Source organism: Vibrio sp. ZF 223, from assembly GCF_003050585.1.
In the GTDB taxonomy this organism is placed as follows: domain Bacteria; phylum Pseudomonadota; class Gammaproteobacteria; order Enterobacterales; family Vibrionaceae; genus Vibrio; species Vibrio crassostreae.
The window spans coordinates 576,714-692,056 of record NZ_PIGB01000001.1; the positions used below are offsets into that span (position 1 = coordinate 576,714).

Consider the following 115,343-nt stretch of genomic DNA (forward strand, 5'->3'; position numbering starts at 1 on the left):
ATGTCGAATACTCACAAATGATCTACTCAATGGTTCTAGGCTATCTGTTGTTTGCTGAACTACCAAACTCACTCGCTTTGATCGGTGCGAGCTTGATTTTATTCAGTGCCATCCTACCGTTTATCATCAAAGTGAAGCGGAAACACTAACAGTCCATTGTTCAGGCTAACTGTTAACTGATTACCTATTTATGCCCCAAACCGCATTTAGCAAGGGGCATTGATCATGCGTTTATTAATGCTGCTCAAAATATTGGTCATGTTGAGATTTTCCAGATTGGTCTTGAGTGCCAGGATAGAACTGTACAAGCGTTTGATCAGCTAAAGTGAGGTGAATCCAACCCTCTTTGACTTTCAGCCAATTAGTGCCGCTTGTCTCATAGACAATAGGAAAGCTGCCCCAACCTGATTCTGATACCTGCAACTCTTGAAAACGGTCAATTGGAGTGAGTTTCTTGCTGTTGAAATCAGCATTAGAGTAAACCAGCAGAGGCTCGATAGCATCGGTTGGCTTAAACGTATAACAACTGATAGAGGCTGAAGTGCGATCAAACCATTGGTAAGGCTGCGCGCCGGTTAAATCATAAACGGTGCAGTCATTGAACTTAATGGCCCACTCTTGGTGAGCTTTAAAGCCGAGATAGCCTATTGGCTGTAATGGTTCAGGCTGAAAGTCAGTCTCTGGCTCATAGACCGGTTCTGAGGTAGTACATCCCATAAGCCCAAGACTAAAAAGGAAAGTCACAGTACGCTTCATCATTGTAATACCTCAGTTCCGTTAATAGATAAGTAACCCAATTAAGTCTCTATATTAAACGGTAAGTTCTAAGCGATTACCATCAGGATCGAGCACACAACTCTCATAATAGCCATCACCTGTTCTTCTTGGGCCGTCTAAGCGCTCATAACCGTTTTCAACCAAACGCTGAGTCAGTTCATCAACCGCTTGTTCCGAGCCTAATGAAATCGCCATATGAATGAAGCCTGTGAACTGGTCATAAATGTCATCTTTCGATTCAGGCACAGAATCCATTTCCATGATCTCTAAACGACTTCCAGTTTCGAAAGACAGGAAGTATGAAGAGAAACCTTTGGTTGGGTTGTGATATTTTGAGTTTGATGTTGCGCCGAAATAGTCTTCATAAAATCGTTTCAACACTTCGAGTTGTTTGGTCCAAATCGCGATATGTTCGATCTTCATTTTTATCACTTAATGTTTACGTATGACACTAGATTACTCGCCAAATAAGGAAGGATAAACAGAACAGAATTCATCAAAGATGTTCCTATTTAAGGATCGGCTGAATTATCAAAATAACAACAATTAGCTGCACAGTATTAACATCTAAGTTTGTGTAATACATAGCTTTGATCCATAGTCGGGTTTTTACACAATCCGAGATTTACACTGTGAGCTTTTTAAAACTGATCATGCTAGCTGCAATATGGGGAGGCTCGTTCCTTTTCATGAGAATTGCCGCGAATCCATTGGGCCCAGCGGTGTTGATTGAAGCTCGAGTGCTGTGCGCTGCCGTCACTCTACTCTTGGTTTCTTTTTACCTGAAAAGGAAGCTTTCTTTTAATGCCCATGCGAAGCACTTTTTCATTCTTGGCTTGTTCAATACAGCGCTTCCTTTTTTGTTTTTCGCTTATGCCGCACAGACACTGAACGCCTCGACACTTGCTATCTTGAACTCAACCGCGCCAATATGGGCGGCAATCATTGGTGCGATATGGACAAAAACAACACTCGAGGCGAGAGTTCTACTAGGGCTTGGGATTGGAGTAACAGGAGTTGGCGTGTTAGTCGGCTGGGATGCGATGAATATTGGCCAAGAAGCTATACTTCCTATTTTTGCTGCGGTGATGGCGGCCTTTAGTTACGGAATAGCGTCAAACTATACCAAACAAGCACCTAAAGTTGAGGCATTCAATAATGCTCATGGCAGCATGTGGGCGGCTGTATTAATCGTATTACCATTTGTGTTCTTCATTCCGATGAGAGAAGCACCCAATCTCACCATTACCATGTCGGTCATCTTATTGGGTGCAGTATGTACCGGGTTAGCGTACCTACTTTATTTCAACCTCATCAATGAACTTGGTGCGCCTTCGGCTCTATCTGTCACCTTCTTGATTCCTGTTTTTGGCATCTTATGGGGCAACCTTTTCTTAGATGAAGCGATTGGTATCAACACAGTGGTTGGTTCAATTCTTGTTATCACTGGTACTATGTTAGTAACCGGAATGACGCCGTCTAAGATGATAGAGGGCGCCAAACAGAAACGAGCAGCAAGAGCGGCTCGTTAGTCGGCCATGTATTGTTGAATCCTGTTTCTCAACCACTGATGAGCAGGATTCAAATCGGTTCTCTTATGCCAAATCATATACTGCTTCATGGGCAAGACCTCGAAAGGCTGGTCGAGCACTTGCAGTTGGAATCGCTCCGCAAACTGATTAGCAAAATCACGAGACGTGCTACCAACACAGTCTGAACCAGAGACCAACACACACATCGTCATCAATGAATCACATTCGGAACTGACTTTTCGTTGCTGTATCGGGCTTTTTGTAAAGTAATCTGCGGTATAGAGGCGAGAGCGACGCATTCTGAAGGTGATGTGTTTCTCATGATAGTACTGCTCTTCCGTTACCGAACCATCAATCCTTGGGTGCCCTTTCTTGGCGATCAATACGAGCTCATCTTCGATCACTTGCTGGTTCATATAACCATTCACTTGTGGGTAGTGAATATCGATCGCCAAGTCGGCTTGTTGCATGCTCAAACTCTGCAGAAGATCTTCCTCATTGCTTGGCACCATATTGAATTCGATTGAGATATTTCCCAGCGTTTCATCTTGCTCGACAAGGGGCTGAAGCTTGGTTAAACCGATCTCATTCACTAGAAGTCTGAATACATGATGCTGCTGGTTATCGAATTGCTTTAAAGTACTGACTGCGCTGGTTATCCCCTCGAGTGCGGGTTCTACTCGGCTTGCCAGTTGCACCGCAGCGTTAGTCGGAATGATCCCTCGACCTTCACGAATAAACAGGTCAGTATCAAGCTGAGATTGGAGTCGCTTCAATGCACCACTCACTCCTGGCTGAGTCATACCCAGTGATTCCGATGCTAAGGTAATCGACTTTAATCGGTATACTTCCAAAAACACGCTCAGCAAATTCAGGTCTAACTTTTCAACATCACTCACAATCACTCTCCATGTCAGGTGTGGTCGCATCGAGCCTACGACGAGCTTTCGGCTTCAATATGTCACTATTAAGCATACAACACATAACAGTTCGTGATGTGTTAAATAAAGCTTACTTTATTTTTTGCTATATGTCTTATTCCTATAATCGCCTCAACGAAACAAAATTCTGAAATGAAGAGGCTATTATGAAAACTTCTCGCACATTCAAAAATGCATCACTGTTCCTAGCTATTTCTCTCGCATTCCCTGCGGTTGCAGCCAATCATGACCACGCACACTTCAGCGAAATTGGCGACCAAGGTGGCAAAAATGCAACCGAAATGACCACTAAAGCAAACAACGAGTTCGCAAAAACTCTTAACTTTGCTGATATTCGCGCTTTTGAGAATAACAACAAAGGCTTGATTGCTAGCTTTGACCAAGAGACTGGCGACATCATTCGCAATAGCTTTAACTTCATCGATCCAAGTGTTAATAACGCAGACCAAGCACCTGATTCGGTAAACCCTTCACTTTGGCGCCAAGCGGTATTAAACCAAGCGGCTGAAGGTTTATATGAAGTTGTTCCGGGTAAAGTATACCAAGTTCGTGGTGCGGATTTAGCGTCTATATCTTTCATTCGTAGTGACAGTGGTTGGATTGCTTACGACGTTCTTCTTACCAAAGAAGCAGCAGCTAAAGCTCTTAAATTTTTCCAGAAAAACGTACCTGATGGCGGTGAACTGCCAGTCGTTGCAATGGTTTACTCTCACTCTCACGCTGACCACTTTGGTGGCGCGAGAGCAATCAAAGATGCATACCCAGATGTAAAAGTGTACGGTTCGAAAAACATCACTAAAGAAATCGTAGATGAGAACGTATTGGCGGGTAATGCAATGTCTCGTCGTACCGCTTATCAGTACGGTGCAACGTTGAACCGACACAAGCACGGTATTGTAGATGCGGCGCTGTCTAAAGGTCTATCAACAGGTAGCATTACTTACGTACTGCCAGACTACGAGCTAAACCATAACGAAGAGATTGAAACTCTGGTTATTGATGGCCTAGAAATGCAATTCATGGATGCATCTGGGACGGAAGCAGCCTCTGAGATGGTGACTTATATCCCGAGTATGAAAGCACTTTGGACTGGTGAGCTGACTTACCAAGGCATGCACAACCTGTACACACTGCGTGGTGCAAAAGTACGTGATGGCTTGAAGTGGTCGAAGAAGATCAACGAAATGTTGGTGACATGGGGCGAAGAAACTGAGGTGTTATTCGCCTCCCACTCAGCTCCAGTTTGGGGTGAAGAAGAGATTTCTGACTACTTAAAAATGCAACGTGATGCTTACGGTTTTACTCATAACCAAACGCTTCGCTTAGCGAATAACGGTGTGGTTCTGCAAGACATCGGTGATGCGATTTACGAAGTAATGCCAGACAGCATTCAGCAGACTTGGCACACAAACGGCTACCACGGTACTTACTCTCACAACGCTCGCGCTGTGTACAACATGTATCTTGGTTACTTCGATATGAACCCGGCGAACCTAAACCCATTACCAATCGAGCCAGAATCGGTGAAGTTTGTTGAGTACATGGGCGGCAGCGATGCTGTGATTGAAAAAGCGCAACAAGATTTCCAAGAAGGTGAATACCGCTTCGTTGCAACCGCATTGAATAAGGTGATTCAAGCAGAACCAGATAACAAAGTTGCACGTGGCCTATTGGCAGACACTTACGAGCAATTGGGTTATCAATCAGAAGGTGCAGGTTGGAGAAACATCTACCTAACGGGCGCTCAAGAGCTTCGCATTGGCACTCAGCCGGGCGCACCAAAAACGGCATCTCCGGACGTGTTAGCGAACATGACGATTGAAAACCTACTCGATTACTTAGCAGTAAAAGTGGATTCTCTAAAAGCACAAGAAACACCATTTACATTGAATATTCAGCTACCAGATGTGCAAGAGTTCTACTACGTTGAGATGTCTAACGGTAACCTGAATAACATTCAAGTAAGCGAGCTACAAGACGCTGAAACGACACTGATCATCAATAAGTCTGACGTGTCTGATATCGTGCTTAAGAAAACAAGCCTTGGAAAACTGTTAGAAGACGGACAAGCAGGCGTGAAAGGTGACAAATCATCTCTGAACAAACTGTTGTCTTCCCTGACTGAAGCTGACACCTCATTTGAGATTGTGCCGCGTCCAAACAAAGGTGAAGAAGTTGATGCAGAGCTATACCAAGATTCAGCGGTACACGCGCATTAAGCTCCAAAAAAATATCTATAAAATAACAACGTCAAACAAAGCCAATATAGGCTGAAAAAAGGCTAATAACGACCAAGCCTCAACTAAAAAATTTAGTTGAGGCTTTTTCTTGCAAGAGTATTTCCTCCAGCAGGCTTAAATCTTGCCATTACAAACCACTCACAAAAGCTTTAGAGAAATCGCAGTATAATATCCAGCAATCCTACCCGACTCAGTATTGTCATAATTCTCATTTACAGCACATTACCTAACCGTTGTTCCTCCCATCATGTGAACTAGTATGAATTTTGCGCACCGAATCTTTGTTATAAAAGTTACACGGGAAATGTTTCAAAGGAAGAAAAATGCAAAAAACAATTCTGATCACAGGGGCCACGGATGGCATTGGTTTAGAGACCGCAAAAGCACTAACACAACAAGAGCACCATGTTCTGATTCATGGTCGCAACCCAGCTAAGGTTAGTAAAGTCTTGGCCGCTCTGTCTCGCCTGTCTAAGAGTGCAATCATAGAAAGCTATATCGCAGACCTATCGACGCTCTCTGATGTCGATAAACTCGCCACCCAAATCAAAAATAATCACAAGCGACTCGATATACTGATCAACAATGCTGGCGTATACAAGGTGTCGGACATCACCACCTCAGACAACCTTGATGTACGTTTTGTTGTGAACACCATTGCGCCTTATCTACTAACACAGAAGCTGCTCCCTCTTTTTGGTGCGACAGGTCGCATCGTCAACCTATCTTCAGCAGCCCAATCAACCGTAGATTTAGAAGCGCTTACCAGTCCGAACGCAGGCAAATTAGATGGCCCAGTTTACGCGCAAAGTAAGCTCGCGCTGACAATGTGGTCTATCGAATTGGCCAACACTCTATTAGATAATGGACCTGCGGTGATCCCGGTGAACCCTGCTTCTTTCCTTGGCAGCAAATTGGTCAAAGAGGCTTATGGCGTGGACGGGAATGATCTGGCAATTGGAGCCGATATCCTTTGTCGCGCGGCACTCAGTGACGAGTTTGCCAGCGCTTCCGGTCAATATTTTGATAATGATTCTGGGTTATTCAAAGATCCCCATGCCGATGCATTGAATCCCGCTAAAAACCGTAAATTAGTGGAAACGCTTGACCGGTTGCTAAAAGAGAAATTGTGCATGGCACCCAGTTGATTCTGGTAGACACATAGCATCACACATGCTTGATAAAGGCTTGGCTTAACTGCTGGAAGAGTGAGTCTACGTTGGGCAGAGGCGTCACATGCTCAGATAAAAGAGTATGAACGTGCGGCTCTACAACGGTTGGATTGCCGCAAATCTGATTGTAAAAGTTCACGGGCGCAACGATGTGTTCTAAGTCGACATCTAACAAGATACACGCTTGCGAAAGTACGACCTGACCGCCACCGCGTTTCAGCAAAACACGCTGAGCCGTTCCCACTATTTTTTGTTTATTGATGTTGAGATTGTAGTCACCATCACAATAAGAACCGGGGGTTGCGTGTACATCCACATCGATGCCCAGTTCTTTAAAAAACAGGGTTAATACATCACATAAATGTCGATACGCTTTTTGGATATTGTAGGCTTCATCGCGAGGCCAATGGTAAATGTGCGATAGGTTAATGATCCCCGGTAGTTGGGGAACGGGAGCGCCACCTGTTTTACGCGAGGTGAGCTGCCAGCCTTGTGCCTCAAGTTGCTTTCTAGATTCTACCGTCACTGGCCACTTTTTACCTGCGGGCAAAACGAGTGTTGGCGTTTTTGCTTGCCATAGCATTAAGGCTTGTCCAATCTCTCCAGCCTGTATTTGCTGCAATAATTCAGCTTCTTTTTCAAACGCACGATCAACATCAATGTGCGGGTAACGTACGAGTTTATTCGTTAACTTCAATGCACTTTTCCTCAACAGATTGTGGTGACTTAGTATTTAACGTTCTGGGATGGTTGATGAGATAAACATATATCTTAAACCCAATGCAGCATAGCACCGATTACCTCTCCATCCTTTTTTCCTTTCGCTATTGAGATGTATTGATTTAGCTAAACCACTTCCACTTTGATGGCTTCAGTCTTACAAGGTTGTCTGATATGGTGGCGGCAGAACTTCAGCAATTGTTTAGATAGTATTGAATATGAAAACACTAACCATACTTGATGGCGGCATGGGCCGAGAACTCAAAGAAATTGGCGCGCCATTTTCTCAACCACTTTGGAGTGCTCAAGCGCTGATTGAAGCACCCGATTTTGTTAGCCAAGCGCATCAAAACTTTGTCGATGCAGGTGCTGAAATCCTGATCACTAATAGTTACGCGTGTGTGCCTTTTCATTTGGGTCAAGAGCTCTTTGAACAACGAGGCTTTGAACTAGCCGCACTTTCTGGCGAACTGGCTAAAGCAGTTGCTGACAATACTTCTCACACCGTGAAAGTTGCTGGTGCGATTCCACCGCCATTTGGCAGCTACCGACCAGACTTGTTTAAGGTCGAAGAAGCCGCGCCAATCATTCAAACGCTTTACGATGCTCAAGACCCAAACATCGATCTTTGGATCGCGGAAACTATCTGCAGCCAGCAAGAGTTCACCTCCATTCATGCGGTACTTAAGCAGTCAAATAAGCCGTGTTACTACGCATTCAGTTTGGAAGACACCAAGGGCGACTCTGCCAACATTCGTTCTGGTGAGAGCGTAACAGATGCCATCAAACTGGCCTGCCAATCTAACGCGACAGGCATTATGTTTAACTGCTCAGTGCCTGAAGTGATGGATCAAGCCATTATCGATGCTAAGAAAGTGATCGACGAGTTAGGCAGTGATTTGGAAATTGGTGTCTACGCCAATAACTTTGCTCCTATCAGCAGCGAACATGAAGCCAATGACATGTTTCAGGAGATGCGAGAGCTGGATGGCCAAGGTTACTTAGCTTACGCAAAACGTTGGCACGCATTGGGTGCCAATATTGTCGGTGGTTGCTGTGGTATTGGGCCAAAACACATTCAAGCCTTAGCCGAGTGGAAACGCTCCATACAGAGCTGATACGGAGCTTCAACTAGAATAGAATTAAATAGAGAACAGGTTGAGAAATCTGTTCTCTATTTGTATGTGGCGTCTCTGAGTACACTGATACAAAACAACGATTTGGAGCAACTGATGAGCGACACGCAACGCAAGATTAAATGGGGTATCGCAGGGCTAGGCAATATCGCCAATCGATTCGCAACCGCAGTCACAGAGCACTGTCTGCATGGTGAACTTTATGCCGTTGCCGCAAGAGATCACTCCCGCGCAGCCACGTTCGCCAATAAGTTTGGTTGCAACAAGGCTTATGGATCTTATGAAGTCATGGCGCAAGACCCGGATATTGAAGCGGTGTACATCGCTACGGTTCACCCATACCACCAGCCACTCGCCGAACTGTTTCTAAAGAATAAAAAAAATGTATTGGTCGAGAAGCCGGCTTTTACCAACCTCAGTGATTGGCTAGAGATGAAAACTCTTGCCGAACAAAACGGTGTGATGCTGCTAGAAGCGATGAAGACCGTGGTGTTCCCTGCTTATCGTGAGCTCACGTCATTCTTAGCCAACAACAAGATTAAGATTGATTCGATAGAAGCCAGCTTTGGTAACCATCACGATTATGAGCCTGATTTGTTTATCTTCAACCCGGACTTAGCAGGCGGGGCAACGCTCGATGTTGGCGTCTACGGACTGTGGTTTTTCTACGATTTGTGCCGCACGCTCGGAGTTACACCTTCCAGCCCTCAAGTAGAGATGTCGAGCCTTTATGAAGGTTCAAATGTCGATACCGATTCATGCTTTCAGTTTTCTGGCGAGATCAACGCCACCATATCAGCATCGACAGTGCACAACCTGCCCCGCTCAGCTCGATTAACTGGACCAGATATCACCATCACGATTCAAGAAAAATGGTGGAACCCGGCCTCCATTGAAGTCGAATATCAGAATGAAACCTTCACCATCGAGCACCCAATTCAAGGCAATGGGTTCGAATATCAAATCGAACACTTCTCACAGCTGGTGCTAGAGGGAAAAACGTACTCTGATATCCTAAGCTCAAATGTAAGTGCTCAGGTACTGGATACCATGGAACAAGCACTCATTGACTCTGGCTATCAACACTTAACTCAACCTCGTCGTTAGGAAAAGCAAATTGGGCAACCTTAAGCGCAAGCTTGAACTGTATGAAAAGATATTTCAGGCTTTTGGGCCTGGAGTATCACACTGTCAGGTCAACCAACTGGCCACACTGCTGCACGTGAGTGAACGTCACGTTCAGACCTTACTCAAAGCGATGACAGCGCAAGGCTGGATTAAGTGGCAAGCTAGCTCAGGCCGCAGCAAGAAAGCACAACTCACGTGTCTGGTTGAGCCCATTGAGGCGTGTTACCAATATGCACAAACCCAAGCTGACGCAGGCAACATAGAACAGGTATTTAGCACCTTAAGCTTCAACGGACGCAATGCTGGCGCTGAGTTGCAAACCTTTCTAAGCAGCACCAATCCGTCGGCGCAGAATATTGCGTACATCCCCTTTCACCGAGAATTAGAGGCTCTTCATCCTCAACGTGTGCTTAGACGCACCGAACGTTTCTTAGTGATGCAGGTTTGCCAACGTCTTACTTCGGTTCAACATGGTAAGCTCTACGGCGATTTAGCTTACCATTGGCAACCTAATCAAGATGCTACGCAATGGCGCTTTCAAATTCGCAATGGTATTCATTTTCATAACGGTCGAACACTCGAACCTCAAGACATAGCACGCAACCTTAACTCGCTCTGCGAAAGCAAAATATGGCGTCGCTGTTATCAGCATATTGATGAGGTCTCTGTCTCGGCAGGTAATGTAGTTGTCGTGAAACTGAATCAACCTGATTGGCATTTACCGCGCTTACTTGCCAGAGCTGAAGCCTCCGTATTTGATCACTCATCACCGACTGATAGGCTGATTGGATCTGGCGCGTTCTCGTTAGACATTTTCTCAAGCAAGATGTTGAGGTTAAACCGCAATAATGCCTATTCACACAGCACACCGATTCTCAATCGAGTTGAGCTTTGGGTTTACCCTGACTGGTCGCAAACTAAGGCATGTGCGCAAAACCAAGTGTGCGTCAAAATGCCAGAGAAAACGGTCGCGGTGAATGGAGCGAGCGATTCAGCTCTACAGAATTTCGGTTCAACCTTCTTCAAGGTTCAAAACCCGAAGTTGTCGAAAACCGCTCGTGAGTTCACCGTTGAAGACACCTCAGAATGCCAAGCACTTTTCGAGCAATTATCAGTATCTGACGATCAAAAAACCAATATCGAATATGGACACTACACAGCGACCAAAGACATCGCGCTGTGCAGCATTATTGATGAAAACGATACCTTCTCCTCATGGTTAAGTTTCTTTACTCGTTTCCCTTTTGAAGACTTATCGCTAGCCGCAAAGATGCTAAATAGGATTGAGCAAGGGATAGCCTCAATTCGACGCGAGCCAAACCTCGACCTGGCAATGAATAAGCTGTTAGAACTTAGACATTGGCTCGATGAAACTGGGATTGTGGTTGAGCTCAAGCAAGAAGCGTTCAACTTAGAGGTTTCTGAAAAGATACACGGTGCGCAAGTGAATGGCTTCGGTTGGTGTGAGCTCGACAAGCTATGGATTAGCCATTTGTAAGCGAATTTCGTAGCTGAACTGTATTTCACAACCTAGCCCAACCAAGCTGCAACCAATCATAATGTTCAGTCACAGCGTAGGTCGAATAGGCTAAGGGTTAGCTCACTAGCGATAACTCAGATTCTTTATAGATACGGTTAGCCACTTTGAATGCCGCTGGAGATAAGAGTGTCTCTTTACATCGAGTCTTAAACTGCTCTGCTTCAATCACCTGCTCTTCCAATAAGTATTTCAGCTCACTTAGGTAGTTAGCTTCAAACACAGCTTGACCAAGTGGTGTGCATTCGTATCGACTAGACTCTTGGTAACCAAGTGCAGTCAACACAGATTCTGGCAGTTCCCAGAACTTAGCAATGGTGTAAGTCAGGCGAATAGAGTAACTGTTCATCAGGCGCTTCAATGCTAACGAGTTTGACGGAACAGAGGGATCTACATGCTTGAAGGCTTCTACCATCATTTGGAAAATAATCATCTTGCCTAAGTTGCGAATCAACCCAACAAAGTACGCCGCTGCCTGATCTTCTTGGGATGAAGAGTCTTTCATCAACTCCTTAGAAAAAGACGCGGTTTGAACACTGTGATTCCAAATTTTCTCACCGAAGTGACGCCAGTAAATATTGTTCCCCGGCGTGAAGTTCTTCATGTAGCTATTCACTACTCCTTCAACAAGCCCTTGAGAACCCATATTTAAGAATGCTGTTTTTAGGTCAGTAACCTGTTTTTCACCACGCTTATAAAAAGCACTGTTAGCCAGTTTAATCACATCGGCAGCCATACTCGGCTCGCGCTCAATCACTCTTAACAATGCATCGATATCAAACTCGTCGCTCTGCAATTCAGCCATTAACGTGGTCACAGAGGCTGGCATCACTGGCAGTTCATTAAGCAAAGCTTTTGGAGAGCGAATCAAACGTTCTATCTGACAAGCGACAAAATCGCTAAATGGATCTGACTCCGTTCGAAGGCGAGACTCTCCAAACAAATAATCAAGGAATTCACCATCGTGCAGGCTAAGTGCCTTATCGACGATTAATGATGATGGCTGAGCGGACGACGGCGGAACAAAAATTGAAGACGAAACAGAATCAGTAGCAACGGTTTGTTGTTGCTCTTGTTGGACAGGCTCTGCAGAGGGTTTGTTTTTTGAATCAACAAAAGGTGAGAATAGTGCCTGCAATACCCTTTTAAACATCAATACGGCTCCTAGATGAATACAACATAGATAGGGATATATAACGGCGGTGATTATCGCACAGGCAACTCATAAACCATACAGTGATAAATGAATCATTAATTTTTCGGCTGTATAGGATATGTTACTTAGCCGTTTGCTAGGCCAAGCCTCCGGTATTCGCCAGAAACAAAAAAGCGAGCAAATAACACTTGCTCGCTCTTCCATCAATCTGAATCCTGAAGCTGACTAAATTAGCGCTCTGCTACTTCTAACACAATCTTGCCCATAAACCTCAGTCAAACAAGGCTCAATCAGAACACGTTCGCCAATACGCTCAGCCGATACTTCGTTACCAACGGTTACGAATCAATAAAATGAGAAATTCCGCACCCAATAGAATGCGGAATTTATAGATATAGATGAGAGACTTACCGTTAAATCTAGAGTCGGCTGCGTATCGTCACCAACACAGATAACGCACCACAAAGCACCAACACCACACCTAAATCTTGAATCATTCCCGCTAAAGCTAGCCCAGAACCAATCAAGGTGTAATACATCAAACCAAACAGTGCACCTGCACTTCCTGCTTGAGATTGGTAGCGCACCAATGCTCGACTCAAAACATTAGGAATCGCAATACCGAATGCCATAACCACCAACATCATCGGAAGCAAGAACCAGATCGTGTGTTGTGAAAAATACACACCCACCGCGCCTAATGTTTGAAGCCCTGCCGCTAAGCCAATCAGAGAGATAGATGACACTTGTCGCTTCAATAACGCTTTATTAACCAAGCTTCCCAACAAGGTTCCGAACCCAAGCACAATGCCGCTGTAGCCAAACTGCTCGACGCTAAATCCAAGTTGAATGAAGGCAAATGAACCCAATTGATAATAAGAAAACAGCGCAATATTGAACGACGCGACAAGCAACGCAGACATCCATATATCGCTATCTTTGACCATGTGAATACTGAGTGACTTTAACTGCAATGGCTGCTTAGACTGTTGCGTTTCAGGCAATGACAATAGGCTATGTGCCAACAGTGCTAACACCATAATAAACAAAGCAATAAACACATATTGATGCCCGCCTGCTTGGCTTAATTGACCACCAAGTAGCAACCCGATGATTGGGCTAATCGACAACCCCATACCCATGTAACCAAATACCTTGGCTAGCTCAGTACCGCTAAAGGCATCTCGAAGCATGGTTTGAGTGACGACAGAGCCAACAGCAAGTCCGAAAGCCCCCATCGCTCTTGCAATCATCAACCACGTAAAACTGTCGGTTTGCATGGCAATAAGTGAAGAACAGGCGAATAACCCCATCCCCAATAACATGGTGGGGCGACGTCCCCATTTATCCGCTAACACGCCCCATACCACCACACCTAGCGCAAATGCAGAGAAGTAAATCGATAGGGTTTGCGCCGCTTGTGTGTAACTGACATCAAAGGATTTCGATATTGAATCCAGAGTCGGGCTATAGATGGTTTCTGCGATTTGAGGGAACATCAGCAATAGCACCATTTGCCATAAAGACGGTTTTATTTTCATCATTTTTCCAAGACCAGTGAACTTGACGCGAAGTCTAGAGGAAACTAACCTTGGCTCGTTAACAACATTAAAACCAAAAACAACAAGATTGGGACAAATGGCATTAATTAGTGAAACCATTGAGTTTGATGCAGACAGCTTACCTGCGCCTGTAATTGGAATTGCCGCAGAGCTAGGTCAGCATGACTCAGGAATACATCACCATGTAAAAGGACAGCTACTGTATGCTCCGCAAGGCTGCATCACCTTGACCTTAGAGAACGCTCTTTGCATTTTACCGCCGACCAAAGCCGTGTGGATCCCGCCCTATACCAAGCACCGAGCGCAGATGACCAATGTGGTTGCCTATCGCTCACTGTATTTCGATAGCAGTGTTTACACCTGCCCAGAGGCCATTGAGATTGTGGAAGTGAATGATCTTTTAAAAGCCCTGATCAATAAGATGGCTTTCTGGGATTGGGACATTGCCCGCGAGCAAACCACCAATACCGCCCGCCTATTCTGGGAAGAGTTTTACAGCGCTAACCAGCACTCGTTTATCTTGCCGCTACCAACAGATCGCCGCTTTAAAAGCTTTTGCAAACGAGTCCGAACCACCTCCTTCCTTGCCCCAGCTCTCTCGACATTAGCGAATTCGGTTGGCGCAAGTACCAAGACGATTACTCGATTATTCAAAGCCGAAACAGGCATGACTTATCAAGAGTGGCGACAACAATGGCGTTTGTTTAAAGCGATTGAACTGCTCTCAGAAAACCGACAAGTCGGCGATGTCGCGCACCAGCTAAAGTTCTCATCCAACAGTGCATTTATCGCTTTTTTCAAACAGCAAACCGGACAAACCCCGTTGGCGTTTACCAAGTTAGGGACGTGATCGTAGTAATCCAAACTCTTAGGTTGTACTTAGTTCAGATAAAAAAAACCAGAACATGAGTTCTGGTTTTTTAATACAGATTCAACTAGTCAATCAACACCAGCGAATCGAGAATCCCTTTTCCACTGTGGATCCCGCCTTCGTTTTCACTAGCGGGTTTACTGCGGATCAAGTAGCCCGCGTAGCCACCGAGCTCTGTTACTGGTTCTCCTTGATAGTAAGCGGTGAACAAACCTACTTCGCTGACTAGATCTGTTACAAATGTTTGTTGTGTGTCGCGCACTGCGATGGTCGGTACGTCACGTTCATGAGGGTACAAGCGCTGCATCAATGCCCACGCGTCGTACTCTTCTGGCTTAAGTTGACTCAGTTGCTGGCTTATATCGTCACCAAAGACACAGTGGCCACCGCCCTCACCTTGGTTTTTCAACACCCACTCTTGCTTATTCGCTTGTGTGTTAAACCACTCAATCGACTCACTGGTGATTGGCTTCATGTCAGCTAAAACACTCTTCACCAATTCGGCTTCTTCTAGAGTTAGACCCCAGCGTGCGTATTCTGATGCAGGCATCATGGTCAGCAGCATTTGCATGGATTTACTGGTCGCTAATTGCTGGCTGATGGTCGCGTTCATTGCGACATGGTGTTGTTCCATAAACAAGCGAGTCTGACTTAGCGTGTGGCAACAAACCGATTCGTTGAGTTCTGGAGCCCAGTAGTCTGAATACTGATAACCCGCTCTTAGGTACACCACATCGACAGCGCCCACATCTTTCAATAACAAGCGTTGATTATCGCCCGATGAAAGCTGGCAACTCAATTGTTCAAAGGTACGACGAACCGTGCGAATGCCCTGTTTTTGCAGCTCAACTTCAAGCAAATGTTGGTCATATACGTTGTCTTCGTTCTTCTGCACCACCATCAAGAAAACCGGTTTATCTTGCTCGTTGAAGTCGGCTTTTACTTGCCTTGCAGCATTAGCGATACCGTAAGCCAACTGGGTTAAACCTTGGTTTTCAGCCGGTGTTGCTGACGGGTCTTCCAACCAATTGTTATAAACGTTTGCCCATTGGTTTTGCATGAACGAGTGGAACTCTGTAGCGCGTTGACCAAACGGGGCCATCCCTGCCGCAATGCCATTAAACTCAATCACTTTTGCACCGTGTCGGCGATCGTCCATAAAATCAGTACGCATCAACAACAAAGGTTGTCGAGCTGGATTCAAGCGCTCATCGGCACTGCCATGAGCCTGTTGATGAAGCTCCATCAAGCGACCAAAAAACGGATCGGCTTTCGTCATATCGCTCAATGATGACTGTAAAAAGTCATGGTCTTCCGAAACATTGTTGATGAGCTTGGTGATAAGCGGTGTCACCCTCAACAGGTGTTCAAATACCTTACGCTCAATACTCATTGGAGCAAGGCTAAAAGGGCAATGTCTCGCGGTATTGTCAGACTGACGAAAAGCGACACCGTGCATAATGGCCCACTCACAAGCATCTTCAATGACTTGTTGCGGAATCGATGGCATTGGATTCATTTAGATATCTCATTCTTGGCGGGCATTTGGCACCCGTAGTAAGATGATGCTCATTCGAAAAAGACGAAATAAATTTTAAAAAAGTTATTTCGCCGTTTTGATCATCGTAGCTCGCAGTTTACAGCTGAGGTTCTTGGGTCTTATTGACGATTAGGTCGCGAAGCCATTTGTGACTTGGTTCAGAGTCAAAATAACGATGCCAAAGCAAAAACAAACCACCGGGAACCAACTCAATGGGAATCGGTTTCATCACCAGTTCGCCACTCTCAATATAGTCACAAACCGAGTTGTACGGATAACACATTAACAAATCGCTTTGCTTGCACAGCTTTACTGCGCTGGTGATGTCCGACACGTTGGCGGCTTTGTTAATTTGAAGCTGTTTGGCTTGCAAGATCTCCAGAAGCAACCAGTCGCCAACGCCACCAGTGACTAACTGAATATGACGGTAGTTAAGGAAGGCTTGCAGGTTCCAATCTTCCTGAAGCACCGGGTGATCATTACGCATCAAACACACAGAGTAATCTTGCAGCAATTCGACATGGTTTAACTCAGCAGGGATATTTTGAATGTGAGTACTCGCTCTTTCATCGAGCTCAAAAATTCCAATCCCAAAATCGACCTCACGCTTTAGTAGGCGCTTAAAGGTTTCGCTACTCCAAGTAGTACTGTTTACCGTAATGTTCGGCGCATCTGCCAACGCGTTAGGCATAAATTTAGGGTAGATCGCGGTATAAGCGGTTTCAACAAGATCGATATTAAAAGTGCGCTCGCTGTCTTTCGGCTCAAAAATGTCCGGCACGGTTAGCTGTTCAACTTGCAAAAGGATCTGATGAATCTTAGGCGCTAAAGAAGTAGCTTTCGGGGTTGGAAACAGACCTTTAGATTCGCGCTCAAATAGCGGGTCATCAAACAAAGTTCGCAGCTTGGTGAGTTGCTTACTCACCGCGGACTGACTAAGGAATAATCGCTCTGCTGTTTTGCTCACACTGCGCTCTTCAAGCAAAACGTGTAAACACAGCAGTAAATTCATATCACATTTGAGTAAGCTCTTAACATCTACCATGATATTCCTTAGATTCAGATTAATGATGACTTTATGTCACTTTAAATCATATCACAAACTTGTTAATTTAAGCCCATGTAACCTATGAGTTAATAACTCAAAAAATAATAGACCTAAGGAATACTCATGAATTTTCTAGCACTCCCTAAGATTGATCTGCACTGCCACCTTGACGGAAGTGTTCGTCCAGACACCATTATTGATTTGGCGAAACAGTACGGAATCGAACTGCCTGAAGATCGCGATGCGGTTGTTCAATCTCTAACTGTGCCAGAAGATTGTAAAAACCTAGATGAGTATTTGTCTTGTTTCAGCCTGCCGCTACAAGTGATGCAGACTGAAGAAGCAATTGAGCGTATCTCTTTTGAGCTTTACGAAGACGCTGCACTAGAAAACGTTAAGTACCTAGAAGTTCGTTTTGCACCGATTCTTCACGTAAACAAGGGCTTGTCTCTTGATGCGATCATCGCAAGTGCGGTGAAAGGCATGAAACGTGCGGAAGAGAAGTACGACATCAAAGGCAACTACATCATGTCTGTACTGCGTATGTTCCCGAAAGATTCAATCAAAGATGTTATCGACGCTGGTAAGCCATACCTTGGTAAAGGTGTAGTTGCGTTTGATATCGCAGGTGGTGAAAAGCCAGGCTTCTGTGCTGAATTCCCTGAATACACGCAATACGCTATCGAGCAAGGCTACCGTGTGACAGTTCACGCTGGTGAGCAATGGCATGGTCAGAACGTTTACGATGCAGTAACACTGCTTGACGCTGAACGTATCGGCCACGGTGTTCACATCCAAGGTAATGAAGACGCATACAACATCGTTAAAGAGAAGCAAGTTGCGCTTGAAACTTGCCCAACAAGTAACGTTCAAACTAAGTGTATTCACAAATTCGGCGACCACCCAATTGCTGAATTCAAAAAAGACGGCATCGTTGTAACGATCAACACAGATAACCGCACTGTGTCGAACACAACCATGACCAACGAAGTGAAACGTGTGTGTGAAACGTTCGGTCTAACAAAAGAAGATTACGCAGAGATCTACAAGTACTCTGTCGAAAGCGCTTTTGCTTCAGACGAGGTAAAACAGCACCTAATGGGTTTCGTTGAGCAAATCTAATTTGCCACCAAAGTAAGTCTTTTGCTGAATAGCTGGGCTCACTTAACGTCAGAGCTTAACGGTACAAAATAGGAAGAGAAAGGCTGAGGCTTTTCTCTTTTTTTATGTCCAAAAATCGCTAATCTTACAGTATTCGTCATTTATACCAATCACAGTAAGTAAGTGATCATAAATAGCGCAGGAAAAAGGCTTAAGAACAAGGCAGAAATTTTCGATAAGTAGTTATTCTACAATCAAAATTTCTAACGCAGTTATTGAGCGTTTTAACCAGCTAGGATGACCAGTTATTTACTACGATTGGTATTAAACCGAGACTCTCGGAAAGTAGGCAAGCATGAGTAATACAAACGATAAAACTGAACTAGAAAAGATGCTATCTGGGCAAGTGTATGATGGTGCAGACCAAGAAATTGATACTATGCGTTCCAATGCCAGAAAAGCGCTAATGGCTTTCAACAACCATCAAGACCCAGACCAGCAACACACATTGCAAGAGCAACTATTTGGGAAGGTCGGGAGTAGCAGCTTAATCCAGCCCCCTTTTCATTGTGAGTTTGGCAAAACCATCGAGATTGGCGACGACACCTTCATTAATATGAACGTAGTAATGCTAGACGGTGCGAGAATCAAAGTCGGCAAAAATGTTTTAATTGGACCAAGCGTTCAATTCTATACGCCATCACACTCCCTTGATTATCGTAGCCGCCGTAAATGGGAAACCTTCTGTTTACCCATAACAATCGAAGATGATGTGTGGGTTGGTGGCAACTCAGTGATCAACCAAGGTGTAACGATTGGCGCTCGCTCGGTTATCGCAGCGAACTCAGTAGTCAACAATGATGTACCACCAGATTGCCTATACGGTGGTACGCCGGCAAAATTGATTAGATATTTGAATACTGAACAGCCAACTGACGACAGCAAGTAAACGCGAACTAAAAGTAAATGACAAAAGAGGTGATATTTTTAATTAAACATCACCTCTTTTTTGATTAGTTTACCGTGTCTCTTCTATCGAATGGGCTTCGTTCCATGGCTTTTTCATACTCACTTTTCGGGCCACTCAAATACGTAGTTTTGACGAATTTTTCCCAATCATAAAACAGCGATTCTATTGGCTGATCGGTAAGCTGTGAGGGGTCACCATTGCTCTTAATAAGATCAACAAACGCCCCTTCTCCCCATGAACGTTCAATAAACTCACCGACCGTATACCCAAGCTCATAAACCGCCGAGCTACTGTTCGGCTTATTGTATAAGTCCTGAACAAGCCCATCAAAGCGGCCTTTGATGGCGCTCCTGTTATTCATGTGGAACCAATAATCTTCAGATTTATAGATGGCTACGGCTTCCCACAACCAACGAGGGTTGTTCGCGAAATTGGGGTTGATTTGAAGTGTCAGTAAATGCACAAATTCATGCAATGCCGTTCGTTGGATTTCACCACCAAAATAAAGCAGCCTGATTTCATTACTTTTAGGCTCGATGTAGCCTGTAGAAAACGCATATCGCTGTCCAATGCTACGCTCTTGCTCATCTAAGTACGCCTTTTGGCTTTGCCATACTCTCACCGTTATGACCGGTATTGAGTCCAGGCCGAAGCTCTTCATCAAAGGCGCCTGTTTAAGTAATAGCTCGTTATAAATACTGGGAATTATCGCAGGTGAAGTTCCATCATAAAGGACAAACTTGAACTGTCCTTTATCTGATTCATAGCAACTATCACATGCTTGCTCACCGCGAATTTGAAGCACGAAAGCCACGACTAAAACCAGCACCGACATAGTCAAAAACAAGAATGTAACGATAGACTTAGGTGGGTATCTTTTCATTTTCTACATCCTCAAATTTAACTCATTCGCCAAGGTGTCAATCTATTAAATTAACGCCAAGCGCCTGCAAGCTGTTTTCACACTGAGCGGCATCGGTAAACTGAATACCAGCTATGCCTACAGCCTTTGCCCCTTCAACGTTATAGGGCATATCATCGATGAAGACGGTTTCTGAAGCTTCAAGCCCATTATTAGATAACAGCGCTTGGTAGATTTCAGGTTGTGGCTTAAGCATGCCCAATTCAGCAGATACTGCCGCACCATCAAACAACGCCCAAAACTGATAGGTATTTTTTAAATATTCAACAATCTCGACCACATTGTCAGTAAGCGCGTACACATCATAGCCCGATCGCTTTACTCGCTCGATGAGTTCAACTGAACCGTGCAGTAAGATCTGCGTTTGCTTAACGTAATAGAACAGGCGATCGCACTCTAACGGGGACAAGTCGAGTTCTTGTTGATAACGAAGCTTGGCCTCACTTTCGGTCAAGAATCCTTTGTTCAAATCCAACCAAATCGTACTTTGAAAAATAGAACGAGCTCGAGACTCCAATTCTTCAGTATCACCAAAAGTAAGCCGGGCAATTTCCAGAGGTGCCCAACGCACAATGACATTGCCTACATCAAACACCACATTTTTGATTTCATTAGAACTCATACACACTCCCGTTATCACCATGTCATTGATGGAAAAGCGACACAAAGTGCCGCACATCAAGATTCATAGCGAACGTTTATAAATTAAAATCCTTGGGTAGAATATACAATCAATAGAGTACAAAAAAGGCCATCATTACGACGGCCTTCTCAATATCAATAAACTAAGAAATAACTAACACAAATCGGCTTCTGAAGAGAATATGGTTGGTGCTTTAGAAGCGCTATACACCTATACCTTTATTGATCTTTTTCCATTGAAGTGGTGTTATTCCGTTCGCTCGCTTAAACGCTCTTTTAATTGTGAGGCATCTGCGTATCCCAAGTGAAGCGCAATATCTGAGATCGAATAGTCTTGAATAGTCATAACGCGCTTAGCGAACTTAAAAGACAGGGCCATCTAAAAGCACTCACCAACTTAAGACATGAAAACTTAGCCATGTAGCTCGCAACTCAGAAATCTCAAGCACTCGAAGTACGTCCTATTGGATGTGCTTTTTTCCTGCCTGCTTACAGGTGATCTTATTCTTCCTCCTATCAAGCCAAGAGAGAGCAAGGTGAGATACCAAGTAAATTAAAGATCGAGTAATAAATAGGACAAATATATAGGAAGTTTAAGAAATAACTATATAATATGATTACGCTTCAATAATTACACTCCCCATTTAACTAACCTCCTTACTCCTTATAACAATATTTTCACTGGTCACCTCCTCAATAAAATACCAGTCAATCACGAATACTTTGTGATATCAATCTAGACTAAATTCCCAAGTACAACTTATTGATACTGCCCACCCAACAAATTAATCTCTCGTAAGAAAATTTTTACTAAAAACCACCATTAACTTAATTTTACGCATCAAAACAATTATACTCCCCACATATTGATAATGAGTTAAACGTTAGTAACATTGAGTAAAACTTGTTCAATAAACAACAAGTAAAATTCTCAAATTTGCAAAACTCAACTCATAGTTAATATTGAAAATATTTGGAACCAAAATCACAAGAGTAGGATTCTCTTGAATTTATTATCAAGGATACTGACGAAAATAGAACAGGCATTGTTAGATGAATAATTCTGCAACGTATTTACTTGCTGCTTTACGAGAAAAAATCAAAGAGAAAGGGATTTGTTATTCCGATCTCTCTGCCGGGATGGGAATTCCTCTCTCAACCATTAAAAGACAACTACACAACACGTCTTTAGGGCTGGATAAAATACTCTCGTACGCAACTCATTTAGATACTGACTTAGTAGAATTATCTATTCGAGGCAAACAGTTACAGCAAGAGAACGAACAGTTTATTACGGATATAAATAGTGAAATATTCCATCAATATCCGTACTTGTTTGATTTTCTGTATCTATTACGACGCAAAGAATGGTCACCTCAAGATATTGCCAATAAATACCAACTGAGCCATACGTCAGTCGCCATATATTTTCGCGCATTAGAAATGATGGATTATGTTGAATTGAAAGGTAATGACCAATACCGATTCAAAGATCAAGGCCGTTTTATTTTTGAAGAAGGATCTAAGCTTGATACGTTGTTTGCTAAGCGCTTTAGAGATGAAGTATTCAGCCATGACGTGCGCCCTCCGATCTGTATAGGACGCATTGCTATTACTGAAGAACAAGAAGAAAAGCTGGCTAACGAAGTGTACAACAAACTGATTGAATTTGATGTACAAAACAAGAATGGAGAAGGCAGTGAACGACTCAGAAATGTGTTAATGACCTACACTCCAGGCAATCAGATATTTCTTTCTGATACGATCCCAAATATTGACGGTGAATTATTAAAATCCATATCGATGGCAAACGAATAATGATTAACACGCACTAATAATAATTTATATTTGATTGATAAGGAATCTAGTCGTAATCCATCAAGGCACAATATTATTAAATAATTAATAACTTGTTATTTAAACAAGTTGAATAAAGAAAGAATAGACGCAAATAGCGCTCTTTTCTCATACCAATAAGTGAAATAAATAAGGTTGAATCTTCTTCACGAAACTCGGCAGGGCATGTCTCGACCTTTTTTCGCCTGATCAGATTCAAAAATCAATAAAGAAGGATATAACATGCAGTTTAAAACGTCTTTATGTGCGATTGCTGTCGGGGTTGCTCTAACACTAAGCGGGTGCAACAGTAGTGATAATAGCTCGAATGTGGATGCTCCACTTAAAGCAACCGAATTCCACAACACCATCGATCGTGCAGGTGTACCTGTGGCATTGCGTGATTTACACGGCGGCCACCTGCGCTACATTCCAATGTTCGATAACGGCTCATGGCATGGCCACACGTTAGACACCAAAGGTGGTGAAATCACACTAGGTGGTACAGCGCTATTGACCGAAGAATACGTATCATTCATGGCTGCACGTTTCGACCGTTTGACTCTGGCTGTCGACGGCCAGCCAATGCCGCTAGAATTGACAAACGCATACTCACAACCAGGTGCGTTGATTCAAACGTATACAGGCGAGAACGGTATCGAAGCCGAGCTAGAAATGCGTTTTGTGACTAATCGTACTTCTCTTGCAAAAACCACCATCAAAAACCCCAATAAGCTAGATATTCAAGGTGAATGGGATGGTGAGTTGATGCAAAACTATCGTGCGGATGATGGCACGGCATACAAGAATGAAGACAGCACAGTCCGTAGTGTTGAAGAAGCTTACCCAACTTACTCCCGTGAAATTACAGCGACAGACAGTGGTGTAGAAGTCTCTTTTGGCGCAGTTCGTGATTCATGGTCATTGTTGACATCTGGCGATTCAAAGTTCGAAGTGACGCGTTCTATCAAACCAGAAACTTCTACCATCAATGATGACAAGAAAGGTTTCGTGCAAACGGCCTCTCTAGGTGATAGCGAAGAGATCACGTTATACACGGCTTACACTCACGTTCAAAACACCAAAGAACAAGCGTCTGAGTTTGCAAAACTAGATAAAGTAATGGCCGATCCAAAAGGTTACATGCACGATTCAGCAATGCGTTGGGAAGAGTACCTAGAAAACGGTCTCACCAACGATGCGGCTTCAAAAGAGCATGAGTTCGTTGCAGTAAAAGCAATGGAAACATTGAACGCGAACTGGCGTGGAGCTGCGGGTGCGATTGACCACGACACGGTAACCCCTTCCGTTACGGCTCCTTACTTCTCAGGCAACATGACATGGCCGTGGGATACATGGAAGCAAGCTTACGCAATGTCACACTTCAACCCAGATGTAGCGATGGAAAACATTCGTACTGTATTCCAATACCAAGTGCAGTCTGATGATCCAGTGCGTCCTTGGGATGAAGGTTACCTGCTTGATGTTGTGACTTACAACCTGCCAGCAGAACGCTGGGAAGGCATGTCTACTGAATACAAAAAAGTGTTCCCTCAAGCGACAGATGGCTTGAACTGGAACGAGCGTAATACTAAGCCATCACTGGCAGCATGGGCGGTATGGGAAGTGTATACCGCACTGAAAGATGAGCATAACCGTCCAGAAGAAGCGCAAAAATGGCTAGAAGAAATGTATCCGAAGCTAGTGGCGTTCCACGATTGGTGGTTACGTGCTCGTGATACCAACAAGAACGGAATTCCGGAATATGGCGCAGCGAAAGATCCAATTCACACGGTTTTCGCAGGTGACGTGAATGACGGTTCTTGGGGATCAGATGCGTCTGTGGACGACATGAAATTCCAATATAAAGACGAGGCAAATGGCGATACGTGGCTCAAAGAAACGAGTATCGAGAAGTACAACGAATTGCTGACTTCTGGTGATTACACGGCGATGAGTATCCCTGCAAAAGTCGCAGCGGGTTGGGAGTCGGGTCGTGATAACGCGGGCGTGTTCGGCTTTATTGACACTATCGATAACCTACAAGGATTATCTGAACAACCGACACAAGAAAAAGCGGAAGAGATAGACCAAATGGGTCGCTACGCGCACGACACCAATGGCTTTGACAACACGTACAATATTGCGATGGGCGCAGACGGTTCAGTGGTGACCTACCTTGATAATTCGCTTGAGAACATGAACAAATTGGCTCAAGCGAAGAAAGATTGGGAAGTGAAGTTCAACGAGAACACTGACGATTCAAGCAACCTCTCAGGTTACTCATTGATGCAAGAGTCGGTAGACCAAGCATCTTACTGGTACTCAGATAACCTATACCTATCGCAAATCGCCGACGTACTGGGTAAAGCAGACAAAGCGGCCGAGTTTGCAGAAAAAGCAGCGGACACCAAAGAGTACATCAACCGTTGTATGTACGATGAGTCAACAGGCTTCTACTACGATATCGAAGTGGTACCAAATGGACTTCCTAACCAATGTGCAGGTCCGGTACTAGTGAAGCGAGGCATGGGCCCTGAAGGTTGGTCACCACTATTCAACAACGCCGCGACGCAAGAACACGCGGACAAAGTCGTGGAGAACATGCTGAATACCAGCAAGTTTAACTCACCTAAGATTCCGCTAGGTACGGCATCAATGGACAACCCGGCTTACGGCCCAGACATTTACTGGCGTGGTCGCGTGTGGCTAGATCAGTTCTACTTTGGTGTGCGCGGTATGGACAACTATGGCTACGGTGTAGAAGCGCGTCAAATGGTCGACAAGCTATTCCAAAATGCACAAGGCCTAACAGAATCTACCCCGATTCAGGAAAACTACAACCCAGAAACGGGCGAGGTTCAGGGCGCGAATAACTTCTCTTGGAGTGCAGCGCACCTTTACATGTTGTACAACGGTTTCGTGGGTAAATAGCAGCCACACTCATTAGATATTAGGCGTTGCGGATGACCCCCCTAGCATCTGCAACCGCTTAAACCTCTTCAAATCAGGTTAGATTCAAAAGTCACAGTAAATGCTGTGGCTTTTTTATTATTTGCTTGCATGTAACCTCGCCTTCACGCTTATCTAATCAAGAAAGAGAATAAAGTCACACCCCCCAGAAGTAACCCTCTAATTCGCCCTCCAAAACACCCTATTTCCCATCATCTAATTGGCCTTCTATGTTAGAATTACCGGCTAGCTCGGAATGCGCTGAGTATCTGATTTAGTTAACTATAATTTAATCACCATGAGTGCTTTTTTAAGTTTTTAGAATGAAAAAATATGAATTAGTTGTTCAAGATATTGTGAGCAAAATTTGCCAAAACAGTATCAGCCATAAGCTTCCTGCTGAAAGAGAACTATCTGAAATATATGGATTATCTCGTTTCACGATTCGCAAAGCACTAGCCAAGCTAGAGGCTATTGGCATGGTGAAATCTAAGGTGGGTTCTGGTTACTTCGTCAACACTTCTCTGATTGGTACACCACTGGTGTACAACTCCATTACTGAAAACAGTTTTGAAGAGATCTCTTATAAAAAGCTCCAGCTGAATAAAGCGCTACCCGATAACCACGAACAGCAGATTTTTTCTTTAGACAACAATGACTACATTTGGAAAATTAGACGGCTTCGATTGATTAACAACAAAGTAGTTCAAATAGAAGAAGCCAAGATCCCTGTTAACGTCTTCCCAGAAATGAATGCCGAGATCATTGAAAGCTCAATCCAGAAACATGCATTGGCGAAAGGCCTTCAGATCGATAGCTACTTAACAACGTATCAAGCGATCAATGTTTCTAAAGAAGATGCGGAGTTGCTCGGCTGCAAAAAAAATGCGGCAGTCATGAATATCACCAACCGAGGTTTCTTAGCATCGGGGGAACTGTTCATCGTCAGTGATATTATCGACATCAACTACCAATGCACCTACCACACGCCTTTTAACAGTGAGAGCATGAGCTTCCGAGATAAGAAGTAACCTTTAAATTCGATTTAATATGGTTAATTTTTATATATAAGTTAATTACGCTATAGATTAGCCACTAATACTATTTCACATCTAGTATCATTAATTTAGTGATACTAGAAATATAATTTTTGATAATACGTAATATCTGGTAAATATATTAAATAAGAAAATGGTCGCTTATAGCGACCATTTGATATTAAAAATACGAGTTAAGGGGTATGAATCGCGCCATCAGGAAGGCGACTTTGAGTCCACTCATGGGGGCGATACATAACAGGGAACTCTGCTGCAACTTCTCGGTCGATTTCAACACCAATACCTGCGATTTCTGAAGCGTATAAGTAGCCATTAATTGGCTCTGCAGCGTTCGGGAATACCTTGTGCGTGTTCTCGTTGTACTCGACGTGTTCTTGAATGGCCGCATTGTGTAAATGCACATTCAAATGCGTGTTTACCGCTGCACCAATTGGCGTCATATCTGGTGGGCAATGCCATGCAATACGAACACCGAAGTTCTGACATAGATGACCTAGTTTCAGAGCTGGCGTAATACCACCGATTTGTGAAACATGACAACGGATGAAGTCGATTCGACGATTCGCGATTAGAGACTTCCACTCTTCAGGGTTATTAAATAACTCCCCTAAACCTAATGAAACTGAGCTTTGGCTACGAATATTATCCAACCATTCCGTTTGATTTGGCGGCAGAATATCTTCAATGAAGTAAGGCTTATATTGCTCGACTTCTTTGGCAAATTGTATCGCTTGGTTCGGGAATAGGCGCTCATGAACATCATGAAGAATATGGAATTGGTTACCATATTTCTCTCTAAGCGACTTAAACATCGTTAGTGTATTGTCCATGTACTGATCTTGGTCGTAATACGAACCTTCAGTCGGGTTTTGAGTGGTATGCAAATCGGTTGGAACGCCGCCATAGAAACCAAGCTGACAACGAATGTGCTTGTAGCCTTTATCTAGGAAAGATTCCACCAACTCATAAATACCTTCCATTGTGTCGCTAGTTGCGTGTGTGTATACAGGAATAGCATCACGAGACTTACCACCAAATAATTGATGTAATGGCATACTCGCTAATTTGGCTTTAATATCCCACAGTGCCATATCAACACCGGAAATTGCATTATTGATAACAGGGCCATTTCGCCAATAAGCGTTGACCATCATCATTTGCCATAAGTCTTCAATATTATTGGCGTTTTTACCAATAAGAATAGGTTTTAAATATTCATCGACCATTGTTTTTACAGCAAGCGGTCTTTGTTGGAATGTCGCACAACCAAACCCAGTCACGCCTTCATTCGTTTCAACTACCACGGTAATGAGATTGTGTCTGTCTGGTTTAGTAATAATACAATGGATATCAGATATAATAGTTTCTTTCACAATTAAATAACCTAAACTTAAGTCAACTCCTATTATCTAACCGCTTTAAAAACCACATTTCAAGCGCTAATTTTCGGTAAAAATAATTGGTACGTTAAGTGTTTTTTTTTGATTAACAAAACATACCAATTGGCCAAAAATGGTGAAAAAATAATTATTCGAATTTCAAGTGTGATTGAGATCTCTTTTTACTGCGTTGGAATTAAATTGGTTGTCGTTATGATTACTCGAGTTAAATATATTCCAATAACAGGTGTAGTATGCAAATGGTAGAAAAGAGTGATGCCGCTGTTAATAACTCGAAGTCATCATCGAAGAAGAAAAATTTCAAAGAAAATATACAGTTATTAGTCACTGCACTTGGTGGTGAAGACAATATCGTGAGTATCACACACTGTATGACAAGGCTGCGATTCAAATTGGCAGACGAGTCTCTGGTAGACGAAGAAGCGATCAAGCAGATCGCTGACGTGAAAGGTGTGGTACTTCAACAAGGTCAAACTCAAGTGATCATCGGTGTTGAAGTAGAGAAGTGGTTTAACGCGCTATCAAACACTCAACAAGCTGACGCTAATCCAGCTGATGAGCTAGAGAAAGGCAAACTGTTCCAAGGCGTGATGCGTATTGTCGCGGGTATCTTCGGCCCTGTAGTCCCAGCTATTGCCGGTGCAGGTATGTTGATGGGCTTACTTTCTGGCCTTATCGCAACCAATGTTATCTCTGAAACCTCAGACACGGTTTATTTCTTCCGCTCTATCTCTGTTGCTGTGTTCTTCTTCTTACCTATGCTGGTCTCTTTCTCTGCAGCCAAAGTATTCAAGGTAAACGAGTACATCGCGCTTGCTGTTTCCTCTGCAATGTTAGCCCCCAAGCTAGTAGATAAAGCGGTGATGCTAAAAGACGCTGGCGCTGCACCTGAGCTGACGGTTCTAGGCGTAGTACCGATTGAACTGCTTAACTACGGCGGCGCTATCGTACCGGCTATTCTCGCTATCTGGTTACTGTCAAAAGTGACTCCGTTAGTTGACCGACTGGTACCCTCTTCAGCAAAACCAGTATTTACACCATTGCTTGCCTTTACGGTGACTTCAACCATCACGCTATCATTTGTTGGCCCTGCGGGCATCTGGCTAAGTAATGGCGCGGGTTGGGTAATGAGTTCACTACTGGAAATCTCTCCGACATTAACAGGCTTTGTGTTTGGTCTGACTCGCCCGATTACCATCGTATTTGGTATTCACCACAGCATGACACCAATCAGCCTCAACAACTTTGCACTGTATGGTAAGGATTTACTTATGCCAATCATGTGTTTAGGTAACATGGCAATTGCTGGCGCGACAATGGCTATCTGGCATAAGCAACGTAAAACGGTATCTAAAGAGCAATCTTCAATTACGATGGGCTCAAGTGTTACCGCGATCTTAGGCATCACGGAGCCGGCTCTATTTGGTGTCCTAACGAAATACACCAAAGCGATGATGACCGCGAGTTTGGCTGCAGGTGTGTTCGGTGCTATCTCGGTAACAATCGATACCCATTTAACCAGCTACATTCTTTCTTCTGTATTCAGCTTACCGGCTTACCTTGCAGGCGGTACGCAAAACTTCATTCAAGCACTAATGGGCGTGGTTGGTGTGTTCGCACTGTCTTATGTTCTAACGCTGTTGTTCGTGAAACTAGACAACAAGTAAGACCTCCTCTCAAGCTATTGGGAAAAGAATCAACGTGGCTACTTTCCTTGTAGCCACGTTCCATCATTTATACCTAGCAATACCAATCTTTCTGTAAGGGCACACTATGAGCCACATTGCGATTATCGGCGAGTGCATGATAGAACTGAACGGCGCTCCCTTCGGTTCCATGCAACAGACCTATGGTGGGGATACGCTCAACGCCGCTGTTTATTTGAACCGAAGTGCCACCAGCCATTCCTGTTCGTCAGATACACCTATGATTCGTACCAGTTATGTCACAGCGCTAGGCTCAGACGCTATCAGTCAGCAGATGCTTAACCGATGGCAGGATGAAGGGCTATCAACTGATTTCGTGCTGATTGACGAGCAGCGCTCGCCAGGCCTGTATCTGATTCAATTAGATGACGTTGGTGAACGCACATTTCTGTATTGGCGTAATGACTCGGCTGCTCGCTACATGGTACAGCACCCAGATTTCGACAAAATAACCGCCCAACTTGAAGATGTCGATATGGTGTTTTTGAGTGGAATCTCTCTGGCGATCTTGCCTCATGGCGATCAGCTAAAGTTGCTCACTATCATCCAAGGTCTACGTGAACGTGGTGTGGCCATCGCCTTTGATAGTAACTACCGACCAAAGTTGTGGGACTCACAAGACGCAACCAAAGAAGCTTCTCAGCTTGCCTATAAAACGACAGATATAGCCTTGGTTACCTTTGATGACGAACAACTGCTATGGGGCGATCAAACGCCACAAGACACCATAACAAGGCTACATGCACTCGGCGTCAAAACCGTTGTTGTCAAGCTTGGTGCTGAAGGCTGCTTGATCAGCGAAAAGCCCGAAGGTGAGCCAGTAAAAATCACAACGACACCTGTCGAGACGGTGGTTGATAGCACCTCTGCTGGCGACTCTTTTAATGGCGGTTTCTTATCTTGCTATCTCGCTGGAGGTTCTATTGAAGAAGCCTGCCACCAAGGGAATGCATTAGCCGGATTGGTGATTCAACATCATGGCGCAATCATCCCAAAATACATCACCGACACCCTTTCAAACTGATATTAAGAAGCAAACATGTCTACAATTAACGAACAACTAAAAGCACTTAAAGTTATCCCTGTTATCGCCATTGATAACGCAGAGGATATTATCCCTCTAGGCAAAGTATTGGCTGAGAATGGGTTGCCAGCGGCTGAGATTACGTTCCGTTCAGACGCCGCTGTTGAAGCGATTCGACTACTTCGCCAAGCACAGCCAGAGATGCTGATCGGCGCAGGAACTATCTTAAATGGCGAGCAAGCACTCGCTGCTAAAGAAGCGGGCGCGACCTTTGTGGTATCACCGGGCTTTAATCCGAACACAGTTAAAGCATGCCAAGAGATCGGCATCGATATCATTCCAGGTGTGAACAATCCAAGCACCGTTGAAGCAGCACTTGAGATGGGACTAACGACTCTCAAGTTTTTCCCTGCCGAAGCTTCAGGTGGAATCAGGATGGTTAAGTCACTCGTTGGTCCATACGGCGACATTAGACTCATGCCTACAGGCGGTATCACGCCATCAAACATCGATAACTACTTAGCGGTGCCTCAAGTATTAGCCTGCGGTGGTACATGGATGGTCGACAAGAAACTCGTTGAAAATGGAGAGTGGGATGAGATTGCCCGCTTAACACGCGAGATTGTCGAGCAAGTGAATCGCTAATCGATAACGATCTACAAAGCACAAATTCTCTTGATTCCATCGCAACAAAGCCACAGCACATGCTGTGGCTTTGCTTTTATCGGGTTGTATCAATATCGCTAACTGTCTTTCGTTGTTAACGGCCGCTTCCCATCACATGCCCCTTTCTCAAGGTCGTATAGAGGGCTAGCTCCATGACTGCTCCATCGGTGATCTTCTCTAGCTAATTTTCTATATTGAGTCGGCGTGACACCTATGTACGTTTGGAAGGTTTCATAGAATCGGCTACTCGAATTAAAGCCCACCGTGAGTGAGATATCGAGAATGGTTCTATCTGTATCACTCAGCAAAGCACGAGCGTGGTTGATGCGCATCGCAGTAATGTACTGCTTAATAGTCATCTGCATCGTTCGCTGAAATACGTTCATCGCGTAGTTGCTGTGTAACCCGATATGTTCAGCGATATCTTTAACGGTCAATGGCTGATTATGGTGAGTCGCAATATATTCCAACATCTGGCTGACATAGAATTGCGAGTGTTTCGATACCCCTTTCTTAGTCGACTTATCCTGTCGATTTACCAACAGTTGTTGCCAGCCATCAAGGCAGATTCGTTTAAGCATTAGGCCAATTTCATCCATAGCCAACTGTTGACGACTTTCGGACGAATGCTTTATCTCCTCTGCCCAACGTGAGATTTCAAACTCACTGATCAGCGAACAAGAATTCGATTGCAACACACTGCCGTGAGTGATCTGGTTGACTAAATCCCGACTGAGAGCCCACGACATAAAATGGTGAATCGGTATGTTGATGATTCCCATATTATGGCATTGGCCTGGATTCGTCAGTCGATGCGGTACCGATGCCCAAAACAAGCCAATCGACCCACTTTTGACCACAACCGGGCTACCGTTAATGATGTACTCCACATCATCGCCAAAGGGTATATTCACCTCAATTTGACCATGCCAATGATAACCAGGCATGGAATGAGGGGCTCTGAGTTCAATATCGATTTTCTCATAGGAAGAATAGAGAGACAGTGGGCTTACCGACACGGTCTCGGATGAATACTTATCTAAAGTGATAATTCTCACCGTATCTGGGGCTGATTGCGGCATATCTCGCTCCTTAGGAAATCGTATAGCTGAGTTTTAACAGTTCCTCGATAATAAAACTCTGAAGGCGATCATAGAGACGCAGTACCCCAATTCATAAGATCATCACGATGTGATTAGAGTCAGTATCTTAAGTGCAAAACTAGCCTCATTGCATATCCTCTCTCCTTAAAAGCCAACAAGTTATCCCATTTCCTAAGATTTCTATTTAGTGATTTAAAAATATTAGAAAACAGGAGAGCTATTCGATTATCTGAGACGAATCGACATGGGTTCTAGGTGTAATTTATCTGCATCAACAAAGAACTCAGAGAAATAAAGGATCCCACTATGCAAAGCCCTAAAATCACATTCATCGGTGCAGGCTCAACCATTTTTGTTAAGAACATTCTTGGCGACGTTTTCCACCGTTCAGCACTACAAAATGCTCATGTCGCATTGATGGATATTGATGAGAATCGATTAGAAGAGTCTCACCTTGTCGTCAGTAAGTTGATGGAATCATCCAGTGCGACTGGCTCTATCTCATGCCATTTAGATCAAAAAGAGGCACTACAAGGTGCAGATTTTGTTGTCATAGCCTTTCAAATCGGTGGCTACGAGCCATGTACCGTCACAGATTTCGAAGTGTGTAAGCGCCATGGTCTGGAACAAACCATCGCAGACACACTAGGCCCAGGCGGTATTATGCGTTCGCTACGCACAGTCCCGCATCTTTGGAGTGTCTGTGAAGATATGACTGAGGTTTGCCCGAACGCGACCATGCTTAACTACGTCAACCCAATGGCAATGAACACATGGGCAATGTACGAGAAGTATCCACACATTAAACAAGTCGGTTTGTGTCACTCAGTACAAGGTACCGCAGAAGAACTAGCACGCGACCTAGACTTAGATTACGCAGATCTTCGCTATACCTGCGCAGGCATTAACCACATGGCTTACTACCTAACCCTCGAGAAAAAAACAGAAAGCGGTAAGTACGTCGACATTTATCCAGACCTACTTGAAGCCTTTGAGAGTGGCCAAGCGCCTAAGCCGGGTATTTATCACAATGGTCGCTGCACCAACTTAGTCCGCTATGAGATGTTTAAGAAGCTTGGCTACTTCGTGACAGAGTCTTCTGAACATTTTTCTGAATACACCCCCTACTTTATCAAGCCAAATCGTCCAGATTTAATTGAACGTTATAAAGTGCCACTTGATGAATACCCTAAACGTTGTGTCGAACAAATTGCCGATTGGAAAAAAGACCTTCAAGAGTTCAAAACGGCCGATAAGATCACCGTTGAGGAATCTCACGAATACGCTAGCACCATCATGAATTCTATCTGGACGGGTACACCTAGCGTCATCTATGGCAACGTTAAAAACGAAGCCTTAATCGATAACCTGCCGCACGGTTGCTGTGTTGAAGTCGCCTGTTTAGTCGATGCCAATGGTGTGCAACCAATCAAAGCTGGCCGCCTACCAAATCACTTGGCCGCATTGATGCAAACTAACATCAACGTCCAAACTCTATTAACAGAAGCCATTCTCACTGAAAACCGCGACCGTATTTATCATGCTGCGATGCTTGACCCTCATACTGCCGCCGTACTTGGAATAGAAGAGATATACGCGCTGGTTGATGACTTGATTGAAGCCCATCAGGGTTGGTTACCAGAGTGGGTTAACAAGTAACTTCATACTAAAAAACATACAACAACGTGAATATCAACGCCTTCTCACCGAGGAGGCGTAAGGAGTGGCAATGAGTATCTCTATGAATACCAAGCTAAGTTATGGCTTTGGCGCATTTGGTAAAGACTTCGCAATCACCATCGTCTACATGTACCTAATGTTTTACTACACGGATGTAGTCGGTATTTCTGCCGCTACAGTCGGCACCATTTTCCTCGTCGCACGCATCTGGGATGCCGTCAATGACCCTATTATGGGGTGGTTAGTCAACAATACCCGCACTCGATGGGGCAAGTTCAAACCTTGGATTTTAATTGGCACACTGGCTAACTCCGTGGTTCTTCTGATGGTGTTTAGTGCGCATTACATCGAAGGTCCTTGGTTAATCGCATACGCCGCTGTCACCTATATCTTGTGGGGCATGACTTACACACTAATGGATATCCCTTTTTGGTCACTGGTCCCAACACTCACCTTAGATAAGCGTGAACGTGAAGAGCTCGTCCCATACCCTCGCTTCTTTGCTAGCCTAGCTTGGATTGTAACTGCGGCTATCGCAATGCCTTTCGTGAACTACGTAGGTGGGGACGATAAAGGGTTCGGCTTCCAGATTTTTACACTTTTGTTGATCGCTTGTTTCTTGGTATCAACTTTCATTACTTTGCGTAATGTAAAAGAACGTTATTCAACCGCCAACCTAGACACAAATCAACCTGAAGAAAAGGTTTCACTGAAAAAGCTACTGTCACTTATCTACAAAAACGACCAACTGACTAGTGTTTTGTGTATGGCTTTGTCTTATAACCTCGCGACCAACATCATTACAGCGTTCGCGGTTTACTACTTCACTTATGTGGTGGGTAATGAAGAACTTTTCCCTTACTACATGGCTTATGCAGGTATTGCTAACCTCATCACACTGGTGCTGTTCCCTAAACTTGCCCAGATGTTTTCACGCCGAGTTCTGTGGGCATGTGCATCGTCTTTCCCTATTTTAGGCAGCGCAGTACTCATCTACGTTGGCATGTACGACAAACAGAGCATTCTGCTGATATCAACAGCAGGCGTTTTTCTACAAATTGGTACAGCGCTATTCTGGGTACTTAACGTCATCATGGTGGCAGACACGGTCGATTACGGTGAGTTTAAACTGGGTTCTCGTTGCGAAAGCATCGCTTACTCAGTGCAAACCTTGGTCGTAAAAGCAGGTTCGGCATTTGCCGCTTTCTTTATCGGTATCGCGCTCACCGCTGTTGATTATGTACCTAACGTAACGCAAAGCCCTGAAACCGTATTCGGCATGCAATGCATCATGGTTGGTCTACCAGCTTTCTTCTTTGCCATTGCACTAATCATCTACTTCCGCTTTTACAAGCTGAACGGCGCATATCACCAAAAGATCCAAGACCACCTCACTGAAAAATATGACCACATTACAAACGAAGGCTCAGATAAAGGGGAAACCGCAAAACCGACAGAACCGGCACAAGTCGTATAGCATGAAATCACATCGAACAGTTTACATATACAATTAAAAGCGCAAACACAAACAACAAAGCCACAGCGTATGCTGTGGCTTTGTTGTTAGTTAATAGGCTCTAACCAACACCTTGATTAAGCAACCAATAACTCACTGGGTTATCAGGGCATTGATAAGGCCCACACTCAGCAAACGTAGCAATAGCATTGAGCGCAACCACAACGATTGCCAGTAAGCACGCAATACGCCCTAGATTGCTCATTTTGTATGGTTCTTGAGTTTCTATCTTATTCGTTAGTATCAAGATCACAGCAACCGCAAAGATAGTGGCCGTGAACAAAACAAAAGCCCAAGTATAATAATGCATCCCGAGGATGGGGCTACCGTAGCCAGGCGTACCGGGAATTACATGTAACGAGACCTGTCTTAGCGAGGTAGCAACACCATATAAAGCGCCAATTAGGACGATGCCATAGTGGCGAGATTGAGGCCCATAAACCACATTCAACATGAAGCCAAACGCCACCATCACAAAGCCAATACGTTGTAATAAGCATAACGGACAAGGCAACTCATTAAGAACAAACTGAAGAATAAAGCCGATCAACAAAACGGCTGTCATACCTAGCAAGCCAAGTGTATTCAAGAGAGTTAACTGATTTCGATTCATGCTAGCTCCTTACAGTAAGATCGATAATGGGTCGGTGGCATGGTGGTTAAACCAATACAAACCTAGGATCACTGAGCTAGCAAAAAAGCCATAAGCAGCGGTCTTCTTATCGAAAAAGGCGCATAGCATCGCCACTAGTAACAACAAAAACAGTAAAGACATCATAAGAGGTTTTTCCTTTCTATTTATCCTGTTCAGTCAGACTAAACGTCATAACGAATATCCACACCGATGCTCTTAATCATTCAAGTTCGGTAAATCGATGGATTACGAATTGAAGATCATCAACTTAATAGTTGTTAGTAAGATCCAAGCTGTCAAGTTTGGGGCCTCGTACTGAGTAATCACAAGTACGTTGAGGCAACTAATGAACAGATGATGCGCGTTAATGTTGATGGCAGGTAAGGTTGGCGAATATATGAATGAAGTTAGGCTTGGGGGAATATTAGGGGCTACTTTTACTGTACCCAAAAGCAAAAAACCTAGCGAAAGGTCGCTAGGTTTTAAATACAAAATGAGGTAATACAAGCTTACTTCAGCGGGTCATTGTCCGGCAGTGCCTTATGAAGCCATAGTGCTAAACGCTTCTTGATGTTCGCGCCATCAAGCTTATCGTCAGGTAACGGTGTGATCTGATTGACTTCAACAAGGAACAAGTACACCGCTTTAACCTTTATCGGTTGGGATGAATTTGGCAAATCAAAACCTTGTAGTTTTGCCATCTTAAAACCGACTTCAACTGCTTTTTTTACCAGCTTATCTTCATTAATGATCTTCGCGGTTTTCGACATATCATCTCCATCATCTTTATCGAACGAGTACTGAGTATATCAAACAGAAAAACTCACAAGATTACCTCGCTCTCAATTTGAGGAGTCGCTTTGATAAATAAAACAAATCATAGGCTCTAAGCTGATTCTAATTCGATTAATATTTACGACATCAACATCCATACGCAAACGAGCTCTTAATAAAATACTCAGTAAATGAGATCTTAAGTCAAAAACTGAAAATCGAACAATATTTAACTTACCATCCTAAAGAATACGGAATACTATGATTATCATTTAGGTGATATACATTCTATGGAATACAAATAAACCTATGTTATTTAACCAATTTTATAGTAAAACGACTTAGGTCATATTTACAGGTTCCTGTAACAGAATGTTATTTACAAAACACTCATTAAGAAAATAGAATAAACCCACTAATATTATACTGGTGTTAAAAATGCGTTACCTATGGGCTTCATTCTGTCATAAAAACCCGATCATCGGACGAATCGTTCATATCCTTGTTATGTTGGTAGCGTTAGCTTCTATCGTCGTTCCATTGATATCAAAAGACGCAACAACCATCTTGGTTTCATTGGGTGTTGCTCTGGTCTGTTTTGTGTTGTTTGTGTTCTTTGCCCTGGCCGACAAAATGCGTTCAGGCATGCACTAATCAGCCAATCAGTTCTCTATTCACCAAGCGTTCTCTTTTTAAAAAATCATTATAAAATGCTGGTTACCAGATACGGAAAAGCCCAAAGTTATTAGCTTTGGGCTTTTCTTCTAGCGACTATGGTTGATTACAACCGAATGATAAGAATCAATCAGGCATTACAACAATACCCATGGTTTCAAGCAGTTGCTCTTGCTGCCAAGCGACGATTTTAATCCCCGATGTGTCGACCTTTCGAGGATCTAACCCTTCCAATTCAGCGTGGCATAAGTTTGCTCCCTGCATACTGAACTGCCCCCATACATCTTCCGAGAACACGCCTCGGCTAAGATCAGACTCTTTCAGTGACGCGCCACCAAGGTACGATCCTATCCAACGGTTCTCAAACAGCTCGCACTTCTCTAAACAAGCCTGTTCAAAATTGGCGTATGACAGGTTACAGCCCGTAATATACGCAGAGCAAAAATACATTCTATTGCTTACCTGATTGGCAAAATTTGTTCGAGTAAAGTTCGCGCCTTTCAGATCGCATTCGCGCAGTTCGATCCCATAGCAGTTTGCATTACTAAAGTTCGCCATCGCCAACTGGCAATTCTGGAAGCTTGCATCTCGTAAGTCGGCAACATCAAAGTGGCACCCCTCAATATCGCCTTGTTCAATAAACTTACAGTTAATAAACGTTGCGTCGCGTAAGTTCGAACGTCTGAAATCACAACGGATAAACGTGCAGACTGTAAATGTAAGCTCTGATAAATCTTGCTGAGCAAAACTGTGGTGATGATAAGTGCTGTTATTAGTATCCATTTAGCCCCCTAAAGAAATTAAGCTAAGACTATCATTACGATCTTAAGAAAACACCAAATTAAAAACCAACAAAAACAGCAACTTAAAATACCAAAAATTAGCCATTTTAAGGCACCAAACAAGCTCTTTAAGGCTGTTATTTTCGTTTTATAGCATGCGCTTATCTTGAAAAAAGTTTTGTCGCTTAGAAGGGGGATATAAGAGAAAAGTCACTTTGACGAAGCGAGTCAACTATTGACAGCGTCCTAACGCGCTAGACTGGACGGTTGGTATGTTGCTGGTTACACTATTCCTCATTCTCAGCATAAAGAGTAAGAACAATGAAAGACATGCGACAAGCTATGCTCGATGCAGGGTTTAGCCTTATTAATGAACACGGGTTTGCTGGTGTTGGCCTGATGAAAATCATCAACCAAGCGGAAGGCACCAAGGGTTCTTTTTACCACTACTTTAAATCCAAAGAGCACTTTGGCGAGATCCTTCTTACCAACTACTTTGATGAGCACCTCGCTAAGCTGAACGACTTTTTAAGTGATGAGTCGCTTTCTCGTCGTGATCGCGTTAAAGCCTATTTCGAGTTTTGGTGCGCGTCGAAGCTGACTGAGGACTTCAATATCCAATGTCTTGTCGTAAAACTGGCTGGAGAAGTCTCTGGGTCTGCTAACCCGTTGCAATCGACTATGGCAGAAGGCGCGGAAAAGATCATCCTGCGTATGGCAAAGCTGTTTGAAGAAGGTAATGCCGATGGTGATTTCACTATCGCAGAACCAGAATCGCTATCTCGAACGCTCTATGGCTTATGGCTAGGCTCAACGCTCATGGCTGCGATGCAGCGCAACCGTTCGATTCTAAACAATGCCATGAATGAAACCATTCTTGCCATGAGCCCAGCACAAGAATCGGCTGACTAGATACCAGCGACCAAGTACCAAAAACCAAAAGGCTCGCACAATTTAGCGAGCCTTCTATCTCACTTTAAATCTTGATTGAATCGATTCACGCCAACTCACTACCCTAGACGAGACGCAATATTATTGGCTTTGAGTAAGCCCTTAATAACCGGGTCGATATGCTTGAAGAAGCTCAGCCATCCTTCACAGAGATAATTTAACCCTGCCTCACCATCTCGGCTTTTGATGATGCGGTTTTTGGGGCACTCCCCATGACATGCGAACTTAAACTCACAGGTTTGGCATTGTTTCGGCAAAGACTTCTGTTTGGAGAACCCAAAACTCTGTTGCTTTGGCGAAAAGGCTAAAGATGAAAGCTCTTGTTCCTGAATATTACCCAACTGAAATTCAGGAAAGACATAATGGTCACATGAATACACATCACCATTGGGCTCAACCGCTAACCCTTTGCCGCAGATCTCACTCAAGGTGCACATGGTGCTTTCTCTGCCCATCCACACGCCGAAAAAATTTTCAAAGTACGGCACTAATACCCGACCAAAATCATGTTCGAACCACTCGTCAAAAATGGTAGTAAGGAAATCTCCCCATTGCGCTGAACCGACACTCCACGATTCAACTTCGCCAGAGACAGGAATGATCGCTTGTTGGTTGCTCAACCATTGATTGTTGGTATGAGCCTCGCGCTTATCCACCACAGGGATGAACTGCAGCTGCTTCGAACCCACTTCATCGCGTAGAAAGCGATAAACCTCTAGTGGATACTTACCTGTCACATCATTCACACAGCTTAGGGTCGCGAACTCGACGTTATGTTGTTTCAAGTAGCGAATGCCACGCATTGTTTGAGAAAAAGTACCTTTGCCTGCACGGTTGGTTCGGTAGTGATTATGTAAGTGCTCTGGGCCATCAATGCTCACACCGATGATAAAGTCATGTTTATTGAAAAAATTACACCACGCATCATTCAACAAGGTGCCATTGGTTTGCAGATCATTACTAATAGTACTGTGGCTAGGGCAATATTTTTTCTGCAGGGCGACGACCTTTTGAAAGTATTCAATCCCCAACAAGGTTGGCTCTCCACCATGCCAAGAAAAGATGATTTCCGGTGTATTTTGCCCTTCTATATATTGTTTGATGTAACGCTCTAGCAGCGCTTCATCCATCACATATTGAGATCCTTTGGGGTATTCAAGCAGCTGCTGTTTTTCTAAGTAATAGCAGTAGGTGCAACTGATATTACACACCGCCCCAATCGGTTTTGCTAGCGCTTGAAGCTTGCTGTGCGCCTTAGCATTGAACTGCGGGATTGAACTCAAGTTTGATAGCGATAGTGTCGTCATGAAGAGCGCCTCGATGTAAAAGTTATTGTATTAGCTAAAACAATTCGTAATTCCTTTACACGGTGTTCATCGGCCAACCAAGCTTGATGGCATTAGGTTGGCCGAGTGGTTCATTTCCTCTATTTTACGTTTTCAAACGGGTTCCACGCTTCGTCAACCGGAACGATGTTTTGCACTTTTTCGTACTCTTGATATTCAGCGACCATTTCAAGGAACAGATCTGGCATTTCATTTCTCAAGTCATGTTGCTCAGCAGGGTCTTTCTTGGTGTTGTATAAGTGCCACTCACTGTCCCCCCCCATACCGGTAGAGATTCGGATGATCTTATAATCGCCTTTGAGCAGAATTCCACTGCCAAACAATTCAAATGGAATCGCATTATCGGCACTGTGCACCTCTGCCGTTTCACCCTTAAAGTAAGGCAACAAGCTCACGCCACTCATTGGTGCTACTTCTCGACCTTGATATTCCGTTCCTGGATGCTCTACCTCTGCGATCTCAAGAATCGTGGCTGCAATGTCTTTCACTTGGGATAAGTCGTCAGTCTGAGTTCCCGGTTGCAACGCATCTTCACCTTCTAGAAGCGCTTTGGCTGGCTTAACGATAAACGGCACACGAATACCTCCCTCTGCTGTATAAGCTTTGTACCAAGATAGGCCGCCGGTTGAAGCGCTTGCCCACTCAGGACCAAGTGACACACTGGAGTTCGCCTTGCCTAAGTTTTCAGTCGAATTATCAAAGTGATGAGCGGTCCAGGTTCGTATCAGATCACTAATATTTTCACCGGTAATATCAGTAGCTTCTGGACCGTTATCGGCGAGATACATAATGTAAGTGTTGTCATACTCACCAATTTCTTTCAAGTAGTCGACGACCTGCCCAACTTGTTGGTCTTGCATCTCCATCATTCCCATCGCAACAGCCATTTTCTTGCCATACCACTTCTGCTCTTTCTCAGAGAGCGAATCCCAAGGGCGGCTCAATGCATTACGGCCTGAAATATCAGCATCTTTTGGAATCACCCCCATCTCTTTCATACGTTCAAAACGATCCTCTCGAATCGAATCCCAGCCATGTTCAACATAGTAATCAATCTTGTCTTGATAACTGGATTCAGGAGCTTGCAGTGGGAGATGAATTGCTGTGAAAGGCAAATAAGCAAAGAAAGGCTTGCCGTCGTCTTTTTTGCTGTCGATCATCTTGATCAGCTCATTAGTGTAAACTTGATCTGAGTACTCGCCTTTATACTTATCCTCAACCACCTGACCGTTGCGGTAAGTTGGCTCAACTTCAACGCCGGGGATATCCCCTTTTTGCAGCGCATCCGCTGTCGCGGCATTTTTGGCAGGGAACATCATATCTCGGTTAAAGTGATTCGAACCGCCCGCTAAGATACCGTAGCTCTCTCCAAAACCTCGATCGTCAGGTAGGAAGCCATCCTCGTGTCCCAAATGCCATTTACCAGACAGGTAAGTGTTATAGCCACTCTCTTCGAGCAGCGTTGCGACCGTGACGCCTTTCTTGGTGAGGTAACCTTCATAACCCGGCTTACCAATCGCGCCCGGATAGACGGCATAGTCGAAGGTGCCTAGCCCAACCTCGTGACTGTTTGCTCCGGTTAACATCATAGAGCGCGTTACCGATGAAGTTGGTGACGCGTGAAAGTTAGTAAACTTAACCCCCTCTTCAGCCAACGCCATTAGGTTTGGTGTATCCGCTTCTGAGCCATAAGGCTGTGTATCGGCAAAGCCCACATCATCGCCAACAATAACAACAATATTCGGCTTTTCTGATTCAGCCGCAAGAGCAGCACTGCTTGCCGCGGCCATTGCAGTGAACACTAAAGATTTCTTGAATGTCTGCATAAGACGTTCTCCAATTTCTGTGATTAATTTTTTGTGATTAACTTTTTCTGTAATTAACTTTGATTAGGATTTGAATTAGTGCGCGGCTTGCGACATCCAATGTAATAAGTCGAGCGCGGGATCATACTCTTGAGCTGCTGCCATGCCGATCCAAGTGACTCCCTCCGCTTGGCTGGCTTGAACGCCACTTCCAGAGATATACATCAATCCAAGCTGTGTTTGAGCTTCAGGGCTACCGTTATTGGCTGCGGTGACGAACCACTCCGCGGCTTTTTCATCATTCTGTTCTACGCCATCTCCGCTCAGATATAAGTAAGCGACAGAGATCTGAGCATCCAATTGCCCTTGATAAGCCTCATCCAATAATTGCGCGACATCTTGATGCTGCTGCGATTGATCCATGGTGCCTACGTTCTTAGAGCTTTCGCTTCCAACGCTTGCTTTGGCAAAAAACAGTGCGGCCAAAACACCAGTCAGAATCACGGTAGTTAAACGTTTATTGATCATTTATTTCCTCCTCGGGGAATAAAGGTCACAACGTCCCTGTTGAATGCGTTAGGTGAAAAGTAGGAATGGCGCGATGATGCACAAGCTTGATAGCAATACGTTTTCAATTTTCATAATTGGCTCTCGAGTAATAGTTGTGAGTGAATCAGGGGCTGAACTAAATGGTCATAAAATTCAGTCGATTAAGGCAGAGACTTAAATCGCTTTCTCAATGATGGTTTCAATCGTCTGTTTCGAGATTGGGTAGAACTGAAAACAGATGTCTTTTTCAATCGCTTCAGCAATGTTGTTCTTCTCTTGCTCATCAAAGTCCCAGCTGCTGAAACGCTTCATCGCACCGACACTGGTTTGGAAATTATTTAAGAAATCCAACACTCTCTGGTAAACCATCTCATCGGTTCCCGTAGTGTCGACCGAGAAAGCTTGAGCTAACTTCGCCGCATTCGGCATATAGAATTCCGGCAGCGCCTCAATCACAACCGGCATCAGTACCGTGTTGGCATCACCATGCGGGATATGGCTAATCGCACCAAAGGCATGAGCACAGTTATGAATCGGAATGCCACCCAAAGACGAATAGAAAGCAGAGATCGCCATAGTACTAGCTTGAAGAAGGTTGCCGCGTGCTGTTAGGTTTTCTGGCTCTTTAAGTGCCAAGGGTAAGTTTTCAACAATCAGTTTTGCAGCTTGAATTCCATAAGCATCGGTGAATGCATTACTCATTGGCGAGACAATCGCTTCAACCGCGTGCGTTAGCGCATCCATCGCGGTAGAACGAGTCAGGTGAGCAGGCAGCTTAGTGGTAATCGTTGGATCAAGAATCGCGATATCAGCTTCCAATCCAGATGCAACAAGGCTTGCCTTAATATTTTCATGTTCGTTGTAAAAAACAGCAATCGGAGAAGCTTCCGCGCCAGTGCCCGCCGTTGTCGGAACCGCAATGTGTGGTACTCGAATATCTTCATTATTTGGCCACACATCCATATGACCGCCACCCGCAATCACGGTGCGAATGTCATCTATCTGCTTATGAAATGCGTATTTCACACCTTTGGAAGCATCAATCACACTGCCACCACCAACAGACAAAATTGCATCAGCATTGACGCTATTTGCAAACTCAATTGCAGCGTTGATGTTGTCGCAAGTCGCGTCTGGCGCAATATCGGTGTACACACCAACCAGCTGAGCCGCTTGTTCATTGCCTAGTTGGGTCACCTTTTGGTTTACAAACAACGCTGAGAATTGTTCAACAAAGCCCAAAGACTCCAAACCTTTGTCAGAAAAAAACACAACTCGTTTTGCACCTAGGCGAGCAAACAAAGAAGGGATGTTTTCGATGCCGTTCTCTTGAGCATGAACAATGGTTTTCAGTTGAAAGTTAAAGTTATTGGTAGTCATGGTGTTTACCTCGTTTATGTTTGATGACTAAACAATAACCAATACAAACCGGTCGGTCTAGAGTGCTAATGTCAAAGATATGTCAATTAAGATCGTTGAGGATCATTTGTCGGAAACGAAAAAAGCCCGCAAATGCGGGCTTAGGAATGTTAGAATCAACGAGCTAAACGACAGAGGTTAACGCAAATGAGCGGGTACCTTTGTTTTGTCTCGGTTGAGATAGTAATACAGATAAACCAAAGAGTAGACGGTCACAAACGCATCGAGCGCAAACACGCCACTCCAACCATAAAACCACTCATAATCGTTGATACAGACATTGTATAAGAAGATGCCAACAAACATCGACTTCTCAAATGCACTGTAAATCATTGTCGAAGTACGCAGCGATTTGTACTTGGCCGAGAACATCAGCAACACACCAATACAGCCAACCATCACGCCCCAGTGCTGATAAGTACCCAACAGATACTCCTTATTTTCCATCATCGTATCGTTGTAAGAAAACAGGGTCTGCATGCTCCAATCCGGTGCCAAGAAAGTGGAAAAAGCAGTGGCGGTTAAGAATCCAGTAATCATCAAATACGATTTCATGGTTCGTTCAAAAAAGCGTTCCAACATAAAATAACCTCTAAAAATAACTTCTTAATAATGAATAGCGTAATGACAGAAATGATTTACTTACCAAGCATGCTCATCACTGCTGTTTTTAATTCGTTGTCTTCTTTTGCAAACAGCTGCTTAACTCGATGATCTAAGCCCGTTTCCAAAACTGTTTTGGCATGGGAGAAAGTGAGAAAACCTTCTTTACCGTGATAATTGCCCTGCCCTGATTCACCAATGCCACCAAACGGCGCATCATCAACCGCTAAATGGAAAACACAGTCATTGATACACATTCCACCGGAATGAACTTGATGCTTAACCTGGGACTGTAAACTCAAATCAAAGCTCATCAGATACAGCGCTAAAGGCCGTGGTTTGCTATTGATGACTTGGAACACCTCTTTGATATTGCGATACGTAATCAAGGGTAATAATGGGCCGAAAATTTCTTCGTTCATCACTTTGGATGACAGGCTTGGTTCAACGATCAAATGTGTCACCAATCGATGAGTATCTAGGTCCATCGCTTCGTCATGGCAAGCAACGATTCGTGTCCCAGCTTCCTGCTCTTCATTCAATAAACCAACAATACGATCACATTGGCGAGGGTTAATGAGCGAGGTTAAACTCTCAGAGTAGATCCCTTCATCAAACAATAATTGGTACTGTTTTTTATACTCAAGAATGAAGGCTTCAAGCTTCTCTTCAGGGAGTAGCACGTAATCTGGAGTAACACACACTTGACCGTTATTTAGGCTCTTACCATAAATGATTCGCTCAACAGCAAGATCGACTGGCATATCTTCAGCCACGATAACCGGCGACTTTCCACCCAGCTCAAGCGTGACAGGAGTTAGCGTATCAGCCGCTGACTTCATCACTTGGCGACCCACTTGGGTTGAACCCGTAAACAGAAGGTGATCAAACGGCAACGCCGAAAATGCCGCGGCAATTTCAACCTCGCCCTCAACAAGACATACCTCGTTGGCATTGAAGACTTCATCCAATAGTTGTCTTAAAACGTGATTGGTTTCTGGCGTAAATTCACTCATCTTGATCATGGCGCGATTGCCCGCTGCCAAGGCTGAAATGAGCGGGCCTACGGATAACATGATAGGGAAATTCCACGGGGCAATGATCCCCACTACGCCTTTAGGCTGATAAACCACTTCAACACGAGAAGTTGAAAGCAAAGGACCGGAGTGGCGAATTGAAGATGTCGACCAATGTGGCAAACACTCGATGGTGTGATCGATATTTCCTAAACAAGGAAGTATGTCGGCCATCAAAGTATCTTGTCGGCTGCGGTGACCATAGTCCTCACTTACCGCGGCACACAAACGGTCTGTGTAATCGATCAGAGCAGATTTCAGCGCAAGCAACTGTTCTATTCTCACCGACACAGTGGGCATCGGATCATCTGCAAAAGCTTCCTGCATAGTCTTCAACGTCGCTGTCATTTGTGTTGCCGTCAATTCATGTTTCATACATCACCTCATGGTTAGGAGAGGCACACAATAATACACAACAAACCGGTCGGTCTAGTGTTATTTTGTCAGAGAATCGTCAAAGCGTTTATGAAATAAGTGAATAAACGTTAAACAAATTAAAAATCAGAAAGCTTGGGAATTTAAAATCGAAAGGAGTAATTGGAAGACAGTTTGGACTGAAATAGTCAAAGGGATAGAGGCTACAAGATCAAAAATGGCCGCTTAAAGCGACCACTAAATATTATTCTAATTTATTGTTTTAAAACAATTAAATAATCTTCCTGACTAGCTCTTGGCAACGTTGGCAATGCCTTCAAGCTGTAGAACTGGGGCAGCATCGATGTCTTCTGCGTTCATCATTGATGATACGCGTTGCATCGAGGAAAGCAGTAGGCTCTGCTCCCACGGTTCTAGGTTTTGGAATTTTTTAACGAAGTTATCTTGCAGCGGCGGTGGCGCATTGTTTAGCAGCTCTTGGCCTTTTTCCGTCAAGTTCGCATGCACTTTACGACGGTCTGCAACACTACGGATACGTTGTACGTAACCATTCAACTCTAGGCGATCGATGATCGTCGTGGTTGTGGCTTGGCTTACATTGGTGTGATTCGACAATTCTTTGATCGTCACATTACCCATTTCTTGGATTGCTCTCATTAGAATTAATTGAGGGCCAGTCAAACCATACTCTTTACTCAGCTTTTTCGAGTGTAAATCGATAGCGCGAATAATTTGTCGAATAGCGACTAGGATTTCGTCATGTTTGTCCAAGATGCAGACCTTTGTACTAATATACTGTGAGTGGTTTTACAGTGTCGAAGCGAAGAACTCTCATGAAATCGGAGTCAGGACCGCTCAAATTACACTGTAAATTGATAAATTACGTCATTAATTTTTCCGCATTGTACTGATGTTCATACTATTCTCAATCTTTTCTATGCCTCTGAATTTGCGCAGGGCAACACTTTTGCTCAATGAGTCACGATTTTCGCTCTTATATCGGCTAACAAGGTAACAAAAAGCCAGAAGTCGTTAACAAATAAAAAAGCAGAGCAGTCAAATAGGTAGGGAGATTGTGATGGCCCCACTACCTATTAAATGTTTCGATATCTGACTATTTTAGTTCAAAAGACTAAGCAGCACTGTTTAGTTGAAAATTACCTGTCAGCGCGTTGTAGAACTCGCTGTTATCCAAGATCCCAACCAATTGATTGTCTTCAACCAGCAAAATCGGATGGTTACTTATCTGCTTGAGCTTAATCGCATCACGCATGCCAATTTCAGGGCTTGTGACCACGACACTCGACGCGCTGATCGCCGCTAAGTCATCTGACTCGCTCCACTCGACAAGCGCCAAAGTAGATTCACCTTTGACCGATAAAGCACCTTCACTCTGTTCAATCCAGAGGTCTTTAGAATCGCAGATCTTCCAGCTTTCATTCTCTTGCGTCAGCGAATCAAGAGGCTGCATCAAAGAACGACCTTTAAGCACATTCAATGGATTGGTGTGAGCAACGAAGTCCTTCACATATTCTGTTTTCGGCGTCAGAACGATCTCTTCAGGTTTACCGTGTTGAATCAGTTTGCCTGACTCCATGATCGCAATGTTGTTACCAATCTTCAGTGCTTCATCTAGGTCGTGACTCACGAACAGAATCGTTTTGTTGAGTTTGTTTTGCAACGTGATCAGTTCATCCTGCAGTTGAGCACGAATCAATGGGTCAAGCGCCGAGAACGGTTCATCCATCAATAGAATGTCAGTATCCATTGCAAACGCACGTGCCAAACCAACACGTTGCTGCATGCCGCCAGAAAGCTCATGCGGGAATTTGGTTTCCCATTCGGCTAGGCCGACCATTTCTAATTGTTCACGCGCCTTAGCACGACGAACATCTTTGGCGACACCCTGCATTTCAAGACCAAATGCCACGTTGTCTAATACGTTAAGCCATGGCATCAAAGCAAACTTTTGGAACACCATAGAAACGCGGTGAGTACGAAGGTGACGCAAGGTCGCTTCGTCGCATTGTTCACCTAAATCAACCAGCTTGTCTCCATCTTTGATCGCCAATGAGCCACGGCTGATCTCATTCAAGCCGTTAACTGCGCGAAGCAAAGATGATTTACCAGAACCAGACAAACCCATCAGTACACAAATCTCGCCTTCTTCCACCGTCAGCGACACATTATCTACGCCAACAACTTGGCCAGTCTCATCAATGATCTCTTGGCGAGTTTTACCTTGATCGAGTAGATCCAGCGCTTGATTGGCTTTGTTACCAAACACAACATCAAGGTTTTTGATGGTAATCGCGTCCATTGCCTTCTGTTCCTGAGAGATAGACATGATTAAGCTTCCTTCTGGTTTGGTGTTTTGCACAAGCGGTCAAGGATGATTGCGACTAAAACAATCGCTAATCCGGCTTCAAAACCTTGTGAGATGTTCACTGTGTTCAATGCACGAACAACAGGTTTACCAAGTCCGTCAGCGCCAACAAGAGCGGCGATAACCACCATCGAAAGCGACAACATAATACATTGGGTGACACCGGCCATGATGCTTGGCAGAGCGGCAGGTAATTCAACTTTGAGCAGTAACTTCATGCGACTTGCACCAAAGGCTTTACCCGCTTCAATCAGCTCTTCAGGGACTTTCGTTACCCCTAAGTAGGTCAAACGAATCGGAGCAGCTATCGCGAAAATAATGGTCGAGATTAAGCCAGGCACGATGCCCAAGCCAAATAGAACCAGAGTTGGAATCAAATACACAAACGTCGGAACGGTCTGCATTAAATCGAGAATTGGGCGCAACATCGTATAGAGCCAAGGACGGTGAGCAGCCATGATGCCAACCGGTACGCCAATTAATACGGAAATCGTTGTCGCCGCAAAGACGAGAACAAAGGTTTCCAGCATTTCTTGCCAGTAGCCGAGGTTAAGAATAGTCAGCAGTGCCGCGACCACAAAGATCACCAGCGAGAGTTTACGGTGTAAGTACCATGCAATCGCAGCGGTAATCACGATTGGCAGAGCAGGCGGCATCCACTTAAATACATCGACTAAAAACATAATGACGGTTTCTAGAAAAATCGAAATAGCGTCAAAGAATCCTGCTGCATTGATTGTTAGCCAATCAACACCCGCTTCCATCCATTGTCCGACAGGGATTTTGTTTTCCGTAATAAAATTCACAATATTGCCTTTTATTATGGGCGGGCTACTTCAAACCAATCGATAAATTGGTAAGCCCACCTTTATTATTTATGTAGCTGTTGAGATAGGTAGAACTAAGCTTTAACTTGTTTTAGGTATTCAGTAACCGCTTGAGTCGCTGATTCACCTTTATGCGTTTTTACGTTGTCTAACCAAGCTTCAACTTGTTGAGGGTTATTGTTCAACCATTGTTGAGCCGCTTTTTCTGGCTTCACTTTTTGGTTCAGAATCTCTTCCATCAACTGGTTTTCCATCTCTAGAGTGAATTCTAGGTTTTGTAGAAGTTGACCGACGTTTGCACACTCAGACAGGTAGTTTGAACGAACGTTGGTGTAAACATTCGCGCCACCGTAGTTAGGGCCGAAGAAGTCGTCACCGCCTGAAAGATATTCCATTTCAACATTGCTGTTCATCGGGTGCGGAGCCCAACCAAGGTAAACAATCCATTGGCTACGGCGTGCTGCGCGTGATACTTGCGACACCATGCCGGCTTCGCTTGATTCAACTAGGCTGAAATCTTTTAGACCGAATGCGTCAGAGTCGATCATCGATTGGATTAGACGGTTACCATCGTTACCAGGCTCGATGCCGTAGATGCGGTCTTTAAATTTGTCGGCATGTTTTGCTAGGTCTGCGAAACTTTTAACACCGGCGTCGTACACGTACTTAGGTACAGCTAGCGTGTATTTCGCACCTTCAAGGTTGGCGCGAACAGTTTCAACGGTGCCCGCTTCACGGTATTTAGCAATATCGCCTTCCATGGTTGGCATCCAGTTCCCTAGGAATACATCAATGTCGCCGTTTGCCATTGAAGAGTAAGTCACCGGTACTGAAAGTAGGTCGGTTTTGGTTTTGTAACCAAGGCCTTTTAATAGTTCAGAAGTAACGGCGGTTGTTGCGGTAATGTCAGTCCAGCCTACATCAGCGAAGCGAACGTTTTCACATTGCTGTGGTTCTACTGAAGCGTTAGCACCAAATGCAAATGAGCTGATGGCTAGTGCTGTTAACGTTTTTGTCGTCACGTTCTGAATATTTAGAGTCGTCATAATGGTTCCTTTTTATCTTTCCTTTTGCTGCTCGATATCAACGCGATAGAGAGCAGTTCTTCTGACTTTTGACTTTTGACTAATTAGTTTTGTTATTTTTTGCTTGTTACTTGTTGTTTTTATTCTTTACTACTTTTGCTATTTTTTACCCAATAACAGACGCTTACGCTTCTCGTACTGGCTTATTGATTCTTTGTGTCTCTTCCCATTCCGGTGCTATCCATACCGGAACGTTTTGCTCTTTTAGAACGGGCTTGCCCAGAATCAAATCCGAGGCACGCTCAGCCACCATGATGGTGGGCGCGTTCAAGTTTCCGTTTGGAATAGTTGGGAATACAGACGAATCAACAACACGCAGATTATCAATGCCGCGAACACGACACTCTTCATCAAGCACCGCCATTGGGTCGTTATCAGCGCCCATTTTGCAGCCACAAGAAGGGTGATAAGCACTTTCAACATTCTGCTTAACCCATTCATCGATTGCTTCATCGGAGGTAATGCTTAGACCCGGCTGAATCTCTTCACCACGGTAAACATCCATCGCAGGTTGCGACAAAATCTCACGGGTTAAGCGAATACAATCGCGCCAATCTTGGCGGTCTTGTTCGGTTGAGATGTAGTTGAAAATGATCTCTGGCTTGGCATGCGGATCAGCAGAGGTGATCGCAACCGTACCGCGACTCTCTGGCTTGTTAGGTCCAACGTGTACTTGGAAGCCGTGGCCATCAAAGGCCGCTTGGCCGTCATAACGCATCGCAGCTGGTAGGAAGTGATATTGAATATTTGGCCACTTCAATCCTTTACGAGAGCGAATGAACGCGCACGATTCAAAGTGGTTAGTGGCACCAAGGCCCTTACGAGTCAGAATCCACTCGGCACCAATCATGCCCTTGCTTACCAAGCCAAGCTTGCTGTTGAGCGTGATGGGTTCGTTACAGTGATATTGGAAGTACACTTCTAAGTGATCTTGAAGGTTTTCACCGACGCCACTGAGTTCGTGTTTCAGCTCAACACCCGCCTTTTCAAGCACGGCTTTCGGGCCGATACCAGAAAGCTGAAGCAGTTGAACAGAACCAATAGAACCCGCAGAAGAGATCACCTCTTTGTTCGCTACCGCAACTTGGGTATTGCCTGACTTTTCAAACTCAACACCAACCGCTTTCAAGCCCGATTGACCATTTGAGTCTTGTGCTTCAAGTAAGAAACGACGCGCCACGATGCCCTTCTTCAAGGTTAGGTTTGAACGCTTCAATGCACGGCGTAGATAAGCGTTAGAGGTAGAGGCTCTAACACCCTTGTCTACCGTCATATGCATAGTGCCGAATCCTTCTTGCTGGTAGCCGTTGTAATCGTTTGTTTCTGGGTAACCGGCATCTTTACCTGCATCGATGAACGCTTGGTAAAGCGGGTTGAGCTCCATATCGTTACCGTTACAAGTGCCGACAGGGCCATTGTCACCACGGTATTCATCACCGCCTTTGTTCCATGATTCAGCACGGCGGAAGTAAGGTAAGCATGCTTGGTAGTTCCAACCCGCTGCGCCCTCTTCTTCCCATTGGTCAAAATCACACGCGTGGCCACGAACATAAACCATCCCGTTGATCGATGAGCTGCCGCCTAACACTTTGCCACGTGGGCAGTGCAGTTCACGTCCATCAAGACCCGGTTCTTTCTCTGTTTCAAATTGCCAAGCGTACTTTTCAGTATTCATTGGGTAAGAAAGCGCGGTTGGCATCTGGATAAAAATGCTCTTATCCGTGCCACCAGCTTCCAGTAATAAAACGCTATGTTCACCGCTTTCCGTTAGCCTATCCGCTAACACACAGCCGGCCGAACCCGCGCCGACGATAATATAATCGTAGCGTTGTTCCATGTTTTGATTTCCCTGAGATGAGTCAGTAGGGCTAGCTCTGTTAAGCTAACCCATAAAATTGAGTGTTACGCTTTAGGCATAAGGGCTGGCGTAGTCGCCAAGTTCAATAAGAATGCTCTTAGTCTGCGTATAATGAAGTAGGGTTTCTGGTCCATTTTCACGGCCAATCCCCGAAAGCTTGTAACCACCAACAGGCATTTCTGCCGGTGAGTCGCCCCACGTGTTCACCCAACAAATACCTGCCTGCATTTGATGAATAACACGGTGCGCACGAGAAAGGTTTTGCGTGAACACACCAGCCGCAAGGCCGTATTTGGTGTCGTTGGCGCGGCGAATCACATCGTCTTCATCCGTAAACTTCAACACTGACATTACAGGACCGAAGATCTCTTGTTGAACATGAGGCATGTTGTCTTCGCAATCCACAAACACCGTTGGAATAACAAAGTTGCCGTTTTCGAGACCGTTGTCTGTCACTTGATAGCCGCCCGTCAACAGGGTTGCACCCGACTGCTTAGCTAGCTCAATTGCTTCAAGGACTTTTGACAGGTGTTCTTTAGAAATCAACGCGCCGATCTGAGTCTCCATGTCCATTGGGTTACCAATGATCAGCTTCTCAGTGCGTGTTTTAAGTTGATCGATGAATGCGTTGTAGATGTTTTCGTGTACATAAACACGAGTACCGTTGGTGCACACTTCGCCTTGGGTGTAGAAGTTAGCAACCATCGAAGCGGAAACCGCATCATCCAATTTCGCATCATCAAACACGATCATTGGTGACTTGCCGCCAAGTTCCATGGTGACTGATTTCAGCGTCTTAGCGCTATCTGCCATTACCGCTTTACCGGTACCGGTTTCGCCCGTGAACGACACTTTCGCGACGTCTGGGTGCGCCGTTAGCATTTGACCAACACGGTAATCGCCCTGAACCACGTTAAACACGCCATCAGGAAGACCAGCTTCAGTAAAGATTTCTGCAAGCTTGAGCGCCGTTAGCGGCGTTTCTTCTGAAGGTTTGAAAATCATCGCGTTACCCGCGGCCAATGCCGGAGCTGATTTCCACATCGCGATTTGAATTGGGTAGTTCCATGCGCCAATGCCAGCACAGATGCCCAGCGGTTCACGGCGTGTGTAGAAAAATTGAGATTCGCTCAGCGGCTGTTGGTCGCCTTGTAGCGTGGGAGCCAAGCCAGCAAAGTATTCAATAACATCAGCGCCAGACGCCACATCCACTTCAATTGCTTCTTGCAGCGGCTTGCCCGTATCAACAACCTCAAGGTTTGCAAGGTCATCATTTCGAGCTCTAAGTATTTCCACAGCCTTCAAAAGAATACGGCTGCGTTCCACAGCGGTCATTGCTGACCATACCGCAAATCCGCGCTTCGCAGATTCAATAGCGCTGTCGACATCCGCGGAAGATGCTTGGCCTAACGTCGCGATAGGTTCACCGTTTGCAGGGTTAATGCTATCAAAGGTTTCACCAGAGGTTGCTTTAACCGCTGCGCCATCGATGTATAACGAGTTCATTTCCATTTGAGATTCTGACTTAATTATTGTTATTAGACTCTACTGGTCTATATGTGAGTATTAGGTGTAAATAGTGGTCGTTCTAGCTCTTGCTCTAGGTCTAGCTCAAGGTCTAACGCTACCACTGCGATCTATTTGCTGTGACACGAGTAGAACGTAAGTTGTTTATCTAGATAATCATTGATGATAGCTCGCGCCTTTTGAGCATCGATACCATCTGGGTTTAGTGTGCCTCTCAGCCACAAACCATCAATCAGAGACGCAATCCCGTGAGCAACGAGATCCGCTTGTTCATGATTAAAAATACCTTTCAACTCAAGACGTAAGTGTGAAATCAAACGTTTTTCATTCACACGCTGCAGTCTTTTCAGCTGCTCGTCATGCATTGAATATGACCAAAATGCCAACCACGCCTTCGCGACCTTATTTTCTGCTTGGTAACCTTCGAAGTTACCATCGATGATTGCGTTAATTCTCTGTTGGTGAGCATCAACAGGAAGCGCTTTTAGTGAAGTCGTGATGGTGTTGGAGAGTTGGCGAAGGATTTCACGCATGGTCTCTTCGAGCAGGCCGTGCTTACCACCAAAATAGTGATTAATGATGCCGGTAGAGACTCCCGCTTCTTTGCTGATCAACGCAATACTCGCGGCATGCAAACCGACTCGATCAATCACCGTCATGGTCGCTTGAACAAGCTGTGGTTTACGTATGTCAGGCATCCCAACCTTCGGCATTTCTTAGTCCTTTTATTTTTTATTGAACGTTCAGTTAAATATAAAATGACAGAAATTTAGTTAGGGTTCAAATGATTATTTAAAACAAACTCGTAACAATACAGCATTCAAAAGCACAAAAATCATTATAAAACAATAAATTAAATATAATTTAGAGCACTAACGAAAGGAATTAAAGATTTGAGGTGTGATAGTTAATGGTCAAATGTTTTTACTCAATAAGAACAAAACTTAACCACTTATCTTCTGAGCCGAAATGGGTGATATGCAAAGAATAGGCATCGTTATTTGTGGTTAAGAAGGGAGAAGCGATGGCGTAATTGATCGAGAGCAAGAATGAAAATCAGATACGACGAGAGCACCTTTATCAAGTTAGGTGCTCTCATTTTTTTATCACCAATATCGAGGTAATAAAGCGTGGTTAGTTCAACTAAAAAGCTAAGTGGTAACTATTGCTCGACTGATCCAGTGAAATCACCCAACTTTGCTCTTTCTCACTGCTGCTCATCGGCACCCAACGAGCGTAAATTTGCTCCCAGTTCCCATTCACTTCTAATTCCACAACATCGATTTGAGTTGGGTACACCGTGGTGATTCTCGATAAAGGGTCAGCGACAACATCACCGTTACTCATCACAAATGCCGACTCGGAATACAAGTGCAGCGCTCCCGAAGTCGTTCCCGTGTAATCCATCGACAAGCTGATCTTCTCCCCAATATCAAATGAGAAACCGACAGGCGCCACGATATCAGACGTACTGATCGCTGCTGGCTGGATTACTAACGCAGGCAATTGAGCGGGCGTCGGTGTTGGTGTCGCAGCTGGAGTCTGCGCAGGTGATGCACTGGTGTTACCACCGCCACCTCCTCCACAAGCACTTATTATGAGTGAGAAGGATGTCATGGTAATTAATTTGCTTATCTTATTCATGGTGCTCTCCTACTCATCCGTCGCTGATATAACTTTGTTCGTGGTCGATGCTTTGTACCATTCACCATCGGTCTCACCGCTGCTGGTTACCCATGTAGGGAATGACGTATACGCATCACTGATATCAACCAGTTCTACAGGATGATCCCATTCGTCTCGAATGTTGATGACCCACGGCATATTATTACTGGTTTTGAACGACTCAGAGCCTGAAGAGCTGTCATCATGACTATTGAACAAGGCGTTATTCATATCACTGGTACCTGTAAACTCTTTTAAGTGAGTTTGCCACGTCATACCCGGAGGGGTCGCGACGAAGTCACCATGATAAGTACCATCAGCCCCAAAGATAAATGAGTCATAAGGTGGGTACCCTATGTCATCACGTGATACTGCTGTAGTAAATTCCACGTACAGTTGGTAGTTAAGCACGTCAGCGTTTTGTACCCCAGAACATGCACTTTGGGTTCGGTAGAAAACACAGCTTTCCGATAGTTCACCAAGATTCTCTAGGTCTACTCTCAAATCCTCAGAGACCATCAATATCGTTTCACTATCACCTGCTTGCAAAATCGTATGACCGACGGCAACACCGTTACGAGTTAATGTTGTCGACGCTACGTTAGCAGGTAAAACGTTAGGTAGCTTCACAGCATAACCATTTGAGTAGCCCGCTCCCATTGCTTGAAGGGTGTAATCTACGGTCAAGTTCTTGAGTTCTCGTTGACCATTAAGCTGCTCTGTCACTTTGTAGCGCCACACCACGTCATTGAAGTCGTAGTCACCTTTCAATGGCCAATTATCTTCGAATGCGATCGTTGCGTAGCTGTTCGAGCTCGGGTAAACCGTTGTTACGGTCACATCTTCATTATTCTCTTGAACAAGCACTTCATATTTGGAATCTGTCGTGCCATCTTCATTAACCCCATCAACGGCGGTAAATGGCGTCACTTCGACCGTGAAAATCAGATCATTAAAGTCGTTGTCTCCAGTTGGACGATAAATATCCTCAAAGCCAAGTACCAAAAACTCATTCTCTGTATCTAGAAAGGCAACATTGTGTCTTCTATTTTCAGCTGACGCCTCAGGGTTAAGTGATGGATAGCTGTAGAAAGGTGTGCCCCAGCCACCAAGCCACGGGATGTTGTTATAAGAGCCTTCCCAGCCCCAACCATTCGAGATGATAAAAAAGGCTAATGTTTGACCTGCCGTAAGTTGGACACTGAGATCAATAGAGTCCCCTTCTTGCATTTCCCCAACATCAGCAACCGACGTATTAGGAAACACCACGACATGTGCGTTGATATCGTCTTTAGTTGCTGGAGGGTTATCAGTATCAAAAACGAAGTAGCCAAGGGTGTTGCGGTAACCCGCCCCTTCGTTCAGGAAAGTGATTGTGGCTGTGGCGTACTCTGCACCGTCCAACTCATCATCAATATCAATACTCGAATAACGCTCAGGTGCAATAAAGGCACTGTTCACGGTAGTGCCTTCTGGCAACATCGAATAGACGTTAGTTAAAACATCTTGAGGAAGTGACCCCGCGATCGAATAAGTACTATTGGGTTTACCTTTTGCAGAATAGTTAGAAGCATCCGAGCCTGATTCAAATGTAAGGTCTGCGGTTGTCAACGCCATCGCGACACATGGCACCAAGCAACTCGGCAATATGACTGAATTCCAATTTCTCATTCTGTTCCCTCTTTCACTAGCCTTAAACGTGTATAGAGGAATGGAGCAAGTATAGTGCCGAAAAATAAAACTATATTTAACAGAATGTTATGATTATCTAGTTGAAAATTCTCATTTTGAGAATAAAGTTGAATGTAAAAACCGCTATTCAAATAGCGGTCTTAATTTGGGATGAATAGAAGGGTTAACAAAGTAACTAACTGTGGTTTATTCGCCGATAATCGGCATAGACTGCCAGGCTCTTTGGTGCAACATTTCACAACCAGATTCGGTAATAACGATGTTCTCCTCGTGCACCATCATGCGGTTCTTCGCAAATGCCATACCGGGCTCTAACGTTAACACCATGCCGGGTTTTAATATCACGTCACCATTTGGTACATGTGATGGCCACTCTGTTAGCTGCATGCCTAATCCATGCCCCATACGACCCACATCGTTGCCAAGCGCGCCGTTCTTTTCGAGCACCGACCACATGGCTTGCCACACGTCTCCAGTGGTGCGTCCCGGCTCAGCAATCGCGAGCCCCGCTTCTGTCGATTGATAAACGGCATCGTAAGCCGCAATGGTGTCAGGTGCTGCGTGACCAAAGGCATAATTACGGTCAAAGTCGCTAAAGTAGCCATCAAAGTTAGCCCCCGTATCGATGATCAACACGTCACCTTCACTGAGTACACGGTCGGTTGGTCCCATAATGATGTTGTCATACCCACCTTGGCCGGACGCGGAAATAAGATAAGGACACGCATCGGCACCCAAACGTAACATCTCTAAATGCATCGCTTTACACGCCTGTCGTTCTGTCATGCCTATCGCTAAACGGTGACGAAGATATTCAAAGCCCGCCGCCGTCACTTGACAAGCAAAGCGTACTTTATCGATCTCAGCTTGAGACTTAACACTACGCAAGTCTCGAACCATCAATGACACATCAACCACACAGTGTTGGCTCAACTTCTGCTGTAACAATGCATAATTAGTGGCTGGCATACGCAAATGTGTTTCAGGGCCAATCATCGAACCGATTCTACGAGAACCCTTGGAGACCTCAGATAGCGAAGAAGCTAACAAAGAGATACCGTCGTCTTCTGGTCTTGGTGACGGCCAACTGCGCACGTCGTCAATCCATGTATCGTCGAAACCAGCGACACCAATCTCTGGCACTACCGCTATGGGCTTACCAACCGCAGGCACCACCAAAAACCAAGGTCGAGTTGGGCTTTCCCAGAACTGCGATTTGAAGCCACTGAAATAGCGAAATTCAGGTTCGGTCGTAAAAAATGCAGCATCGATGTTTTGAGCACGTAGACGTTGTTGTAACTCGACAGTACGTTGCTCTAGCTCTGCTGATTCAACCCCTCTCTGCGGAGGTGTTAACGGCAATATACTCATATTTCTATCCTTGATTGAAGAAAGGTAACCCTAGAATTAATTGAATAAAACATCTCTTGGTAGCAGAGCGATACTTGGAAAGAAAATCAGCAAAGCAGACATCAATATCAAAATAAGGAAAAACGGTAATGCCCCACGGATCACTTCCATGTAAGGTCGCTCGAAAATCGCTATGGCTGTAAAGATGTCACAGCCAAATGGAGGTGTTGCCGACCCAATCGCCATTTGCAGCGTTACCATCACACCGACCAAGATTGGATCGATACCTGCGGCATTAACAATCGGCATGAAAATCGGCGTCAAGATCAGCAAGACCACTAACGAATCCACAAACATACAGCCGACAAAGAAAGTCAGTGCGATGACAAACAGAATGTATTCAGGTGAGGCGTCCTCTAGATTAAGAGGAGCTAGCAACTCCTGAGGAATTTGTTCAAACGAGATATACCAAGAGAACGCCTGACCGACACCCACAAGCACAAAGACAACCGCGGTAATCAAGCCGGTATTTAACGCCGCATCGCAGATGTCTTTTACGCCAAGTTTGCGATAGAAAATGCACTCAACGATGATCGCATACAGCACTGCGAATGAAGCCGCTTCGGTAGGCGTGACCACGCCAGAGTAAATACCGCCGATAATCAAAGCAGGGAAACCAAGAGGAAGGATCGCTTTCTTGATCGCTTCAATACGCTCGGCAGTGTTGGCTTTTTCAACCAAAGAGATGGTGTCGCTGTGTTTCACGCTGTAGGCATAGCTGTATAACGAGAACAGGCTAGCGAGCACTAAGCCCGGACAAATACCAGCAATAAACAACTCCCCTACACTGGCGTTGGCTAAGGTGCCGTAAAGAATCAAGCCGATACTCGGCGGAATAAGAAACGCGATGTCACTGGCATTGATGATCAACGCCATCACAAAACTATCTTTGTACCCTGCTTGCAGCAACTTAGGACGCATGATTTGCCCAACCGACACCACGGTCGCTTGGGTCGAACCGGAAACTGAACCAAACAAGGTACAGCTGATACACGTAGTAATCGGTAACCCGCCACGCAGGTGTCCAACAAAAGCTTGAATCAGACCCAGTAGGTTATACGCCGTGTGCCCACGCGTCATAATATCCGCAGCCAAGATGAACATCGGCACCGCGATTAGAGCGTTCGGCGAAATACCTGTCACCATCTGCTGAATCAGCACTCCCGGCTCAACCTGAGAGAAATGAATCAAGCCAATCAACGCCCCAACCGCTAATGGCACAATCATAGGGAAGCTCAAAAACAGCAAAATCACCATCACAGAGACAAGAGTAAATGTGATGACATAAATATCTAATTCGCCGGCAATAATGTCCGAGAAAAACTGTGCAACATCGCTCATTCGAACTCACCTACTTTTGTATTTCTATTTTCAATCACGTCAAATGACACGTAAATCTCTTTATGCAGTAAGTTCATCAAGAAACTCATGCTGTATTGCAATCCCGCGATAAAAAATCCGATCGGAATGATCGCGTACACCCAATACACAGGGAACTGTAAGGCTGGACTTAACCGGTTGATATCTTTCAGCTCTTTAACGTAAAAGAACGCATGGTAGGTGAGATAAAACATCAGCATTGCTGTTAATAACGCAATGATGGTTGTGAGAATTTTCTGAGCTTTCGTGCTCAATGAATCGTAGACCGCTGTCATACGAATATTTCGACCTTGGCGCACCGCATAAGCGAAGCCGACGAAGGTAACAGAGACAATCAGAAACTGATTGAGCTCTTCCGAAAAAAATAGGCTTTTATTGAAGGCGTAACGACCAATCGCATTGGCCGTAGAGTTGATCATCATCGCGAGAATGGCAGTCATGATCAAAAAGCGCTCTAGCTTTTCTGTCGCGACACTTATTTTATGTAGCAGTTCTTTCATAACAGGCAGTGCTCCATACTTCGTTCAGTGACACGAGTCCATTGCCACTATTTGGAGAAGGTTGGGATAAGCTATCCGCTGACACATATCAACGGATAACTATCATCCTTACTAACGCTTTCTATTGCGTTGCTGAAGCAGCCTTCACTTCACCTAGGATCTCTTCGAGAATGGTTTTCGCACCCTCACGAGCTTCGCTTTTCTGACCCGCCGGGTAAGCATTCGCCACTACGTCGTAGTATGTCGTGTGCAGCTTCTGGCTTAGCGTTTTAAAGCGCTCACGCTCTTCATCCGTCAACACAACCACTTGCATGTTTGGACGCTCTTTCAAGATCTTGTCCATGTTCTCTTTGTTGATGCGGATCTGATAGTCGTAAGCCGCTTGATCTGCCGCTTTGATTGCTTTGTCGACCATTGCTTGCTTCTCTTCAGACAAAGCGTTGTACCACTTACTGTTGGTCGAAACGGTACTCACATAAGGTTGCTGACCTGGGAACATTAAGTAGTCTTGAACCTCATGCCACTTTGCGTTGTAGATGAAGTAGATAGGGTTAACCATGCTATCAATGGTCTTTAGTTGCAGTGAACCGTACACTTCACCCCAAGAAAGAGGGGTAGGTGTTGCACCAAACGCTTTGTAGGTTTCAACAGGAATGGTTGAAGTGAAAGTACGGATTTTCTGGTTCGCAAAATCTTCAGGAGTACGGATAGGTTTATTACCGCCCCAAACCATTTCACCCTCAGACATCATCGACAATAGCTTGAGGTTTACACTCTCAAACTTCGGTGCCAATTTGTTGTAGATGGTTGGGCTTTCCGTTAACACCTTATGGGTGATTTCTTCATTGGTACCCAGTACATAAGGCAAGCTCACTGCCTGAACTTCAGGAACATAAGATCCTAAGTGACCCGCTCCTACAGATACGAATTGAATCGTGCCTTTAGCAGCCAATTCTACGATGTCGTTTTCTGTCCCTAGTTGACCGTAGTAATAGATGCGGACACGGATGTCGCCATCAGATTCCTTCTTAATCACTTCCGCAAATTTTTGCGCATAGATGTCTTGAACGTCTGTTTTGTCCTCTTCTGAAGCAAACTTCCATGTTTCGGCATGAACGCCAAAAACCATGCTCAAACTTAGCAGTGCTACGCCTAATCGTTTCATCCTGTCTTTCCTTTTATTATCCTAATTACACGTTGATGACCTTGGTCACTTCACGCGCTTCAGTTTTGGCTGTGTCGACAATAAACTCCGTTTAAAGTCTGCCATCTTGCAGTGCCAAATGCGTCACTGCTGAATCCGTGTCTCTACTTATCGCTTCTAATTGAGTTGTTACTTCTAATTGAGCTGCTTTTAATTCATTGTTTCTAAATAAGTGTTTCTAAATTGATCTTGTTAAACGGTCGTTCACCAACTGAACCCAGTAACTCGCACCGAGCTTTAAGATGCCGTCATTAAAGTCATATTCAGGGTTGTGCAATGCGCAGCCACCGACCGATTCCGTACCATTACCCAACAGCACATAACAGCCCGGTTTAACACGAAGCATGCTTGAGAAATCTTCCGAAATAGTCAGCGGGTCGCAGGCGTCATTAACGTTCTCTACGCCAAGCACTTTCTGCGCGGCGGCAACCGAATATTGGGTTTGTTGCTCACTATTGATGGTTGGGTAGAAGGTATTGATGAACTCGAAATCGTAAGTAGCGCCCGCAGCCTGACAAATGCCAGCCACAATCCTCTCCATACTTTGTTTGATTCGATCGAGAGAAGACTCAGTGAAGCAGCGGCAGTCACCTTTAATGGTGACTTGGGTCGGGATAACGTTAACCGTGCCATCGGTAATAAACTCGGTCGCAGAGACTACAGCCGTGTCGTGGATCGCACTAAGGTTGCGAGATACTATGGTTTGCAGACCAAGAATGACTTGCGAACCGACGACTAAAGGATCAACACCTTGATGCGGCAGAGCAGCATGCCCACCCACACCATTGATGGTGATCTCAAAGCTACTTTCACTGGCCATTAATGATCCGGGGCGAACCATCAACTCACCTTCCGCTAAACCGGGGAAGTTATGAACTCCATACACTTCATCAATCGAGAATCGCTCAAATAAGCCATCATCAATCATCGCTTGCGCGCCACAACCGTGCTCTTCATCGGGTTGAAAGATGAAATACACAGTGCCATCGAAGGTTAGGTTCTCGGCCAAATAGCTTGCAGCGCCGAGCAGCATTGCGGAGTGTCCATCGTGCCCACAAGCGTGCATTTTTCCATCGTGTTGTGAGCAGTGTGCGAAGTTATTTTGTTCGTGAATATGTAGCGCATCCATATCAGCTCTCAGACCAATGCTCGCTTCACTCGATCCTGAACGAAGTATCCCAACTAATCCTGTTTTACCGATGTTACGCACCACTTCGATACCAAAACTGTGTAACTTGTCAGCGATAAAATCGGAGGTCAGATTCACGTCAAAGCCACACTCAGGGAAACAGTGTAAATGTTGACGCCACTCCGTCATGCTTTGAATAAGCTGCGAAGACAGTTGGTCTGGTTTGATCGAGAAAGTAGAAGGCATAGTAGTAGTCCCAAAGTGTCATTCTTTGTATTAACGTAAAATGTAGAGTTAGCTTGACTGCTGAATGTAAACACGAAACGAGCAGCTTTAATCGAAGGTTGTTACAACGACTGCGACCTTCGGTGATTATCTGAGGTTGGCTCAAGATGGTGCTCTAGCAGTGCACCGAAACCTTTTATGGGTATGGGGTAGTTCATCAACTGAAGCGAATGCCAAGCCAATACCTGATTGCTGCTAACAACGGGCTTATCTAATTCCACTTCAATGGATTCAATCACCGATGCTGCACGCAGTGCCGTGCAAGAGATAAAAAGAAGATCCGCTTCAGGATCGCAAACTTGTAGTGCGGCATTTTTAATGTCCATTGGGTCAATGAACGTCATCGCGGTGTCATCTTCAAAGCCAAAGCCAGCAATGCTCAATACCTCAATGCCTTGCGACTCAAAAAATGCTGCGACGTCTTGATTCACAGCTTCGGTATAGGGTGTTAACACTGAGATACACTTAACTTTGAAGCTTTCGAAAGCTGCTAAGGCCGCGGTCACCGGGTTGGTTACTGCTGCATTTGGGCAAGATTGATGAATAAGCTGGGTAATTCGTTCGCTGCCAATCGCTACGGTGCCGGAAGTACAAGCGTAAATCACCACATCCAATTCGGTACCCGGAAGGATGGTATCAGCGCAAGCAGCGATTCCTGGCTCCATCTTTCGCAGGTTCTCTATCGTCAAAGGATTATAGTTTCGAACTCGGCTGGTGAACGACTGTACATCGTCTGGAAACAACGTGTTTAAATCACGCTCAATATTGAAATCTGTCGCTAACGCAATCACACCGACGCGTCCTGCTGGTGCCAATTTTTCTAATTCAAACTGTAAAGTAGCGGTTGCAGATTTCATACTTTCCGACTCCTTGAGCTGCCAATATCAACACTTAACAAATGTTAACAACATGTATCATATAAACTTCAAACTCTGTGATTTTGAACTTTACATTTCGTTCACAAGGTTAATAATGCACCGACAACTTTAAGGATTATCATTAAACGAATACCTTATTGTGCGGGAATTCCGCATTTTTATTGCGTTATAGTGATTTTTTGTTCTCAATCCTCTGTGATTAATTGTTGGAGCCAAATACCTTTAACTCGATCACACACTGGAAAAAAAGAAACAAATAATTTACAAATTGACACTGGGAAGTATGGGTATGACACAACAGCCTGCATTGGTGGTCGACAGTTTCGACAAGAAGATCCTCAACATCGTACAAGACTCAAATAGAGCAACATCAGACAAGATTGCAGAGAAGGTCGGGCTCTCTCCTGCTGCCGTTCAGCGCCGTTTAAAACGCATGAGAGCACAAGGGGTAATTCAGGCTGATGTCTCGGTGATTAACCCAAAAGCGGTCGGTCACGGAATGACGTTTATCGTTCAGGTAACACTTGAACGTGAACGTGTGGATTTGATGCATAACTTCAAAAAAGAGATGAGTTCGAACCGTTCTGTGCAGCAATGCTATTACGTCACAGGCAGCTCTGATTTTATCTTAATCGTCACGGCTGCAGATATGGAGGGGTACGATAATTTTACTCGTGAGGCCTTCTTCGACAATGCCAATATCAAAAGCTTTCAAACCAATGTGGTGATGGATAACGTCAAAGTCGGGCTGGCTATTCCGATTGATGAGCAGCGCGATTAGAAAGCAAGACATGTCATGAGATGAAGTCAAAAAGAGAGAAAAAAAGACGGTATGAAGAAACCTTACATACCGCCAACTTTGGGGCTTACTTTATTATTCGTTGTTCGCGATTAGCTATTAATTGCCAACTGCTAACTGCTAACTATGAGCTTTTCGTTATTAGATTTTGTTGTCGATGATTTGTTGGTAGAGATCCGGGTCAGTTGCCCCTTCAGTACCAATGACTAGCACTCGGCTGTCTTGAGTTAAATCCAGTTTTTCAGCGAAATTCGGCTCTTGCTTAGCGATGATCGCTGCGGCAAACCCTGGAACGGCAGATTCGCCCCCTTCTATCGCCGCTTCCGTCTGCTCGCCACTTGCCAACATGCGCATCGCTTGTGGGATCGCCTCTTCACTCAGCGTCATGAAATCATCGGCGCCATTTTGGAGAATCGTCCATGCCAAGCTCGAAACCTCACCACAGGCAAGCCCAGCCATCAGTGTCTCTAGATCGCCGGTAACTACAACGGGCTTGCCCGCTTGAGCACTCTTCTGCAAACAGTTGGCCTGCTCAGGTTCTACGATTACAAAACGTGGACGCTCAGCGCCCCACAAATCCCAGAAGTAACCACAGACGGCTGATGCCAAACCACCTACACCGCCTTGTACGAAGACATGTGTTGGGATTTCACCATCCAATTGCTCGACAATTTCAGCCAACATCACTGTGTAGCCAAGTGCCACATCCTTCGGGATTTCCATGTAACCTTCATAAGAGGTGTCCGACACAATCACGCGGTTTTTCGCTTTGGCTTCAGAATCAGCCAAACGAACCGATTCATCGTAATTACCTGTAATGCGAACTACTTCTGCACCGAACGCTTCCATCGCTTGTTTGCGCCCTTCAGACACATCGCGGTGAATATAAATCACACAACCACAACCAAACATCTGAGCGCCCCATGCCACTGAACGGCCATGGTTTCCGTCAGTTGCACAACTCACAACGATCTCAGCAACTTCTGATTTCCATTCACCGTTGAGCAGCTCACTGATGGTCGGATTCTTCCCATAGCGATTAGCGATTTCAATCTGAAGCTGACGAGCCACCGCATAAGCGCCGCCCAGAGCTTTAAAACTCTTTAAGCCAAAACGCTGCGATTCATCTTTGTACCAAAACTTGTTTACGCCGATCTCAGCAGAGATAGCATTCAGTTCATGCAAAGGAGTCACAGAGTAACCTGGCCATTGAGAAATATCTTTAATCGCCTGTTGAGAGTTCGCGACACTTAAAATGTCACGCTGCTCACTTGAGTATTCCAATTCACGGCGTGCTTGGGGATTAGCGTAGTGTGTCAGAGTGCCTGCCAGTAACTGCATAAATGATCGTCCTTATTAGTCATTCACATGCTCCTTACATCGTTAGATTATAGAAACCTATTGGCCAGTAAGGTTGCGGATAATAAATACTATCGTCAAAAAAGTGCTGTGATTGTGCTTTCTAAAAACCAAATCTGCAGAAATTAGTTGTTACTTAGCGAATAAATGCGGTTTTTACTCACATCCATGTTTTCTCGTTGAATTCATGAGCATTACAAGCGGTACCGCCTTAAATTCCAGAACAAAAAAAGGCTGGTGATGACAAAGCACAACCAACCTTTCAACATACACACCTAATTTTTAATGCGAGTCAAAGCTACTCAATACGTGTAATAAAACCGTATTTATCTGAGTCGGCCTTTGTCACCCAGTGTTCACCAGAAGCCGGAGCAGAATCTAAAGTGAAGATATAAAAATCGATTCCTTTGTCTCCCATCACCTTTTTGAAATAGGTCGCTTGTTGGCGATGACTTTCGTTGGTGTATGGGAATTCTTTAGCCGTTTTATCACCCTCAGCCCAACTGTGCACACCCACCTGTTTATTCAGCTCAATAGCTTTGGTGGTATCAGCGCGTTGCAAAACTCGTGGATTACCTGCAGCAAACAGGTCCGTGCCGCCAGAGAACACCGAACCCGTAGGCGTTACGATAGTCGTCATCTTGTTATTGTGGATCATGCGACCGGTGTACATATTGATATCATCGTCGGCACTTCCACCAATATGGTTGGTAAACTTCAACGTCATCTCACTGCCTTGATACAATTTCACGATATCAAAAAGCTGAGAATAGGTTGATGCGCCTAGAGTGGAAGTAATACGATCAACAGCCCCAGTCTCGTTGAGCACATCGCGGTAAAAGGCATTGAAAGCAAATGAAGTGGTGATGGTGACCTTATTACCATTTTTGGTGTTACTCAGAATCGTCGAACCCAAGCTCGTCACGTATTGCGACAACTCATTTTGGTACTCAAGCTCAACTGCTTTTGCACTGTTCGCTGTTGTTTGAATTAACGTGGTCTCATTAGAAACAGAGCGGAGCGGGGCGCCGCAATCAAACACGTCCAAACCCTTGCTCTCTGTGTAGATACCGCAGCTATCAAACCCTGCGTCAGGAAAATACAGATCAACACTTTGACCTAAACGGCTCGCAAGCCTTACTACTTTTTGCTTATCACTAATATCTTCAGCAAATTGAATTTGGTCATACTGGACACCGTCATAGGTCAGTTTCATTGACTCTTGAAGCTCTTCTCGTTCTTGATACAACTTGCCTAATTTCACTGACGAAAATACGTAATCCGCCTTAGGTTTCACTTGTGCTTTAGTCGCCGCGTTACCTGCCGATTTACCCGAATTGGAGCTTGAATTACACCCAGCTAAAATAATCAAGGGCAGTGCCAGTAACGTTTTTCTATAGTTATTCATGCGTCATTCCCAAAATGTTTGATTGGAAAATTCTATTATTCAGCGCTGAATTTATCTGTCGTGAGAATGTATGAGAATGTCGAACCTATTTGAACAATGTTTTTTATTTTCCTATAAATGCCAATTCATCATTGAACTAACTTATAAAGTGTTTAATCATTCGCATTAGGTATTTTACGTAAGGCCTGTAAATTGGGTGTACCACAATTACTAGCTACTCAAAAAGACTCCCTCACGTAATCTCGATAAATGAAACGCACGATAAGGCTGATAATGGAATGACAAAACCTAAAATGATCATCGTAGAAGACGATTTGAAACTTCAGCGAATGCTAAAGGATTACTTTGTTACGCAGGACTTTGAAGTCTCCACACTAGATGATGGCAGTAACGCCGTGCAAACCATTCTTGCCGCACAGCCTGATATCGTACTGCTGGATTTGATGCTTCCTGTAACTGATGGACTTACAATCTGCCGACAGACGCGTACGCACTATAAAGGTAAAATCTTGATGCTCACCGCTAGCGATGACGACTTTGATCACGTTGCTGGTTTAGAGACAGGGGCTGATGACTATGTCACTAAGCCAATCAAACCAAGAGTTCTGCTGGCAAGGGTTCGTTCGCTGTTACGCCGCCAAGACACCAGTACCGCTTCAGTCGATGACTCAGACACCCTTCAGTTTGATCAACTCGTTCTGAAAAACACTTATAAGAAGTGTGAGCTTTCAGGTGCGGTTTTATCACTCACTGACAGCGAGTTTGACCTACTTTGGCTATTGGCGAGTAACCCTGACACACCGCTATCGCGTGACTACTTGACGCAAACATTGCGCGGTATTGAGTATGATGGCATTGATCGAACTATTGATAACAAGGTTGTACGTCTAAGGAAGATTTTGGGCGACGACCACACACCAGCAGAGAAAATTCAGACCATTCGCGGTAAGGGCTACTTGTTTGTTTCAACCGCCTGGCATTAACTTCGCTCACTACGAGCGTAATGAAAGAGAACGATTATGCGACGTATCTTTTTGGAGTCCTTAATAGGGCTGTTAGTTTGTTTTATGGCAGGCATTATCGCCTATGAAATCTGTGTCTATCAGCTCAATACTGACTACGAATATGTTCTGCAAGATTATGAAGCCACAGCCCACCAGCAACTCATAGAGAACATCGCAAAAAATCAGGGGCTTGAAGCGGCTCAACAAGCCATGAACCAGTTTGTCGAAACCACTCGAAATAAACTGATTACGTTCAATCCAAAAGATGAAATACCAAGCCCTGTTTCAGAGTTCTTCTCGACCAACCCAAATACCTTTATCTTCCACGATGATGAGCGTGATCTTTGGTTTCGCTTAGCAAGCAGTGACAATACCTATCATTACCTACCCAACAGTGAAGCGTTCGTTAGGCAAAAAATAGAATTGGAAGATGACCTCATTTGGTTGTTCTTTTTAGCAAGCTTTATCCTGTATGGCGTATGCCACCTATTTATCATCTTCCGCCGAGTTAAGAAGCTTGAATCGGCGACGCTAGCCTTTGCTGAAGGGGATCTCTCCTCGCGAGCCGAGACCTCAAGCGGCATTGCAATCGGCTCACTCAATAAGTCTTTCAACCTAATGGCCGACCGCATTCACCGGTTAATTGAGAGCAATCGTTCACTCACCAATGCGGTCGCTCATGAACTGCGCACGCCGATATTCCGGATCCAATGGCAAGCTGAAATGCTTAAAGACACACCGCTCAACGAATCTCAGCAAGAGACTGTAGAAAGCATTGTGGAAGATACGGAAGAGATGGAGAAGATGGTCGACGAGCTATTGTGTTACGCCAAGCTGGATAGCTGCGACCTCGAAAATTTGCAGCAGCCTGTCGAGATAAATGACTTTCTTGGCCACGCAATGACGCGTTGGAACAAAGATACAGAGCTCAACATCAACCTATCACTGCCAGAGCAACCATACGAGATTCTTGCGGATGAGATACTGCTGAACCGCGCCCTAGATAACCTCGTACGCAACGCCATGAAATTCGCACGATCTCAAGTGTTAATTGAAGCCAGCACGCATCAAGAACAACTGAAAATTGCAGTACATGATGATGGTGATGGTGTGACTCAAGAGCATCAGGCTCGTTTGTTTGAACCGTTTTACGTAGGCGATAAAGCACGTAACAAAGCCAAGAGTGGCCATGGTTTAGGATTGTCTATCGTCGAGAAGATCTGCGCTCAACACAACGCAACCGTGGAGGTAGGTCAAAGCCAAACCTTAAAGGGTGCGGTATTCACCATAACCATTCAGCTATGTAATGGTTCGACTGACAAACCCATACAGTAACTACGAAACACCTCTGGAATAATGTTCAACATCGGTCGGGAGATACTGTCTCCCATGAACCTATTGAATCTAAACTCCAATCATTCTTAAGGTGTGTTCATGAAAAAGTTATTAGTTATTTTGGGTATTGTCTCTCTTGCAGGTTGTTCAGGTATTAGCCACAACGATGAAGTTTACACAGCGCACGCTGAGAGCTTTAACATTGTCGGTTTCCAAGTTCCAGGTAATACTCAAGACCGCGCAATGGAATTAGTGCCTGAAGGTGCAACTGTTGATACGATTCGCTCAACAAACTCTGATACGAGCTCTGTTCTGGGTATCATCAACCGTATTATCGGTATCGACTACGTTCAAGTTGGCGGTAAAAAGCAGTAATTAGCTTTAGTTACAAACCATAGTTAAGTGTCTTCGTTACGTACCTTTAATCAGTAGCCTGTACAAACTAAGTTAATCTAAGCCAGTGACCCGTCGCTGGCTTTTTTCATCCAGCAGATTTTGTGCTCTGTGCCAAAGAAGTGCCCAATCCCCCTTCCCTCTTGTAACTAACAATTCGAAAAATAAGCCTAAAAATCTTCAAATTCTTATCAAAACTGCCCTTAAAATCGCTTAACAGCCTTCAGGTTAAAATGACACTTTCAAATCGTTGATACTTCTATCAGCTCGGAACACCTTAACTGAGGCACAGATCAATTTACTTAAGAATCTTAATTTCCAATAGAAATTAACACTTAATAAAAGTGTCATAATTTTATAAATAAAACATATAGGTGCGTTCAAAAATAAACAGAAACGATAACTATCTGTAAATACGAAAAATATAAGTTTCATGAATAAAAGAGATCATTGCCATGCTACTAATTAATCGGATCGAATGATGTAAATTCATTGTGATAATTTTGTTACGTTTTCATGGATTTTACATGGAAAGAGAAAATAACAATGAAAATGAAAAAACGTTTAGTTGCCGTTGCTATAGCGAGTGCGATGTCTTTATCAGTACATGCAAGTGAATCAGTTAGCATCGATCAACCGATCAACTTTACTAGCTTTTCTGGGTTGAACACTCAGTTAGGCGTCAGTAACGCCTCTAGCTTTAAGATGGTAAAGGAAGTTAACCTCAAAAAGCGTGGCATCTACAAAGTCAAGATCCAACAGAACATCTGGGGAACGCCAGTATGGGGACATTACCTAAATGCCACCCAAAGTGTACAAGGTGGCGCACTTAAGTCTGTTCAAGGCAACTACCTTAAAACGACGACCCTAGAGCGATCGTTTGTTAAACCATCGATCAACAGCTCTCAAGCCGTTGAGCTTGCGAGTAAAGATCTCAAGGTTCAGGGCTTAACAAGCAAATCTTTAGATAACGTCCAGCATGAACTGTTTATTTATCAAGGTTCAGGAAAACAAGGACATGACAAAACACGCCTAGTCTACGTTGTCTCTTATCTTGTCGAAGGCAGCGAACAGCCAACTCGACCATTCACCATGCTAGACGCACACACCGGCGAAGTTATCGACCGTTGGGAAGGTATTGCTCACGCACAGATCGGTACAGGCCCTGGTGGTAACGAGAAAACAGGCATGTACGAGTACGGTACCGACTACCACTACCTTGATGTGGTAGAAAACGGCACAGAGTGTGTGATGGAATCGGAAAATGTCGTTACCGTTGACCTAAATGGCGCGACAGACGGCGACACCACTTATAGCTACGAATGTCCTCGTAACGAACATAAAGAAGTAAACGGAGCCTTCTCTCCACTCAACGATGCGCACTACTTCGGTAACATCGTGTTCGATATGTATAAGAACTGGTTCGACACAGCGCCGCTCTCTTTCAAACTCATGATGCGTGTTCACTACGGTAACAACTACGAGAACGCATTCTGGGATGGCAAGGCAATGACATTCGGAGATGGTGAAAGCTTCTTCTACCCACTTGTAAGTCTAGATGTGTCAGCGCACGAAGTGAGCCACGGTTTCACTGAGCAAAACTCAGGATTGGTTTACGCAAACCAATCCGGTGGTATGAACGAAGCTTTCTCTGATATGGCAGGTGAAGCGGCAGAATACTACATGAAAGGTACCAACGACTGGATGGTCGGCCGTAATATATTTAAAGGCGACGGGGCTCTGCGTTACATGGACGATCCATCACGCGATGGTTCTTCAATCAATAATGCATCCGAGTACTACGATGGCTTGAATGTTCACTACAGCTCGGGTGTGTTTAACAAAGCCTTCTACCATCTTGCAACCACGCAAGGTTGGGATACCAAAAAAGCATTCGAGCTTTTCGTGTTATCTAACCAAATTTACTGGTCGGAAAATAGTGACTTCTGGCAGGGTGCTTGTGGCGTGAAAAACTCAGCAAACGACCTTGGCTACAATGCCGATGACGTTGTTTCTGCGTTCGGTCTGGTGGGTGTTACCCCATGTGCAGAGCCACCACTGCCGCCAGAACCGGAATATCAACGCCTTGAAAACGGTGTTGAAGCTGCGGTTGCTGGTGAAACCGGCTCAAAAACTTACTTCGATATCGAAGTACCAGAAGGCCAAGACAAGCTAACGATTGATCTTGCTGTGTCTACTGGTGATCCGGATATGTATGTCGGTCTAGATTATGCGCCAAGCTCTCAAGAGAATATCTGTAAGAGTGAAAGCGTAACCAATGAAGTATGTGTAATTGAAAACCCAACAGCTGGTCGCTACACGGTGAACATTCTGGGTTACTCAGATTACGCAGGTGCAAACCTGAAAGCATCGTACGAATCAGGCAATGCTAACGTACCGCCAGTCTCTTCTTTCGAACACACGGTCGTAGGCAAAGAAGTAGAGCTGCGTAGCACAAGTTCGGACAGCGATGGCCAGATCGTTTCTTACCAATGGAACCTAGGCGATGGCAACACGCAAACCGGTGAAGTGACTCGTTATACCTACGCTGAAGCTGGCGACTACGTGGTGACTCTAACCGTGACTGACGATGCAGGCGTTGCAACATCGACAAGCAAGTCGATCACGATTGAAGGTGACTCAGCACAAGGCTTCCCGCTAAAACTGAAGTTTGGTAACAAAAACCCGAACGGTAAGGCTCGCGTTAAGCTGGCATGGGATTACGACACCAATGACTACTTCGTGATTAAGCGTAATGGCAAGAATGTTGGTGCTACAGACTTTAACTCATACGTCGACAAGTTCCGTCACAACGGCACAGTAGATGTTGAGTACCAAGTGTGTACCTCAAGCGATATCTGTTCAGAAACCAAGCACTACCGTTTCATTAAAACACAGTAATCAATAGCAAATTCAGGGCTCCGAAAGGGGCCCTTTTCGCGGTTAACTGTTCAGCAAATGAAACATCTACACAAAAACATCCACGCACTAAACAAAATTCACACCCATCAACACAACAATACTCACTATAAAAAGGACGACAAATGGCTATTCAAAAAAGCATGCTAGCTTTGGCTGTGCTCGGAGGCTCTTTAGCCTTAACCACCAGCACTTCGACTTACGCATCCCTAGGTATCACACCACCAGCGAACGAAGAAGTCTGGATTACCACCGATGCTGACGCACAGCATATAATGACTCAACATGGCGCAACAGTTTACCCAAGCGTGACTGGAAACAAGCATTCCATCGTCGCGAAAATCAACCAGAAAGAGCTGGCGAAACTCTCTAGCCACATGCACGAAGAAACCCACCGTTGTGGTGGCTACATGGTGCACGAAGACAAAGCAAGCGCACTCAAAGCGGCAGCTATGCCACTGACCATGAGCAGCTTCGAAAAGCCAGTTATCAGCCATCAAGATACGGTGAACGATCTGCTATCTCAGGTCGAGCCGAACAACATGGTCACGACTATTGAAAACCTAACCAACTTCACCAACCGTTTTTATACTACTTCTACTGGTGTCGCTGCTTCAGATTGGCTTTTAGAGCGTTGGGAAACAGAAATTAAGGATGTGCCGTATGCGTCTGCACGCCAGATCACGCATGCCGAATACCCACAGAAATCCGTTGAAGTGACACTGCTTGGCGCTAAATATCCTGAAGAGATCGTCGTGGTTGGTGGACACCTTGATTCGACCGTTGGATCTTGGACAAGCGAAGGCACCATCTCACCGGGAGCCGATGATGATGCGTCTGGTATTGCAACGGTAACAGAGTCGCTTCGCCTGATGATCGCCAGTGGTATTCAACCAGACAAAACCATTAAGTTCTATGGTTATGCTGCAGAAGAAGTTGGGCTACGTGGCTCACAAGATGTCGCCAATACATTAAGAGACGAACAAGCAAACGTTGTATCGGTACTGCAATTAGACATGACCAACTACAACGGTTCAGCGCACGATATTACCTTCATCACCGACTACACCGACAGCAACCTAACGGCTTACCTGAGCGAGTTGATTGATACCTACGCGAGCGACATCAGTTACAGTTTCGACCGTTGTGGCTATGCCTGTTCCGATCACGCATCATGGCACAACGTTGGCTACCCAGCAGCTATGCCGTTCGAGAGCATGTTCAACGATTACAACCCTAGCATCCACACGCAGCATGATACGATTGAGAACTCAGATCCAACTGCAACCCATGCCTCGAAGTTCGCTAAATTGGCGATTGCTTATCTCGTTGAAACTAGTCTGGATTCACCTGTTGCAGGTCCAACAGAACTTCAATATGACGTCCCTGTTGAAGGACTATCCGCAGGTTACGGTGAAGAGCAATTTTTTACCCTAACAACGGAAAACGCAGGGCAATTAACCGTAACCATGACAGGCCCTCGCAGTGGCGATGCCGACTTATACGTCAAATATAATGGTGTGGTATCAAAAGCAAACTTTGACTGCCGTCCATATCAGAACAGCAGCAATGAACAATGTGTATTGAACAAACCTGCGGGTGAATTCAGCATCATGGTGCGCGGCTATCGCAACTTCAGCGATGTATCTATCGTCGCTAACTTTATCCCTGATCTTCTCTAGGGCTGACTAGCTAAACTCAAGAATGACATGGCTCACTGCCAAAATAACAAAAAAAACGCAGCTGAACTGGCTGCGTTTTTTGTTAGGGAGACTGAGGAACTTGAGAGCCAATACTATTTTACGAAAATGAGTTAATTTAAGTGTAAATAGAGAGATTCTTTTCACCTAATAATGACCACAAATATATTACGCCTATTTCAATCAGTGAAAACCACTCCCACATATTAACTTAAATAAAAGCTAAAATAGAAAAACCTTAATTAGATACTTCTTTATTAACTCTATTCTCTCCTCTCTATTATGGGAATCAACAACTCAGACCAGTAAGAAAGTTTAAATAAAATTAAACAAACTTTCATTTTATGATTTATTTAAAGTAAACAAATGCCATAACCTTATTTTAATCAAGGGCAATAATCAACAAGCAACCCCATACACACCAAGGCATAAGCAATAAAACCAGCAAGTAAGACCAGTTTAATTCTGGGATATTGGTTCAATAAAAACAAGCACTCGATACACCAAATAAATAAGTAATCAATGCATTTAATAAATATTGCATATATTAATTAGATGTATATTATTCACAAATAAACCAAGCTTATACGTGAATTTTATAAGTGTTATATTATTTAAAGTTCGGACATTCGCCTGAATTATAAGAAATCTTAAAAATAATCAACACTACTTATATTGGAACAAGTTATGAGTGCTAAACTAAAAATAATGCTTTCTATTATGGGGCTAACAGTCATGTTAATCATGACGACAAGCTTTTTAAGCTGGAAGAATTTCGAGACTTCGTCGACCGTAAGTTATAAAAAACAGTTGGGATATAAATCTCAACTTATCGCAGATACTATCGGACAGAAAATTAATCGCTACTTTGATATTTTGAAAGTAGTGAGCAATGAGCTGTCTTTCGATGAGCGTGGTCAAGTCGACACATCACGAGCAATCACAACGCTCCATAGTGCCATGAGCTCAACCAAAGTTACTAACATCTACTTTTCTCTAGCGGATGGCACTTCCTACTCGTCAAAAACCAATGGCATCATCGAAAACTTTAATGCCAAAACCAAACAACGTGAATGGTTTTTGAAAGCAATGAGTGGCGAGGACAAAATCATTACTCGTCCTTACCTGGCGTCAACCGGTGACCAAGTAATGTCTCTAGCAACGCCTATCTACAAACAAGGCAAGATTGTCGGCGTTGCTGCTCTAAACATCCTGGTTGAAGACCTGACCAGATTCACCGAGCAACTCACCACAAATAATAAAATCTTCGTCACTCGTGAAGATGGCTTTATCTTAGCCGCACAAAACCCGTCTTTAATAGGGAAAAGTATCTTCAACGAGATCCCAGCTTTTGCGAACAGAGACACCACGCGAGAAGAGAGCTTCGAGTACGTTTATCAGAATACGGAGTTCTTGGCAGCAGGCGCTAAAATCAACGATCTTGGTTGGAGTGTATGGGCGTGGGATAAAGAGACCAATGTTAATCAGGACTCAAAAGATAACCTGACTGAAACTCTGATCACCTCTTTGACGCTACTGCTTATTTGCGCGGGTTGCGTGTACTACGTTGTTGAAGTTTTGGTTTACCGCCCACTCGGTGGAGAGCCAAGCGAAATAGAAGCGACCGTAGCTAAAGTGGCCTCTGGTGACTTTACCGCAATCAAACAACAACAGGGCAAAGCGATTGGTATCAATGCTGCAGTTAACGATATGGTCAATGAGCTGAGCACCACAATTGAGACCATCCGTAACTCATCGAACGACCTGTTTACCTTTGCAGAAGGCATAACCAACGCAGCCGACAGCGTGAATGCCAGTTCTGCCTCGCAAATGGAACAGCTAGAGCAAACTTCGACGGCAATGAACGAAATGTCGGTCGCTGTAGATGAAGTCGCACAAAACGCTCATCGAGCTTCAGAAGCGGCGATGCAAGCAGCGCAAGAAGCACAGTTCGGCAATCAAACGTTTGATACTGTAAATCACAGTATTGTGAGCCTCTCTCAAGGGATTCAAGAAGTTTCCGACGTCATCAACACCGTAGGTGAGAAAACCTCAAGTATTGGCACCGTATTGGACGTGATCAAAGACATTGCAGACCAAACCAACCTGCTTGCCCTTAACGCTGCCATTGAAGCTGCACGAGCTGGTGAGCAAGGCCGTGGTTTCGCGGTTGTTGCTGACGAGGTTCGTAACCTAGCCAACCGCACTCAACAGAGCACCAATGAGATTCAAGAGGTGATTACTTCATTGCAGCATGAAGCCAATAGCTCTATGGATATGATGCAGATGAACCGAGAAGCATCAAATGTCACCATGGAGAATGCGAAACGAGCACAGGCTTCACTCAATGAAATCTCGAGCTCTATCACCGTCATTGAAGACATGAATACACAGATAGCCACAGCGACTGAAGAGCAAACCCTTGTCGCAGGCGAAATCAACCAGAGTATCGTTGACGTCAATGACAAAGCCCGCGAGACACACAACTTGTCGGCATCAAACCAAGAGAAAGCTTCGGAACTTATTGCACTGTCTGAAAAGCTCACGCAAGCAGTCAGTACCTTTAAGCTAAACCGTTAACCTCAACAGCATTTAATAGAAACTGATTAGGGGGAGGCAATTCCCCTAATCACAACGCCAAGGCGAAAACCTCATCTCACTGCCCGGGTGATTTGAGTAAACGATTTCTCGAAGTACCCCTACACAACCTCTAGCTGTCTCTTTTCCATCTCGGCAAGGAGAGGCTTTTTGCTTTCTAAATTAAGCATATAACTTCACTAACAATAAGGATAAACCTATGAAGTTAAAAAAAATAGCACTTATTACTGCTATGATTTCATCCAACGTTAATGCCTTTCAGGTCTGTAACATCGGCGACGAATATAACGTCTTGGACAGCGAAAGCTTTCATCAGATCCGACAGAAAAACTATGATGCCTTCGGTGAAGGTATTACGCCTGAAAACCTTTTTCCATCGGCACCAGAGCACATTGTCGACTTAAAACCCTCTCTCTCTGAAGCCAGTGATGTTTTCCCTGAAACTGCTACCTTGCTAGAAACAGGACCCGCCTCAGCTGTTACGCTAGCACCTGAAGAAGCGGCAAGACTGATGGACACATTAGGCCGCTCAACGACGGGGCTAGCGCAAGGCGCATTAGAAGCTCTGGGACCGATTGGCGACGCGGTTGCCGTTGGACTTTGGGCAAATGAGGTCGCAACTAGCTTCCAAGATGAATCACGTACCTCTTACGATCGATTTGCCACTGTAATGGGACTCGTCGATTGGTTTGGCGTTTTAAAGCTGCCCGCGAGAGAGATCGACCGCCAAATTTTGAGTAGTCGCTGGGATAGAATTGCAGCAGGTAACCATTACAGTTATCACGTTCATGAGGATCTCGTCACCCAGCAAGATTTAAGAGACAAAATTTATTGGGCAGAACTCGCCTCAGATCAGCAAGCGATGTTGAACGCCGTTGCACGAGGCTTTGCCACCGATCTTGCCCTCAAATACCAACAACATTATCAAGAAGTGGTAAAGGCTCAGACCATTATGGCGGAAGAGCTGATCACCGCGGTCGACCACGAGCTCCGCAAGGCCATCTTTAGCCAACTGGCTCTCGACCATAAAGACTCTCGTCTGTTTGCATCAGACATTGCCGCTAGCTGTAACGAGGAAACTCGAGTACTGGCAGACCTTTATCCTGATCATGATATTGAAGAGAGTAATTCCCTGCCACCAGCACTACCTTCAAAACGCCAAGCGAACCGCGCATTGGCCAAACTTCAGCACTGTCAGCAGAACCTGCTAGATCAAGCAATTGCCAAACTGAATGAGTTACGAACAGGTCAAATTGAAGGGCTTGATCAAGCTGCAGTTCAACAGCTATATGCTCGCACACTTGCAGCCAAAACCCAGATCATTGAAACGGCAGATAACCATATCAATCTGCTGATGAGTAAGCTGCAAAGAGATATGTTCACACAAGGTGATATCGCCATAGAGCGACTATTCCGTTCAGGCTCGGTCGACACCATGCATAATTTCTTCAAAGGACAAGCAGAGCGCAGCGCCATTGACGAGATGACACGCAGCATTTTAGGACGCCCAGCAACAACACAAGAAATACGCAACAAAGAGATCGTCCTTCAAAGTGGTTACGAAAAATGCGTTCGTATTGGCATTCTAGGAGGCGATCCAAACTTTAGAGGGTGTGTTGAGTACGTTTGGGTGCCGGCAGAAACTCGCCCATTTATTTCATCTGAAGATAACGTGATTGCTCGGATCTCCTCGCCAAGTAAAGAAGCAGTAAAACGCGTGCTTTTCGATTCACTTAGTAACCTAATTGATCATGGCTGGAATGCCGAAGCTGAGGAGCGTTGGTTGGAACAACAGCTGTTGGACTTTTCTGCGCAGCAACGTCTAAAACAGCAAGCCGAATTCGACAAACAACAGGTCTATCACTGGTTACTGGACTCAAGCGCAATGCTTGAAGGTGAATGTGGTGGCGGTAGCGCATGTGCTGGGTGGAGCTTGTCTTACCTTCAAAAAGAGAACCTTTCACGACAAGCGTCGCTGCATTACATCAACAATTGGCACGCAAACTACTCCGGCAAAGGCGCCTATGTGCACTCGAAGCGCTATCAAAAGCTTGGTGGCTTGATTACCGCTGCGCTAGAGAGCGAGTGGCAAGCTAAGAGAGCTGTCGAATTTTATAGCTTCACTTACCCAGGTAGCATTGATCTTCAAAAAAATGCACCACTAATTTATTCCGCACTGAAATCATCCTCACTGGATCTTGCTCATCTGGAAGGCAACACGCTGCAACTCGCGAAAGGGATCGTAAAAACTCGTCTTGCTGAAGCGATCAGTGTCTCCGACAGCAACGGTATTGAGTGGCTACATTCACAAGTGGGCCAATTCCAGCGCTATACATCGATCATCCATTCTCAGCATATCTCTACTGGGCACTACGCCTCTGGGGAAGGTGAAGTCACCGCTCTGTTTTCAGAGATGCTGCCTGCTCACCTTATGCGCTACCTGATTTCAGACATCATCCCTGATAGCTACGATGCGCGCATTGAGCGCTCTATCGATGCCATCTTTAACCCAACGTCTGAACTCAATCAAAAGCTCGATAAGTTAAGCAATACAAACGAAAACTTTACCTATAAACCGGGCCGTAGCTGCATGATTTACTACCCATACCTTAAGAGCGCACTGCTTGATGTTGCGGCTGATGATGACCTGTATTGGATTTCGCCTATCTCAGAATGGTACGACGCCGTCACTCGACAACAACTCAATATGTTTGGTGCTCTGAAGTATGCCGTCATCAATCAGAACACTTTCGGCATTCCATGTGATTTAAGCCCTAACAGCTACCAATACCAATAAAGGGCGGACACTATGAATACTCGACTTTTATTACTGCTCTGTTGTCTGAGCTTTACTGCCTTCTCTCAACCGTTTGATGCGATCAAACAGCCAAACCGTTCAGAGGAAGAGGTCACCCAGCTGGCAGAAGACTTCAAAGACTGGTCAAAGGCTTCCAATGGTTGGCGCTACTCCTTCATAACTGCCAATGAAAAGGAAGCTGTGGAAGACTTTTCAATTTCCGGCTATCAGACCGCTAATGACTACCTAAGAGCAACTGACACCTCAACATGGGGTGTCGCGGGGGCGGATGCGAGGCAGTACATTCGCACGGTTAAATCGGCTATCAACAAGCTGCCAAAATACAAAGGGACCGCCTATCGAGGGACTTGGGTAAAACTATCTCTGCTTAACAAGCTCGAAGAGGGGGACGTGTTGGTCGAGCCAGCATTTACTTCAACCTCTACTCTCCCAGAAGTTACTAAGCGCTTTTCGGTAGTGCATCCCAACTCCCCACAAAGGCTCAAGCGGGTGCTGTTTGAAGTAAAGATCAATCAAGGGGGTCACACCATTGCAGGGCTTTCGGAATACAGCAAAGAAGCAGAGGTTCTGTTTGCGCCAAATGCACACTTTCGAATCACCCAGATAGAGCGAACCTCTACCCATACCTACATCGGCGTGGAAACGGTGAAGGCATCTGCCGTCAAAAATACTCAGAAATATAACCTCTACTCAGGCGAAGAAGTAGAAGCGTCATTTTGGCATTCTCTCGTTTGTACATAAGCTAAGGATCAAGCAATGAAAAGATTTATTTGGGTGCTTTGTCTCTCTTTAATGACAAGTTTTTCGGCACAAAGTGAGGAGTTTCCTGAGTTTAAAGGGCTTTCACTCTCCTATCAGGCGCAACAACAAATTGCGGATGACTTGATGGATTGGGCAACGACGCACCATGTAAAAGCTGAAAAAAAGATGGTGCCTGAAGAATATTCCGCAATCAAAAACTATGGCCGAGTGGATCACGACGTGGTCAATGAATACATGCGGGCGGGAGAACCAGAAGGATATTTGTCTGAAATGTTTGGTCGCACATTAAAGTCGCGAGTCTTTCATATGCGAAATGTCATGAATAAACTTCCTAACTACAAAGGTACGGTTTATCGTGGATCATCCATCAAGAACGCACTACTCGATAAGCTCAACGTGGGTGATATTCTGCATGAGAAAGCATTTTTATCGACATCGACTCTACCAAGTGTCGCCAAGAACTTTTCTTCAGCCGGTGTTTATGAAGGTGCTTCTGCTGCTCAGTTCAAAATTGAACTCAAGTCGGCAGGTCGCGCCATTAACGCGTATACGTTCAAACCAGATGAAGCAGAAATACTCGCGAAGCCAAACACCTACTTTCGAGTAGAAGCAATTGAGCGAGTCTCACCGAACAAAAACTACATCAAGATGCGTGAAGTAAAGAACCCTGCTCGATACCTAAAAGCGGAGCCTGATATCCACATCTATGACAGTTACAGCGGTGAAGAAGTAGCACTTCGAAGTCGTAGCTCACTCTATTGCCTGTAGTGTATCGTGCACACGATTTTGTAGGCGGCTGATAAAAAAGACCATCATCAAGATGGTCTTTTTTATTACTGAGGCTAGGGCTATTTAACTGGCTGTTTTACGCATTATCTTGCCACAAATGTATTCGCCAATAGGCATCGCTGAGGTCGCCGCTGGCGATGGTGCATTGCACACATGCAAGCTTCTTGGGCTCTCCGCAAACAGGAAGTCATGAACCAAGGTACCATCTTTGAGTACCGCTTGAGCACGAATACCTGCAGGGTATGGCTTGAAGTCAGACACAGTGATACTTGGGCAGTACTTATTAACCAACTTTAGATATCCCGGCTTCCACCACGAGTTTTTAAACTCAACCAAACCGGTTTTTAGGTGCTTAGCCGTCACCTTCCAAAAACCAGTAAAGCTCAGCATCTGCAAGGTATCCTTAACGCTAAAATTAAGCTTACCGTAACCTTCTCGCTTCCACCCTTGAACCGCGTTAGGTCCTACCGTTACCGAGCCATCAATCATGCGTGTTAAATGGACGCCTAGGAAAGGCAGTTCAGGGTCAGGGATCGGATAGATAAGGTGGTTCACCACTTGGTTATGTTTAGGATCAAGCTGATAGTATTCACCGCGATAAGGCACGATTTGGAAGTCGGTTTCAATGCCAAGCATGCTGGTCATTCTATCCGCCATCAAACCAGAACAAGTGATCAAAAATCGACTGTTGAGCTGTAGAGTCTGCCCATCCACTTTGCACGTTAACTGCACCTCATCTTCTTGCTCATCCGCCATAATCACTTCCGTGCCGAGGCTGAGCTTACCACCCGCTTCAACAAACTTTTGAGCCATCACTTCGGTGACTTTTTTGTAGTCGACGATACTGGTGGTTTTGACATAAATCGCGCCCAAGCCCGTGATGTTCGGCTCTGCAAGTTTGAGCTGCGCTTGATCCAAGAGGTCGACATCAATGTCGTTATCGTGGCAACGCTGATAGAGCGCGTTCATGCGCTTCACTTCCTGTTCATTAGTCGCGACCAACAACTTACCGCAGTTTTCAACGGGAATATCGTGTTGGCTACAAAAGGCGATGGTGCGCTCGACGCCACGCTTACAGAAATCCGCCTTTAAACTGCCTGGAGCGTAGTAAACGCCTGCGTGAATCACACCACTGTTGTGGCCAGTTTGGTGCTGCGCAAAGCCGCGCTCCTTCTCGACTAAAAGGATACTTTTATCAGGGTGAGCTTGTTGTAATTGCCATGCGGTCGATACGCCAACAATGCCACCACCAACGATAATATAGTCGTATATTGAGTTCATAATATTCCTACACTCAGTCCTTTTAGTTATAGGGAAGCCGCGACAGCGTTAGACCCGGTTTGAGGCAATTTTGACTCCTCACGTTCTTGTTCCTTTTTCACTTGATTAGAATCGTATTTGCGGCCGCTGTAGACAAAAATGCCAACAAACAGCGCCACACATACCAAGCGGATCACGATCGACACATCAGGCCAAACCAAAGCGCCCCCCAATGCAATCAATACAACACGAAGAACGAGATTGATTTCACTTTCTAGGTAACCCTCAATCGCTGCGATAAACGCGTACGTACCGATAATAGCAAAGCCACCGGTAACCAAAACCGAGGTCACATCCCAACTTACCAAGTTGGTGTAAGCGATAAGCAGTGGCACCAAATACAAACCTTTGGCGATCTTCCATGCCATTAAGCCCGTTCTCATTGGCGGCGTTTTAGCAATCGTCGCTGCCGCAAAGGCGGTTAAACAAACCGGTGGCGTCACGTTACTATCTTGCGATAACCAGAATATAATCAGGTGTGCAGAGAGCAGAGCAAGGCTGATCGCTTCCAAGCCTAAGCTTTGTTCAAGCAGCGTTTCCACAAAATCAGCGGGCACTAACGCAATCAGTTCTTTTGCGGTTTCCAAAGCCATAGGTGCATTAAGCAGTTCCAGCTTTTCTGGCGCTGCCAACATGAAGATCGCTTTCGCCTGTTCAGGTAACTGACCCGAAACCAACAGGTCAAGTAATTGGCTTTCAGCAATCAACTTGTACAAAGCGGGAGCAGATAGAGTACCCAACACGATATAAGCCGCAGTTACGGGCAGGCCCATACCGAGAATCAAAGATGCCAGCGCGATCAAGGCAATCATCACCAACAAATCGCCGTTCGCCCAACTGTTGATCATCAATGAGAATGTGTTACCAATACCCGTAGTGCTGATCACGTTGATGACAAGGCCAATACCCACCAACAATACCGCCGTGGTCGCCATGTTTTTCGCACCTTGAGAGAGAGCTTCAATGATCGCTTTTGGTCCCATTTTGTGATTCTTAGAGAACCATGAAGCTACCACTACAGAGAGGATCGAGATACCAGCGGCGTAAGTCGGCGTAAAGCCCTTCACTAACAGAGTCACTAACACTGCTAACGGGATCAGGTTGTGCCAACCTGACAGTAATACCTTCAACAGCGGTTCACAGCCAGAAGTGACCTTTTGGACACCACTACGCTTTGCTTCAATACGCACGAAAAAGGCCACCGACAAAAAGTAGATAAGCGCAGGAACGAAGGAAACCGCAATGATATCGACATAAGGGATCTGCGTGTAAGACGCCATGATAAACGCACCTGCGCCCATCACAGGTGGCATCAACTGCCCGCCCGTCGATGCAGCTGCTTCCACACCCGCGGCAAAGCGCGAAGGGAAACCCGCTTTTTGCATCAAGGGAATACTGATTACGCCAGTAGAAACCGTATTTGCCACACTCGAACCGGACACTGAGCCCATCAAGCCAGAACCAATCACCGCAATAAAGCCAGGGCCACCAATCACTTTGCCCGCGGCGGCGCGAGACACATCAATAATGTAATCACCAACGCCCGATCGCACTAAGAATGCGCCAAATAGGATAAACATGAACACGAAGGTCCAGCTGATTCTTGAGATAGAACCGAACATCCCTTCTGATGAGTAAAAGCTTCGGTAAAGCAGTGTTTCAAGGCTCAAGCCCGGAAAATGGAAGATGCCGCTGGTCCATTGTCCCCACAGTACTACGTAGCTCAAACACACTAAGATAAGCACCGGAATAAACCAGCCCATGGTGCGTCGAATCAGCTCAATAACGATGGTAATGGCCAAGATAGAAAAGAACCAATCACTGGCGATAAACTTCACGCCTCGCTCATACAAAGCATCTTCTGCAAAGGGGATGTAGATAAGACAAGCCAGAGCTGCCAAAGCGATTCCGATATCGACCGCCAGAGCGATCTTGCTCTTTTTCAGCGAGATATGGGCGGGATACCAAAGTGCACAAATGATCGCAAAGCCAGCAAAGTGGGTCGCCGAGATCCAAAGCTCTGGCAAAGTAGATAAGGTGTTAAACCAAATGTGTAATAGGGAGAGGATTACTCCCATTGTCGTTATCGCTTTGCCCACCCACGGAAAATCCGTTCGGGTCGGCAGTTCAAATTTTTTCAGTTCCTGCTGCAGCGAATCGCTCATAGAAAACTCCTGCTCTCCACAGCCAAACGCGCAGAGAAAATCCATAAAGTGAGGTGGTGCACGAACGCGTTCTCTAGCGAACGAGCACCAAGCAATTAAGTCACGAAGGGTCAGTGGACAACCAATAACTTGTCGGGAACTAGCTAGTTGACGATCAACTCAGAAGGGATATCGATACCCATTTCTTTATAGTAACGAGCCGCGCCCGGGTGAAGCGGAACAGGAAGGCCTGCAATCCCTTTATCGAGTGCCATTGCTTTGGTTGCTTTGTGGATACCTTGTAGGAAAGGTAGGTTTTCATAGATAGCCTTGGTTAGCTGGTACACGTCTTCTTCAGAGATGTCTTCACGAACCGCTAGGAAGTTAGGTTGAGCGATGGTGGTGATTGGCTTATCTACACCCGGGTAAGTATTTGCAGGGATTTCATATTTTGTCCAAATATTGTAATCACCGTTCGCTTGTTTAATTTGAGTATCGGTAAACGACAGGATTTGAATGTCTTCACCCAAGGCTGCAAACGCTTGGGTCACCGCGCCAACAGGTACGCCTGCAGGCGTGTTCATGCCATCAATCGTGCCATTCTGTAGTGCGCTCGCACTGCCGCCGTACCCCATAAAGGCAAGTTTAAATTGTTCTGGGTCTACGGACAGGCCTTGCATGATCTGACGGCCCGAGTTCTCGGTACCTGAGTTTTTCTTACCAATAGAGAATTTCTTACCGTTCAGGTTCTCTAAGTCGCTCACAGTGCCTGTTTTGGCTAAGTCAGAGCGCACAATGAAGTGTTCTACGTTTTGCCATAACATGGACACCGAACGAAGCTGTGTTTGTTGACCTGATTTCTCATATGGACCTAGCCCTTGCCACGCCCACGCGCCATACAAACCTTGTAAAATGGCAAACTGTGCTTCGTTCTCATTCAGCAGTTTTACGTTTTCACCCGATCCCGCAGAGCTGATCGCGGCCAAAGAGAAGTGCTGCTTAGGTGCAAGCTTAACTTTACTCAATGTTGCCAAGGCGACGCCCACTGGATAGTAAGTCCCCCCCGTTGAAGCCGTCGCTAAAATGTAGCTACGATCTTCTTGAGCTGAGACATTACTGACCAAGCCAATGGAGGCCATTGCGATTGCTAAAATTTTAACTAGCTTGTTGTATTTCATTGTTACTCTCCATGTAGAGTTATTCACGTTATATTTTTGTTAACAACGATTGCTAGAAAGCAAGCACAATGCCAAAATTCAAGCTATTGATTTAATTGAGTTTAAATAAAAAGATCAATAACAGTAGGCGGATTATTGCTTATTCAGTGAAGATAGCATGAGCCATTTTTTGCTCATTAAAAACAGGTAGTAACATCTATATAAAGTTAGCCACATCACACTTTACGTGAGAAATGTGACCAACAGTTATAAAATCACAAATACAGTGTGAGCCATTTATTGCTCATTAATTTTCAATAAACACTACAGTCTTGTTGCTCACTAAGATTCGACATAATCGCTTCGGTTCAACGCATAACGCACCATCTTTTGGTTCAATGTTCGACGGGGTAAGTCCAAGTCTTGCATCACATCATTGATGCGCCCCTGATAACGCACTAGCGCATCATGAATCACTTTCCGTTCAAAGCTCTGCACTTGAACCGCCAAAGGGATGCCTGCGGTTGTGGACTCTGTGACAGAATTGGGGCGACACGCCAAGATATCGCCCACTGTCAGGCTTTCATCCAACGCAAAACGAATCGCAACATTGCGCAGTTCACGCACATTGCCCGGCCATGCATACGACAACAAGGCATAACGATCGGCCTCACTGGCAACTCGGGTTTCACTGTTCGCTTCTTGAGTGAAGTGTTCGAAAAGGATCAAAGCATCGTCTTCTCGTTCACTAAGGGGAGGTAAATGCAGTTGGGCAACGTTCAAACGATAGAAAAGGTCTTGGCGAAAATCGGGGTGATTCAGTAGATCGCTTTTCGAGGCAGAGACCACTCGTAGATCAACATATTGTTGCTGATTCCCCCCCACGCGTTCGACGACATTATCTTGCAAGGTGCGCAGCACTTTTACCTGCATCGACAGCGGCATACTCTCTATTTCATCGAGAAACACCGTGCCTTTGTCGGCAAATTCCAGCTTACCAATGCGTCGTTTGGCCGCACCAGTAAATGCTCCGGCTTCGTGTCCAAACAGCTCGCTTTCAAAGAGGTTTTCTGGAATCGCGCCACAGTTTAGCGGCACAAACGGATGGGTTTTACGCAGGCTAAACTCATGCAAACAAGAAGCGACTAGTTCTTTACCGCAGCCGGTTTCACCATAAATGATCACATTGGTATCAATCGAGGCGACTTTTTGTATTTGCTCTCGTAATTCACACATCACTTTACTGCGGCCAATCAGAACCTGTTCAATACCCTTCAGGTTATCCAGATAGTTCTGACGACTGTTTCTGTCTTGGCCACTTTGATGTTTGTCGACCGCTTCCGAAACCGTTTGAGACAGACGCTCAGGGTCGAATGGCTTTTCAATGAAATCATACGCGCCTTGCTGTAACGCTTTCACGGCCATATCCACATCACCATGCCCCGTGATCAAGATGACAGGCACCTCAGGTACTAACTGCTTAAATCGCGCAAGCAACTCAACACCATCAATATCTGGTAAACGAACGTCGGTGATGATGGTTTGGAAATCACCCTGCTCTACCGCGTTTAACGCATCTTGCCCAACCTCAAATGCGGTGACATCGAAGCCCGCTAATTGTAACCACTGGCTGGTTGCTTGACGCACAATTGCATCATCTTCAATCAAAGCTATACGCTGCATGGTTTGGTTCCGCCACTTACCTCTGAATAATGTCGCCTACGGTATGTAAAAAATCCGCAGACGAAAAGGAGCTAGCTCCCACTTTGAATAACACTCCTTTAACAGTTTTATAATGTTTGCTAGCTTCAACTTGTCTCACTCTCCATTCGCTTAAAAAGCAAACAGAAAACCTTCTCAAGTCACTAGTTTTAAAAGGATTTGATCAGCAATGATGAATAACAATCGATATTGGTTATTCCTATGTGCCTGTTTATTAATTGGTTTGGTTCAGGTAACCACCAAAAGTGGTATAAGCCAATGGAAGCTCGAACAAGCCCAACGCTATGCAGAACAGCGCTTCCTCGGATACATTGCCGAAGCCAGACGTACCCTGAAACGCTTCTATTATCTGCCCTACCTAGTGACGAACGATGAAACCAGTGTACGTTTCATTGATGGTGAAGCCCGCCTTGAAAAACGCATTAAGAAACAGCTGATTCAACTGGATAAAGCGGCCAACACCAAGGGCTGGTATCTGCTTTCTGGCGAAGGCGATTTGTTGGTATCGAGTGTAGAAAGAAGCAAGCTGAGCAAAAAGAACGCCAGCACGATTGTGTCGAAAATCCACCAGCAAGGTGGGGCGATTTCAGTAGTAACCAAAAACAAAGGCGTAACCCCAGATTACTTTATTGCTGCTCCGGTGTATCGAGCCGCTGATGTGGTAGGCATTGTTGCGGTGCAAATTGACTTATCGCTGCTGACTGATCAATGGTTTGCTGATGGCGAAGCAGTCCTGTTCCAGAACCCTCGCGATCAGTTCTTTCTCTCAAGTGATAACCGATTGAGTGCTGACTGGTTTAACGACACCTTCAATTCTCAGCCTACTGCCACCAAACGCGAGTTGTACGACCAAACCCACATTCGCGTTTGGCGACTGCAAGGTAAGGATTACCTAATTCAGTCCATCAAATTAGATGACCTCAATTGGCGTTTAACCTATCTCACCCCATTAACTAGCCTCAATCAAACCACTAACTGGATAAGTTGGAGCGTGGCGGTGGGCTGTCTTTTCATCATGCTATTGCTGGTCATTCTCTACCAAAGACGCCAGAAAAAACTCAGCAACCTACGAATCCAAAAGCTGATTGAAGAATCTGAAAAACGATTGTCTGGAATGATCAACAAGACACACGTTGGACTTGTGCTGATCGATAAACACGGCCACATCCACGACATTAATCTGATGGCCAAAAACTACTTCTGCCTATCTGATTCGATGATCAACAACATCAAAGCATGGCAACTTTTTGAGGCCAGTAACCCGAATTCAACCACTTTGCAGTTGTTGAAGAACTTAGAGCAACATCAGGAGCTGGCCGAGATCACTAGTGTTGAAACCATGGCAAGGCGCAGCGATGGCAGCTACTTCCCGGTGTTGTTCTCTATTAGCCCCTTTCCTTGGCATGCCACAACCTATTACCTGTGTACTGTGATTGATATCAGTAAACGTAAAAAAGCGGAGATCGCGGTTCAGGAAGCCAATAAAACACTTCAATTGAGGGTAGAAGAGCGAACGCAAGACCTCAAAGATGCACAACAAGAGTTGGTTGAATCAAGCAAACTTGCCGCATTAGGGCGTATGTCGAGTGCGATCACTCATGAGCTTAATCAACCGCTTACCGGTCTAAAAACTCTGCTTTCGAGTAACCAGTTACTGATGGAAAGAGGCGAGACTAAGATGTTGAAAGCGAACATGGACTTGGTCATGAGCCTAATCGACAGAATGGCTAACATGACCAGCCAATTGAAGTCGTTCGCCTTTCAAAGACTTGAAAAGCCCTACCCAGTTTCACTGACTGACGCATTGCAAGAAATCCTACGTATTCATCAAGCCGAATTGGAAAACGTCGATATTCGCGTGCGTGTAGCTTCCAATATTTCGATGGTAATGGGAGAAGAGGCGCGGCTTCGTCAAGTGCTTGGCAACCTACTTAGAAATGCCGTCGATGCCACGAAAAATCAGAAACCAGCAACCATTGTTATCAGCGCTCATACCGAGCAGCAGCGAGTTATCATCAAGGTTCAAGACAATGGCTGTGGCGTATCCGAAGACCAACTAGAAACCATTTTCGAACCCTTCCACACCAACAAAAAAATGGGTGAAGGACTCGGGCTCGGACTCGCCATCACCGCTAACAATGTGCGCGATATGCAAGGCTATCTAATTGCTAAGAACAACCCTGAACAAGGAATGACGTTCACGCTAACGCTTAAGAGTGCCGACAGTGAGTCGTCGCTTACATGATGTTTTGTTCCTGATACTCTATTGGAATTCTGGAACAAAAAAACCGCCCCTAGAGGGCGGTTTGAAGAAGTTTATTAGCGTGTGACTTATTCTATCTCGCTTACTTGCTCAGGTGCTTAAGCAGTGACTCCGTTGGACGAACTATCGCAATGATCGATTCATCGTAGATCTTCGCTGCATCAGACAGTATCGCTTGGTAGGCTTTCGCGTCTGATGCTCGAACTTTTTCGCCCGCTTTTTCCTTAGCAATCAAGGTTAACCCCAAGTCTGCGACTTCCACCGTTTTCTCTGCGACAATCACAGTCTCTACCGAAGACACATTACCTGCGAAGACAGTTTTAGCAGCCAGTGCAGCCGCTTTTGCTTGATGATAATGCTCTGCAAGTTGCTCAAGCGCTTGTTGATTACCCGTCGCGACTTCGTTAACCAAATCTTGCATCTCATACACCGCGTTGCTTTCTACTGGCAGCGCATCCACGAAGCGGTTTAGGCGTTCGTATTGGCTGTACAAGGTGCCCTTCGGTTCGGTGGAATTCCACTTCTCCCAGTTGCGAGCATAATACTGTGCTGGCTCGGTGTATTTTGCTAGCACGCGCAGGTCGTGAATATCTTGGCCTTTCGCAATGCGCTTCAATAACATGTCAGCATCGGCGTGGTGACGTAACCCAACCGACACTTCCGACCATGTATCCATCGCTTTCATGCGCTTGTACATGCTGCGCTCATCTGTCAGTTCAGCATCCGACCAGAAACGCTCTGCAATTGCATAGCTGCGTGGCCATAGATAGTTTTCTACCGTGAGGCTATCTTTGTTTTCTAGCCACATGGTGATCTCACCACCTAAAATCAGCTCTTTTTCCTTGTCGGTTAGCTCCGCAGGGTAGCCACCGTTTGGCTCAGGGATCACGCTGCCTTCTACATCGCTGCTCGCAATCACTTCACCTGTGGTTGGCCAACGCACGTTACCAATTAACTGATAACTGCCTTCCGCAAACCCATTTGGATTGAGGTTAAGGTTGAACTCGGTGTAAGACATGAAGTTATCGAAGTGGCCAACAAAGGTTTTGCCCGGCACATAATCAAGAATGTAGATCTCTTCACGAGACTTACCGTTGTAATCACTGAACGCGCGGAAAGTACCGTCTTTCGCTTCAATGATGGTCAGTGTTCCCTTACGTGGGCTGCCTTTAGAGCGAGGCTTTTGCCATTGGTAAGTCACGAACTTCTCGCCGCTGTGCAGCTTATCGTCAACCGTGATGCCGCTTGGCATTGGATCATTACGATAGTGGTAGCTAGTCGGTTGAGGTTGGTCTAGGTAGTAACCGGTAGACAGAATACCTGGGTAACCCTCTTTCGCCGCACGACCAATGCTGTCGTGCCCTTGCCAGCTTTGAATCACGATAGAGGTTGGCAGATCTTTATGCCAAATCTCATCCCAACCCGTCATCTTCTTGCCGCGCTCTTCCAGCATCTTTTCAACTTTTACGTTGAGGTAAGACTGTAAGCCGCGCTCACCATCAATATTGTTCTCTTCAATGAACTCTTGGTGCTTTTCGCTGTTTTTCCACTGCGCATAGTTCGGCTCATCTCCACCAATGTGGAAGTACTCATCTGGGAATAGTTCTGTCACTTCGTCGAACACGTCACCCAGCATTTCATAGAGCTCTGGGTTAAGTGGATCCATCAATGGCTCAAATACGCCCCAGCCACGTTCTTGTTCGTAGCTTTGACCTTCACCACCTGACATCAAGCGTGGGTAAGCGTGCGCCACAGCAGAAGAGTGGCCCGGCAAGGAGACTTCAGGAATCACACGAATACCAAGGTTACGAGCATACTCAACTAGGTAACGAACTTGGTCTTTGGTGTAGTAATTACCATCAGCAGTTTCAGACCACAGACGCGGCCATGATTCGGTTTGAATGCGAATGCCTTGGTCGTCCCAGAAGTGCCAATGGAACACATTCATCTTCGCCGACGCCATCGCATCTAACTGACGAATCAGCACATCGAATTCAATAAAGTGACGCGACGTATCGTAAGAGACACCACGCCAGCGGAAGCGAGGCTCATCGACAATTGTGACGGCAGGAATATGGTAGCCAGTCGCTGTGGTTTCAACGAGCTGTAAAAGGGTTTCGATGCCGTGAATTGTGCCGTATGGGCTTGGAGAGCTCAGCGTGATTTGTTCACCCTGAGTGGTAATTTTGTAGGACTCTACAGAGTCGATATTTTGTATTTCAGACTTTGGTGCTGCGTCGATATCTATGATCAGGTTTGCTTCGTCTTCGCTATCAACCTGCCAGTTTAAAATCGGTACGCCAGTTTGGCGCTCTAGGCGATCGATAAAGCGTTTCGCAGTGTATTCAACGCGATCAGAGTTAAAGCCTTTGATGTAAACCTTGAAGTTACCGTCGACCGTAACTTGCCCGGCTTGCAGCTCGACTGTCTGTGGATACGGCATTAAATTTAGATCGGTATTCGGAGCCATTGCTAACGCCATTGGAGACACTACTGAACCTGAAATCAATAGAGACAATATAGTTTTTTTCATTATTAGTTTTCCTATATAACTTTCATTGTATTTTATTTATCAGAGCCTATTCACAAAAATAACTAGGCTATGTTGTTTTAGAATGAGAAATTAACACCAACTCGGAAGCGCCAATCCGTTTTATCATTTTCAGATTGCACCGTATCCGCATCAACCACTTCAGCGTATGGCCTCACTGTTGGTTTCCATTTGTAAACTGCTTTGACGGTATGCTCGCGGGCATTTAGATCGCCGGTTGCAAGCTCTGTCGTATGATGCGTAATCTGGTCGAAATACGTAAAGGCATACGAAATCATGTATTTGTCTGTATTGTATCCCGTCCAAATATCATAACGGTTTCGCTTTGCTGTCTCTTCATTGCCATAGTCATTCACTAAAGCTTCGGTCGAAAAGTCATAACGATAACGGCCATGTACAAAGAGCCCATTGTCAAAGTTGTAGTTGAGCTTTAGATAAGGCATCAAGAAGGTATTTGAGCCTTGAAAATTCATGACTACGCCAGGGTTCAGCATAAAATTGTCATTGATGGCATAGGTGTAATAATGGGTAAACTCAGTATTAATCACCTTCGTTTCGTCATACGCTCCCGCTGCATGTCGAACATTCGTCAGTGTTTCTAAACCATACCCATTATCAAAATGGTGACCAACAATAAAACGACTTCGATACTGATCTGTCGTACTTCGATACTCTGCCCTTAAATCGACATAACCCCCGGCAGTTGAGGTCATTGGTAATAATGCTAGTAGTGTTAAAGGAAGTAATTTTTTCATAGTTCACCGATATTATGATTATAAAAACCCACCGCACATTGATATATGCAGAAAGGTGTAAATTCGGAGACTACCTTTTTATTTCTTATTAATTATTTTGATTGTATGAAGTGTATTTATAGCTACTGCTCATATTCAGTAGCTATTATTTATTTTAATAAATTCTAAATTTAGCTATTTCACCAATTCAACGGCTTCACGAACCAACACTGCAATCTCGTCCCACTGTTCGTTCTCGATCATTTTTGGCGATACCATCCAAGTGCCACCACAACACACCACACGATCGATCGCTAGGTAATCATTGACGTTGTGTTTGCCGATACCGCCCGTTGGCATTAGCGACACATCAACGTAAGGCGCGAGCAAAGATTTCACCATATTGATGCCACCAGACGCTTCAGCAGGGAAGAACTTCAAGAAGTTAAGACCAAGCTCAAGCGCTTGCTCTACTTGGCTTGGGTTGTTTACGCCAGGAACGATTGGCATACCGATCTCTTGGCAACGTTTTACTGTGTTTGGATTCAAGCCCGGTGCTACGATGAATTCGCTGCCCGCCTCTTTCGCAAGGTCGATCTGCGCTGGCGTTAATACTGTACCAGCACCGATACACATCTCTGGGTAGGCATCACGCATCGCACGAATCGAATCCGCTGCTGCTTCGGTACGGAACGTCACTTCTGCTACTGGCAGGCCGTTTTCTACTAACACTTTTGCTAGTGGAATCGCATGTTCCACCTTGTTGATTTGGATAACAGGGATAACTTTGAACTGCTTAAGTGTGTTGATCATTTCTTGAGACATAATAAATTCGCTTTGTTTTTCTATTTTTTAATTAAGTGATTCATAGCGCTTACCGGGATGATCGCGCCTGAGTATTGAATAACGGTAGAAGCCAATTGGTGACCCAGTTCAGCTGCATCATTGGTGCTCTCACCTGTAAGACGCGCCGCCAGATAACCCGCAGCGAAGGAGTCACCCGCTGCGCAGGTGTCGACCACGTTAGAAACACGAGTCGCGGATACATAACTCTCAAAAACATCGCCTTGTTCAACTTGAACAATCTTGCATGGCTCACAGCCACGCTTGATGACGATCTCTTGGCACCCCAAACGGAGGCAGCGTTGTTGAACGCTCTCTGAGTTCCCCCAGACAAGTAGATCGTCGTCTTCGGTAATCAAGGCGATGTCCACCAGCGGCAGTAGCTTGGCATACCAATGTCGAGCTTGCTCGATGCTCCAAAGTTGCGGGCGATAGTTGTTATCAAAAATCACCTTTCCGCCTTGGTTTGAGAACACGCTAATGGCTTTGAATAGGCGCTCACGAGAGGCGTCATCCAAAACCGCGATACTGATCCCGCTGATGTAAACCGCGTCGACTTGCTTCTCTGTCAGAGCGATTTCAAGCTTATTCAAGTCATTAGCATGGAAGTAAGATTTTACTGCCGCATCGTTGCGCCAGTAGTGAAAGTGTCGCTCGCCTGTCTCGTCGGTTTCGACCATGTAGAGTCCAGGAAGCTTGTTCACAATGCGTTCTACGAAATTGGTTTGAATACCTTCTAACTGCCAGCTATCAATCATATCTTGAGACAGCTCATCACTGCCAAGCCCTGTCGCGTAATGCACAGAGATGTTTTGATGTTGAGTTAAGCGAGAAAGGTAAAGTGCGGTATTAAGTGTGTCACCGCCAAACTTTTTGGTTAATGGAGAGCCGCTGATTTCGACCATACATTCGCCAAAGAAAGCAATATTGAAATGAGAAGATGCAGGCATAGCCGCTCCTAAAATAGAGATAAATGGGGAAGAAGGCTCTGCCGCTAAGCAGAGCCTGAGCTAACTAAATCACTCCACTGTTTGTCGTACTAACTTTGCTGTACTGACTCGCCGCGGAGCGTTGAGTTAGCTTGTTTGATTTGCTGGACGTTGAGGTGCCGCTTCTTCTTCAAGTACGCCAGACTCAGACATTTCCATCTCCATCAGAGCACGCTCGTCATCAAGAATCGCTTTTGCCATTTCAGGTGTTACTTGGTTAGCCGGAGTACATAGGCTCACTGCCACACCTGCCGTTAGAGCAAACAGACATGAAGGAATCACTGGGTTGCCCCAGAAGGCTGTGTAGTCAGCGTTTAGCATTACTACGAATGAAGCGACAGAAGCACCCGCTAGCGTTGCAAGCGCACCTTGCCAGTTGTAGCGTTTCCAGAATTTACCCAACATACCGCACACAAACATGCCCGACATTACCGTTGAAATCATCTTAGTGATGTAGCCAATGATGTCGTTTGAGGTCAGTGCAAACAGTAGTGCGAAGCCAATCACCACAACTAAAGCTAGACGAGAGTAGTTCAGCATTGATTCTTTGTTTGGTACGCGGCCTGTGAACATCACGTACACGTCACGCAGTAGGATAGATACACCGGCAATCGCATCTGAGCTTGCGCTCGACATCGTTGCAGATAGGCCAGCGATAAGAACAATCATACCTACGCCAACTGGAAGAACCGTTGCAGCTACGTAAGGAAACGAGTAGTTCGGGTTATCCAATGATGGGTCGATTGCGTGAGCAGCCATACCAATGATTGCTGGAATAATTGAGAAGAAAAGGTACAACACACCAGAAGCGACGAATGAGCGACGGATAGTTGAAACATCTTTACCAGAATAGATGCGTTGGCGGAATGAAGGCGTTGCCAGTACACCCACACCGATAACCACAGCCAGAGAAACAGCAGGCAGAATGCCCAGTTTATCGATTGCTAAAAAGCTTGTAGCAGCAGGGTCCATCGCAGCGTAAAGGTTGTCCATGCCACCAATGTGATCAACAGACATTACCGCCATTAGGATGAAGCCAGCAAAAAGGATGATTGCTTGAATCGTATCGGTCCATACAACCGCTGTGTAGCCACCGATAACAACATAGATAGTGAATGCCGCTGCAATAATGATTTTCGCAAGGTTAAGGTCGATGTCTGCAATCCACGCTAGGTACATGCCACCACCTAGAATGTGCGCACCTAACCAACCGATTGACGCGATAAAGATAAGTAGGCCAACCACGTTTTTCACGATTCGGTTAGCGCCTACGTAGTAAGCCAGCTCTTCACTCATGGTCATGAAGTTCAGTTTACGAACCGGAGCAAACCAAAGGGCTAGCAATAGGATGCCTATAGCGCCACCAATGCCGTACAGAGCACCTGCCCAGCCATTTGCGTAGCCGAAGCCAACCGCGCCCATACTTGAACCCGTGCCGACCATAGTCGCAACAGTTGTACCAAGTACTAAAAACAGTGGCAGGCCACGGCCGCCTAATAAGAAATCTTCGCCAGATTTTTGATTACGCGAGACAAACCAGCCTAACCAAATTAAAAAACATACGTACACGCCGAAGCCTGTAAGAAAAAGTGTGCTGTTCATTTGACACCTCTCAGTGAAATATTGAGTTCATTCTTGAACTTTATTTATGATTCATTCATTTTTATATTTCATATAATTACTTTATTGATTCTATCTATTTTAATTAAAGTAATTTTTATAAATGTAGGGTGAGAGTATTAAAGGATAATAACAGGGAAGACTAACCCCTAATACTCTCTAAGTAGGTAATTGTGATTAGGTTATTACTAAACGCGATCAGCGCGGTAGCAAGTCACATCTACTTCAACCTTCACGTCTACAACTAGGTCGCAAACCATGCAGATACGAGCCGGTGGGTTAGCACCAAAGAACTCTTTGAATACCTTATTAAAAGATTGGAAGTAACGAGAATCCGTTAGCACAACCTTTACGTGCATTACGTCTTCTAGGGCGTAGCCCGCTTCAGTCATGATATCGACACAGTTTTGGATCGCTAGGCGAGACTGGTCTACAATGCCACCCTCTACCACTTCACCATCTGTCATCGGTGTCTGGCCAGAAACGTATAGGAAACCACCCGCTTCAGTTGCGCGTGCAAATGGTAAATGTTGTCCGCCTGTACCTGTACCGCCTTCAACACCGTAACGTTTAATAGTCATTTTTTAACTCCACTTCTTTATAGATAATATTGGTTCTGTCCCAATATATTTAAATTAATTCGTCGTTTTCTTATCACTGTATATTTAATAAAATAATTAAATTCTAATTACGGTAAATAAAAACGCCTGAACGATTATTTTTTACTTTTCCTTTTTGGTAAGTTAACTCACCATTTACAAATACACTTTCTATTCCCTCAGCAACTGAAATAGGATTTTCAAATGTTGCTGTGTCTTTAATACTCTTTGGATCAAATAAAACTAAATCAGCAAATGCGTCTTGGCGAATCTCACCTCTTCCCGCAAGGTTATAGCGCTTCGCAGACATTCCGGTCATTTTGTGAATCGCTTCTGGCAGCGCGAACAGTTTTTCATCTCGGCAGTAGTGACCCAACACTTTCGGGAAGGTGCCCCACAACCTTGGGTGTGGATGCGGGTCATTTGGTAAACCATCAGAACCAACCATGGTTAGCTTGTATTTCAATACGCGCTTTACGTCGTTCTCATCCATACAGTGGTAAACCGCACCTGCTGGTTGAAGCGCTTTTGCTGCGTCCATCAACGGTAAGTTCATCTCATCAGCAATCTGCTTAAGCGTTTTGCCTGCGTGTTCTGGCTTTGCTTTAGACCAAGTGATGAAGATATCGAAATCGTCTGTCACCTGTTTCAGATCTAATGTCGAAGAGCTCGCTGAGTATGGGTAGCAGTCGCAAGACACATCTTGGTGCTCAGAAACCTTGTCCATCAAATCAAGTACTTCAACGGTTCTGCCCCAGTTGCCCGCACCTGCACATTTAAGGTGAGAGATAACAACGGGCACTTTCGCGTATTGCCCGGTCTCAAACGCCTCTTCCATCGCGCTTAAGATCTCTTCGAATTCGGTACGCATATGCGTGGTATAGATACCGCCATGACTAGACAGCACTTTCGCTAACTGCATCACTTCATTAGCGTTGGCTTGTTTCGCGCTTGCGTAAGCCAAACCTGAACTCAAACCCAATGCACCCTGCTCCATCGCTAAATCAAGGTTGGTTTGCATGGCTGTAATTTCTTCTTCACTTGCGGTGCGCTGTAGGTCGTCCATCACTTGATTACGCAGTGTGGTGTGACCAACTAACGCTGCTACGTTCACCGCTGGTTGCGCTTGCTCTACGGCTTGTGCATACGCGGCAAAGGTTGGGTATTTGAAATCAGCCTGCGCGCCTAATAGATTCATTGGGTCAGGTGGATCGCCCGCCAAAACCGTTGGCGATGCGCTGATGCCACAGTTGCCAACAATCACGGTCGTCACACCTTGGCTGATCTTTGGTAGGCAGTCTGGGTAACGAATTACATTGGTATCGTCATGTGTGTGTACATCGATGAATCCAGGAGCCAATGCTAAGCCTGCTCCCTCAACCAACTGGCTACAATCTTCATGATCGATTTTGCCAATTTCAGCGATTTTTCCATCTCGGATTGCTACATCGGCACAAAACGATTGTTCGCCGGTGCCATCAAACACCTCTACATTTTTAATTATCGTATCGAACAACATTTCTCACTCTCTCAATCCACTCTGTTGATGGAGCTATATTAGAAATCCAGACGATTATTTTCAGTGACAAAACACACACAATATTTTAATTTGTGTGATAGTTTCTATCACAAAATACATTACAGACATATTTAAACATTAAATAACAATCACTTAAATCATGTTAGGAATCAGCAATGAAACATAACCCTGCGCAAAAAGATGTTATAAAGTATCAAAAAGATAGTTTCATCTTGACTGAAAAAGGCCAAAAAGGGAGAGCAATATCACAATCTGAGAACGGTATTTATCGATTGGTTGATGAAGACATTTCGCTTCCGGTAGCAATTATCAAACAATCAGCGTTGACCAATAACCTGAATTGGATGCAATCATTCGCCGATCATCATCAGGTTAAATTGTCGCCACACGGAAAAACATCGATGACACCTGACTTCTTCCGTCAACAGTTAGAAAATGGTGCTTGGGGAATTACCGTTGCGACACCTGCACAAGCAGAAATTGCAGCAATGGCAGGTGCAAAAAGAATCATCATGGCTAACCAATTGGTGGGTAAAACCAACATGGCGATCATCGAACAGCTTATTAGTGAGTTCGACGTTGATTTCTATTGCTGTGTGGATTCGTCAGTCAACGTGCAGCAACTCAACCAATATTTCTCCAACAAAAAGCAGACGCTAAAAGTTCTAATCGAATTTGGTGTTCCAGGTGGCCGTTGTGGCTGTCGTTCACCTCAAGAAGTTCTAAAACTGGCGCAAACTATTCAAGATACGCCTGCGCTTTCGCTAGCGGGTATTGAGGTGTATGAGGGTGTGATTCATGGCGACAATGCCGAGCAAGACATTCGTACCTTCTTAAACCAAGCGCTGACCTCGGTCGAAAGCCTCGCATCAGACGGTTTAATTACCGGTCAACCTATCATCACTGGTGCAGGTTCGGCTTGGTATGACGTGGTGGCAGAATGCTTGGCAAACCTAACGGATTATTTAGCGATTATCCGCCCAGGTTGTTATGCCATTCACGATACTGGGATCTACCTCGATGCCCAAAGCAAGGTATTGCAACGTGCCCAAGCAAACCAAGGTTACGCGTGTGAATTGGGTGGTGATTTAGAATCGGCACTTGAGGTGTGGGCGTATGTTATTTCTCGTCCGGAGCCAACAAAACTGGTGATCGGGCTAGGTAAGCGTGATGTGGCCTTCGATGCGGGTTTACCTATTGCCGAGCGCGGCTATCGCAATGGCGAAGCTATCTCTGTGAAAGGTCTGACTGCTACCGCGGTGATGGATCAGCACACCTTTGTTGAAACGGACGGTTCTGCTGAGATTGAAGTGGGCGACATGATTGCGTTCTCAACCTCACACCCATGTTTAACCTTCGACAAATGGCGCTACATTGCCATCAGCGATGACGATCATCAGGTCAGCCACTGGGTAGAAACCTGCTTCTAGTTCGATTTTTCAATAAGCTAGAATCAGCGAAGCAATCAGATATACTAACGGGGCTAAGGCTTAGTTTTAAATGGATTAGCACTAAATGGCTAAAAAGCTTGGTTGTTACGAGAGAGGTTCTTTCGAACTAGGTTCTTAAAAACTAAGCAATACGATTAGCCCCATCAACAAAGGATCAGGATTCTTGAGTTTAGAAGTAGATATCATTTCACAGATAACCGAGCGTTTTCCCGCTCTTCGTGATGCAGAGAAAAAAGTCGCCAAGCTGATCATGGACGACATTGATTTTGCTGCCAATGCCAGTATCACAGAGCTTGCTGAAGGAGCTCAGGTCAGTGAAGCCACGATAACCCGTTTTGCTAAGGCGATCGGCTGTAACAACGTACGTGATATGAAGATCAAGCTTGCTCAAACCCTAACGGTTGGCCAGCGCTTTATTCTCGAACCGGTTAACCAAACTGGCTATCAAGGTATCTACGAGTCAATCAAGCAGAGCCTCGATATCAACCGTACTCTATTCAAAGAGCAAGATGTTGAAACTGCAGTAAACTGGCTGCATAACGCCAGGCAGATCATTGCAATCGGCATGGGTGGCGGCTCAACTATAGCCTCTCAAGAGCTGCAACACCGACTATTTCGTTTAGGCTATCCTGTGGTGTCATACAACGATGGCTTAATGTCACGCATGGTTGCCGCAACAGCCGATGCTAATGATGTGATGGTGATGATTTCCGCGACCGGTTTCACGCCTGTGATCACCGAAACCGCAGAGCTAGCTAAGCAGTATGGGCTTAAGATCATCGCGATTACCCCACAAGACACACCACTGGCAAAGATTGCAGATATCTTGCTACCTATCAAACACATGGAAACCGACTTCATCTACAAACCATCGGCATCTCGCTACGCAATGTTAGCCTTAGTGGATGTGCTTTCTATGGGTATGGCGGTCAATCACAAGAACCGCTCGCGCGATAAACTGCGCCGCTTGAAGGTTGCACTCGATTCCTACCGAGGCGGCGGCGACCGACAACCTCTCGGTGACTAACGAATCAAGGACAGAATGAGCTTAAATGCTGGTGTGCGACAATCTTTCACCAATTCGTATAAGCTCATTTCCAATCCTGTGATTTGGATACCAGCATCCGTTAGTCGGCGGATTGCCAGATTCTTGTTGAGGGCCGTTCTTGAACTAATACAATCACTGACCACCTGCACCTTGTACCCAAGATCTAACAACCCTATTGCGGTTTGATAGACACAAATATGAGCCTCGATACCACACACTAACCAAGTATCCACGTCCTTGGCTTGCACCGCCTCAACAAATTTAGGTTCGTCACACGCGTTGAAAGTGAATTTCGGTATCAGCTTAGCATCACTCAACAGGTTATTCAGTTCATCGACTGTAGCACCTAGCTTCTCGGGATTCTGTTCCAAACTAATAATTGGCAGATCCAAAGCCTGCGCTCCTTGAATTAACTTCCCACAGTTAGAAATCAGCGAATCGCTGTCATCGACGAGGCGTGCGAGCTTGCCTTGTACGTCCACAACCACCAAGCCTGTGTTTTGTCTCATTAGCATGTGTATTCCTTGTTTTGGGCAGCCTAACTCACTACGTAATCTGATGTGTATTTTTTCTACTATGTAACGATTCAGCTTACAAAGCCATACAGTAATACATACAAGACTACGGAATAATACTCACCAACGGTCGAAAGGTCGAAATACAACAATGATTGATACTGGCATGACATTTAAGAGTGAGTAACAAAGATGAACAAGATAACAAAATCAGCATTAGCACTGGGTTTAATCAGCGCGGTTTCTCTTCCAGCTTTAGCAGCAGGCACTGACGGCGGCGCTTACATAGGTGGCGGTCTTGGCGTATACCAAGGTTCTGACACAGACGGTCAAGGTAGTTTAGATTCAGACGGTATGGGCTACAACCTATACGGAGGCTACCAATTCAACCGTATCGTTGGTGTTGAACTTGGCTACAACGATTACGCAGATTACAAAAAAGGGGCTGCAAAACTGTCTCCAACGTCTGTTTCTTTGTCAGCAAATCTTGGTTACACATTCGACAACACAATCCGCCCATTCGTATTGGCAGGTTTAAGTTCTGTTGACCTAAACGCAAATACCGCAGCTCTGTATGCTGACGATAGCGGTACGGGTTTCCACTTTGGTGTTGGTGTTGAATACACGCCAGTTGAACACCTAACACTTCGTCTAATTTCGCAAGCAGATGCAGTAAGCGTAGAGAACGACTACGGTTTGTATAAAGAAGACAAAACACTTGCCTTCAACAGCATTAGCTTCGGTGGTTCATACAACTTCTAATGTGATTGAGCCACATAGAATAAGCTGAACTTACTAATTCACTTTGCTGTTCCACCTTGTCATGAAGGTCACTCAGTAAAGTGAATTTTTGTATCTACACACCTATCGCGTCATTTCACTTTAGTCGGTTTATCGCCGCCTATCTGAGCTTTATGCGTTGATATTAGAGCTTTCTTGGTAGCCAGACTAAAATAAAGGGATAAGAGACGCAGGAAAATAAGACCTATGAATCTACCAAGCTTAAACATCTCGATAAACAAGCTGCCTTTTGTGTTGGCCGTGTATTACCTGCTTGTCATCAACCTACCTCTCACCCAAGAACTGTTTAGTATTGTTCAAGCATCGAAGTCTGAAAGCATTGCGTTTCTTATCTCCATTCCTATCTTCTTCCTTGCTGCCTTTAATTTCATCTTCCAAGTATTCAACTGGCCTATCTTCTCTAAGCCGTTTTTCATCTTATTGCTGATCACCTCAACCTTAGTCAGCTACAGTATGTTCAATTACGGCATATTCGTCGACTACGGCATGATAGAGAATGTGTTTGAGACCAATAGCGGTGAAGCAACCAGTTATATCAGTGGTCACTCGATATTATGGCTACTAACGATGGGCGCTATTCCATCACTCATCCTGTTGTTTACCAAACTTGAAAAAGAGTCTTGGAAAGATTTCTTTGTCTGGAAATCGATTGGCTTACTTTCTTCTTTGATCGTCATTGCGATTATTGCCGGGCTTTTCTACAAAGATTACGTTTCGATTGGCCGCAATAACTCGCATATCAAAAAGATGATTATCCCAACCGAATACGTGGCATCAACGGTTAAATACATCAATAACACCTACATAAAAGAGCCTATCCCTTATCAAGAGTTAGGGTTAGATGCGCAGCTAAAACCAGAAGCGAAACAAGCAGAAAAACCAACCTTACTGGTGTTTGTTCTTGGTGAAACCGCACGTGTATACAACTACCAATATTATGGCTATGAGAGAGAAACCAACGCTCATACCAAGCCATACAACCCGATATTTTTCTCTGATGTTCAGTCGTGCGGAACAGCCACTGCGGTTTCTGTTCCGTGTATGTTCTCGAACATGAATCGCAGCAACTACGATCGCGACAAAGCTTACAACCAAGATAACGTGGTCGATATTATGAACCGTGCAGGTATTCACTCTATCTGGCGTGAGCATGATGGGGGAGACAAAGCCGTCGCACATCGAATCAAAGAGATGACTCTCGTTGCCAAAGACAGCGACCCGCTGTGCAATAACGATGTATGCTACGACACGGCAATGTTAGAGAACTTTGAGCAAGATACTCAAGATCTTAAGCAAGATAGCATCATTTTCTATCACATTTCGGGTTCTCACGGCCCAACTTATTTTGAACGTTACCCTGACGATCATAAGAAATTCACACCAGACTGCGCTCGCGCCGACATTGAAAACTGCACCAAAGAAGAAGTGGTTAATACCTACGACAACACCATCTTGTACACGGATTTCTTTCTCTCACAGGCGATTCAGAAACTGGAGAAACTGACCGACAAGTACAATGTCGCGCTGATGTATATCTCGGATCACGGAGAGTCTTTAGGGGAGAATGGCGTGTACCTTCATGGCATGCCCTACTCACTGGCACCAAAAGAACAAACCCACGTACCGATGATCCTATGGATGTCTGATGGTTTTGCTGCGCAGAAAGGGATAAGCGAGACCTGCTTAAGAAAGGCGGGGAAAGAGCAGAGCTTTTCTCACGATAACCTGTTCGACTCCTTGCTTGGCCTGATGGACGTGCAAACCAACGAATACCGAGCGAGCCAAGACATCTTCGCACCGTGTCGGTAGTGCTTTTGCTTATGTAAACCATCGGAAAGCTCGAGTTGCCTGAACAAACTGAAAAAAAGAATAGAAATACGTACCTATTTTCTATCATTGCGGGTATTTTCCTCCCTGCTGGGTTTTTCACCGGTTTACTGGGTGTCAATATTGCAGGGATACCCGGAACAAATAACCCAATAGCAATCCCACCATTTTACGTTGGGCTACTCGTGGCCGTAGAGCCAGAGGTCGTTATTTTGAAAAATGAGGTTTATTTAATGATTGAGTTTTTGCAATCCAATATGTGGCTTAAACAAGTAAGTTTAGGTTTACTTCTTATCACTGTGTATTGGGTGATAAAACGCTTAGGGAAAAACTGGATAGAAACATTAGCGGAGAACAAGCGTGTCGAGTTGAAGCGAAAGCAGTTCGTGATTAAGTGTTTCAATATCGTTCTGTTTTTACTCTTCATCGCTGTGTTTACGATTGTTCTTAACTTGGGCTTTGGTGATATTTCGCTATTCTTGTCATCCATATTTGCGGTGCTGGGTGTCGCTTTATTCGCGCAATGGTCGATTCTAAGTAACCTAACAGCCAGCGTACTAATATTTTTCGTATTCCCTTATCGCATTGGTGATAGAGTAAGGGTCGCAGAGAAAGACGAAGACATCAGCGGTGTGATCATCGATATCACCATGTTCCACGTTATTCTTCGACACAGTTCGGGCAACATCATCACCTACCCTAATAACCTGATCCTACAAAAAGGCGTGATAAAAGTTTTGTTTGAACCTGAAGCAAAAAGTGAAGCAAGTGATTCTGAGCTAATCAAAACTAAAAATTCAAAATCATAAGATCTACTGGTGCCTTAGATATCGGCAAGTCAAATAGACAGGCACAGCGAACTGACACGCAAGGTGCTGGGGGTGCTTGGTTCAACGCCGATTGCAGAGCTTGGCAACAAACTGTTTTGCTCACAACGAACCTTAGAGAGAAGCTTTAACAAGGTGACTGGCCTCACGCTAAAACAGTGCCAATCAATAAACAGACTCGAGGCAATGCTCGAATACCTTTATAAGAGAGAATTTAATGACACTGATTGGCTAGACGTTGCCTTTCAGTTTGGGTTTAGCGACCAACCGCACCTAATTCGTTACCTTAAGAAAACCATTGGCCTAACACCCAATACTTATGCCAAACAAGGGGGATTAACTATAGACGTTTATGGCGGGGTCAGGTCAGAATAACGAACTGCCACTACGACACTCTCTGTCTATTGTGTCCCATTCACAGCAAGTTTTGTTGAGTTTAGAATTGCGACTCCATATACTGAAAACACCATCAGTCGGAGGGCAATAATGAATAATAAAAACAAACACATAGTTTTAATTCATGGTCTGTATATGCCTGCGTTGATCATGCAATATCTAGATAGAAATTTCAAAAAACGCGGCTTCACTACCCACAAGTTTGCCTACAACTCGCTGCGTTTCCCTTCTGCGGCTAAACGCCTTAACCGCTTCGTGAATGCACGCTTTGATGAACACGATGAGGTTTATTTCTTTGGTCACTCGCTCGGTGGCTTGCTGATCCGCCACTACTTTAAGTTTTACCAGCCCGACTTTGCCGACACCTGCATCATTACCGCGGGAACTCCACACAACGGCGCAACTATCGCGAAAACGCTGTCAAATCATGGCCTCGGATTTATATTTGGTTCGAGCAAGATGATCTTGAGCGATGGCTTGGGTGATTATGATATTGATGTGCCGATTGGCGTGATTACTGGCACCTACGACGCGGGTGTAGGTCGCATTGTATTGGGCAGAAACCCTGGTGATGGCACTGTGACACTTGAAGACGCGAACCTGCGAGGCGCAACAGACACCTGCGCACTCAAGCTCAATCACACTGCACTGGTGTATTCTAAGGAAGTAGTCTCACTCTCAACTCAATTCATCGAACACAGGGCTTTCAAGAGCGCCTCATAGCTTTTGTAAGTTAGCTCTTGTATCTAGTTTTGGTTTTTTTTCTGTCTTCTTACTTCTGATAGACCAATTCAAAGATAAGCTAATACAAAAATACCACTCTTCAATGAGAGTGGTATTCGAAGATTGATTACTAGAAATGAGTGCTTGTTACAGACGATTTACTCGCGTTGGTAAGAACACCTCACCCAACATGCATCGCACCGAACCACCACCAATGTCTTCGATCGTTTTCACGTTAAATGGTAGCAGCTTACCGTGTGTTGAAAGTTGCGCGAGTTGAGCAGGAGAAAACGCATCGTAAGCCGATTGAGACATCGCAATCACCTTGTCACCATTCACGGTTTCCAACTGTAGGATGTTGCCACAGAATCGGTTCATCTGATCGATTGAGATAGAGATAACCTGCTTATCTTTAGCAAGTGACTTCACCACAAAACGGCGTTCAAATTCTGGGATCACTTCATCACAGATCACGCAGAAATTATCGCCAATCGCCATCATCACATTGGTGTGGTAGATCGGCTGACCAGAAGGCAGTGCTGTTTGGAATGACACCACACGAGAATAACCAATACGCTTCGCATAGTCTTCTAGCACTTCACGGTCACAACGCTGAGAAAGCGCCGCGTAGATGGTCTTATTGATATGATCGATCACCATCACGCCAGTGCTCTCAAGGTATGAACCTTGTGCGATATAAGACTCTAGAGACTCACTGTGGTTAACTATACGACCAGACGCTTCTAAAGCTTCAATAAGGGCATTTGGCTTAACTTCATTCTGACGGTTTTCACACGCCATAGGAAAAGTGAATAAGCTTCCATCACTACAGGTACTGAACCAGTTGTTTGGGAAAACAGCATCCGGAGTTTCAACTCCCAATTCTGGGTAATCAAACTCTACAACTTGCACACCTTCTTTACGCAACGAAGCGACCATCGCCTTAAATTCGGCCATGGTTTCTAATTTGACCTCAGCTTCGGTCAGATTCACTCTGTTCTGAAACTCATTATCTTGTGCCGTTTCTTCATTAAATTTAAATTCTTTTGGCGGCACCATAACAACGCAATTGGCGTTTTGAACATTAGTAATGTGAAGTGATTTTTTGTGTAGGTTTAACATCTCAACCGTCCCTATCTTTTATTTACCTCAGAATTGTAAACAACTTGTTACGACAAGATTCACTGAAAAGAATAATGATTTGAATATTTATCCCAGACAATTCCTGCAAAACTCAGTTTATTCGGTAATTTTTACTGCAAGATAACAGCACATCAGAAAGAACCAACAGTTTGCATATGAGATGCAGGTTTTGCTGAATAAATATCCGAGCTTCATTCTCTAGCTTGCGGCGGGTTTAAGTTACAATTTAATCCATTTAGCGTTAGGATTATCACCGTTGCATAACAATCAATTACGTTTGAAATAAGCTTAACTTTTCCTGTCCGATTCAATCTAAAATACGCGTCATGAAAGACACGCTTTGGACCTTTCCTGCGACATCGCTTAAACAACGTATTAGTGTTAAACGAACTCGTGAGCCAAGTTTTTCAACCAAACGCTTAAACCAAAATCCATCGAATGGCTTAATGCTTATAAGAACGAATTGGCGCTTATATAATTTCAAGCTAAGACGCCCAATTTCAAACCGAACCTATAAAAACAAAGCTACACAGACGATGCAGTTGCTAATAGATGCATTCGTTATAAAGGGAAATCTATGTACAAAAAATTTGAAGGCTTTACTGAAGCCTTTCCAAAGGGAGAGCCGATACAACCTCCTACTGGAATACTGGCATTCTGTCGCCATTACACTCGAGGTTTTGAAAAACCGTTAATCTTGCTCGGCCTAATGAGCATGACCATCGCGATCATCGAAGTCGCGTTGTTCGGTTACATGGGCCAACTGGTTGATTGGCTATCAACCAGCAACCCAGAAACCTTCTTAGAAGATAACCAATCCACACTGATGGGGCTTGGTGTTCTGTTATTGGTCGTAATGCCGATCTTGATCAGTGTTTACTCGCTTTTGCTTCACCAAACCTTGTTGGGCAACTACCCAATGTCGATCCGTTGGTTAGCGCACCGCTATCTTTTGAAGCAAAGCTTGTCGTTCTATCAAGATGATTTTGCCGGACGTGTCGCCACTAAAGTGATGCAAACATCACTCGCAGTGCGTGAAACCGTGACTAAAATGGTTGATGTTTTTGTCTACGTGACGGTTTACTTCACTGCGATGCTATTCATGCTCGCCGAATCAGATTGGCGCTTGATGGCTCCGATGCTGATTTGGCTGTTCGTTTACATCGGTATCCAGCTGCACTTCGTACCAAAGCTGAAAGATGTGTCATCAGAACAAGCCGATGCGCGTTCATTGATGACAGGTCGCATTGTTGATAGCTACACCAACATCGCGACGGTGAAATTGTTCTCACACAGTAAAAGAGAAACCGAATACGCAGAAGAAGGCATGGAAGGCTTCCTTGATACTGTGCACCGTCAAATGCGCTTGGTAACTGGCTTCAACATCTGTGTAGAGTTCGCTAACTATCTATTAGTGTTCAGCATTGCGGGTATCTCTATCTACTTATGGCTAGATAGTGCAATCACCGTGGGTGCAATTGCGATTGCAGTCAGCTTAGCTCTGCGTATTAACGGCATGTCGAAATGGATCATGTGGGAAATCGGTGGTCTGTTCGAAAACCTAGGTACTGTGATTGATGGCATCAAAACCCTGTCTAAACCTATCGCTATCGAAGACAAAAAAGATGCGAAGCCTTTGGACGTTCCACAAGGTGGTATTAACTTCGACAACGTCAGCTTTAACTACGGCGAGAACAAGGGCGTGATCAACAATCTGAACCTCAACATTAAGCCAGGTGAAAAAGTGGGCTTAGTGGGCCGTTCAGGTGCAGGTAAGTCGACCCTAGTTAACTTATTACTGCGTTTCCACGATGTAGAAAGTGGTCGCATCCTGATTGATGACCAAGAAATCTCCAGCGTTACTCAAGACTCACTGCGCAGTAACATAGGTATGGTGACTCAAGATACCTCACTGCTGCACCGTTCGATCAAAGACAACATTCTTTACGGTCGACCAGAAGCATCCGACGAAGAGGTATACGCGGCGACTAAACAAGCACACGCTCATGAGTTTATCGAAACCCTAACCGACCCGTTTGGCAATATTGGTTACGATGCTCAAGTCGGTGAAAGAGGCGTTAAGCTTTCTGGTGGACAGCGTCAACGTGTCGCTATCTCGCGTGTTCTTTTGAAAAATGCGCCACTATTAGTTCTGGATGAAGCAACGTCTGCACTCGATTCTGAGGTGGAAGCGGCAATCCAAGAGAGCTTGATTGAGCTAATGGAAGGTAAGACGGTTATCGCGATTGCACACCGCCTATCGACCATTGCTGCGATGGATCGCCTGATCGTGCTTGATGAAGGCAATATCGTCGAAGAAGGCACACACCAAGAGCTGATTACACAAAATGGCATCTATGCTCAATTGTGGAATCACCAAACCGGTGGCTTCATTGCCGATGATCTTGAACAGGCTACGAGCGCTTAATTTTTGTGCTATTTTAAAAGTGCGGCGTGATTCACAACAATTTGTTAATTAGTGGTAAATTACACGTGGCAGAATGTTATGTCGTAATTATATAATGACATTAACACCAAAGACGCCTCGCTTGCGCGTTCTGGAATAAGGCTAGACTTCGGGGGGAGGCTAGCCTTTCTTATGCCCCTAGATCAGCAACCTTTCCCCACCTGTTACGTAAACTTCATCGATCCTTTTGTTTTTTTCTTGGCGTTTTTTTCTTAAAATGCGCGCAGTATTATTTCTAGAGATCAACCATGAACAAAAGTGTCTTAACTAACGTTATCGCGTTAGCACTGCTTGCTGGCGGCTATGCGACAGCAAACCAATACTTGCTTTACGCAGGCCTATTCGCATTTTCAGGTGCCATAACCAACTGGCTTGCGATTCACATGTTGTTCGAGAAAGTACCCGGCCTATACGGTTCTGGCGTTATTCCGGCGCGCTTTGAAGAGTTCAAGGCAGCCATCAAACAACTGATGATGGAGCAGTTCTTTACTGAAAGTAATATCGACCGCTTCCTAAGCAGCGAGATGACAGGAAAATCGCTTAATCTAGAGCCTGTGATTCAGAAGATCGACTTTAATCCTGCATTCGACTCACTGGTGCATGTTATCGAGAACTCACAGTTTGGCGGTATGTTGGCAATGGTTGGTGGCACAGAGGCACTACAGCCGATGAAAGCGCCATTTGTTGAGAAAATGCAAGAGTCAGTGATTGAAATCAGCAAGAGTGACTCTGTAAAAAATGCCATCAAAGACGAGTTAGAATCGCCTGCGATGATGGATGAAATCAAAGAGAACATTGAGGCGATCATTGATCAGCGCTTGAATGAACTGACACCGAAGCTTGTAAAAGAGATGGTTCAAACCATGATCAAAAAACACCTTGGCTGGCTAGTAGTATGGGGTGGTATATTCGGTGGTGTGATTGGCTTAATCTCTGCGGCAATTACGCTGTAAGTAAGCCGGACAAGTTTATCGGATTACTCTTGCTCTAACGTCCCACAAAAATGGAAGCTTATTGGCTTCCATTTTTTATATCTAAACAAACACGCTTGAAGTAAAACCGGTGCCCTACTTTAAGGTTGCCAACAATTCAGGGTTAACACCAAAGCCCTTTTTATGCTCTTCAATCACGACCTCACTGCGTGTCTGAATCACACCTGGCAAGGTACCTAACTTTGTTGCCATAAACGCTTGGTACGCCTTCATGTCTTTCACTCGAACCTTGATCATGGTATCGAAGTCTCCCGACAATGAATAACATTCTTCCACCTCGGGCATCATTTCAACCGCTTGGGCAAACTTATCAAAAATAGAAAAGCTAGTCTGGTCGAGACGAATATGGATAAAAACTTGGACATCGAGTCCCAACTTTTCTGAACAAAGCTCAGCATGATAGCCTGTGATATATCCCTCTTTCTCCAATCGCTTGAGCCTGTCAGAGCAAGGTGACGTCGTGAGGTTAACCTGCTTTGCAAGTTCAACAACAGGCAAACGCCCCTTCATATGCAGAATTCGTAGTATCTCTTTATCGATACGATCAAGTTGATGCTGAGACATAACATTCCTTAAACATTCTAAATTTCGCTCAGTATATTCCATACCTAGAGCAATCGAAGAAAACCTCGCTCACACATTTAAAAAACTAAATGCACGCATGGCATTCACGTCAAATATAAATAAATACAAATAGATAATGGAGCTTATAAATCAAACTCTGATTATTAACAAATTATTATAGAAATGACCCGATTAACAAATAAGTTGAGCCGGAAACGAAAGAAAGGATATAGGCCAGAGTGAATAATAGAATTATCAAAGAGAAAGGATGACTCTATTATGAAAACGCAAGAACTCGCATATAAACCTTACGGTATTGGTTCATGGACATACGTAACGGTATCAAAAGATGTTGCTCAAGCACTAGCAAATGAGTACTCAAACTATGGTTGGGATGTGAAGATTGATGGCAATGCCATTGAAACTGAACTTGCACTCAAAGCAGCCTAGAAACGCAAAAACCTCCCAACACGGAGGTTTTTTGAATCAAGTTAGTAAGCACTTACTATGGGTTAGGCTAAACCAACTTGGGGAACAGTACTTCCGGTTTCGCAGCGGCAATTGCACGTGCGGCAGAAGTGCTGAGTTTCCATATCGTAGTACAGGTTTCCACTAAATAGCTTTGACGTCCATTGCATCATACGGCCAGAGGCTGTCTCGGGCTCTGTTTCACAACGTTTCATTATAGACTTATGTAGTGTTGTTTTTTTACATCCTTTGCAATAGAGATCAGGCATACCTTTGTCCTATAGGTCTTTAGTGGTTACTGACAATTGACACATCATGTCCAATTCGGTTCCACAATTCACCGAGCTAATGACAAAAGTGAGCGCTAAGTTCAAAAAACAGCCACTTTTCTATTTTGTTTTTTGACATCAAACGCGATCAACAAGATTGATCTTTCATTTCTCGCTCAAGATCCTACGCTTTCGATTTACATTGTAAACCCCAATTTCAACATCAGAAAACCTCGAATAGACTTAATTTGAAATAAGACAAAGGTCGTACTCACATAAAAAAATAGAGCCACCAAAGTGACCCTATTTATTACTCTAAGTTTTACAATGTAAATTCGGCTGTTTTTTAACCGATAGTCATTGGGATTAGTCTAGCTCAACGAGGTTCTTCTCGAACTCAGCGTGTTGCTTCTTAACTTCGTCTTCTGGCTCGCCAGTGATTAGGCTCACGATAACGATAGAGATAGTCGATAGGATGATTCCCGGTACGATTTCGTAAACATCGAACCAACCGCCCGTGAACTGTTTCCAAAGTACAATCGTAACACCACCAACCACTATACCCGCTAGAGCGCCGTTACGGTTCATACGAGACCAGTATAGGCTCAACACGATAGCTGGACCAAATGCAGCACCGAAACCAGCCCATGCATAAGATACAAGGCCAAGAACTGAACTGTCTGGCGTCATCGCTAGCACAAGTGCAATTAGAGAGATTAGGATAACCGCGAAACGGCCTACACGAACAATCTCTTCTGACGTTGCGTCTTTCTTCAGAACTTGCTTGTACAGATCTTCTGCCATCGCAGATGAAGAAACAAGAAGTTGTGAATCCGCAGTACTCATGATTGCCGCTAGGATTGCAGCCAGTAGGATACCTGCAATTACTGGGTGGAACATCGCGTTTACAAGAAGCATGAAGATCTTCTCGCCATCGTCTAGCTTAGGTGCACCAGAGTTCGTCACATAGATTAGACCAACAAGACCAACCAGCATTGCACCAACCATAGACAGTGCAGTCCATACCACCGCGATGCGACGCGCTGTTGTTAGGTCTTTATTAGTACGTGTTGCTTTAAAACGAGCAAGAATGTGTGGCTGACCGAAGTAACCTAGACCCCATGCCGCTAGCGAGATGATCGCGATAGCAGAAAGCGGCTCACCTTTCGCATCATTCCATAGCGTTAGAAGCTCTGGGTTGATGTTGTGTAGGTCAGTCGATAGTTGACCAAGGCCACCGTTCATTGCTGCGATTGGTACAATCAATAGCGCAGCAGACATCAGCAGACCTTGAACCAAGTCCGTCCAAGATACTGCAAGGAAACCACCAAACAGGGTGTACGAAACCACACATACCGTACCGATAATTACCGCAGTTGTGTAATCTAGGCCGAATACCGTTTCAAACAATTTACCACCCGCTACCAAGCCTGAACTTGTGTAGAAAAGGAAGAATAAAAGGATAAAGAAAGCAGAAATTGTTTGGATCAGCTTAGAATTGTCATTGAAACGACGAGATAGGAACTCAGGCAGCGTCAGTGATTCAGTCGTAATGCTGTAAGTACGTAGACGTTTTGCACTGATTAACCAGTTTGCCCAAGTACCAACAAGTAGACCACCAGCAAGCCAAAATGCTTCAAAGCCAGCAGCGTAAGCGTAACCAGGCAGGCCAAGTAGCAACCAACCACTCATGTCTGATGCACCAGCAGAAAGTGCAGCAGGCCATGGGCCTAAC

The 115,343-nt window shown here is 44.8% G+C and carries 94 protein-coding genes and 3 pseudogenes (2 of these 97 cut by a window edge); 42 read left to right on the top strand and 55 right to left on the bottom strand.

Translation table 11 applies throughout. From position 1 onward, the window contains the following. A protein-coding gene (locus CWO13_RS02450) for a DMT family transporter (RefSeq protein WP_108082479.1) crosses the window boundary here: on the top strand, positions 1–149 show its final stretch. 766 nt of this gene lie to the left of the window's left edge; 149 of the gene's 915 nt are visible here — the last part of the coding sequence; its start codon lies off the left edge, out of view; its stop codon occupies positions 147–149. Between the two features lie 85 nt (positions 150–234). Here the strand turns inward: CWO13_RS02450 and CWO13_RS02455 are convergent, their stop codons facing one another. Together CWO13_RS02455 and CWO13_RS02460 are read right to left on the bottom strand one after the other, a co-directional pair. Next, positions 235–759 carry a hypothetical protein gene (locus CWO13_RS02455; protein ID WP_102432578.1) on the bottom strand — a complete coding sequence of 175 codons (525 nt, stop codon included), beginning with the start codon at positions 757–759 and terminating at the stop codon, positions 235–237. A 51-nt stretch (positions 760–810) separates the two neighbouring features. After that, on the bottom strand, positions 811–1,200 hold the full coding sequence (locus CWO13_RS02460) for a VOC family protein (protein WP_048660915.1): 390 nt from the start codon (positions 1,198–1,200) through the stop codon (positions 811–813). A 230-nt stretch (positions 1,201–1,430) separates the two neighbouring features. Here CWO13_RS02460 and CWO13_RS02465 point away from each other — a divergent pair, with 230 nt between their 5' ends. Then, positions 1,431–2,309 (top strand): DMT family transporter, encoded by an 879-nt coding sequence (locus CWO13_RS02465; RefSeq protein ID WP_102432580.1) that lies wholly within the window; start codon positions 1,431–1,433, stop codon positions 2,307–2,309. Here CWO13_RS02465 and CWO13_RS02470 read toward each other — a convergent pair. Then, positions 2,306–3,208 (bottom strand): LysR family transcriptional regulator, encoded by a 903-nt coding sequence (locus CWO13_RS02470; protein ID WP_048660913.1) that lies wholly within the window; start codon positions 3,206–3,208, stop codon positions 2,306–2,308. The two genes, CWO13_RS02465 and CWO13_RS02470, sit on opposite strands and share 4 nt — an antisense overlap. A gap of 188 nt (positions 3,209–3,396) precedes the next feature. Between CWO13_RS02470 and CWO13_RS02475 the strand changes: the two genes are divergently transcribed. Together CWO13_RS02475 and CWO13_RS02480 are read left to right on the top strand one after the other, a co-directional pair. Then, positions 3,397–5,469: an alkyl/aryl-sulfatase gene (locus CWO13_RS02475; protein WP_102432577.1), complete on the top strand. Its 2,073-nt coding sequence runs from the start codon at positions 3,397–3,399 to the stop codon at positions 5,467–5,469. A 344-nt stretch (positions 5,470–5,813) separates the two neighbouring features. Continuing rightward, positions 5,814–6,638 carry an SDR family NAD(P)-dependent oxidoreductase gene (locus CWO13_RS02480; RefSeq protein ID WP_102432576.1) on the top strand — a complete coding sequence of 275 codons (825 nt, stop codon included), beginning with the start codon at positions 5,814–5,816 and terminating at the stop codon, positions 6,636–6,638. A 19-nt stretch (positions 6,639–6,657) separates the two neighbouring features. Here the strand turns inward: CWO13_RS02480 and CWO13_RS02485 are convergent, their stop codons facing one another. After that, positions 6,658–7,359, bottom strand: coding sequence for a lipoate--protein ligase family protein (locus CWO13_RS02485; RefSeq protein WP_102432575.1), 702 nt, complete (start codon positions 7,357–7,359; stop codon positions 6,658–6,660). Between the two features lie 241 nt (positions 7,360–7,600). Between CWO13_RS02485 and CWO13_RS02490 the strand changes: the two genes are divergently transcribed. From CWO13_RS02490 to CWO13_RS02500, 3 genes are all read left to right on the top strand, one after another. After that, positions 7,601–8,500: a homocysteine S-methyltransferase family protein gene (locus CWO13_RS02490; RefSeq protein ID WP_108082480.1), complete on the top strand. Its 900-nt coding sequence runs from the start codon at positions 7,601–7,603 to the stop codon at positions 8,498–8,500. A 114-nt stretch (positions 8,501–8,614) separates the two neighbouring features. Beyond that, positions 8,615–9,625 carry a Gfo/Idh/MocA family protein gene (locus CWO13_RS02495; protein WP_108082481.1) on the top strand — a complete coding sequence of 337 codons (1,011 nt, stop codon included), beginning with the start codon at positions 8,615–8,617 and terminating at the stop codon, positions 9,623–9,625. Positions 9,626–9,635: 10 nt separating this feature from the next. Next, a complete protein-coding gene (locus tag CWO13_RS02500; RefSeq protein ID WP_108082482.1) occupies positions 9,636–11,144 on the top strand; it encodes an SgrR family transcriptional regulator in 1,509 nt (502 codons plus the stop codon). A 97-nt stretch (positions 11,145–11,241) separates the two neighbouring features. On the opposite strand, the gene CWO13_RS02505 is transcribed toward CWO13_RS02500, so the two are convergent. Both CWO13_RS02505 and CWO13_RS02510 read right to left on the bottom strand, forming a co-directional pair. After that, on the bottom strand, positions 11,242–12,336 hold the full coding sequence (locus CWO13_RS02505; protein ID WP_108082483.1) for an HDOD domain-containing protein: 1,095 nt from the start codon (positions 12,334–12,336) through the stop codon (positions 11,242–11,244). 422 nt (positions 12,337–12,758) lie between these two features. Continuing rightward, on the bottom strand, positions 12,759–13,880 hold the full coding sequence (locus tag CWO13_RS02510; RefSeq protein ID WP_108082484.1) for a multidrug effflux MFS transporter: 1,122 nt from the start codon (positions 13,878–13,880) through the stop codon (positions 12,759–12,761). Positions 13,881–13,977: 97 nt separating this feature from the next. Between CWO13_RS02510 and CWO13_RS02515 the strand changes: the two genes are divergently transcribed. Continuing rightward, positions 13,978–14,751, top strand: coding sequence for an AraC family transcriptional regulator (locus CWO13_RS02515; protein ID WP_108082485.1), 774 nt, complete (start codon positions 13,978–13,980; stop codon positions 14,749–14,751). Between the two features lie 85 nt (positions 14,752–14,836). Here the strand turns inward: CWO13_RS02515 and CWO13_RS02520 are convergent, their stop codons facing one another. Both CWO13_RS02520 and CWO13_RS02525 read right to left on the bottom strand, forming a co-directional pair. Beyond that, positions 14,837–16,291, bottom strand: coding sequence for a glutathione synthase (locus tag CWO13_RS02520; protein WP_102432568.1), 1,455 nt, complete (start codon positions 16,289–16,291; stop codon positions 14,837–14,839). Between the two features lie 118 nt (positions 16,292–16,409). Next, positions 16,410–17,357 carry a LysR family transcriptional regulator gene (locus CWO13_RS02525; RefSeq protein ID WP_102432567.1) on the bottom strand — a complete coding sequence of 316 codons (948 nt, stop codon included), beginning with the start codon at positions 17,355–17,357 and terminating at the stop codon, positions 16,410–16,412. Positions 17,358–17,483: 126 nt separating this feature from the next. Here CWO13_RS02525 and add point away from each other — a divergent pair, with 126 nt between their 5' ends. Together add and CWO13_RS02535 are read left to right on the top strand one after the other, a co-directional pair. Beyond that, positions 17,484–18,482 (top strand): adenosine deaminase, encoded by a 999-nt coding sequence (add, locus tag CWO13_RS02530; RefSeq protein WP_108082486.1) that lies wholly within the window; start codon positions 17,484–17,486, stop codon positions 18,480–18,482. Positions 18,483–18,816: 334 nt separating this feature from the next. After that, entirely contained in the window at positions 18,817–19,410 is a 594-nt protein-coding gene (locus tag CWO13_RS02535; protein ID WP_048609964.1) for a sugar O-acetyltransferase, read from the top strand. Positions 19,411–19,474: 64 nt separating this feature from the next. Here the strand turns inward: CWO13_RS02535 and CWO13_RS02540 are convergent, their stop codons facing one another. From CWO13_RS02540 to CWO13_RS23600, 3 genes and pseudogenes are all read right to left on the bottom strand, one after another. Next, complete coding sequence (locus tag CWO13_RS02540; RefSeq protein WP_102432565.1) at positions 19,475–20,314, bottom strand: hypothetical protein; 840 nt, start codon at positions 20,312–20,314, stop codon at positions 19,475–19,477. Between the two features lie 37 nt (positions 20,315–20,351). Next, a complete protein-coding gene (locus tag CWO13_RS02545) occupies positions 20,352–20,975 on the bottom strand; it encodes an HAD family hydrolase (RefSeq protein WP_102479722.1) in 624 nt (207 codons plus the stop codon). 223 nt (positions 20,976–21,198) lie between these two features. Then, a pseudogene (locus CWO13_RS23600) lies at positions 21,199–21,368 on the bottom strand (helix-turn-helix domain-containing protein); the annotation flags it as partial. Between the two features lie 680 nt (positions 21,369–22,048). On the opposite strand from CWO13_RS23600, the gene CWO13_RS02555 reads away from it, so the two are divergent. The 3 genes from CWO13_RS02555 to CWO13_RS02565 all read left to right on the top strand — a co-directional run bounded on the left by CWO13_RS02555 (position 22,049) and on the right by CWO13_RS02565 (position 26,814). After that, entirely contained in the window at positions 22,049–22,813 is a 765-nt protein-coding gene (locus tag CWO13_RS02555; RefSeq protein ID WP_108082487.1) for a transcriptional regulator, read from the top strand. Positions 22,814–23,074: 261 nt separating this feature from the next. After that, positions 23,075–25,765 carry an alpha-glucosidase gene (gene ygjK / locus CWO13_RS02560; RefSeq protein ID WP_108082488.1) on the top strand — a complete coding sequence of 897 codons (2,691 nt, stop codon included), beginning with the start codon at positions 23,075–23,077 and terminating at the stop codon, positions 25,763–25,765. A gap of 341 nt (positions 25,766–26,106) precedes the next feature. Then, positions 26,107–26,814 carry a GntR family transcriptional regulator gene (locus CWO13_RS02565; RefSeq protein ID WP_102480509.1) on the top strand — a complete coding sequence of 236 codons (708 nt, stop codon included), beginning with the start codon at positions 26,107–26,109 and terminating at the stop codon, positions 26,812–26,814. A gap of 200 nt (positions 26,815–27,014) precedes the next feature. Here CWO13_RS02565 and CWO13_RS02570 read toward each other — a convergent pair whose 3' ends face one another. Continuing rightward, on the bottom strand, positions 27,015–28,214 hold the full coding sequence (locus CWO13_RS02570; protein WP_108082489.1) for an enolase C-terminal domain-like protein: 1,200 nt from the start codon (positions 28,212–28,214) through the stop codon (positions 27,015–27,017). 260 nt (positions 28,215–28,474) lie between these two features. On the opposite strand from CWO13_RS02570, the gene CWO13_RS02575 reads away from it, so the two are divergent. The 3 genes from CWO13_RS02575 to CWO13_RS02585 all read left to right on the top strand — a co-directional run bounded on the left by CWO13_RS02575 (position 28,475) and on the right by CWO13_RS02585 (position 31,616). Further along, positions 28,475–29,908: a PTS transporter subunit EIIC gene (locus tag CWO13_RS02575; protein WP_108082490.1), complete on the top strand. Its 1,434-nt coding sequence runs from the start codon at positions 28,475–28,477 to the stop codon at positions 29,906–29,908. Between the two features lie 106 nt (positions 29,909–30,014). After that, entirely contained in the window at positions 30,015–30,971 is a 957-nt protein-coding gene (locus CWO13_RS02580; protein ID WP_108082491.1) for a sugar kinase, read from the top strand. A gap of 15 nt (positions 30,972–30,986) precedes the next feature. Further along, entirely contained in the window at positions 30,987–31,616 is a 630-nt protein-coding gene (locus CWO13_RS02585) for a bifunctional 4-hydroxy-2-oxoglutarate aldolase/2-dehydro-3-deoxy-phosphogluconate aldolase (protein WP_107899362.1), read from the top strand. 98 nt (positions 31,617–31,714) lie between these two features. Here the strand turns inward: CWO13_RS02585 and melR are convergent, their stop codons facing one another. Beyond that, entirely contained in the window at positions 31,715–32,719 is a 1,005-nt protein-coding gene (melR, locus tag CWO13_RS02590; protein ID WP_102478412.1) for a transcriptional regulator MelR, read from the bottom strand. A gap of 327 nt (positions 32,720–33,046) precedes the next feature. Between melR and CWO13_RS02595 the strand changes: the two genes are divergently transcribed. Both CWO13_RS02595 and melB read left to right on the top strand, forming a co-directional pair. After that, the gene (locus tag CWO13_RS02595) at positions 33,047–34,399 is read left to right on the top strand and encodes an alpha-glucosidase/alpha-galactosidase (RefSeq protein WP_108082492.1); all 1,353 of its coding nucleotides are present in this window, start codon (positions 33,047–33,049) and stop codon (positions 34,397–34,399) included. Positions 34,400–34,469: 70 nt separating this feature from the next. Continuing rightward, a complete protein-coding gene (gene melB / locus CWO13_RS02600) occupies positions 34,470–35,897 on the top strand; it encodes a melibiose:sodium transporter MelB (RefSeq protein ID WP_102478414.1) in 1,428 nt (475 codons plus the stop codon). A 100-nt stretch (positions 35,898–35,997) separates the two neighbouring features. Here the strand turns inward: melB and CWO13_RS02605 are convergent, their stop codons facing one another. The 3 genes from CWO13_RS02605 to CWO13_RS02610 all read right to left on the bottom strand — a co-directional run bounded on the left by CWO13_RS02605 (position 35,998) and on the right by CWO13_RS02610 (position 37,340). After that, on the bottom strand, positions 35,998–36,549 hold the full coding sequence (locus tag CWO13_RS02605; RefSeq protein ID WP_102433561.1) for a disulfide bond formation protein B: 552 nt from the start codon (positions 36,547–36,549) through the stop codon (positions 35,998–36,000). A 9-nt stretch (positions 36,550–36,558) separates the two neighbouring features. Then, positions 36,559–36,714 (bottom strand): DUF5993 family protein, encoded by a 156-nt coding sequence (locus CWO13_RS23385; RefSeq protein WP_017061085.1) that lies wholly within the window; start codon positions 36,712–36,714, stop codon positions 36,559–36,561. A gap of 365 nt (positions 36,715–37,079) precedes the next feature. Continuing rightward, complete coding sequence (locus CWO13_RS02610; RefSeq protein WP_017061084.1) at positions 37,080–37,340, bottom strand: DUF5062 family protein; 261 nt, start codon at positions 37,338–37,340, stop codon at positions 37,080–37,082. Between the two features lie 442 nt (positions 37,341–37,782). Between CWO13_RS02610 and CWO13_RS02615 the strand changes: the two genes are divergently transcribed. Continuing rightward, on the top strand, positions 37,783–37,998 hold the full coding sequence (locus CWO13_RS02615; RefSeq protein WP_102432460.1) for a hypothetical protein: 216 nt from the start codon (positions 37,783–37,785) through the stop codon (positions 37,996–37,998). 147 nt (positions 37,999–38,145) lie between these two features. Here the strand turns inward: CWO13_RS02615 and CWO13_RS02620 are convergent, their stop codons facing one another. Continuing rightward, positions 38,146–38,802: a Qnr family pentapeptide repeat protein gene (locus CWO13_RS02620; protein WP_108082493.1), complete on the bottom strand. Its 657-nt coding sequence runs from the start codon at positions 38,800–38,802 to the stop codon at positions 38,146–38,148. A 320-nt stretch (positions 38,803–39,122) separates the two neighbouring features. Between CWO13_RS02620 and CWO13_RS02625 the strand changes: the two genes are divergently transcribed. Next, entirely contained in the window at positions 39,123–39,713 is a 591-nt protein-coding gene (locus CWO13_RS02625) for a TetR/AcrR family transcriptional regulator (RefSeq protein WP_108082494.1), read from the top strand. A gap of 98 nt (positions 39,714–39,811) precedes the next feature. Here the strand turns inward: CWO13_RS02625 and CWO13_RS02630 are convergent, their stop codons facing one another. From CWO13_RS02630 to CWO13_RS02730, 21 genes are all read right to left on the bottom strand, one after another. Beyond that, positions 39,812–41,059: an anaerobic sulfatase maturase gene (locus CWO13_RS02630; protein ID WP_102432463.1), complete on the bottom strand. Its 1,248-nt coding sequence runs from the start codon at positions 41,057–41,059 to the stop codon at positions 39,812–39,814. Between the two features lie 119 nt (positions 41,060–41,178). Beyond that, positions 41,179–42,924, bottom strand: coding sequence for an arylsulfatase (locus CWO13_RS02635; protein ID WP_102432464.1), 1,746 nt, complete (start codon positions 42,922–42,924; stop codon positions 41,179–41,181). Between the two features lie 75 nt (positions 42,925–42,999). Then, on the bottom strand, positions 43,000–43,431 hold the full coding sequence (locus CWO13_RS02640; protein WP_102432465.1) for a tetratricopeptide repeat protein: 432 nt from the start codon (positions 43,429–43,431) through the stop codon (positions 43,000–43,002). A 195-nt stretch (positions 43,432–43,626) separates the two neighbouring features. Then, entirely contained in the window at positions 43,627–44,832 is a 1,206-nt protein-coding gene (locus CWO13_RS02645; protein WP_107899367.1) for an iron-containing alcohol dehydrogenase, read from the bottom strand. Between the two features lie 177 nt (positions 44,833–45,009). Next, complete coding sequence (locus CWO13_RS02650; protein ID WP_048664473.1) at positions 45,010–45,453, bottom strand: hypothetical protein; 444 nt, start codon at positions 45,451–45,453, stop codon at positions 45,010–45,012. 56 nt (positions 45,454–45,509) lie between these two features. Then, positions 45,510–46,925, bottom strand: a complete 1,416-nt coding sequence (locus CWO13_RS02655) for a coniferyl aldehyde dehydrogenase (RefSeq protein WP_108082495.1) — start codon at positions 46,923–46,925, stop codon at positions 45,510–45,512. 288 nt (positions 46,926–47,213) lie between these two features. Next, the gene (locus tag CWO13_RS02660) at positions 47,214–47,696 is read right to left on the bottom strand and encodes a MarR family winged helix-turn-helix transcriptional regulator (protein ID WP_017632044.1); all 483 of its coding nucleotides are present in this window, start codon (positions 47,694–47,696) and stop codon (positions 47,214–47,216) included. 361 nt (positions 47,697–48,057) lie between these two features. Beyond that, positions 48,058–49,272 carry a choline ABC transporter ATP-binding protein gene (gene choV / locus CWO13_RS02665; RefSeq protein WP_102432468.1) on the bottom strand — a complete coding sequence of 405 codons (1,215 nt, stop codon included), beginning with the start codon at positions 49,270–49,272 and terminating at the stop codon, positions 48,058–48,060. 2 nt (positions 49,273–49,274) lie between these two features. Further along, the gene (choW, locus tag CWO13_RS02670; RefSeq protein ID WP_102432469.1) at positions 49,275–50,117 is read right to left on the bottom strand and encodes a choline ABC transporter permease subunit; all 843 of its coding nucleotides are present in this window, start codon (positions 50,115–50,117) and stop codon (positions 49,275–49,277) included. 95 nt (positions 50,118–50,212) lie between these two features. Further along, entirely contained in the window at positions 50,213–51,184 is a 972-nt protein-coding gene (locus tag CWO13_RS02675) for a choline ABC transporter substrate-binding protein (RefSeq protein ID WP_102432470.1), read from the bottom strand. 163 nt (positions 51,185–51,347) lie between these two features. Next, a complete protein-coding gene (betA, locus tag CWO13_RS02680; protein ID WP_102432471.1) occupies positions 51,348–53,060 on the bottom strand; it encodes a choline dehydrogenase in 1,713 nt (570 codons plus the stop codon). A gap of 72 nt (positions 53,061–53,132) precedes the next feature. Beyond that, complete coding sequence (gene betB, locus CWO13_RS02685; RefSeq protein WP_048660470.1) at positions 53,133–54,593, bottom strand: betaine-aldehyde dehydrogenase; 1,461 nt, start codon at positions 54,591–54,593, stop codon at positions 53,133–53,135. 125 nt (positions 54,594–54,718) lie between these two features. Further along, positions 54,719–55,321: a transcriptional regulator BetI gene (gene betI / locus CWO13_RS02690; protein WP_108082496.1), complete on the bottom strand. Its 603-nt coding sequence runs from the start codon at positions 55,319–55,321 to the stop codon at positions 54,719–54,721. Positions 55,322–55,751: 430 nt separating this feature from the next. After that, on the bottom strand, positions 55,752–56,252 hold the full coding sequence (locus tag CWO13_RS02695) for a hypothetical protein (protein WP_108082497.1): 501 nt from the start codon (positions 56,250–56,252) through the stop codon (positions 55,752–55,754). 9 nt (positions 56,253–56,261) lie between these two features. Further along, positions 56,262–57,944, bottom strand: coding sequence for an LruC domain-containing protein (locus CWO13_RS02700; protein ID WP_102432475.1), 1,683 nt, complete (start codon positions 57,942–57,944; stop codon positions 56,262–56,264). Positions 57,945–58,151: 207 nt separating this feature from the next. After that, a complete protein-coding gene (locus CWO13_RS02705) occupies positions 58,152–59,336 on the bottom strand; it encodes a M24 family metallopeptidase (RefSeq protein ID WP_102432476.1) in 1,185 nt (394 codons plus the stop codon). Positions 59,337–59,372: 36 nt separating this feature from the next. Then, positions 59,373–60,716, bottom strand: a complete 1,344-nt coding sequence (locus CWO13_RS02710) for a TRAP transporter large permease (RefSeq protein ID WP_102432477.1) — start codon at positions 60,714–60,716, stop codon at positions 59,373–59,375. After that, entirely contained in the window at positions 60,713–61,255 is a 543-nt protein-coding gene (locus CWO13_RS02715) for a TRAP transporter small permease (RefSeq protein ID WP_102432478.1), read from the bottom strand. The genes CWO13_RS02710 and CWO13_RS02715 overlap by 4 nt, the downstream gene beginning before the upstream one ends. A gap of 121 nt (positions 61,256–61,376) precedes the next feature. Beyond that, entirely contained in the window at positions 61,377–62,420 is a 1,044-nt protein-coding gene (locus CWO13_RS02720) for a TRAP transporter substrate-binding protein (protein ID WP_102432479.1), read from the bottom strand. Positions 62,421–62,637: 217 nt separating this feature from the next. Beyond that, positions 62,638–63,834, bottom strand: coding sequence for a M20 aminoacylase family protein (locus CWO13_RS02725; RefSeq protein ID WP_102432480.1), 1,197 nt, complete (start codon positions 63,832–63,834; stop codon positions 62,638–62,640). 101 nt (positions 63,835–63,935) lie between these two features. Continuing rightward, on the bottom strand, positions 63,936–64,730 hold the full coding sequence (locus CWO13_RS02730) for a maleate cis-trans isomerase family protein (protein WP_060980762.1): 795 nt from the start codon (positions 64,728–64,730) through the stop codon (positions 63,936–63,938). Positions 64,731–65,040: 310 nt separating this feature from the next. On the opposite strand from CWO13_RS02730, the gene CWO13_RS02735 reads away from it, so the two are divergent. Next, positions 65,041–65,532, top strand: coding sequence for an Lrp/AsnC family transcriptional regulator (locus CWO13_RS02735; protein WP_102432486.1), 492 nt, complete (start codon positions 65,041–65,043; stop codon positions 65,530–65,532). Positions 65,533–65,691: 159 nt separating this feature from the next. Here CWO13_RS02735 and CWO13_RS02740 read toward each other — a convergent pair whose 3' ends face one another. Beyond that, a complete protein-coding gene (locus tag CWO13_RS02740; RefSeq protein WP_108019718.1) occupies positions 65,692–66,891 on the bottom strand; it encodes a diaminopropionate ammonia-lyase in 1,200 nt (399 codons plus the stop codon). A 316-nt stretch (positions 66,892–67,207) separates the two neighbouring features. Next, a complete protein-coding gene (locus CWO13_RS02745; protein ID WP_102432483.1) occupies positions 67,208–68,317 on the bottom strand; it encodes an alpha/beta hydrolase in 1,110 nt (369 codons plus the stop codon). Positions 68,318–68,595: 278 nt separating this feature from the next. Between CWO13_RS02745 and CWO13_RS02750 the strand changes: the two genes are divergently transcribed. The 9 genes from CWO13_RS02750 to CWO13_RS02790 all read left to right on the top strand — a co-directional run bounded on the left by CWO13_RS02750 (position 68,596) and on the right by CWO13_RS02790 (position 82,614). Then, positions 68,596–69,300 carry a response regulator gene (locus CWO13_RS02750; RefSeq protein WP_108082498.1) on the top strand — a complete coding sequence of 235 codons (705 nt, stop codon included), beginning with the start codon at positions 68,596–68,598 and terminating at the stop codon, positions 69,298–69,300. A 36-nt stretch (positions 69,301–69,336) separates the two neighbouring features. Next, positions 69,337–70,656: a sensor histidine kinase gene (locus CWO13_RS02755; RefSeq protein WP_057622636.1), complete on the top strand. Its 1,320-nt coding sequence runs from the start codon at positions 69,337–69,339 to the stop codon at positions 70,654–70,656. Between the two features lie 99 nt (positions 70,657–70,755). Further along, positions 70,756–71,031: a hypothetical protein gene (locus CWO13_RS02760; RefSeq protein WP_048664464.1), complete on the top strand. Its 276-nt coding sequence runs from the start codon at positions 70,756–70,758 to the stop codon at positions 71,029–71,031. A gap of 564 nt (positions 71,032–71,595) precedes the next feature. Further along, positions 71,596–73,950 carry a M4 family metallopeptidase gene (locus tag CWO13_RS02765; protein WP_108082499.1) on the top strand — a complete coding sequence of 785 codons (2,355 nt, stop codon included), beginning with the start codon at positions 71,596–71,598 and terminating at the stop codon, positions 73,948–73,950. 143 nt (positions 73,951–74,093) lie between these two features. After that, positions 74,094–75,650, top strand: coding sequence for a M28 family metallopeptidase (locus tag CWO13_RS02770; RefSeq protein WP_102431729.1), 1,557 nt, complete (start codon positions 74,094–74,096; stop codon positions 75,648–75,650). 705 nt (positions 75,651–76,355) lie between these two features. Then, positions 76,356–78,248, top strand: a complete 1,893-nt coding sequence (locus tag CWO13_RS02775) for a methyl-accepting chemotaxis protein (RefSeq protein ID WP_108082500.1) — start codon at positions 76,356–76,358, stop codon at positions 78,246–78,248. A 217-nt stretch (positions 78,249–78,465) separates the two neighbouring features. Beyond that, positions 78,466–81,063, top strand: a complete 2,598-nt coding sequence (locus CWO13_RS02780; protein ID WP_108082501.1) for a hypothetical protein — start codon at positions 78,466–78,468, stop codon at positions 81,061–81,063. Between the two features lie 12 nt (positions 81,064–81,075). Then, a complete protein-coding gene (locus CWO13_RS02785) occupies positions 81,076–81,825 on the top strand; it encodes an ADP-ribosyltransferase (RefSeq protein ID WP_102433004.1) in 750 nt (249 codons plus the stop codon). Positions 81,826–81,840: 15 nt separating this feature from the next. Further along, a complete protein-coding gene (locus CWO13_RS02790; RefSeq protein ID WP_108082502.1) occupies positions 81,841–82,614 on the top strand; it encodes an ADP-ribosyltransferase in 774 nt (257 codons plus the stop codon). Positions 82,615–82,698: 84 nt separating this feature from the next. Here CWO13_RS02790 and lhgO read toward each other — a convergent pair whose 3' ends face one another. The 4 genes from lhgO to CWO13_RS02810 form a co-directional block, all read right to left on the bottom strand. Then, a complete protein-coding gene (lhgO, locus tag CWO13_RS02795) occupies positions 82,699–83,916 on the bottom strand; it encodes an L-2-hydroxyglutarate oxidase (protein WP_108082503.1) in 1,218 nt (405 codons plus the stop codon). 26 nt (positions 83,917–83,942) lie between these two features. Next, positions 83,943–86,120, bottom strand: a complete 2,178-nt coding sequence (locus tag CWO13_RS02800; protein WP_102433001.1) for a TRAP transporter permease — start codon at positions 86,118–86,120, stop codon at positions 83,943–83,945. 143 nt (positions 86,121–86,263) lie between these two features. After that, positions 86,264–87,277: a TAXI family TRAP transporter solute-binding subunit gene (locus CWO13_RS02805; RefSeq protein ID WP_108082504.1), complete on the bottom strand. Its 1,014-nt coding sequence runs from the start codon at positions 87,275–87,277 to the stop codon at positions 86,264–86,266. Positions 87,278–87,598: 321 nt separating this feature from the next. Then, a complete protein-coding gene (locus CWO13_RS02810) occupies positions 87,599–88,939 on the bottom strand; it encodes a sigma-54-dependent transcriptional regulator (RefSeq protein WP_108082505.1) in 1,341 nt (446 codons plus the stop codon). Positions 88,940–89,147: 208 nt separating this feature from the next. Between CWO13_RS02810 and CWO13_RS02815 the strand changes: the two genes are divergently transcribed. Next, positions 89,148–91,223, top strand: coding sequence for an ATP-binding protein (locus CWO13_RS02815; RefSeq protein WP_048660489.1), 2,076 nt, complete (start codon positions 89,148–89,150; stop codon positions 91,221–91,223). A gap of 100 nt (positions 91,224–91,323) precedes the next feature. On the opposite strand, the gene CWO13_RS02820 is transcribed toward CWO13_RS02815, so the two are convergent. From CWO13_RS02820 to CWO13_RS02850, 7 genes are all read right to left on the bottom strand, one after another. Then, positions 91,324–93,774: a family 20 glycosylhydrolase gene (locus CWO13_RS02820; protein WP_108082506.1), complete on the bottom strand. Its 2,451-nt coding sequence runs from the start codon at positions 93,772–93,774 to the stop codon at positions 91,324–91,326. A 77-nt stretch (positions 93,775–93,851) separates the two neighbouring features. Continuing rightward, a complete protein-coding gene (locus CWO13_RS02825; RefSeq protein ID WP_017111229.1) occupies positions 93,852–94,547 on the bottom strand; it encodes an oligogalacturonate-specific porin KdgM family protein in 696 nt (231 codons plus the stop codon). A gap of 174 nt (positions 94,548–94,721) precedes the next feature. Then, entirely contained in the window at positions 94,722–95,351 is a 630-nt protein-coding gene (locus CWO13_RS02830) for a bifunctional 4-hydroxy-2-oxoglutarate aldolase/2-dehydro-3-deoxy-phosphogluconate aldolase (protein WP_102479717.1), read from the bottom strand. Positions 95,352–95,371: 20 nt separating this feature from the next. Beyond that, positions 95,372–96,319 (bottom strand): sugar kinase, encoded by a 948-nt coding sequence (locus CWO13_RS02835; RefSeq protein WP_102479718.1) that lies wholly within the window; start codon positions 96,317–96,319, stop codon positions 95,372–95,374. Positions 96,320–96,445: 126 nt separating this feature from the next. Further along, entirely contained in the window at positions 96,446–97,960 is a 1,515-nt protein-coding gene (locus tag CWO13_RS02840) for a sodium:solute symporter family protein (protein ID WP_108082507.1), read from the bottom strand. Positions 97,961–98,166: 206 nt separating this feature from the next. Next, entirely contained in the window at positions 98,167–98,559 is a 393-nt protein-coding gene (locus tag CWO13_RS02845; RefSeq protein ID WP_102431864.1) for a RidA family protein, read from the bottom strand. A gap of 103 nt (positions 98,560–98,662) precedes the next feature. After that, on the bottom strand, positions 98,663–100,096 hold the full coding sequence (locus CWO13_RS02850) for an N-acyl-D-amino-acid deacylase family protein (protein WP_108082508.1): 1,434 nt from the start codon (positions 100,094–100,096) through the stop codon (positions 98,663–98,665). A gap of 176 nt (positions 100,097–100,272) precedes the next feature. Between CWO13_RS02850 and CWO13_RS02855 the strand changes: the two genes are divergently transcribed. Together CWO13_RS02855 and CWO13_RS02860 are read left to right on the top strand one after the other, a co-directional pair. Next, a complete protein-coding gene (locus CWO13_RS02855; protein ID WP_108082509.1) occupies positions 100,273–101,547 on the top strand; it encodes an amino acid deaminase in 1,275 nt (424 codons plus the stop codon). A 184-nt stretch (positions 101,548–101,731) separates the two neighbouring features. Continuing rightward, on the top strand, positions 101,732–102,595 hold the full coding sequence (locus CWO13_RS02860; protein WP_102431354.1) for a MurR/RpiR family transcriptional regulator: 864 nt from the start codon (positions 101,732–101,734) through the stop codon (positions 102,593–102,595). Here CWO13_RS02860 and CWO13_RS02865 read toward each other — a convergent pair. Continuing rightward, complete coding sequence (locus tag CWO13_RS02865) at positions 102,592–103,131, bottom strand: hydrolase (protein ID WP_102431355.1); 540 nt, start codon at positions 103,129–103,131, stop codon at positions 102,592–102,594. The two genes, CWO13_RS02860 and CWO13_RS02865, sit on opposite strands and share 4 nt — an antisense overlap. A gap of 192 nt (positions 103,132–103,323) precedes the next feature. On the opposite strand from CWO13_RS02865, the gene CWO13_RS02870 reads away from it, so the two are divergent. The 6 genes and pseudogenes from CWO13_RS02870 (at position 103,324) to CWO13_RS02890 (ending at position 107,705) form a co-directional block, all read left to right on the top strand. Further along, positions 103,324–103,893 (top strand): porin family protein, encoded by a 570-nt coding sequence (locus CWO13_RS02870; RefSeq protein ID WP_102431356.1) that lies wholly within the window; start codon positions 103,324–103,326, stop codon positions 103,891–103,893. A gap of 225 nt (positions 103,894–104,118) precedes the next feature. After that, positions 104,119–105,741 carry a phosphoethanolamine transferase gene (locus CWO13_RS02875; protein WP_102431357.1) on the top strand — a complete coding sequence of 541 codons (1,623 nt, stop codon included), beginning with the start codon at positions 104,119–104,121 and terminating at the stop codon, positions 105,739–105,741. 41 nt (positions 105,742–105,782) lie between these two features. Then, positions 105,783–105,977 (top strand): annotated as a pseudogene (locus CWO13_RS23545) (CorA family divalent cation transporter); the annotation flags it as partial. A gap of 15 nt (positions 105,978–105,992) precedes the next feature. Continuing rightward, complete coding sequence (locus CWO13_RS02880) at positions 105,993–106,568, top strand: mechanosensitive ion channel family protein (RefSeq protein WP_107898558.1); 576 nt, start codon at positions 105,993–105,995, stop codon at positions 106,566–106,568. A 30-nt stretch (positions 106,569–106,598) separates the two neighbouring features. After that, positions 106,599–106,961: pseudogene (locus tag CWO13_RS02885) on the top strand (helix-turn-helix domain-containing protein); the annotation flags it as partial. A 111-nt stretch (positions 106,962–107,072) separates the two neighbouring features. Beyond that, complete coding sequence (locus CWO13_RS02890) at positions 107,073–107,705, top strand: esterase/lipase family protein (protein ID WP_048660507.1); 633 nt, start codon at positions 107,073–107,075, stop codon at positions 107,703–107,705. 147 nt (positions 107,706–107,852) lie between these two features. Here CWO13_RS02890 and CWO13_RS02895 read toward each other — a convergent pair whose 3' ends face one another. Continuing rightward, positions 107,853–108,827: an arginine deiminase-related protein gene (locus CWO13_RS02895; protein WP_107898560.1), complete on the bottom strand. Its 975-nt coding sequence runs from the start codon at positions 108,825–108,827 to the stop codon at positions 107,853–107,855. 598 nt (positions 108,828–109,425) lie between these two features. Here CWO13_RS02895 and CWO13_RS02900 point away from each other — a divergent pair. Beyond that, positions 109,426–111,276 carry an ABC transporter ATP-binding protein gene (locus CWO13_RS02900; protein ID WP_108019746.1) on the top strand — a complete coding sequence of 617 codons (1,851 nt, stop codon included), beginning with the start codon at positions 109,426–109,428 and terminating at the stop codon, positions 111,274–111,276. Between the two features lie 287 nt (positions 111,277–111,563). Beyond that, a complete protein-coding gene (locus tag CWO13_RS02905) occupies positions 111,564–112,268 on the top strand; it encodes a DUF445 domain-containing protein (RefSeq protein WP_048660510.1) in 705 nt (234 codons plus the stop codon). Between the two features lie 114 nt (positions 112,269–112,382). Here CWO13_RS02905 and CWO13_RS02910 read toward each other — a convergent pair whose 3' ends face one another. Continuing rightward, positions 112,383–112,871: an Lrp/AsnC family transcriptional regulator gene (locus CWO13_RS02910; protein WP_004732526.1), complete on the bottom strand. Its 489-nt coding sequence runs from the start codon at positions 112,869–112,871 to the stop codon at positions 112,383–112,385. A gap of 279 nt (positions 112,872–113,150) precedes the next feature. Between CWO13_RS02910 and CWO13_RS23390 the strand changes: the two genes are divergently transcribed. Then, entirely contained in the window at positions 113,151–113,321 is a 171-nt protein-coding gene (locus CWO13_RS23390; RefSeq protein ID WP_165886738.1) for a hypothetical protein, read from the top strand. A 653-nt stretch (positions 113,322–113,974) separates the two neighbouring features. Here the strand turns inward: CWO13_RS23390 and putP are convergent. Further along, on the bottom strand, positions 113,975–115,343 hold the 3' portion of the coding sequence (gene putP, locus CWO13_RS02920; RefSeq protein ID WP_170960787.1) for a sodium/proline symporter PutP. 158 nt of this gene lie beyond the right edge of the window; 1,369 of the gene's 1,527 nt are visible here — the last part of the coding sequence; its start codon lies beyond the right edge, outside the window; it ends in the stop codon at positions 113,975–113,977.

Excerpts from the sequence above, each read along its gene's own strand:
- CWO13_RS02455 (WP_102432578.1), bottom strand. The coding sequence starts at position 759 with ATGATGAAGCGTACTGTGACTTTCCTTTTTAGTCTTGGGCTTATGGGA.
- CWO13_RS02460 (WP_048660915.1), bottom strand. The coding sequence starts at position 1,200 with ATGAAGATCGAACATATCGCGATTTGGACCAAACAACTCGAAGTGTTG.
- CWO13_RS02465 (WP_102432580.1), top strand. The coding sequence starts at position 1,431 with ATGCTAGCTGCAATATGGGGAGGCTCGTTCCTTTTCATGAGAATTGCC.
- CWO13_RS02475 (WP_102432577.1), top strand. The coding sequence starts at position 3,397 with ATGAAAACTTCTCGCACATTCAAAAATGCATCACTGTTCCTAGCTATT.
- CWO13_RS02480 (WP_102432576.1), top strand. The coding sequence starts at position 5,814 with ATGCAAAAAACAATTCTGATCACAGGGGCCACGGATGGCATTGGTTTA.
- CWO13_RS02490 (WP_108082480.1), top strand. The coding sequence starts at position 7,601 with ATGAAAACACTAACCATACTTGATGGCGGCATGGGCCGAGAACTCAAA.
- CWO13_RS02495 (WP_108082481.1), top strand. The coding sequence starts at position 8,615 with ATGAGCGACACGCAACGCAAGATTAAATGGGGTATCGCAGGGCTAGGC.
- CWO13_RS02505 (WP_108082483.1), bottom strand. The coding sequence starts at position 12,336 with ATGTTTAAAAGGGTATTGCAGGCACTATTCTCACCTTTTGTTGATTCA.
- CWO13_RS02510 (WP_108082484.1), bottom strand. The coding sequence starts at position 13,880 with ATGAAAATAAAACCGTCTTTATGGCAAATGGTGCTATTGCTGATGTTC.
- CWO13_RS02515 (WP_108082485.1), top strand. The coding sequence starts at position 13,978 with ATGGCATTAATTAGTGAAACCATTGAGTTTGATGCAGACAGCTTACCT.
- CWO13_RS02520 (WP_102432568.1), bottom strand. The coding sequence starts at position 16,291 with ATGAATCCAATGCCATCGATTCCGCAACAAGTCATTGAAGATGCTTGT.
- CWO13_RS02525 (WP_102432567.1), bottom strand. The coding sequence starts at position 17,357 with ATGGTAGATGTTAAGAGCTTACTCAAATGTGATATGAATTTACTGCTG.
- add (WP_108082486.1), top strand. The coding sequence starts at position 17,484 with ATGAATTTTCTAGCACTCCCTAAGATTGATCTGCACTGCCACCTTGAC.
- CWO13_RS02535 (WP_048609964.1), top strand. The coding sequence starts at position 18,817 with ATGAGTAATACAAACGATAAAACTGAACTAGAAAAGATGCTATCTGGG.
- CWO13_RS02540 (WP_102432565.1), bottom strand. The coding sequence starts at position 20,314 with ATGAAAAGATACCCACCTAAGTCTATCGTTACATTCTTGTTTTTGACT.
- CWO13_RS02545 (WP_102479722.1), bottom strand. The coding sequence starts at position 20,975 with ATGAGTTCTAATGAAATCAAAAATGTGGTGTTTGATGTAGGCAATGTC.
- CWO13_RS02555 (WP_108082487.1), top strand. The coding sequence starts at position 22,049 with ATGAATAATTCTGCAACGTATTTACTTGCTGCTTTACGAGAAAAAATC.
- ygjK (WP_108082488.1), top strand. The coding sequence starts at position 23,075 with ATGCAGTTTAAAACGTCTTTATGTGCGATTGCTGTCGGGGTTGCTCTA.
- CWO13_RS02565 (WP_102480509.1), top strand. The coding sequence starts at position 26,107 with ATGAAAAAATATGAATTAGTTGTTCAAGATATTGTGAGCAAAATTTGC.
- CWO13_RS02575 (WP_108082490.1), top strand. The coding sequence starts at position 28,475 with ATGCAAATGGTAGAAAAGAGTGATGCCGCTGTTAATAACTCGAAGTCA.
- CWO13_RS02580 (WP_108082491.1), top strand. The coding sequence starts at position 30,015 with ATGAGCCACATTGCGATTATCGGCGAGTGCATGATAGAACTGAACGGC.
- CWO13_RS02585 (WP_107899362.1), top strand. The coding sequence starts at position 30,987 with ATGTCTACAATTAACGAACAACTAAAAGCACTTAAAGTTATCCCTGTT.
- melR (WP_102478412.1), bottom strand. The coding sequence starts at position 32,719 with ATGCCGCAATCAGCCCCAGATACGGTGAGAATTATCACTTTAGATAAG.
- CWO13_RS02595 (WP_108082492.1), top strand. The coding sequence starts at position 33,047 with ATGCAAAGCCCTAAAATCACATTCATCGGTGCAGGCTCAACCATTTTT.
- melB (WP_102478414.1), top strand. The coding sequence starts at position 34,470 with ATGAGTATCTCTATGAATACCAAGCTAAGTTATGGCTTTGGCGCATTT.
- CWO13_RS02605 (WP_102433561.1), bottom strand. The coding sequence starts at position 36,549 with ATGAATCGAAATCAGTTAACTCTCTTGAATACACTTGGCTTGCTAGGT.
- CWO13_RS23385 (WP_017061085.1), bottom strand. The coding sequence starts at position 36,714 with ATGATGTCTTTACTGTTTTTGTTGTTACTAGTGGCGATGCTATGCGCC.
- CWO13_RS02610 (WP_017061084.1), bottom strand. The coding sequence starts at position 37,340 with ATGTCGAAAACCGCGAAGATCATTAATGAAGATAAGCTGGTAAAAAAA.
- CWO13_RS02615 (WP_102432460.1), top strand. The coding sequence starts at position 37,783 with ATGCGTTACCTATGGGCTTCATTCTGTCATAAAAACCCGATCATCGGA.
- CWO13_RS02620 (WP_108082493.1), bottom strand. The coding sequence starts at position 38,802 with ATGGATACTAATAACAGCACTTATCATCACCACAGTTTTGCTCAGCAA.
- CWO13_RS02625 (WP_108082494.1), top strand. The coding sequence starts at position 39,123 with ATGAAAGACATGCGACAAGCTATGCTCGATGCAGGGTTTAGCCTTATT.
- CWO13_RS02630 (WP_102432463.1), bottom strand. The coding sequence starts at position 41,059 with ATGACGACACTATCGCTATCAAACTTGAGTTCAATCCCGCAGTTCAAT.
- CWO13_RS02635 (WP_102432464.1), bottom strand. The coding sequence starts at position 42,924 with ATGCAGACATTCAAGAAATCTTTAGTGTTCACTGCAATGGCCGCGGCA.
- CWO13_RS02640 (WP_102432465.1), bottom strand. The coding sequence starts at position 43,431 with ATGATCAATAAACGTTTAACTACCGTGATTCTGACTGGTGTTTTGGCC.
- CWO13_RS02645 (WP_107899367.1), bottom strand. The coding sequence starts at position 44,832 with ATGACTACCAATAACTTTAACTTTCAACTGAAAACCATTGTTCATGCT.
- CWO13_RS02650 (WP_048664473.1), bottom strand. The coding sequence starts at position 45,453 with ATGTTGGAACGCTTTTTTGAACGAACCATGAAATCGTATTTGATGATT.
- CWO13_RS02655 (WP_108082495.1), bottom strand. The coding sequence starts at position 46,925 with ATGAAACATGAATTGACGGCAACACAAATGACAGCGACGTTGAAGACT.
- choV (WP_102432468.1), bottom strand. The coding sequence starts at position 49,272 with ATGTCTATCTCTCAGGAACAGAAGGCAATGGACGCGATTACCATCAAA.
- CWO13_RS02675 (WP_102432470.1), bottom strand. The coding sequence starts at position 51,184 with ATGACGACTCTAAATATTCAGAACGTGACGACAAAAACGTTAACAGCA.
- betA (WP_102432471.1), bottom strand. The coding sequence starts at position 53,060 with ATGGAACAACGCTACGATTATATTATCGTCGGCGCGGGTTCGGCCGGC.
- betB (WP_048660470.1), bottom strand. The coding sequence starts at position 54,593 with ATGGAAATGAACTCGTTATACATCGATGGCGCAGCGGTTAAAGCAACC.
- betI (WP_108082496.1), bottom strand. The coding sequence starts at position 55,321 with ATGCCGAAGGTTGGGATGCCTGACATACGTAAACCACAGCTTGTTCAA.
- CWO13_RS02695 (WP_108082497.1), bottom strand. The coding sequence starts at position 56,252 with ATGAATAAGATAAGCAAATTAATTACCATGACATCCTTCTCACTCATA.
- CWO13_RS02700 (WP_102432475.1), bottom strand. The coding sequence starts at position 57,944 with ATGAGAAATTGGAATTCAGTCATATTGCCGAGTTGCTTGGTGCCATGT.
- CWO13_RS02705 (WP_102432476.1), bottom strand. The coding sequence starts at position 59,336 with ATGAGTATATTGCCGTTAACACCTCCGCAGAGAGGGGTTGAATCAGCA.
- CWO13_RS02710 (WP_102432477.1), bottom strand. The coding sequence starts at position 60,716 with ATGAGCGATGTTGCACAGTTTTTCTCGGACATTATTGCCGGCGAATTA.
- CWO13_RS02715 (WP_102432478.1), bottom strand. The coding sequence starts at position 61,255 with ATGAAAGAACTGCTACATAAAATAAGTGTCGCGACAGAAAAGCTAGAG.
- CWO13_RS02720 (WP_102432479.1), bottom strand. The coding sequence starts at position 62,420 with ATGAAACGATTAGGCGTAGCACTGCTAAGTTTGAGCATGGTTTTTGGC.
- CWO13_RS02725 (WP_102432480.1), bottom strand. The coding sequence starts at position 63,834 with ATGCCTTCTACTTTCTCGATCAAACCAGACCAACTGTCTTCGCAGCTT.
- CWO13_RS02730 (WP_060980762.1), bottom strand. The coding sequence starts at position 64,730 with ATGAAATCTGCAACCGCTACTTTACAGTTTGAATTAGAAAAATTGGCA.
- CWO13_RS02735 (WP_102432486.1), top strand. The coding sequence starts at position 65,041 with ATGACACAACAGCCTGCATTGGTGGTCGACAGTTTCGACAAGAAGATC.
- CWO13_RS02740 (WP_108019718.1), bottom strand. The coding sequence starts at position 66,891 with ATGCAGTTACTGGCAGGCACTCTGACACACTACGCTAATCCCCAAGCA.
- CWO13_RS02745 (WP_102432483.1), bottom strand. The coding sequence starts at position 68,317 with ATGAATAACTATAGAAAAACGTTACTGGCACTGCCCTTGATTATTTTA.
- CWO13_RS02750 (WP_108082498.1), top strand. The coding sequence starts at position 68,596 with ATGACAAAACCTAAAATGATCATCGTAGAAGACGATTTGAAACTTCAG.
- CWO13_RS02755 (WP_057622636.1), top strand. The coding sequence starts at position 69,337 with ATGCGACGTATCTTTTTGGAGTCCTTAATAGGGCTGTTAGTTTGTTTT.
- CWO13_RS02760 (WP_048664464.1), top strand. The coding sequence starts at position 70,756 with ATGAAAAAGTTATTAGTTATTTTGGGTATTGTCTCTCTTGCAGGTTGT.
- CWO13_RS02765 (WP_108082499.1), top strand. The coding sequence starts at position 71,596 with ATGAAAATGAAAAAACGTTTAGTTGCCGTTGCTATAGCGAGTGCGATG.
- CWO13_RS02770 (WP_102431729.1), top strand. The coding sequence starts at position 74,094 with ATGGCTATTCAAAAAAGCATGCTAGCTTTGGCTGTGCTCGGAGGCTCT.
- CWO13_RS02775 (WP_108082500.1), top strand. The coding sequence starts at position 76,356 with ATGAGTGCTAAACTAAAAATAATGCTTTCTATTATGGGGCTAACAGTC.
- CWO13_RS02780 (WP_108082501.1), top strand. The coding sequence starts at position 78,466 with ATGAAGTTAAAAAAAATAGCACTTATTACTGCTATGATTTCATCCAAC.
- CWO13_RS02785 (WP_102433004.1), top strand. The coding sequence starts at position 81,076 with ATGAATACTCGACTTTTATTACTGCTCTGTTGTCTGAGCTTTACTGCC.
- CWO13_RS02790 (WP_108082502.1), top strand. The coding sequence starts at position 81,841 with ATGAAAAGATTTATTTGGGTGCTTTGTCTCTCTTTAATGACAAGTTTT.
- lhgO (WP_108082503.1), bottom strand. The coding sequence starts at position 83,916 with ATGAACTCAATATACGACTATATTATCGTTGGTGGTGGCATTGTTGGC.
- CWO13_RS02800 (WP_102433001.1), bottom strand. The coding sequence starts at position 86,120 with ATGAGCGATTCGCTGCAGCAGGAACTGAAAAAATTTGAACTGCCGACC.
- CWO13_RS02805 (WP_108082504.1), bottom strand. The coding sequence starts at position 87,277 with ATGAAATACAACAAGCTAGTTAAAATTTTAGCAATCGCAATGGCCTCC.
- CWO13_RS02810 (WP_108082505.1), bottom strand. The coding sequence starts at position 88,939 with ATGCAGCGTATAGCTTTGATTGAAGATGATGCAATTGTGCGTCAAGCA.
- CWO13_RS02815 (WP_048660489.1), top strand. The coding sequence starts at position 89,148 with ATGATGAATAACAATCGATATTGGTTATTCCTATGTGCCTGTTTATTA.
- CWO13_RS02820 (WP_108082506.1), bottom strand. The coding sequence starts at position 93,774 with ATGAAAAAAACTATATTGTCTCTATTGATTTCAGGTTCAGTAGTGTCT.
- CWO13_RS02825 (WP_017111229.1), bottom strand. The coding sequence starts at position 94,547 with ATGAAAAAATTACTTCCTTTAACACTACTAGCATTATTACCAATGACC.
- CWO13_RS02830 (WP_102479717.1), bottom strand. The coding sequence starts at position 95,351 with ATGTCTCAAGAAATGATCAACACACTTAAGCAGTTCAAAGTTATCCCT.
- CWO13_RS02835 (WP_102479718.1), bottom strand. The coding sequence starts at position 96,319 with ATGCCTGCATCTTCTCATTTCAATATTGCTTTCTTTGGCGAATGTATG.
- CWO13_RS02840 (WP_108082507.1), bottom strand. The coding sequence starts at position 97,960 with ATGAACAGCACACTTTTTCTTACAGGCTTCGGCGTGTACGTATGTTTT.
- CWO13_RS02845 (WP_102431864.1), bottom strand. The coding sequence starts at position 98,559 with ATGACTATTAAACGTTACGGTGTTGAAGGCGGTACAGGTACAGGCGGA.
- CWO13_RS02850 (WP_108082508.1), bottom strand. The coding sequence starts at position 100,096 with ATGTTGTTCGATACGATAATTAAAAATGTAGAGGTGTTTGATGGCACC.
- CWO13_RS02855 (WP_108082509.1), top strand. The coding sequence starts at position 100,273 with ATGAAACATAACCCTGCGCAAAAAGATGTTATAAAGTATCAAAAAGAT.
- CWO13_RS02865 (WP_102431355.1), bottom strand. The coding sequence starts at position 103,131 with ATGCTAATGAGACAAAACACAGGCTTGGTGGTTGTGGACGTACAAGGC.
- CWO13_RS02870 (WP_102431356.1), top strand. The coding sequence starts at position 103,324 with ATGAACAAGATAACAAAATCAGCATTAGCACTGGGTTTAATCAGCGCG.
- CWO13_RS02875 (WP_102431357.1), top strand. The coding sequence starts at position 104,119 with ATGAATCTACCAAGCTTAAACATCTCGATAAACAAGCTGCCTTTTGTG.
- CWO13_RS02880 (WP_107898558.1), top strand. The coding sequence starts at position 105,993 with ATGATTGAGTTTTTGCAATCCAATATGTGGCTTAAACAAGTAAGTTTA.
- CWO13_RS02890 (WP_048660507.1), top strand. The coding sequence starts at position 107,073 with ATGAATAATAAAAACAAACACATAGTTTTAATTCATGGTCTGTATATG.
- CWO13_RS02895 (WP_107898560.1), bottom strand. The coding sequence starts at position 108,827 with ATGTTAAACCTACACAAAAAATCACTTCACATTACTAATGTTCAAAAC.
- CWO13_RS02900 (WP_108019746.1), top strand. The coding sequence starts at position 109,426 with ATGTACAAAAAATTTGAAGGCTTTACTGAAGCCTTTCCAAAGGGAGAG.
- CWO13_RS02905 (WP_048660510.1), top strand. The coding sequence starts at position 111,564 with ATGAACAAAAGTGTCTTAACTAACGTTATCGCGTTAGCACTGCTTGCT.
- CWO13_RS02910 (WP_004732526.1), bottom strand. The coding sequence starts at position 112,871 with ATGTCTCAGCATCAACTTGATCGTATCGATAAAGAGATACTACGAATT.
- CWO13_RS23390 (WP_165886738.1), top strand. The coding sequence starts at position 113,151 with ATGAAAACGCAAGAACTCGCATATAAACCTTACGGTATTGGTTCATGG.